Source organism: Mycobacterium sp. IS-836, from assembly GCF_001954275.1.
Classification (GTDB): Bacteria; Actinomycetota; Actinomycetes; order Mycobacteriales; family Mycobacteriaceae; genus Mycobacterium.
In genome coordinates this window covers 1-112,607 of the sequence record NZ_MBEU01000030.1, presented here as the reverse complement: position 1 = coordinate 112,607, position 112,607 = coordinate 1, and the positions used below count along the sequence as shown (strand labels likewise).

At 67.6% G+C, this 112,607-nt stretch carries 101 protein-coding genes and 1 pseudogene; 49 read left to right on the top strand and 53 right to left on the bottom strand.

Translation table 11 applies throughout. The features are described 5' to 3' along the window. Window positions 1-1,554 (bottom strand): Hsp70 family protein (locus tag A5747_RS10235; RefSeq protein ID WP_083700291.1); only part of this gene is annotated, 1,554 nt, incomplete at its 3' end. A 154-nt stretch (window positions 1,555-1,708) separates the two neighbouring features. Next, window positions 1,709-2,935 carry a hypothetical protein gene (locus A5747_RS10230; protein WP_076123690.1) on the bottom strand — a complete coding sequence of 409 codons (1,227 nt, stop codon included), beginning with the start codon at window positions 2,933-2,935 and terminating at the stop codon, window positions 1,709-1,711. A 38-nt stretch (window positions 2,936-2,973) separates the two neighbouring features. Here A5747_RS10230 and A5747_RS10225 point away from each other — a divergent pair, with 38 nt between their 5' ends. Both A5747_RS10225 and A5747_RS10220 read left to right on the top strand, forming a co-directional pair. Beyond that, window positions 2,974-3,594 carry a TetR/AcrR family transcriptional regulator gene (locus tag A5747_RS10225; RefSeq protein WP_076123689.1) on the top strand — a complete coding sequence of 207 codons (621 nt, stop codon included), beginning with the start codon at window positions 2,974-2,976 and terminating at the stop codon, window positions 3,592-3,594. After that, complete coding sequence (locus A5747_RS10220; protein ID WP_076123688.1) at window positions 3,581-4,072, top strand: nuclear transport factor 2 family protein; 492 nt, start codon at window positions 3,581-3,583, stop codon at window positions 4,070-4,072. The genes A5747_RS10225 and A5747_RS10220 overlap by 14 nt, the downstream gene beginning before the upstream one ends. Before the next feature lie 7 nt (window positions 4,073-4,079). Here A5747_RS10220 and A5747_RS10215 read toward each other — a convergent pair whose 3' ends face one another. Beyond that, window positions 4,080-4,733: a L,D-transpeptidase gene (locus A5747_RS10215; RefSeq protein WP_076123687.1), complete on the bottom strand. Its 654-nt coding sequence runs from the start codon at window positions 4,731-4,733 to the stop codon at window positions 4,080-4,082. 140 nt (window positions 4,734-4,873) lie between these two features. On the opposite strand from A5747_RS10215, the gene A5747_RS10210 reads away from it, so the two are divergent. Further along, window positions 4,874-5,356 carry a hypothetical protein gene (locus tag A5747_RS10210; protein ID WP_076123686.1) on the top strand — a complete coding sequence of 161 codons (483 nt, stop codon included), beginning with the start codon at window positions 4,874-4,876 and terminating at the stop codon, window positions 5,354-5,356. Here A5747_RS10210 and A5747_RS10205 read toward each other — a convergent pair. Next, window positions 5,340-5,633, bottom strand: a complete 294-nt coding sequence (locus tag A5747_RS10205) for a hypothetical protein (protein WP_369805046.1) — start codon at window positions 5,631-5,633, stop codon at window positions 5,340-5,342. The genes A5747_RS10210 and A5747_RS10205 overlap by 17 nt on opposite strands. A gap of 67 nt (window positions 5,634-5,700) precedes the next feature. On the opposite strand from A5747_RS10205, the gene bluB reads away from it, so the two are divergent. The 3 genes from bluB to A5747_RS10190 all read left to right on the top strand — a co-directional run bounded on the left by bluB (window position 5,701) and on the right by A5747_RS10190 (window position 8,630). Further along, on the top strand, window positions 5,701-6,378 hold the full coding sequence (gene bluB / locus A5747_RS10200) for a 5,6-dimethylbenzimidazole synthase (protein ID WP_076123685.1): 678 nt from the start codon (window positions 5,701-5,703) through the stop codon (window positions 6,376-6,378). Continuing rightward, on the top strand, window positions 6,375-7,766 hold the full coding sequence (locus A5747_RS10195) for a sulfatase (protein WP_076123684.1): 1,392 nt from the start codon (window positions 6,375-6,377) through the stop codon (window positions 7,764-7,766). The genes bluB and A5747_RS10195 overlap by 4 nt, the downstream gene beginning before the upstream one ends. Window positions 7,767-7,832: 66 nt before the next feature. Continuing rightward, window positions 7,833-8,630, top strand: coding sequence for a Stf0 family sulfotransferase (locus A5747_RS10190; RefSeq protein ID WP_076123683.1), 798 nt, complete (start codon window positions 7,833-7,835; stop codon window positions 8,628-8,630). Here A5747_RS10190 and A5747_RS10185 read toward each other — a convergent pair. Next, complete coding sequence (locus A5747_RS10185) at window positions 8,619-9,404, bottom strand: trans-aconitate 2-methyltransferase (protein WP_076123682.1); 786 nt, start codon at window positions 9,402-9,404, stop codon at window positions 8,619-8,621. The genes A5747_RS10190 and A5747_RS10185 overlap by 12 nt on opposite strands. Before the next feature lie 154 nt (window positions 9,405-9,558). Here A5747_RS10185 and A5747_RS10180 point away from each other — a divergent pair, with 154 nt between their 5' ends. Continuing rightward, window positions 9,559-10,740: a S9 family peptidase gene (locus A5747_RS10180; protein WP_076123703.1), complete on the top strand. Its 1,182-nt coding sequence runs from the start codon at window positions 9,559-9,561 to the stop codon at window positions 10,738-10,740. On the opposite strand, the gene eccE is transcribed toward A5747_RS10180, so the two are convergent. The 15 genes from eccE to A5747_RS10105 form a co-directional block, all read right to left on the bottom strand. Beyond that, window positions 10,727-11,725, bottom strand: a complete 999-nt coding sequence (gene eccE, locus A5747_RS10175; protein WP_083700288.1) for a type VII secretion protein EccE — start codon at window positions 11,723-11,725, stop codon at window positions 10,727-10,729. The genes A5747_RS10180 and eccE overlap by 14 nt on opposite strands. Further along, the gene (gene mycP, locus A5747_RS10170; RefSeq protein ID WP_076123681.1) at window positions 11,722-13,113 is read right to left on the bottom strand and encodes a type VII secretion-associated serine protease mycosin; all 1,392 of its coding nucleotides are present in this window, start codon (window positions 13,111-13,113) and stop codon (window positions 11,722-11,724) included. Before mycP ends, eccE begins: the two co-directional genes overlap by 4 nt. After that, entirely contained in the window at window positions 13,110-14,507 is a 1,398-nt protein-coding gene (eccD, locus tag A5747_RS10165) for a type VII secretion integral membrane protein EccD (RefSeq protein WP_142245514.1), read from the bottom strand. Before eccD ends, mycP begins: the two co-directional genes overlap by 4 nt. Before the next feature lie 79 nt (window positions 14,508-14,586). Beyond that, window positions 14,587-15,468, bottom strand: coding sequence for an ESX secretion-associated protein EspG (locus tag A5747_RS10160; protein ID WP_076123679.1), 882 nt, complete (start codon window positions 15,466-15,468; stop codon window positions 14,587-14,589). Between the two features lie 10 nt (window positions 15,469-15,478). Continuing rightward, window positions 15,479-15,769, bottom strand: coding sequence for a WXG100 family type VII secretion target (locus A5747_RS10155; protein WP_076116046.1), 291 nt, complete (start codon window positions 15,767-15,769; stop codon window positions 15,479-15,481). 29 nt (window positions 15,770-15,798) lie between these two features. Next, window positions 15,799-16,092: a WXG100 family type VII secretion target gene (locus A5747_RS10150; protein ID WP_076123678.1), complete on the bottom strand. Its 294-nt coding sequence runs from the start codon at window positions 16,090-16,092 to the stop codon at window positions 15,799-15,801. 56 nt (window positions 16,093-16,148) lie between these two features. Continuing rightward, on the bottom strand, window positions 16,149-17,621 hold the full coding sequence (locus A5747_RS10145) for a PPE family protein (protein WP_076123677.1): 1,473 nt from the start codon (window positions 17,619-17,621) through the stop codon (window positions 16,149-16,151). A gap of 2 nt (window positions 17,622-17,623) precedes the next feature. Beyond that, window positions 17,624-17,932, bottom strand: coding sequence for a PE family protein (locus A5747_RS10140; protein WP_076123676.1), 309 nt, complete (start codon window positions 17,930-17,932; stop codon window positions 17,624-17,626). A 31-nt stretch (window positions 17,933-17,963) separates the two neighbouring features. Beyond that, window positions 17,964-21,932, bottom strand: a complete 3,969-nt coding sequence (eccCa, locus tag A5747_RS10135; protein ID WP_076123675.1) for a type VII secretion protein EccCa — start codon at window positions 21,930-21,932, stop codon at window positions 17,964-17,966. Continuing rightward, window positions 21,929-23,566 (bottom strand): type VII secretion protein EccB, encoded by a 1,638-nt coding sequence (gene eccB / locus A5747_RS10130; protein ID WP_076123674.1) that lies wholly within the window; start codon window positions 23,564-23,566, stop codon window positions 21,929-21,931. The genes eccCa and eccB overlap by 4 nt, the downstream gene beginning before the upstream one ends. Further along, entirely contained in the window at window positions 23,563-25,416 is a 1,854-nt protein-coding gene (gene eccA, locus A5747_RS10125) for a type VII secretion AAA-ATPase EccA (RefSeq protein WP_076123673.1), read from the bottom strand. The genes eccB and eccA overlap by 4 nt, the downstream gene beginning before the upstream one ends. Window positions 25,417-25,635: 219 nt before the next feature. Continuing rightward, window positions 25,636-27,120, bottom strand: coding sequence for a PPE family protein (locus A5747_RS10120; protein ID WP_076123672.1), 1,485 nt, complete (start codon window positions 27,118-27,120; stop codon window positions 25,636-25,638). A gap of 143 nt (window positions 27,121-27,263) precedes the next feature. Then, the gene (locus A5747_RS10115; protein WP_076123671.1) at window positions 27,264-28,169 is read right to left on the bottom strand and encodes a class I SAM-dependent methyltransferase; all 906 of its coding nucleotides are present in this window, start codon (window positions 28,167-28,169) and stop codon (window positions 27,264-27,266) included. 10 nt (window positions 28,170-28,179) lie between these two features. Beyond that, a complete protein-coding gene (locus A5747_RS10110) occupies window positions 28,180-29,775 on the bottom strand; it encodes a PPE family protein (protein ID WP_076123701.1) in 1,596 nt (531 codons plus the stop codon). A gap of 82 nt (window positions 29,776-29,857) precedes the next feature. Beyond that, window positions 29,858-30,748 (bottom strand): oxygenase MpaB family protein, encoded by an 891-nt coding sequence (locus tag A5747_RS10105; protein ID WP_076123670.1) that lies wholly within the window; start codon window positions 30,746-30,748, stop codon window positions 29,858-29,860. 98 nt (window positions 30,749-30,846) lie between these two features. Between A5747_RS10105 and A5747_RS10100 the strand changes: the two genes are divergently transcribed. Continuing rightward, a complete protein-coding gene (locus tag A5747_RS10100; protein ID WP_139333371.1) occupies window positions 30,847-31,536 on the top strand; it encodes a TetR/AcrR family transcriptional regulator in 690 nt (229 codons plus the stop codon). On the opposite strand, the gene A5747_RS10095 is transcribed toward A5747_RS10100, so the two are convergent. Then, window positions 31,469-32,017, bottom strand: a complete 549-nt coding sequence (locus A5747_RS10095; RefSeq protein ID WP_076123700.1) for a hypothetical protein — start codon at window positions 32,015-32,017, stop codon at window positions 31,469-31,471. The two genes, A5747_RS10100 and A5747_RS10095, sit on opposite strands and share 68 nt — an antisense overlap. Before the next feature lie 36 nt (window positions 32,018-32,053). Next, entirely contained in the window at window positions 32,054-32,635 is a 582-nt protein-coding gene (locus tag A5747_RS10090) for a VOC family protein (protein ID WP_076123668.1), read from the bottom strand. A gap of 90 nt (window positions 32,636-32,725) precedes the next feature. Between A5747_RS10090 and A5747_RS10085 the strand changes: the two genes are divergently transcribed. The 4 genes from A5747_RS10085 to A5747_RS10070 are packed head-to-tail and all read left to right on the top strand — an operon-like array spanning window position 32,726 to window position 37,705. After that, the gene (locus A5747_RS10085) at window positions 32,726-33,376 is read left to right on the top strand and encodes a TetR/AcrR family transcriptional regulator (RefSeq protein ID WP_076123699.1); all 651 of its coding nucleotides are present in this window, start codon (window positions 32,726-32,728) and stop codon (window positions 33,374-33,376) included. Further along, window positions 33,373-34,506, top strand: coding sequence for an alpha/beta hydrolase (locus A5747_RS10080; protein ID WP_076123667.1), 1,134 nt, complete (start codon window positions 33,373-33,375; stop codon window positions 34,504-34,506). Before A5747_RS10085 ends, A5747_RS10080 begins: the two co-directional genes overlap by 4 nt. Before the next feature lie 7 nt (window positions 34,507-34,513). Beyond that, window positions 34,514-35,464 (top strand): 2-hydroxyacid dehydrogenase, encoded by a 951-nt coding sequence (locus A5747_RS10075; RefSeq protein ID WP_076123666.1) that lies wholly within the window; start codon window positions 34,514-34,516, stop codon window positions 35,462-35,464. A gap of 42 nt (window positions 35,465-35,506) precedes the next feature. After that, window positions 35,507-37,705 (top strand): acyl-CoA dehydrogenase, encoded by a 2,199-nt coding sequence (locus A5747_RS10070; RefSeq protein ID WP_076123665.1) that lies wholly within the window; start codon window positions 35,507-35,509, stop codon window positions 37,703-37,705. 178 nt (window positions 37,706-37,883) lie between these two features. Here A5747_RS10070 and A5747_RS24795 read toward each other — a convergent pair whose 3' ends face one another. Continuing rightward, the gene (locus tag A5747_RS24795; protein WP_233148004.1) at window positions 37,884-38,306 is read right to left on the bottom strand and encodes a hypothetical protein; all 423 of its coding nucleotides are present in this window, start codon (window positions 38,304-38,306) and stop codon (window positions 37,884-37,886) included. Between the two features lie 461 nt (window positions 38,307-38,767). On the opposite strand from A5747_RS24795, the gene A5747_RS10065 reads away from it, so the two are divergent. Beyond that, entirely contained in the window at window positions 38,768-39,112 is a 345-nt protein-coding gene (locus A5747_RS10065; RefSeq protein ID WP_233148003.1) for an ATPase, read from the top strand. A 22-nt stretch (window positions 39,113-39,134) separates the two neighbouring features. On the opposite strand, the gene fadD2 is transcribed toward A5747_RS10065, so the two are convergent. Then, window positions 39,135-40,814, bottom strand: a complete 1,680-nt coding sequence (fadD2, locus tag A5747_RS10060) for a long-chain-fatty-acid--CoA ligase FadD2 (RefSeq protein ID WP_076123663.1) — start codon at window positions 40,812-40,814, stop codon at window positions 39,135-39,137. A 58-nt stretch (window positions 40,815-40,872) separates the two neighbouring features. Between fadD2 and A5747_RS10055 the strand changes: the two genes are divergently transcribed. From A5747_RS10055 to A5747_RS10010, 10 genes are all read left to right on the top strand, one after another. After that, a complete protein-coding gene (locus tag A5747_RS10055) occupies window positions 40,873-42,174 on the top strand; it encodes a DNA polymerase domain-containing protein (RefSeq protein WP_076123662.1) in 1,302 nt (433 codons plus the stop codon). Next, window positions 42,161-42,745 carry a TetR family transcriptional regulator gene (locus A5747_RS10050; RefSeq protein ID WP_076123661.1) on the top strand — a complete coding sequence of 195 codons (585 nt, stop codon included), beginning with the start codon at window positions 42,161-42,163 and terminating at the stop codon, window positions 42,743-42,745. Before A5747_RS10055 ends, A5747_RS10050 begins: the two co-directional genes overlap by 14 nt. A 56-nt stretch (window positions 42,746-42,801) precedes the next feature. Beyond that, the gene (locus A5747_RS10045) at window positions 42,802-43,791 is read left to right on the top strand and encodes an ABC transporter substrate-binding protein (protein WP_076123660.1); all 990 of its coding nucleotides are present in this window, start codon (window positions 42,802-42,804) and stop codon (window positions 43,789-43,791) included. A gap of 99 nt (window positions 43,792-43,890) precedes the next feature. Next, complete coding sequence (locus A5747_RS10040; RefSeq protein WP_076123659.1) at window positions 43,891-44,565, top strand: allophanate hydrolase subunit 1; 675 nt, start codon at window positions 43,891-43,893, stop codon at window positions 44,563-44,565. 29 nt (window positions 44,566-44,594) lie between these two features. Beyond that, window positions 44,595-45,509: a 5-oxoprolinase/urea amidolyase family protein gene (locus tag A5747_RS10035; RefSeq protein ID WP_233148006.1), complete on the top strand. Its 915-nt coding sequence runs from the start codon at window positions 44,595-44,597 to the stop codon at window positions 45,507-45,509. 35 nt (window positions 45,510-45,544) lie between these two features. Then, window positions 45,545-46,090, top strand: a complete 546-nt coding sequence (locus A5747_RS10030) for a GNAT family N-acetyltransferase (protein ID WP_076123657.1) — start codon at window positions 45,545-45,547, stop codon at window positions 46,088-46,090. 262 nt (window positions 46,091-46,352) lie between these two features. After that, window positions 46,353-47,750 (top strand): NarK/NasA family nitrate transporter, encoded by a 1,398-nt coding sequence (locus A5747_RS10025; RefSeq protein ID WP_076123698.1) that lies wholly within the window; start codon window positions 46,353-46,355, stop codon window positions 47,748-47,750. A gap of 77 nt (window positions 47,751-47,827) precedes the next feature. After that, entirely contained in the window at window positions 47,828-48,973 is a 1,146-nt protein-coding gene (locus tag A5747_RS10020) for a uroporphyrinogen-III synthase (protein ID WP_076123656.1), read from the top strand. Next, window positions 48,970-49,728, top strand: a complete 759-nt coding sequence (locus A5747_RS10015) for a sirohydrochlorin chelatase (protein WP_076123655.1) — start codon at window positions 48,970-48,972, stop codon at window positions 49,726-49,728. Before A5747_RS10020 ends, A5747_RS10015 begins: the two co-directional genes overlap by 4 nt. 31 nt (window positions 49,729-49,759) lie before the next feature. Then, window positions 49,760-50,209 carry a hypothetical protein gene (locus A5747_RS10010; RefSeq protein ID WP_076058296.1) on the top strand — a complete coding sequence of 150 codons (450 nt, stop codon included), beginning with the start codon at window positions 49,760-49,762 and terminating at the stop codon, window positions 50,207-50,209. A gap of 4 nt (window positions 50,210-50,213) precedes the next feature. Here A5747_RS10010 and nirD read toward each other — a convergent pair whose 3' ends face one another. Further along, the gene (gene nirD / locus A5747_RS10005) at window positions 50,214-50,570 is read right to left on the bottom strand and encodes a nitrite reductase small subunit NirD (protein ID WP_076123654.1); all 357 of its coding nucleotides are present in this window, start codon (window positions 50,568-50,570) and stop codon (window positions 50,214-50,216) included. Between the two features lie 13 nt (window positions 50,571-50,583). Then, on the bottom strand, window positions 50,584-53,151 hold the full coding sequence (gene nirB, locus A5747_RS10000; RefSeq protein WP_076123653.1) for a nitrite reductase large subunit NirB: 2,568 nt from the start codon (window positions 53,149-53,151) through the stop codon (window positions 50,584-50,586). Window positions 53,152-53,365: 214 nt separating this feature from the next. Between nirB and A5747_RS09995 the strand changes: the two genes are divergently transcribed. After that, on the top strand, window positions 53,366-53,806 hold the full coding sequence (locus A5747_RS09995; RefSeq protein WP_076123652.1) for an Hsp20/alpha crystallin family protein: 441 nt from the start codon (window positions 53,366-53,368) through the stop codon (window positions 53,804-53,806). A 106-nt stretch (window positions 53,807-53,912) separates the two neighbouring features. Here A5747_RS09995 and A5747_RS09990 read toward each other — a convergent pair whose 3' ends face one another. After that, complete coding sequence (locus A5747_RS09990) at window positions 53,913-54,674, bottom strand: isocitrate lyase/phosphoenolpyruvate mutase family protein (protein ID WP_076123651.1); 762 nt, start codon at window positions 54,672-54,674, stop codon at window positions 53,913-53,915. Window positions 54,675-54,785: 111 nt separating this feature from the next. On the opposite strand from A5747_RS09990, the gene A5747_RS09985 reads away from it, so the two are divergent. The 4 genes from A5747_RS09985 (at window position 54,786) to A5747_RS09970 (ending at window position 58,701) form a co-directional block, all read left to right on the top strand. Further along, window positions 54,786-55,091 (top strand): hypothetical protein, encoded by a 306-nt coding sequence (locus A5747_RS09985; protein WP_076123650.1) that lies wholly within the window; start codon window positions 54,786-54,788, stop codon window positions 55,089-55,091. 78 nt (window positions 55,092-55,169) lie between these two features. Continuing rightward, on the top strand, window positions 55,170-55,991 hold the full coding sequence (locus tag A5747_RS09980) for a hypothetical protein (RefSeq protein ID WP_076123649.1): 822 nt from the start codon (window positions 55,170-55,172) through the stop codon (window positions 55,989-55,991). Between the two features lie 47 nt (window positions 55,992-56,038). After that, complete coding sequence (locus A5747_RS09975; RefSeq protein ID WP_076123648.1) at window positions 56,039-57,958, top strand: fumarate reductase/succinate dehydrogenase flavoprotein subunit; 1,920 nt, start codon at window positions 56,039-56,041, stop codon at window positions 57,956-57,958. Then, on the top strand, window positions 57,955-58,701 hold the full coding sequence (locus A5747_RS09970; protein ID WP_076123647.1) for a succinate dehydrogenase/fumarate reductase iron-sulfur subunit: 747 nt from the start codon (window positions 57,955-57,957) through the stop codon (window positions 58,699-58,701). Before A5747_RS09975 ends, A5747_RS09970 begins: the two co-directional genes overlap by 4 nt. Before the next feature lie 6 nt (window positions 58,702-58,707). Here the strand turns inward: A5747_RS09970 and A5747_RS09965 are convergent, their stop codons facing one another. Next, window positions 58,708-59,196, bottom strand: coding sequence for a flavin reductase family protein (locus A5747_RS09965; RefSeq protein WP_076123646.1), 489 nt, complete (start codon window positions 59,194-59,196; stop codon window positions 58,708-58,710). Between the two features lie 39 nt (window positions 59,197-59,235). Continuing rightward, window positions 59,236-60,258, bottom strand: coding sequence for an isopenicillin N synthase family oxygenase (locus A5747_RS09960; protein WP_076123645.1), 1,023 nt, complete (start codon window positions 60,256-60,258; stop codon window positions 59,236-59,238). Between the two features lie 192 nt (window positions 60,259-60,450). Here A5747_RS09960 and A5747_RS09955 point away from each other — a divergent pair, with 192 nt between their 5' ends. Then, on the top strand, window positions 60,451-62,286 hold the full coding sequence (locus A5747_RS09955) for an acyl-CoA dehydrogenase (protein WP_076123644.1): 1,836 nt from the start codon (window positions 60,451-60,453) through the stop codon (window positions 62,284-62,286). A 316-nt stretch (window positions 62,287-62,602) separates the two neighbouring features. Here the strand turns inward: A5747_RS09955 and A5747_RS09950 are convergent, their stop codons facing one another. After that, complete coding sequence (locus A5747_RS09950; protein ID WP_076123643.1) at window positions 62,603-63,919, bottom strand: acetyl-CoA C-acetyltransferase; 1,317 nt, start codon at window positions 63,917-63,919, stop codon at window positions 62,603-62,605. Between the two features lie 148 nt (window positions 63,920-64,067). Here A5747_RS09950 and A5747_RS09945 point away from each other — a divergent pair, with 148 nt between their 5' ends. Continuing rightward, window positions 64,068-65,432 carry a 3-oxoacyl-ACP reductase gene (locus tag A5747_RS09945; RefSeq protein WP_076123642.1) on the top strand — a complete coding sequence of 455 codons (1,365 nt, stop codon included), beginning with the start codon at window positions 64,068-64,070 and terminating at the stop codon, window positions 65,430-65,432. Window positions 65,433-65,448: 16 nt separating this feature from the next. Then, window positions 65,449-66,294 (top strand): MaoC/PaaZ C-terminal domain-containing protein, encoded by an 846-nt coding sequence (locus tag A5747_RS09940; RefSeq protein ID WP_076123641.1) that lies wholly within the window; start codon window positions 65,449-65,451, stop codon window positions 66,292-66,294. On the opposite strand, the gene A5747_RS09935 is transcribed toward A5747_RS09940, so the two are convergent. Next, window positions 66,291-67,538 carry a chloride channel protein gene (locus A5747_RS09935; protein WP_076123640.1) on the bottom strand — a complete coding sequence of 416 codons (1,248 nt, stop codon included), beginning with the start codon at window positions 67,536-67,538 and terminating at the stop codon, window positions 66,291-66,293. The two genes, A5747_RS09940 and A5747_RS09935, sit on opposite strands and share 4 nt — an antisense overlap. Before the next feature lie 328 nt (window positions 67,539-67,866). Here A5747_RS09935 and A5747_RS09930 point away from each other — a divergent pair, with 328 nt between their 5' ends. After that, window positions 67,867-71,478 (top strand): SIR2 family protein, encoded by a 3,612-nt coding sequence (locus tag A5747_RS09930; protein WP_083700284.1) that lies wholly within the window; start codon window positions 67,867-67,869, stop codon window positions 71,476-71,478. A gap of 241 nt (window positions 71,479-71,719) precedes the next feature. Here the strand turns inward: A5747_RS09930 and A5747_RS09925 are convergent, their stop codons facing one another. Beyond that, complete coding sequence (locus A5747_RS09925; RefSeq protein WP_076123638.1) at window positions 71,720-72,361, bottom strand: TetR/AcrR family transcriptional regulator; 642 nt, start codon at window positions 72,359-72,361, stop codon at window positions 71,720-71,722. Window positions 72,362-72,411: 50 nt separating this feature from the next. Then, a complete protein-coding gene (locus tag A5747_RS09920; RefSeq protein ID WP_076123637.1) occupies window positions 72,412-73,545 on the bottom strand; it encodes a glycoside hydrolase family 3 N-terminal domain-containing protein in 1,134 nt (377 codons plus the stop codon). A gap of 113 nt (window positions 73,546-73,658) precedes the next feature. On the opposite strand from A5747_RS09920, the gene A5747_RS09915 reads away from it, so the two are divergent. The 4 genes from A5747_RS09915 (at window position 73,659) to A5747_RS09900 (ending at window position 79,950) form a co-directional block, all read left to right on the top strand. After that, window positions 73,659-73,856, top strand: coding sequence for a DUF2613 domain-containing protein (locus A5747_RS09915; protein ID WP_076123636.1), 198 nt, complete (start codon window positions 73,659-73,661; stop codon window positions 73,854-73,856). Window positions 73,857-73,948: 92 nt separating this feature from the next. Beyond that, window positions 73,949-74,122: a DUF2613 domain-containing protein gene (locus A5747_RS09910; RefSeq protein WP_065443914.1), complete on the top strand. Its 174-nt coding sequence runs from the start codon at window positions 73,949-73,951 to the stop codon at window positions 74,120-74,122. Between the two features lie 64 nt (window positions 74,123-74,186). Further along, window positions 74,187-78,386 carry an alpha-(1->3)-arabinofuranosyltransferase gene (locus tag A5747_RS09905; RefSeq protein ID WP_076123635.1) on the top strand — a complete coding sequence of 1,400 codons (4,200 nt, stop codon included), beginning with the start codon at window positions 74,187-74,189 and terminating at the stop codon, window positions 78,384-78,386. An 85-nt stretch (window positions 78,387-78,471) separates the two neighbouring features. After that, window positions 78,472-79,950, top strand: coding sequence for a lipase maturation factor family protein (locus A5747_RS09900; RefSeq protein ID WP_076123634.1), 1,479 nt, complete (start codon window positions 78,472-78,474; stop codon window positions 79,948-79,950). Here the strand turns inward: A5747_RS09900 and A5747_RS09895 are convergent. Next, a complete protein-coding gene (locus A5747_RS09895; protein WP_076123633.1) occupies window positions 79,893-81,539 on the bottom strand; it encodes an acetolactate synthase large subunit in 1,647 nt (548 codons plus the stop codon). The genes A5747_RS09900 and A5747_RS09895 overlap by 58 nt on opposite strands. A gap of 42 nt (window positions 81,540-81,581) precedes the next feature. Then, on the bottom strand, window positions 81,582-82,016 hold the full coding sequence (locus tag A5747_RS09890) for a nitroreductase family deazaflavin-dependent oxidoreductase (RefSeq protein WP_076123632.1): 435 nt from the start codon (window positions 82,014-82,016) through the stop codon (window positions 81,582-81,584). A 91-nt stretch (window positions 82,017-82,107) separates the two neighbouring features. Here A5747_RS09890 and A5747_RS09885 point away from each other — a divergent pair, with 91 nt between their 5' ends. Then, the gene (locus tag A5747_RS09885) at window positions 82,108-83,484 is read left to right on the top strand and encodes an NADP-dependent succinic semialdehyde dehydrogenase (protein ID WP_076123697.1); all 1,377 of its coding nucleotides are present in this window, start codon (window positions 82,108-82,110) and stop codon (window positions 83,482-83,484) included. A gap of 4 nt (window positions 83,485-83,488) precedes the next feature. Here the strand turns inward: A5747_RS09885 and A5747_RS09880 are convergent, their stop codons facing one another. The 5 genes from A5747_RS09880 to A5747_RS09860 all read right to left on the bottom strand — a co-directional run bounded on the left by A5747_RS09880 (window position 83,489) and on the right by A5747_RS09860 (window position 88,582). Beyond that, on the bottom strand, window positions 83,489-84,430 hold the full coding sequence (locus A5747_RS09880) for a R2-like ligand-binding oxidase (RefSeq protein WP_076058256.1): 942 nt from the start codon (window positions 84,428-84,430) through the stop codon (window positions 83,489-83,491). Beyond that, a complete protein-coding gene (locus A5747_RS09875) occupies window positions 84,427-85,095 on the bottom strand; it encodes a TetR/AcrR family transcriptional regulator (RefSeq protein ID WP_076123696.1) in 669 nt (222 codons plus the stop codon). The genes A5747_RS09880 and A5747_RS09875 overlap by 4 nt, the downstream gene beginning before the upstream one ends. A gap of 152 nt (window positions 85,096-85,247) precedes the next feature. Beyond that, the gene (locus tag A5747_RS09870; RefSeq protein ID WP_076123631.1) at window positions 85,248-86,945 is read right to left on the bottom strand and encodes an acyl-CoA dehydrogenase family protein; all 1,698 of its coding nucleotides are present in this window, start codon (window positions 86,943-86,945) and stop codon (window positions 85,248-85,250) included. A gap of 69 nt (window positions 86,946-87,014) precedes the next feature. Further along, window positions 87,015-88,223 carry an RNA polymerase sigma factor gene (locus A5747_RS09865; RefSeq protein ID WP_198938162.1) on the bottom strand — a complete coding sequence of 403 codons (1,209 nt, stop codon included), beginning with the start codon at window positions 88,221-88,223 and terminating at the stop codon, window positions 87,015-87,017. Then, a complete protein-coding gene (locus A5747_RS09860; RefSeq protein ID WP_217695717.1) occupies window positions 88,220-88,582 on the bottom strand; it encodes a YciI family protein in 363 nt (120 codons plus the stop codon). The genes A5747_RS09865 and A5747_RS09860 overlap by 4 nt, the downstream gene beginning before the upstream one ends. A gap of 125 nt (window positions 88,583-88,707) precedes the next feature. Here A5747_RS09860 and A5747_RS09855 point away from each other — a divergent pair, with 125 nt between their 5' ends. The 4 genes from A5747_RS09855 to A5747_RS09840 are packed head-to-tail and all read left to right on the top strand — an operon-like array spanning window position 88,708 to window position 92,568. Continuing rightward, entirely contained in the window at window positions 88,708-89,568 is an 861-nt protein-coding gene (locus tag A5747_RS09855) for a hypothetical protein (RefSeq protein ID WP_076123629.1), read from the top strand. A 39-nt stretch (window positions 89,569-89,607) separates the two neighbouring features. Then, window positions 89,608-90,054 carry a nuclear transport factor 2 family protein gene (locus tag A5747_RS09850; RefSeq protein ID WP_076123628.1) on the top strand — a complete coding sequence of 149 codons (447 nt, stop codon included), beginning with the start codon at window positions 89,608-89,610 and terminating at the stop codon, window positions 90,052-90,054. A gap of 55 nt (window positions 90,055-90,109) precedes the next feature. After that, window positions 90,110-91,087: a phosphotriesterase-related protein gene (locus A5747_RS09845; protein ID WP_076123627.1), complete on the top strand. Its 978-nt coding sequence runs from the start codon at window positions 90,110-90,112 to the stop codon at window positions 91,085-91,087. Further along, a complete protein-coding gene (locus A5747_RS09840) occupies window positions 91,087-92,568 on the top strand; it encodes an AMP-binding protein (protein ID WP_076123626.1) in 1,482 nt (493 codons plus the stop codon). The genes A5747_RS09845 and A5747_RS09840 overlap by 1 nt, the downstream gene beginning before the upstream one ends. On the opposite strand, the gene A5747_RS09835 is transcribed toward A5747_RS09840, so the two are convergent. Beyond that, entirely contained in the window at window positions 92,534-93,643 is a 1,110-nt protein-coding gene (locus tag A5747_RS09835) for an acyltransferase family protein (protein WP_369805047.1), read from the bottom strand. The genes A5747_RS09840 and A5747_RS09835 overlap by 35 nt on opposite strands. A 204-nt stretch (window positions 93,644-93,847) precedes the next feature. On the opposite strand from A5747_RS09835, the gene A5747_RS09830 reads away from it, so the two are divergent. Together A5747_RS09830 and A5747_RS09825 are read left to right on the top strand one after the other, a co-directional pair. Further along, window positions 93,848-95,125, top strand: a complete 1,278-nt coding sequence (locus A5747_RS09830) for a DUF3068 domain-containing protein (RefSeq protein WP_139333056.1) — start codon at window positions 93,848-93,850, stop codon at window positions 95,123-95,125. 9 nt (window positions 95,126-95,134) lie between these two features. Beyond that, window positions 95,135-96,805 (top strand): hypothetical protein, encoded by a 1,671-nt coding sequence (locus A5747_RS09825; RefSeq protein ID WP_076123624.1) that lies wholly within the window; start codon window positions 95,135-95,137, stop codon window positions 96,803-96,805. On the opposite strand, the gene A5747_RS09820 is transcribed toward A5747_RS09825, so the two are convergent. Beyond that, the gene (locus A5747_RS09820) at window positions 96,789-97,943 is read right to left on the bottom strand and encodes a glycosyltransferase family 4 protein (RefSeq protein WP_076123623.1); all 1,155 of its coding nucleotides are present in this window, start codon (window positions 97,941-97,943) and stop codon (window positions 96,789-96,791) included. The genes A5747_RS09825 and A5747_RS09820 overlap by 17 nt on opposite strands. A 45-nt stretch (window positions 97,944-97,988) precedes the next feature. On the opposite strand from A5747_RS09820, the gene A5747_RS09815 reads away from it, so the two are divergent. Both A5747_RS09815 and A5747_RS09810 read left to right on the top strand, forming a co-directional pair. After that, complete coding sequence (locus tag A5747_RS09815) at window positions 97,989-98,759, top strand: class I SAM-dependent methyltransferase (protein WP_076123693.1); 771 nt, start codon at window positions 97,989-97,991, stop codon at window positions 98,757-98,759. Window positions 98,760-98,804: 45 nt separating this feature from the next. Beyond that, a complete protein-coding gene (locus A5747_RS09810; protein ID WP_076123622.1) occupies window positions 98,805-100,274 on the top strand; it encodes an aldehyde dehydrogenase in 1,470 nt (489 codons plus the stop codon). 43 nt (window positions 100,275-100,317) lie between these two features. On the opposite strand, the gene A5747_RS09805 is transcribed toward A5747_RS09810, so the two are convergent. Then, on the bottom strand, window positions 100,318-101,112 hold the full coding sequence (locus tag A5747_RS09805) for a crotonase/enoyl-CoA hydratase family protein (protein ID WP_198938161.1): 795 nt from the start codon (window positions 101,110-101,112) through the stop codon (window positions 100,318-100,320). A 206-nt stretch (window positions 101,113-101,318) separates the two neighbouring features. Here A5747_RS09805 and A5747_RS25635 point away from each other — a divergent pair, with 206 nt between their 5' ends. Both A5747_RS25635 and A5747_RS09800 read left to right on the top strand, forming a co-directional pair. Continuing rightward, window positions 101,319-101,450, top strand: coding sequence for a hypothetical protein (locus tag A5747_RS25635; RefSeq protein ID WP_255376708.1), 132 nt, complete (start codon window positions 101,319-101,321; stop codon window positions 101,448-101,450). A gap of 44 nt (window positions 101,451-101,494) precedes the next feature. After that, a complete protein-coding gene (locus A5747_RS09800; protein ID WP_233148005.1) occupies window positions 101,495-102,109 on the top strand; it encodes a TetR/AcrR family transcriptional regulator in 615 nt (204 codons plus the stop codon). 7 nt (window positions 102,110-102,116) lie between these two features. Here the strand turns inward: A5747_RS09800 and A5747_RS09795 are convergent, their stop codons facing one another. The 4 genes from A5747_RS09795 to A5747_RS09780 form a co-directional block, all read right to left on the bottom strand. After that, window positions 102,117-102,413, bottom strand: coding sequence for a hypothetical protein (locus A5747_RS09795; RefSeq protein WP_076058230.1), 297 nt, complete (start codon window positions 102,411-102,413; stop codon window positions 102,117-102,119). A 14-nt stretch (window positions 102,414-102,427) separates the two neighbouring features. Continuing rightward, complete coding sequence (locus A5747_RS09790) at window positions 102,428-103,933, bottom strand: class I adenylate-forming enzyme family protein (RefSeq protein ID WP_076123620.1); 1,506 nt, start codon at window positions 103,931-103,933, stop codon at window positions 102,428-102,430. Between the two features lie 100 nt (window positions 103,934-104,033). Further along, complete coding sequence (locus A5747_RS09785; RefSeq protein ID WP_083700281.1) at window positions 104,034-104,837, bottom strand: cutinase family protein; 804 nt, start codon at window positions 104,835-104,837, stop codon at window positions 104,034-104,036. Window positions 104,838-104,865: 28 nt separating this feature from the next. Continuing rightward, window positions 104,866-105,405, bottom strand: coding sequence for an isoprenylcysteine carboxylmethyltransferase family protein (locus tag A5747_RS09780; protein ID WP_076123619.1), 540 nt, complete (start codon window positions 105,403-105,405; stop codon window positions 104,866-104,868). Between the two features lie 89 nt (window positions 105,406-105,494). On the opposite strand from A5747_RS09780, the gene A5747_RS09775 reads away from it, so the two are divergent. Then, the gene (locus A5747_RS09775) at window positions 105,495-106,094 is read left to right on the top strand and encodes a TetR family transcriptional regulator (protein WP_076123618.1); all 600 of its coding nucleotides are present in this window, start codon (window positions 105,495-105,497) and stop codon (window positions 106,092-106,094) included. Between the two features lie 3 nt (window positions 106,095-106,097). On the opposite strand, the gene A5747_RS09770 is transcribed toward A5747_RS09775, so the two are convergent. The 6 genes from A5747_RS09770 to A5747_RS09745 all read right to left on the bottom strand — a co-directional run bounded on the left by A5747_RS09770 (window position 106,098) and on the right by A5747_RS09745 (window position 112,135). After that, complete coding sequence (locus A5747_RS09770; protein ID WP_076123617.1) at window positions 106,098-106,880, bottom strand: crotonase/enoyl-CoA hydratase family protein; 783 nt, start codon at window positions 106,878-106,880, stop codon at window positions 106,098-106,100. 80 nt (window positions 106,881-106,960) lie between these two features. Then, window positions 106,961-108,370: a wax ester/triacylglycerol synthase family O-acyltransferase gene (locus A5747_RS09765; protein ID WP_076123691.1), complete on the bottom strand. Its 1,410-nt coding sequence runs from the start codon at window positions 108,368-108,370 to the stop codon at window positions 106,961-106,963. A gap of 45 nt (window positions 108,371-108,415) precedes the next feature. Continuing rightward, window positions 108,416-109,615: an alpha/beta hydrolase gene (locus A5747_RS09760; protein WP_076123616.1), complete on the bottom strand. Its 1,200-nt coding sequence runs from the start codon at window positions 109,613-109,615 to the stop codon at window positions 108,416-108,418. Between the two features lie 96 nt (window positions 109,616-109,711). Continuing rightward, window positions 109,712-110,242: a hypothetical protein gene (locus A5747_RS09755; protein WP_076123615.1), complete on the bottom strand. Its 531-nt coding sequence runs from the start codon at window positions 110,240-110,242 to the stop codon at window positions 109,712-109,714. 1 nt (window position 110,243) lies between these two features. Then, window positions 110,244-111,494, bottom strand: a complete 1,251-nt coding sequence (locus tag A5747_RS09750; protein ID WP_076123614.1) for a molybdopterin-dependent oxidoreductase — start codon at window positions 111,492-111,494, stop codon at window positions 110,244-110,246. Then, a complete protein-coding gene (locus A5747_RS09745) occupies window positions 111,491-112,135 on the bottom strand; it encodes a class I SAM-dependent methyltransferase (RefSeq protein WP_076123613.1) in 645 nt (214 codons plus the stop codon). Before A5747_RS09745 ends, A5747_RS09750 begins: the two co-directional genes overlap by 4 nt. A 166-nt stretch (window positions 112,136-112,301) precedes the next feature. Here A5747_RS09745 and A5747_RS25060 point away from each other — a divergent pair. Further along, window positions 112,302-112,607 (top strand): annotated as a pseudogene (locus A5747_RS25060) (hypothetical protein); the annotation flags it as partial.

Below are 112,607 nucleotides of genomic sequence, written 5' to 3'. Positions count from 1 at the left end.
GGTGCTGGTGGCCTCAAGCGCGCCGACCCGCTCTATAAATGTGTCCGTATCGATTTCCTCATCACCGGCTACCTCGGTGGGCGGCGGGGGAAGCGGCCTCGGCACCAGGGGGCTGACGACCGGCGGCGCCGGTGCGACGCTGGGCGCCGGCGGTGCCTGCCGGTGTTCGATGCCCGTCAGCGAGTAGGCCACGCCGCCGACCGCGGTCATGGCCACCAGGGCGGATAGCCCAATGATCAACTGGGACAGCCGGAATCGCCGCCAGGGTCGTTCTGGAGGCGGTTCGATCACGTTGAGACGCATCGACCAGCCGGACGGGCCATCCTCGTCGTAGGCGGCCGGCGTGTACGGCAACCGCACATCGCCGGGATATTCGGTTTGAGACCAAGCCAACTCGCGATCCGTCATCGCGTCGTGGTCGATCACCAGCACGTCGCCGGCCGCGAGTTCGGTGACGTCGCCGCCCGCAGACGTGGTGAGCAGGCCGAAGGATGTGCGCGTACGGAGCTCCACTTCCTCACCCCGGGAAGCCAACATCAAAGCGCCGGCCGCCGCGGCGACCGCCGGCTGCGACGGTGTGACGACCGGTCGGCGGGAATGCACCGAAAGGCGCTCGGTGACAAGCGGAATGCTGGCGCCGCCACCGACGGTGACCACCGCCGCGAGGTCCGTCCAGCTCTTGCCCTGCCGGGCCAGCATGTCGTCGAACGCATAGATGAATCCGCTCAGGCGATCCTGTATCAGGTCGCCCAGCTCGTCGCGAGTGAGCCTCATGCTGCATCGGCGGCCACCGAGCTCGGCGCCGAATTCGATCACCGTCTCGGTGGACAGCCGCTCCTTGGCCACGCGGCATTGCTCGCTGAGCAGGCCGAGTTGGCCGACGGCCGCGGTGCTGGCGGGGTCGATACCGCTGCCGTGTCCGAGTTCCTCGAAGACCCGAAGCAACAGCGCCTGATCGATCTCGTCGCCGGAGAACTCTGCGTAACGCAATGTGGGACTGACGGGTTCGAAATCGCCGGCGATGCTCACCAACGTCGCGGACGTGCCGGATCCGCCGAAATCGAGCAGCCCGACCACACCGGTCGCCGCGAGGCACAGCTCAGCGTTCGCGGCCGTCAACGACGCGATCGTGTCCGAGACCAACCGGGGCGCCACGCCGCTGCGGACGAAGCCCAGATGCGTTCGTAGCCCGTCACGCAGCGCCTGCACCGTCGACGGCTGCCAATATGCCGGAACCGCAATGGAGATCTCCGAGGAGGCCGCGTCCGCACCGGCGGCGAGCACCATCGCGTCCAGGGCCTCGACCAACAACAGGTCCGGGTCGTGAGCGGACCCGTCGGGGGAGACGAGCGCCACCGAATCACCGACCCGCTCCACGAAGCCGCGCATGAGCACGCCTTGTTCGCTCAACGGCAGATTGTCGTCGAGCAGACCGATTTTCGGCGCGCAGTGCGGATACAGCGTGAGCACAGCGCGGCGTGAAACCGGTGGACTTCCGTTACTGGCGGCGACCAGGTTTGTGGTCCCGATCGACAACCCGAGCGGGTCGTACATAGATCGAAAACTTTCGTCTATAGGGGTCGGTGGCCAGCGTTAACCTTAGCCGTGGACACGCTCAAAGCAGATGGCTTGCAATGCCATTGGTATACGCTCGATGCGGTTGTGTCACCGAAGCGGTACCGAAAACCCCTTGACAAGGGGCGTGAAGTCACACCACCGTCAGCGGCAGCGAACGCCTCGGCTCGAACTGGAATGACGCTCCGCGACTGACCTTCGCCACCGATACCTCTGGCAGTTCGGCTGCGGGCGTGTCGGTTTCAATCACTTCCGCGATCCAGTCGGTATCGGTGCCGCAAACCTCAACGGCGAGCCGCGGATTCACGGCCGTCGCAATCGCTTGCAGCGGCTGCGCGGATCCGGGTGAGCACAGCGATATCCAGGCGCCGTCGTCGTGTGCCGGCGAGGCGTGCACGGCCAGGCGGTTAGCGTCGGTCTCCGCCACGACATAGCCTGCCGGGTTCATCAGCGGGTGCAGCTCGAGAACCCGCATCGCCCCGTCGACCCCGTCGGGTAACCCGAGCGCGCGATGGATCCGCTCCGCGGCCAGCCCGGCCAGGCCGATCAGGCCGCGGGTGCCGATGGACACGGCTTCGGCGTTGTCGGCCGCGCGTGCCCGCACCGCGACCGCGAACGACAGGTACAGCAGGTGCATCTGCAGGCAGATCTCGTCGGCCATCCGGACCAGCGCCGAGTGAGAGAACGCGGCGAAGTCGAAGTCGGACAGCAGCGCACCGGAGTAATCCGGCTGGCCCTCGTCGGATCGATCGATGGGGTCGAGTTCCCATGTCGCAGCGCGGGTTTGACGGACGATGTCCAATGCCGGAATGCTCTTGGCCTCGGGATAGGACCCGTCGATGATCACCGTCCACGCACAATGTGGATGACGATCCGCGGGAACCCGCGGCGGCCGGTGGATGGGGCGCATCTGCGCGCGGGGGTTGGTCGCCACCGCGGTGGCGTCGAACGTCGGGTCCTCGATGGTGTGGCACATCCCGAACACGTATTCCTCGCCCATCGGCTCCACGTCGAGCAGGGCGCCGCAGTGGTCGAGTTGAAATTCGCCGTGCCAGCGGTCGTGAATGGTGTAGCGGAAATCCATGAATTGCGGCGGGGCGCCGATGTCGAGCTGCAGGCCCTTGAAGATGGTGGGCACGTCGTCGCCCTCGTAGTTCAGCGCGCGCTGCATCCGCTTGGTGTAGATCGGGCTGGCGCCCGCCCACTCCTCGATGGCGATCTGCACCATCTCCTCGCGGCCGAACGCATTGATGCACCAGGCCATCCCGGAACGGTCGATCATGTGCCCGATCAGGAGCAGCTCGGGAACCAGGACGGTCAGCTGCTCGCGCGACAACGACGCGTATCGGGATCCGCTCACCGCCCAAAAATAGACTCGACTATGTTATAAAGTCAACAATGTCCATTGCCGCAGGCCAGACAACCGGGCGCACGGTCGGTCCCACCCGGCGCACCACCGCGCCGCGCAAACGCGGCGACGATACCCGCGCGAAGATCATCGACGAGACGGTCCGCTGCATCGTGGAGGAGGGCTTCGCCGCGGCCACCGCCAAGCACGTGGCCGAACGCGCGGGCGTGACGTGGGGGGTCATCCAGTACCACTTCGGCGACCGCCACGGCCTGTTGATGGCCGTCGTCGACGACGGAGTGGACAGACTGATCGAGAGCCTGTCGTCGGCGGACGTCAGCGAGCTGCCGCTGCGCGAGCGCATCGAAGTCGTCGTCGACACCGCGTGGAGCTGTTACAGCAGCCCCACTTCGATGGCCGCCTTCGAGATTCTGCGGGTGACGCGCGGCGGCCCGGGCGAATCCTCGCGGCGGCATCTGCTCGAGATGAACTCCGCGATCGGCCAACTCGGCCGGCTGATCACCGAGGATCCCGCGAATGCCGGTGTGGCCGAGGTGATCTGGGCCGCGCTGCGGGGTGTGGTGCTGGCGCAGATGATCACCGGCACGCCCATCGATTGGAGCCTGGAACGACGCGCCCTGATCGACATGGTCACCCGTGTGCTGCAATGACGGGATGACCCCTCAAGACTTCGCGGACATCGAAGCCATCAAGCAAGTCAAATACCGCTACCTGCGTGCGCTGGACACCAAGCATTGGGACGACTTCGCGGACACACTGGCCGAGGACATCACGGCCGACTACGGCCCGTCGATCGGCAACGAACTGCACTTCACCAACCGCGCCGACCTCGTCGAGTACATGCGGACATCGCTGCCCCTCAACGTCATCACCGAGCACCGGGTGACCCATCCGGACATCACCGTGGACGGCGACACCGCCACGGGCAGCTGGTATCTCCAAGACCGGGTCATCGTCGCCGACCTCAACTTCATGCTGATCGGCGCCGCCTTCTACCGCGACACCTACCGGCGCACCGATGCCGGTTGGAAGATCAGCGGAACCGGTTACGACAGGACCTACGACGCCACAATGTCGTTGGAGGGCATGGACTTTAAGATCAAGCCCGGCCGCGCGCTGGCGACATAAAGCCCGACTATTTCGTAATCGCGATTACCGCGCCGGGTTGCAGCCATTTCATGATCGACACCAGCTGCGCGTCGTCGATCGCGACGCAGCCCTCGGTGGGTCCACCATCGGTGGTGTGGAAGAAGAACGCCGCGCCGCCGCCGGGAACCTTGTTCTTGTTGACGCCCATCACAACCGCGTGCTTGTACTGCGGGATTTCCAGGTTCTCGCTGTCGGCCGTGTTGAACGGGCACTGCGACTTCTGGCAGACCTGCATGGAGTTGAACGTGGGGCTGTGGTCGTCGCCGCTCCACCAGTGGTTCGGTCCGACCTGCGTGTACGGCAGACCGGTGCCCGGATTCGGCGCCGTGCCGAAAGCGGAGTCGAGGGAGTAGACGCCCATCGGGGTGGCCGGAACCCCGCTCTTGGCCTGCGGCGCCATGCCCGCCGAGCCGACGTGGGTGGGAATGCCGCTCCGCAGGTCCTGCCAGCCGGCGGCGGTGCGTTGCCAGACGTCCATCGTCGCGTTCGAACCGCCGGTGCTCACCACCGAAACCACTTGTGTGGCATTGCCAACCGAGTTGGCGAACCAGGGGGTGGCCGCGCCGCTCACCGGCGCGAGGAATACCGACGCACATATCACGCACGCCGCGGCGCACAGCAAAGCTAGCAGTCGGCGCATGGAGTCAATGGTCAGGTGGCGGCAACCCCAGGTCAAGTTAAGTTTTGGGCCCGATTGTGTCACCCTGGCGTGATCAACCGGCGCCGAGCGTGGGCACCGGCGGCCAAGACGCGCGGGCCATACCGAGTCATACTGGCGTCATGGCGGTCTTTGTCCGGAGGTTGTTCGGCATCGGCAAGCTACCCGAAGACCTGCACGCTCAGGTCGAAGCGGAGGGCCTCATCTATCTCGCCGACTACGTCGCGGTGACCCGGCGGTTCAGCGGCGTGATACCGGGCGCGCGGTTGCCGCACAGCGTGGCCAGCTACTCGGGCTCGCTGGTGTTCACGTCGGAGCGGGTGCTGGCGACGTTGTCAATGCTGCCGAAGCTGGCCGGTCCGACCGTCGACGTGCGCTGGGACGCTCCCCAGACGGGCGCGGCGAAGGCCGAGATTTCGGCGACCGGATTGGAGGTCAACCTCGATGTCGCCGAAGTCGACCCGAAGTTCAGCGGCGAACTCGAGCTGCACTACAAGGCGACCATCCCGGAGGACGTCCTCGACGTGCTGCCGCTGCGGTCGCTGGCCTTCGACGTGCCGGCCGAATACGTCATTCGGGCGGTCGGCGTCACTTATAGTCCGTGAGCGTGATCCGGGGCCAGGGCGGCTGCCGGAGCACCGCCAAGCTGGCGATCACCGCCGCCAACAGGCCGGTAAGCACTCCGATCAGCGCGACCCGGTTGGAATCCACGGCCGCCACCCAGCGCGCCTCGCCGCCGCGGATCACGAACACACCGACCGGTTTGGCCACCGGGATCACCGTGGCGCCGTCGGGCGTCTGGTACGGCTGGCCGTAGCCACCTGCGACGCTGCCGTCGGTGGGCAGCTGCTCGAATGCGGGGAAATTACCGGAAAGCTTCACGCGACACTCCCTTCGTGACGAACCGCTCCGAAGCATTTTCCTCCGCCGCGATTCTTACGATGGCCGTGTGAGTGATCACGCATTCAATCCGCAGGAGCGCCGTGCCGTGTACCGGGTGATCTCCGAGCGCCGCGACATGCGCCGGTTCGTACGGGGCGGCGTGGTGCCCCATGACGTGCTGGTTCGTCTGCTGCAGGCGGCGCATGCCGCGCCTAGTGTCGGCCTCATGCAGCCGTGGCGCTTCATCCGGATCACCGATGACCTGCTGCGAAGGCGCATTCACGCGCTCGTCGACGAGGAGCGCCCGCGCACCGCCGCCGCCCTGGGAGAGCGGGGCGAGGAGTTTCTGGCGCTCAAGGTCGAGGGCATCCTGGACTGCGCCGAGCTTTTCGTGGTCGCGCTGGGTGACGACCGTGGTCGGCACATCTTCGGCCGGCGGACGTTGCCGCAGATGGATCTCGCGTCGGTGTCGTGCGCAATCCAGAACCTGTGGCTGGCGGCCCGCTCGGAAGGCCTCGGCATGGGCTGGGTCTCCCTGTTCGAGCCGCGCCGGTTGGCGGACCTGCTGGGCATGCCCGACGACGCCGAACCGGTGGCCATCCTGTGCCTGGGCCCGGTGCCCGAATTTCCCGACCGCCCGGCGTTGGAACTGGACGGCTGGACCGTCGGGCGGCCGCTGTCGGAGTTCGTCTCCGAAAACCACTGGGGCCAGCCGGCGCGGGACAACGGCGCGGTGACGATGTGACGGAGTCGACGGGCGAGAACGTCCTGATCGTGCATTGGCACGACCTCGGACGCCACCTCGGCGCCTACGGCAACCCGGATGTGTCCAGCCCACGCCTGGACAAACTTGCCGCCGAGGGCATCCTGTTTACCCGCGCCCACGCCACCGCGCCGCTGTGCTCGCCGTCTCGGGGATCGCTGTTCACCGGGCGCTACCCGCAGAGCAACGGGCTCGTCGGCCTGGCCCACCACGGCTGGGAGTACCGCAGCGGAGTCCGCACCCTTCCCCAGATATTGTCCGGATCGGGTTGGTACTCAGCGCTTTTCGGTATGCAGCACGAGACGTCGTATCCGAAGCGCCTCGGGTTCGACGAATTCGACGTGTCGAACTCCTACTGCGAATACGTGGTGGACAGGGTCCGGGACTGGCTGCATCAGGGCGCGCCGGCGCTATCCGAGCAACCGTTCTTGTTGACGGCCGGGTTCTTTGAAACCCACCGGCCCTTCTCGCGCGATCGCTATGCGCCGGCCGACCGCGCCGCCGTCGACCTGCCCGACTACCTGCCGGACACTCCCGAGGTACGCCAGGATCTCGCGGACTTTTACGGATCCATCGCCACCGCGGACGCCGCGGTGGGCGAGCTCCTGGACACGCTGGCCGAGACCGGACTGGACGCCAACACCTGGGTGGTGTTCCTGACCGATCACGGCGCGGCGTTCCCGCGCGCCAAATCCACTCTGTACGACGCCGGAACGGGCATCGCCATGATGATCCGCCCGCCCACCAACCGGAACATCGCGCCGCGGGTCTACGACGAATTGTTCAGCGGCGTGGACCTGGTCCCCACCCTGCTGGACCTGCTGGGCCTCGACATCCCGGCCGAAGTCGACGGCGTATCGCACGCGCACGCCCTGCTCACCCCGGACAACCACGCCGACCCCGTGCGCGACCACGTCTACACGATGAAGACCTATCACGACTCCTTCGACCCGATCCGCGCAATTCGCACAAAGGAATACAGCTACATCGAGAACTACGTGCCGCGGCCGGTGCTGGACCTGCCGTGGGACATCGAGGAAAGCCCGTCCGGCATAGCCGTCGCGCCCTTCGTCAAGGCGCCGCGTCCGCAGCGCGAACTCTACGATCTGCGCGCGGACCCCACCGAGACGGTCAACTTGCTGACCGGTGGCGGCACCGGGATGGAGGTGATCGCGTCCGATCTGGCTGTGCGCCTGCATGATTGGCGCCAACGAACCGGAGACGTCATTCCTTCGGACTTCGCCGGCACCCGCATCGCGCAGCGCTATACCGAGACATATCTACGGATCCATCACAGGGCGCCCACCAGCCGCTCGGCGATCGCCGTCGACCGCGGTGTCGAGGAAGAGGCAGCGCCGCCCGAGCAATAGTTGCGTTCAGCGTGAAGCTAATTCGCGGCGATTCTGCCGCAATGAGTTGCGCGGTAGGCTAATCCGATGTCCGCGACGTCCTATCTGGTACTCGCCACACAGCGCAGCGGCAGCACCCTGCTGGTGGAATCGCTGCGCGCGACCGGATGCGCCGGGGAACCGCAAGAGTTTTTCCAATACCTGCCGTCCACCGGCATGGCGCCCCAGCCCCGGCAGTGGTTCGCCGATGCCGAGGACGAGTCGATCCTGCGACTGCTCGATCCGCTTGTTCCCGGCACCCCGGACCCCGCGACGCCGGAGGCGTGGCGCGAGCACATCCGTAGTTCCGGCCGTACGCCCAACGGCATCTGGGGCGGCAAGCTGATGTGGAACCAGACGCCGCTGTTGCTGGAGCGCGCGGCTAAGCTCCCGGACCGCTCGGGTGACACCCTGGGCGCGGCGATCCGCGATGTGATCGGCAGCGAGCCGGTCTACGTGCACGTCTATCGACCGGACGTGGTGTCGCAGGCGGTGTCGTTCTGGCGCGCCGTGCAGACCCAGGTGTGGCGGGGCCGGCCGGACCCCGAGCGCGACTCGCGAGCCGACTATCACGCGGGCGCCATCGCACACATCGTCAGGAACCTGCGGGGCCAGGAAACGAGCTGGCGCGCTTGGTTCGCCGAGGAAGCCATTGAACCGATCGACATCTCCTACCCGGTGCTGTGGCGCAACCTGACTTCGATCGTCGCCGACATTCTCATCGCCCTCGGACAGGATCCGAAGCTGGCTCCCCCGCCGATGCTGGAACGGCAGGCCAATCAGCGCTCCGACGAGTGGGTCGACCGCTATCGGGAAGAGGCGCCGGCGCTGGGGCTACCCACCTGAGGGTTGCGAGCCGCCGACCTGGGCGACGATGAACACCCGCCGGAACGGGAAGATCGTCGTCCCGTCGGACCGGGCCGGATAGGCATCGTCGAGCAACGGGATGAGTTCCTGGCGAAATTCCTCCCAGCTCTCGTCGTCGAGGCGCTCGCGGACCGGGACCAGCGCGGTGCCGGTGATCCATTCCAGCACCGGGTGCTCGCCGGTCAGCTGGTGTAGATACGTGGTCTCCCAGACGTCCACCCGGCATCCGGCGTCCATCAGAAGATTGGCGTAATGCGTCGGTGACTGGACCACCGCCCCGACACGAAATGGTATGTCGCGCATGGTTTTTGCGTAGTGCTCGCGGCGAGCCACCGCCCGCACCGCGGCATGCGACGGCGTGTCGAAGTTGGCCGGGATCTGGGCGCCGATCCAGGATCCGGGCGCCAGTTCACCGGTCCAGCGCAGCAGCAGGTCGGCGTGTTCGGGCACCCAGTGCAGCGCCGCGTTGCTGATCACCACGTCGGTGTCGGGCTTGGGCTTCCACTCCCGCAAGTCACCGGTGGTGGCGTCGATGCCGCGCTCCCGCGCGGCCGCGACCATCTCGGGTGAGCTGTCCATCGCCTCGATCACCGCGCCGGGCCAGCGCTTGGACAGGTACTTGGTCAGGTGGCCGGGGCCGCAACCGAGGTCGACGACGCGGCGGGCGCGCTCGGCACCTACCCGCGAAAGCAAGTCGTAAAACGGGCGGCTGCGATGGTCGGCAAACGCCAGGTAGACGTCGGGATCCCACATGGCGGTCCTCCTGATCGATACCGTCGCTAGTCCGCTGATAGACAGAACCGTATTACCGTATGCGCTCCCGGCGCCGCCCGAGTGGGCCCGCATTCCACAGCGCCGATCCGAAACCGGCCAAGCGCCCCGGCCGGTCGGGCTAGCATCGGCGTTCGTGACGTTCGATCCCACGCCCATTCCGCTTCCCGACGCGCCCGGCGCCGACGTCCCGCCCGGCGCCGAGGGATTGCCGCCGCGCTCCGCCTTGTCGCCCCGCGATCGGATGGTCGTCGAGGCATCCGCGGTCGGGGATCTCGCGCTGCGCACCTGGGTCTCGTCCGTGCTGGCGACCACGGTCGCACCGGTCGTTCTCGCCACCTCGGTGCGCCAGGCCGCCTCCACCGAACGCGACAACCTGAACTTCTACGCCGAGTTGGCGGCCGAGCACGATCCGGCGACGTCGTTTCCGGCGCCCACCGAACTGCCGCGGGTGTCATCGCGGCCGGCCAGTCGGCTCGCGGAGTGGATTGCCCGCGGCACCGTGGACAACATCGCGTTCCCCAGCAGCTTCACGGCGATCAATCCCGCCATGCGCGGGCAATGGAGCGCGTGGGGGTCGAACAACACCGTGCGCGCGCAGCACTGGCGGCACGACGACGGACCGCGCCCAACGCTGTGCGTCATCCACGGTTTCATGGGATCGTCGTATCTGGCGAACGGGCGATTCTTCTCCCTCCCTTGGTATTACCGGTCCGGCTACGACGTCTTGATGTACACGTTGCCGTTTCACGGCCAACGGGCCGAAAGGTTCTCGCCGTTCAGCGGATTCGGCTATTTCGCCGGCGGACTGAGCGGCTTCGCGGAGGCGATGGCCCAGGCCGTGCACGACTTCCGTTCCATCGTGGACTATTTGCGCCACACCGGCGTCGAGCGCATCGCGCTGACCGGGATCTCGCTGGGCGGTTACACGTCCGCGCTCGTGGCCTCGGTCGACGACCGGCTCGAGGCCGTCATTCCCAACTGCCCCGTCGTCACTCCCGCGACGATGTTCGACGAATGGTTCCCCGCCAACAAACTTGTCGGGCTCGGCCTGCGGCTGTCCAAGATCAGCCGTGAGGAGTTAAACGCCGGGCTGTCCTATCACTGCCCGCTGAACTACCGGCCGCTGGTCGACCGTCGGATGATCATCACCGGTCTGGGTGACCGGATGGCCCCGCCGGACCAGGCCGTGATGCTGTGGCGGCATTGGGATCACTGTGCGCTGCACTGGTTTCCGGGCAGTCATGTGCTGCACATCAGTCAGCTCGACTATCTGCGCCGGATGACCAGCTTCCTGCATGGATTCATGTTCGACTGACGGCCTCGGTCCGCGGTTCCCGGTGCTTCCCGGCCGCCGCGCTGGGCCAGCGCAGCCGCGTCAGCAGGTCGGCGGGTGCATCCGTGTGCCCGTCGAGGCGTTCCGTGGACGACAAATCCAGCGCCGCCAACGCCGGCTGGTGGTTTCCGCGTTGCGGCGTCAAGCCGTCCAGCGGTGCACCGCTTTTCGGCGGGGCCTCGGTGAGGAATGCACATGCGGCCGCGATCGTGGCGCGGTTTCCCGGCCCGGAGGCGGCGATCTCCAGGGCCGTGCACGTCTCGCGCGCCGGATAGGACCGGATCGCGTCCAAAGTGTCCGCTAATCCGTCGTCGACGCTGACTTGGTATGCCGCAATGTAATCCGAGCCGCCGCGCTGCACACCGCGCCACGTCTCGCGGACATTCGGGGTGAGCAACCGAGGCACGTCGTCGGGCCCGACGGTGCCGGCCTCCCACCCGAGCTCACGAAGATGATCGGCGAGCCGGCGCACCGCGACCTCGGCCGTCTCGTGCAACGGGATCCGCGCCGAGCGCGCCCGCAGCGCCGTCAGATTGTCGGCGGCCGACACGGTGAGCCCGATCCAGGTCTCCCGGCGCGATGCGTCGGATTCGTTGCCGCGGCTGGTGATTCGGATCTTGTCGGCGCGGATGCCGTAGCGATCCAGATACCCGGCGATCACCGGCAGCGGCAGGGCATCCGAATCGCCGACCGGGGCCCCGATGCGCAGCAGCGCGGTGGTCTTGGTGGCGGGCCCGGACCGCGGTACGAATCCGCTCCGGCGTCCGATGATCGCGAGCCGGCGGCCCGCGATGGTGGTGAAGTACAGTCCACGCGACCAGCCGAATAGCACGATCACGGCGAAGGCGGCGATACCGAGCAGCCAGTAGTCGCGGGTGGACTGCCAGGGGTAGGCCAGCACCGCGGGCACGACGGCCAACGCCGCCAAGGTGATTCGGCCGCTTCCTGGAACAGGTGGCGCACTCACGGGGTGGTCTCCTTTCGTCGGACGATCGCGGCGATGCCGGCGACGGCCGCGACGAGCAAAGCCAGCGCGGCGGTCCCGACGAACGCGACGGTCCGTGGTGTGGTGTCTCTCGGCGCCGGCGCCGGCGGTACGGCCACCGGCTTCGCCGCGGCCGCGCCGGGCCCGTTGCCGGCGGGCAGCTCCCAGGTCAGCGCCGCCACCGCGTCGACGCTGCCCGCGCCGACGACATTCGACGGCGCGCGGGCACCGTTGTGCGCGGTCGCCGTGATGCGGTGGATCGCCTGGGCGGCCGTCAGATCCGGGTACTTGCTGCGGACCAGCGCCGCGACACCGGCCACATAAGCGGCCGCATAGCTGGTGCCGCTCAGTGCGATCTGCTGCTGGTGGTCGTCGGGCAGGCCGTTGGCGAGACCGCCGCCGTCCCGGTTGCTCACCGACGCAATGTTTTCGCCCGGTGCCGCGACACCCACCCACGGTCCGGCCATGGTGAATTTCGAGGCCTGGCCATCCGGTGTCAGGGACGCCGCCGACAGCACGTACGGCTGCCACCACGACGGGATGGAAACCGACGCGACGCCGGCCCAGTTCCGCGGATCACCGGGACGCCCCAGGTCGGTAAGCGGGTTCGATTCGCAGGACGTTCCGCCGCCCACCGATCCCGTCGCCCCGGTATTGCCCGCGGCGGCCACGATGACCGCGTCCTTGTCCACGGCCGCATACCGGATCGCCGCACCCAGCGCGGCCTGGTCGACGGGCCGGTCGGCGGGCAGGCAGGTCACCGTGGAGATGTTGATCACCTTCGCGCCCAGGTCGGCCGCATGCACGATCGCGCGGGCCAGCGTCGCGATGTCGAAGGAGGCGCGCGCCAGCATCGGATCCCCGCCCGGCGTTCTCGGTGAGAACTTGGCCGACATCGCCCGCAGCGACAGCACCCGCGCCGCGGGCGCTACGCCCGAAAAGCCGTCTTCGCCGGCGGGCTGCCCGGCAATGATGCCGGCGACCAGGGTGCCGTGCCCGTCGCAATCGGTCAGGCCGTCGGTCGTCTCCACGTAGTCACCGCCGGGTTCGACGTTGGGCAGCCGCGGGCCGGGTCGTACCCCGGTGTCGATGACCGCGACCAGCTGGCCTTCGCCGCGGGAAAACTGCCAGGCCCCAGGCAGATTCAGCATCGCCTGGCTGCGCGTCACCACACCGGGATCGGTGCCGGGGATGACACCGGAGGTAGTGCACGGGCCGCGCTGCTCCATCGACTCCCCGGGTCCCGGGGTGCCGCCGGGCGGTGGCACGCCGGGGTCGACCGCCGGCGGACTCACCGCGAACGCGGGCGGAGCGGCCCACGCCGCGACGGCCAGAGCCGCCGTGGCGCAGGCTAATCCGGTTCGAATCATCGATTGAGTACCCAGCCGAACAGCCCCACCAGGTACGCCATGACCGGGATCAGCGAGCCGTCGAGACCCGCCGCGACGAAGCCCAGCAGCCGACGCGCCGGCAGCGAATAGCTTTCCGGCGACGCGATGCCCGGGTTCAGCGCGACCACCGCCCACACGAGCATGAGCGCGGTCAGCACGAGTACCGCGCCCAGCGCGGCGCCGTAGCGTCCCGTCGCGGCGTAGAGCACGGCGAGGACGCCGGCCGCCAGATACGGCTGAGCGAGCAGCCACGCCTTGCACGCGGCCGAATCCCACACTCGGGCACGCAGGATCGATGCGGCCGCCGTCGCGGCCACCACGTACCAGCCCACCCCGCTCAATGCCTCCGGGCGCAGCGCGATCGCCACCGATCCCAGGACGCTGAGCAGCACCGCGGCGGCAATGAAACCGCTCTGATGGGCGTCGCTGATGCGGACGCGGCGCGGGAAGTCCTCGAGCACCCGCAGCGACGGGGCGGACGGGGTTGGGTCGCCCGGCGCCGGGATGACCGGCAGCGGGAAGCGCGCCCACACCGCGGACAGCTGAGCCGCCTTGATGGTGACCAGCAGGGCCGCCACGATCAGGCCGCAGCCGATGGTCAATGTCGGTAGGCGCCAAATCAATTCGGCACCGGACGCGAGCAGCAGCCCGGCGCCGACCACCGCGGTCGCGGTGAAAAAGCCCACGATCCGCTCGCGCTCGGCGCTGGGAACGATCAGGGCGATCAGGGACCATGCCGTCACGCCGGCCGCGACCAGCATCAGCTGTGCCGCTCCGAATTTCCCGGGCACCGCTAACGCCAGCGCGGCGCCGATCGGCGCCAGCGCCGTGATCGACAGCGCCGTCCCCGCCCCCCGGGGTTTGACCAGCAACCCGGCCAGCGCCGTGAGGGCGGCGATCACACCGACCGCGATCAGCCCGGCCAGCGCGCCGGTCGCCACCCGGTAGGCGACCCCCAGGCCCGTCGCAAGCAAGGCGACCGTGATCACCGCGGCCAGCGCGCCACGCTGGATGTGCGCTGTGCCCCAGGGCTTTAGCCGCGAGGCCGAGAAGATCATGGCGGCGTCGGCGATGTCCTCGACGATCCCCGGCGCGGCCGGACCGACGGGCACCGGCTGCAACGCCAACAGATCCCCGTCGACGACCCCGACGGTGTCGAGGCTGGCGTCCAGGCTGAACGGCGCCCCTCCCACGGGGGCGAGGCTCAGCTGAGAACCGGCCTGGATGTCGCCGGCGTCATCGGACTCGTCGGGCGCCGCGGGAACCACCAAACGCTGCACCGCGGGCAGGATTTCGCGCAGCGGCAACTCCGCGGGCAGCGCCATCTCCGTCAACCTACTCTCCGCGAGGATGGCCACGCGGACGATAGGCATGACAGTGCCGGACGTCACTGGACCCTCGAATACTGGGGCCGTTTCTGGGACATCGTGCTCTCTTTCTATCTAGTTGCTGCTATGAGTATTGGGCGGAAAAGTCTCGGGACAGCCGCTGGCCGGGGAACCATTGGCCATCCGGCAACTGGGCGGTCAGCTGTTCGACGGCGCAGGCGATGGCAAAGGGTGTGCCCGGGCTGAAGGTCGAAACCCACTCGCCGTCGAACGCGCGCGACGGGCTGACCAGTACCCGGCCCTCGGCGGTGTCGACGATGCTCATTCCGACGTCGGTCGTGGCGTGCTGCCCGTCGCGGCGACAGCCGGCGACGATCTCGACGTAGCTGCGCGGACCGGCGAACACCGACTCCACCATGCGTCGCGCCGAGCTCGGGATGCCCAGGTAGTCAAGGACTTCGGCCAGCGGCGCGCCGGACCGCAGCCGCTCGTCGGCCCGCGCGCCCACGCGGGCAGGCATGCTGAACTCCTCGAACCGGGCCGGCGGCCGCTGCGCCAGCCCGACACCGAGGACCGGGACCAGCGCGCGGGGATCGTCGATATCCATCGCGGTAAACGTGATCAATTGCGCGCTGCGCAGCGCGACGATGGTTTTGGAGCCTGCGCCGGCGCGCCGCGCGACAACGCCGCGCAGCAGCTCGCCGGTGCCGGTGGCCGCGCCTGGGCCGATGTAGCGCAGGTCCAGCCACCGGTCCGGGAAGCACACCGCCCTGATCCAGTCCGCCACCGCCGGGTTGACGCTGCCGGTCTTGGAGCCGTCATCGGCCACCAGACCCATGCGGATCAGGTCGGCCCTCTGACGTTGGAGGAACGCGTCGCGTTGCGCGGCATCACGATACGGCGTGGTGATCGCCAGCACCCACGGGAAGCTCCCCGCCCCAATGCTTTCCGCGATGAACCACGCGTGATCGACCGTCAACTCGACGGCGTTGGGTTCGACGCTCATCTAGTCGGAACTAACCGCCCCATTTGGCGGCCTCGGCGGTGTCGCGAGCCAGCATGGCCATGGTGTTGGATTCGTGCGTGGTGGACATCGCCTGGTAGGCGCGCACGAGGTCTTCCATGGCCTGGTTCCACTGCGCCTGCCAAGCCTGGTAGGTCAGCCCGGTGTCGCCCTGCCACGCATTCTGCAGCGCGGCCTGTTCGGTGGCGATATCGGCGCCCAGCCCCTGCAACGTGCCGGCGTAGCCCGACATGTCCCCGGCGTGGGCCAGCATCGCCGGGTAGTTGTACATAATCTGCGACATCACAAGTCCTTTCGCGTAGGTCGGTGGGATCAGAACCCGGTGTAGCTCGAGGCCGCCGCGGCGTCGGTGGCCACATAGGTGCCCGCGGCGTCGCCGAGGTTGGCCTGGGCGATGTCCAGCAAGGTGTTGACGCGCGCCGCGACCTCCACGAAGCGGGCGTGGGCGGCCTGGAACGCGGCCGAGGCCTCACCCTGGTGGAACGCCTGCGCCGACAGCGCCTCCTGCTCGGCCTGGCTGATCGTGCTGCGCATCAACGCCGTCTTGGCGCCGAACGCCGATTGCGCGGCCACCAGCTGCGGAATATGAGCATCCAGAAGACTCATAGTGATTTCTCTCCCTTCGGATTTCGGTTACTGACTCCTGCTAGCCGTCTCGTGAACTATGTCCGGCCCCCTTCCCCGTCGGGTTCGCTCGGGCCGTCGTGTTCCCAGGTTCCCGGCACCATCGGCATCCGCGGGCCGCCGCCGAACTCGTCGACGGCCAGCTTGGCCAGCCCCGCCGCCTGCAGCCTCTCGTCCTTGTGTGCAGTCCCGGCAAACCCCAACCGTCCGGCGCCATTCCCGGAGGCGATTGCGGCGGCGAGCCGCTCGTCGTCTCCGTAATCGGGAGGGACGCCGACGTCTGAGTCCATGTCCGCATATTCGTCGCCGTACTCGCGCATTGCGGCCCGCCGGCGCCGTCGCGCCCGCGCTTCGGCGCGACTGGGCGCCGCCGCGGCCGCCGCCGGAACGGTCGCGGCCGGCGCCTTGATGCCACCGCGGCCACCCACCGTTGGGCCGAGCCCGGTTTCGGGATCACCGCCGCCGCCCACGATGTAGGCGAAGCTCCCGGTAGCCGCGACCGGGGCCGGCGCAGTAGCCGCGGCGGAACTCGCGGCGGCCGTGGATGCCGGTGCCCCAGCGGGACTCGCGATCGGCGCCGCCATACCCGCCGCCGGCAACACCGAGGACCCCTTGGGGGCCACAACTGCCGGCGCACCACTGACGCCCGGCGCGACCGGCGCGAGCTCGGGACCCATCAACAGGAAGTAGCCGATGCCGATCGCCAGCGGCAGCACGAACGGGGCGCTCAAGATCATCGCCCACGTCGGCCAACCAAGCAGGTTGGTGATCACCTCGTAGGCGACGAAGAAGAGGAAAGGGAAGCCGCCCAGGGCCCCCGCCGGATTGGTCAGGAAATTCTGCAGGAGGTTGATGAAATCTTGAACGACATCTTGGAGGAATTTGAACAGCTGCCGCAGCAGGTTCGACAGCCAGGAAAAGGGACCGTCTTGCGTGGCGGTGACCGCGGCGTTGTTGACTTCACCGGCACCGGGATTCACCACGTTGGGCGCCGGCGTGGTTCTCGGCGCCGACGCCATCGCCAGTCCCGAGGCGGCCTGATAGGTGCTCATCACGGTCGCGGCCTGGCCCCACATCCGCACATAGTCCGCCTCGTTGAGGGCGATCGGAATCGTGTTGATCCCAAAGAAATTCGTCGCCACCAAAACACCGTGAATGATGTGGTTGGCTGCCAGCTCCGCCAGCGTGGGCATGGCCGCCAGAGCGGCGACGTAAGAGGCCGCCGCGACCTCGTGCTGCGCGGCCACACCCGCGCTGTCGACACTGGCCTGCTCGAGCCACGCCAGATACGGCACGTGTGCGGACACATACCGCTCCGCACTCGGGCCCTGCCATGCGGCGGCCTGCACCGCTCCCACCAGCCCACCGAGTTCGGCTGCCGCCGAAGAGTATTCGGCGCTGAGCGCGGTCCACGCGCCGGCGGCCGCCAGCAGCGGCCCCGGTCCAGGACCGGCGCTCAGCAACGCCGAATGTACTTCCGGCGGCGAAGCCATCCAGATGGGCGAGGTCATTGTCAGCCGCCCGCAACCCCGTACGTAGCGGCAGCCGCGGCGTCGCCCGCGAGATAGCTCGCCCCGGCTTGGCCGACGCCGACACCGGCACGGCCCAGCTCCTCGACACCCTGGGCGGCGACGGCCTCGTGCTCCTGGCCCTGGGCGCTGAACCCGGCGGCCGTCTGCAGGGACACCGGATCCGCCGCCGGCGGTACCACCGCGGTGATCGCCGGCGCGGCGGCGGCATGGGCGGCCGCCAGCCGCGCGGTCAGCGCCTCCACCGCCGCGCTCGCCGCGGCCAGCCCCTCAGGAACCACTTGCAACGTCATGGCTACTCCTGTCCTCTCGTTTCACTAACCATCAGTGGGCGAAGCCGTCGCTGCCGCCCTCGATCACGGACTCGGCGACCAGCGGGTTGACCAGCTGCACGTAGGCCGGAGTGTCGCTGTCGCCCAATAGGATTGCCCGTCCGGCGGGCAACCGGGCAAACCGCTGGCCCCGGATCTTGCCGCTGTCCTGTGGGTTACCCGCGAGCATCAGCGTGGTCGCCTGCAAGTCGTTGAAGCGGCGCAGCAGCGGGTTGGTCATCAGTCCGTGCCCCGACCCGGTTGCGCGTGCCGTGATGATCACTCGCAGCCCCAGATCCGCGGCCTGCGCAAGCTGCCCGAGGAGCGGGGTCCACGGCCGCTGTCCGAGGTAGGGACCGCTCATCGCCGGGGCATCCGGCACCTGGTCGACGTCGTCGATGATCAGGTAGTGGGTGTGGCCCTCGAAGCTCCAGCGCGCCAGCTCGGCCGGCGACAGTCCCGCGGGCGGGCGGCGCGAATCGATGAGCTGGGACAGGCCAAGCATCGCGGGGATGATCCGGTCGATGTTGGCGGTGTATTCGTTGTCCGGGAACAGCGGTTCGTCGACCAGGTGCAGCCGCCGGTCCAGCACGGTGAAGGCAACCTGATCGGGCGTGGAGTTCTCGCGGATGGTGCGGATGATGTGCCGCAGCAGGGTCGTCTTCCCAGACTTGCTGTCGCCGAACACCATTAGCAATGGGTTGTCGGTGAAGTCGAGGACGACGGGCGCCAGGTCCTCCTCGCGCTGGCCGATAACCACCCGCTCCGGGCCTCGGTAGAGCGCCCCGACCGCATCGGGCGTCAGGTTGGTGGGCAGCAACCGCACCGGCGGCGCGGCCATGTCGGGGTAGCGGGCGTTGATCGCGGCCACCTGGTCCAGCTCGGGAGCCGCGAACAGGAAATGCTCCGCGGCCATCGTCAGCCCACGGCCAGGCTGGTCGTGCGGCACCGCGTCGGCCGGGCGGCGCAGCGCGCCGACCACCCGTACGTTGCTGTCCCGCGCGTCGTGCAGCCTGAGCTCGAGGCGCAGACCCAGGCCGTCCCGCATGGCCAGCGGCACCTCCAGCCAGCTCGGCGTGGTGATGATCACGTGGATGCCGTACGCCAGCCCGACGTTGACCAGTTCGGTTACCTTGGCCAGCAACGGATTCCGGGTGTTGAACTGGTCGGTGTTGTCGCGGCCGAAAGCGTAGAGGTTGTCGATGATCAGGAACACCTCGCCGAAGCCGTCGTCAGGCGCCGAGCCGTACCTGTCCCGGAACACCTCTCTCCGCTGACGAGACAGCAGCAGCTGCTCGAGTTCGCCGAAGGTGCGGCGGATGCGTTCGGGCTCCAGCGCCGACGCGACGCTGCCGACATGCGCCAGGTCCTCCAGCGCCCGCAGCTGCCCGCCGCCGTAGTCCAGGCAATAGAACGTGACCTCGCGCGGCGAGTGCAGGCTCGCAGCCGACATGATGAACGTCTGCAGCGCGGTCGATTTGCCGGACTTGGCACCGCCGTGGATGACCATGTTCCCGGCCGACGAGGTCGCGTCGAACACCAATGGGTCGCGGCGCATCTCGAACGGTTTGTCGATCTCGCCCAGCGGCCAACGCCACTCCCGTTGCGGTATCCCGGCCCGGGCCAGCGCCGCGGTGAGCGGGATGGGTTCGTCGAGCGGCGGCAGCCAAAGCTGCGGCGCCCGCGGCCCATAGCGTGCCAGCTGTTCGCCGATCGTCGCGATCAGCTTGCGTGGCGGCCCGGTCGTCTCCTCGTCCGCGGCGTCGGAGATCACTGTTGTCTGATCCGGCTCCACCCGCGCCGCGGTGAACAGCTTCGGCTCGGGAACTGACTGCACCACAAGCGCTTTGGCCGTTTGTGGCGGATCGTAAATTCCGTCGACATAGGTGCTGCGGAATTTGATCGGGGCCGCGCCGGGGGCGGGCACCAGGAAGCCCACGCCCTTGTGCTCCTTGCCCGACTCGATGTGGTAAGCGTCCTCCACGCCGATGATCTGGCGAGAAACGCTGGGACTGGCCACCTTCAACCCGATTCGGTACGAGGTGTTCTTGTCGATGTCTTTGATCTTGCCCACGTCCAGCGTCTGGGACGCGAACAGTATGTGGATGCGGAACGAGCGGCCCTTGCGTGCCACGTAGTCGAACAGCTCCGCGTATTCCGGATGATCGGCCAGCATGAGGGTGAACTCGTCGGCGACCACGAACAGCGTTGGGATCGGCGGCAAGTCATGCCCGGCGGCGATGGCGTTCTCATACTCGACGACCGAGTTGAACGCGCTGCCCTGAACCTGACGGCCGGCCTCGCGCAGCAGTGACTCGCGGCGCGCCACCTCGCCGCGCAACGTATCGGCGAACCGGTCGGCGAGCGACTTCTTCTCGGCCATGTTCGAGATCACCGCGACGACCTGCGGGAAGTTGCGGAAACTGTCCGCGCCGGCCTCGCCCTTGAAGTCGGCGTAGATGACGATCAACCGGTCCGCCGAGTGAGTCGTCAACAGCGACAACAGAATCGACATCAGGGTCTGCGACTTCCCGGAGCCGGTCATACCGATCATCAGGCCGTGCGGGCCCATGCCGCCCTCGGCCTCGTCCTTGAGGTCGAAGAACAGCGGCTCACCAGTCGCGGTGACACCGATCGGCACGCGCAACTCGTCGTCGCGCCGGCGCGGCGCCCACAGCGTCGGCACGTCCAGCTGCGACGCATCCGGGATGCCCAGCAGCGTGCTGAAGGTCGCGCCGCGGGTCGCCGCCGAGCGCAGCCCAGTGTGGGTGGGGTTGGAATCCCACCGCGACAACTGACGGGCCAGGTGGGCGGCGTCGTCCGCGCTGAGTTGATCGGCGGCGTCGATATAGCGCTGCCAGCCGCCGGTCTGCCAGCGGTCGATGGCGCCGCCCGCCACGCGCAGGATCGGCTTTTCGGGGTCCGAATACTGTTCGCGATGCGGCGGCGTGTCGGAGCACTGCACGACCGTGACCCCCGCCCGGCCCAGGGCCAGCGTCGAGGCGTTCACGTCGAAGTCGGGATCGTCGACGACGATCAGCAGATGGCGCGAGGCATCTGCGGCCCCGCCGGTGAAGGCCGGGCGATCGACAAGGGCCGGTCCCAGCAGCGCGATCAGCTCGTCGGGTTTGCTCGACAGGTAACGCGCCGGCCCGACGCCGTCGAACTCGCCGGGAATGTCGACGTGCGGCAACCACTTCAGCCAGGACCAGTCGCGGCCCTCCGGGTCGCGGCTCGCCAGTGCCACCCCGAGCACGGTCGGGTCGTGCCACGTCACGGCCTGAGCGATCCAGGCGCGCAACGCCGCCCGGACCTCGTCGGCCTCTCCCAGCACGGTGATCCGCGAGACCTTCGTCAGGTCGATTCCGGTCGGCACGTCGCGAACGGTGCGCTGGGTGTCGAGCAGGCTGCGTAGAGCGCTGTGCGACACCGGTTCCAGATCGATCTCGTCGGCGGTGTCCTTGACCCGCAGCGCGGTGGCCAGCGGCGCCTCGTGCCGGCCGGCCCGCACCACCAGGAAGTCGGCGTCGTGCGGGTCACGCTCCCACTGACGGCGCGATCCGGGCACCGTTGAGAGGGTGGTGGGGTCCGGGTGGGACCACAGGGCGGCCGCGCGTTGCTCGGCGGCCTGGGTGCGGATGTTGTCCCGCACCACCGACAGGTAGCGCAGGTAGTCGGCTCGTTCGGCGTCGACCTCTTCGGTGCGGGTCTTGTTGCCGGTGCCGCGGTACATCGCGGTGGCCGCCAGCAGCAACACGAACGGGAAGAACAGGGTCTGCGGCGAGATCACCCGCATCCCGGTGGCGAACAACGCGACGACCATGCCGACGATCAGCATCACGATCACGACAGGCATCGCCCGCCGCAGCATCGAGGGCGGAATCACCCGGGGCAGCTCGGGCGGCGGCTCGATGCTGATGCTGCCCTTGCGGGTGCTTGGCGGTGCCAGCCTGCGCCGGGCTTCGAAGATCAGTCGGCTCATCGGGGTTCTCCTTCGGCTCCCCGTTCAGCAGCAGCCGGCCGGCCGGGCCTGCTGTCGGGTGGCAAGCCGTCGTGGGCGAGCAGCGCGTCGGCGCGCGATAGCGTCGGGCCGTTCGCGAACAGCGACAGCATCGACCAGGGGATGGGGATTGCGGGCGCGTTGAGGCCAAGAGCTTCAACGGTTTTGCCGTGTCCGGCGGCTCCGGTCGCGCTGTCCGCCTCGTTGTCGATTCCGTAGCGCACCCCGGTGTCGGAGACCCAGAACAATGCCCCGGTGCCCGGCGACGTCGGGCCGCCGCCCACGGTCTGCGTGAAGTAGCCGGTGCCGGGCGCCAGCGCGACCCGGGTGGCTGTCGCTGGGGAACCGCCGCCGATCAGGTCGAGGGTGCGCACCGCGTCGGGCACCGGCAGCGCCGAGCCGGAGAGCAGGCTCAACGAGCTGGTGGCGGCGCCGGCCGGTTTGCTCCAGTACGCACAAGTGACGGGGTTCTTGGACGCGTCGACGAGGGCGATCTGGCGGTCGGGATAGCGCGTGGTGTCCAGCATCCGCGAGACCGGGAGCTTCGCCACTTGGTCTGCGCCGATCCGCGGAGGTTGGTCCAGGCCATAGGAATTGGTGTTGCGCAGGATCGCGGCGAGCACCGGCGAGATCGGCTGCAGGCCGTCGGGCAATACGGCGTAGTATCGCGCCGCGCCCGACGGGCTCTGCTCCAGGGCGTACGACACCACCACGGCGCCGATCGGGGCGGGGACGCCGAAGTTCGCGGGCGCACCGGCATTCGGGATGCCCGGCGCCGTCAGGGACGGAGCTTCGGGGATCGCATTGAACAACCCGGCGGCGATGGGCCGCGGCGCGGGCAGGTCGGAGGCACCCAAGCCCAGGGCGTTGGTGACCGCGTGGTTGGTCAGGTCGAGCTGGCTGCGCCGGCCGTCCCACAGCAGCCAGGTGCTGCTGCCCTTGTCGCTGGCGAAGTCGACCAGGACCGCCTGACCGGATCCGAGCGTCGCCGCCCGAGCGCCCCGACTGTCGGGGGGGCCGGCCATTACGGTGACACCGGTGCTGTGGGCGGCGTGTCCGCCTTGGGCAGGCTCGCTGACCGCGTCGCACACCGTCCAGTTCGCGTCGTGCGAGGCGTTCTGCACCATGCGTTCCGGGGCGCCCGGAATGCCGATCAGGTTGCCCCGCGGAAACCGGTCCAGCTCACTGCTTTTCACGGTGGTGGGGTTCACCGGATGGCCGACGATCAGCCGGGCCGACGTCAGGTTGAGCACCGGGTGCAGGTCGTCACCGACCCGCACGTACAGCGCGGCGGTGGAGCGGTCGGCAAGGACCGCGTTGTTGCCCACCTGACCGTTGGGCCGGATCAACGAGAACACGAAACAGCCCACCAGGCCGGTGGCCAGAATCAGGACGCCCATCAGCACCGCGCGCGACTGGGTGCGCAGCGGGTCGACGAGCATTCTGGTGTCGTGCAAGGCAATTCCGGAGGCGATGCGGCGCATCACGAAACGCCAGCCGGTCACCTGATGACGGGTGACGAAGCCGCGGCGGTAGACCACCTGGTCGGGGTTCTCGTTGACGGGGGTTCGCGAGGAGAACGAACGCCGCTCGTCCGGTGGCTCCGGGTTGGTCATGCCGGCTCCTGCAGACCGAGCCCTTGCAGCAGCGGCTCAACCGAATTGCGCACGTCCTCGGCGGTGATCGTCATCAGCTCCTCATCGGTGAACTCGCCGGTCTCGGCGTGCTCGGAGTGGTCTAGCCGGAATTCGCGTTCCTCTTCGGACTTCTCGACCACGTTGCGCACGAAGCGGCCGTTGCCTGCGATATCCAGGCCGCGCCGTTCGACGCCGGCGGCGTCCGGTTTCGAGGAGTCGGCCAGATGCGCGAACAATGCCTCGAGATCCTGCAGCGCGGCCTGGTCGAACGCGCTGTCGCGCTTGGCGGCCATGAAGTTGGCGATCTCGATCAACTCAGCCGGTTTGTATGACGGGAAGTCGATGCTGCGGGTGAAGCGCGACCGCAGACCCTGGTTGGTGTCAAGGAACCGATCCAGGTCGGCGCGGTAGCCGGCGACGATGACCACCAAACGGTCTCGGTCGTTCTCCATCCGCGCCAGCAGGGTATCGATGGCCACCAGGCCGAAGTCGTTCTTGGCACCGGTGGCAACCAACGCGTAAGCCTCGTCGAGGAACAGCACCCCGTCCAGTGCGCTGTCGATGATCGCGTTGGTCTTGGCCTCGGTCTCTCCGATGTGCTGGCCGATGAGGTCGGCACGGTGCACTTCCTTGATGTTTTCCCGCTTCAAAAGGCCTAGGCCGCAATAGATTTTGGCCACCACCCGGGCGATGGTGGTCTTGCCGGTTCCCGGCGGCCCGGTGAAGACCAGGTGATGGGTGCGCTGCGCGACCTCGAGCCCGCGCTGCTTGCGCACCAGCTCCATGGCCACCGCGCTCTTCAACCGGGCCACCTGGTCCTTGACCTTGTCCAGGCCGATGAATTCATCGAGTTCGCGTTCGGCCTCGTGGAGCAGCACGCGCTTGCGCTCCTGCGCCCCGGGGTCGACGAAATCGCCGGGGCTGGGCTCGGTGTCCGGATCCCATGGGTCGGTGCGGGCTTCGATCCGGGCCGCGGTGGTGGTGACGATTCCAAAACTGGTGTCGGACAAGGCTTGTTCGACTTGCTCGTTCTCCGGGTGCGCCGCGTACAGATCCTGCAGCACTTCGGCCGCCGACTCCTCGTCGACGTGGGCCCGAAGCACCAGCGCTTTGGCCAGTGCGCCGTCGAGCGCCGCCACCGCGACGGGACCCTCGGGTTCCTCGAGATACGACAGGGCCGGCGCGAACATGCCCAGCCGGGCCAGCGCGGTGCCCAGGGTGATCTTCGCCGCGTGGGAGAAGGCCTCGTCGAGGTCGGCGTCGTTGACGATCGGCGTCAAGAGCTTGACGACGTCCGACCAACGCGCGGCGCGGTAGTTGACCACCACCGAGACCCAGCGGGCCTCACGCCAACTCGGGCGGCGCTCGATGACGGCCGAAACCAACTTGTCGGCATCGGCGAATTTCCCGGCCTCCGCCAGGGCCGCCGCGTAGGCGAGGGCGAAATCGTCCGGGTCCGTCGCGCGGAACTGCAAATACAGGCCGGTGTCGTAGCGGAAGCCCAACTCCCCGGGCGCCAACTCCACCTCACGCTGCAACACCCCTGCGGTGCGCGCCGTGCGCCACACCGCGTCCAGCACCCGGAGGGACAGGTCGCCGGCGGCGGCCAGCCCCGTCCACGCGTCGCACTGCTCGTGAGCGATCCGGGTCAGCGCCGTGAAACCCGAACGCGCGGCCACCAGGTCGGCGGGACGCTGCCGTTCATAGATAGAGATGCCAAGCGCCCGGCAGCACGTGGCAAACCGGCTGACGATGTCGGCGTCTACCCTGCCGTCGGGCCGGGAATTGGCGGGCCGAGCCGTCAGCATCCCCGTGTCACCGCGTTCCACGGCAGCTTCCTCGCATTTGTGAGCCTCCCCTAACCTGACCGCCTGAAGTTAGCATTGCATAAGCTAACTGTCGAGGCTTCTGCGCTCCCTTGATTCGCCGCACAGCTCGCTGTCCGGGGGCCATTGATCAGGGCATTCGGCACCATCATCGACCCCCTTCCGGTTGCGCCCTACTAAGCAGGGCAAGCTTACTGAAAATGGTTTTCATTAGCAAAATATTTAGGTTGTGCCTTCCGGTCCGTCCGGTTGCCAGGTACTGGGCACCATCGGCAGCGCCGGCCCATCGCCGAATTCGTCACCCGCGAGCGTGGCTAACCCCGTGGCCGCGCCTGTCTCCCTGTGCGCCGTTCCGGCGAAACCCCGTGCCCCCGCGCCACGCTCGGACGCCACCGTCGAGCTCTCCCGGCTCGCGTCGCGATCCGCACCCGGTTCGGAGTCCAGATCCATGAATTCGTAGCCGCGGTAATGGTCGTCCATCGTTGCGCGCCGCCGCCGGCGCCCCCGTCGCTCCCCGCGCGCTGACGCTGCGGCCGCCGCAGCGGCCGAGGCTGCGTCGGGCTCCGGCGCCTTCCGCCGCGCACTCGTGCTCAGGCCGGTGTCCGTCCCGATCGTGGGACCGCCGACCAGGTAGGGATAGGCGACGGCCTCGACACCGGTGACCGGCGGCGGCGGTGGGGGTGGGGGTACAGCTGTCGGGGCGGTCGCGGGCGCGGGCGCCGACGTCGGGGTGGAGGACGGCGCCGGGGCCGCCGCCGCGGGAGCGCTGACGACCGGGGTGGCGGTGACCACGGGCGCGCCGGGCGCTTGGGGCAGCGGTGCGGGCACCGCGGCGGCGGGGGCGGGGGCCACGTCGGGCTGGATCCCGGCCAGCAGGCCGAAACTTGCGATGCCTGCCCCAACTGCCGCCGGTACCAAGAAGGGAATCGTCGCGAGCTGGGGGAAGGTCTGCAGGGCCTCGCCGAGGTGCTCGAATTCGTCGGCGATGAGCAACGGAATGTCGCGGAACAAATCCTCTATCGCATCGAGCGGATCCGTCTGAAATTCCTCCAAATCCCTTCCGATGGTTTGGAATATCTCGAGGATGCGGTTGACCCACCAGCTCAGCTGGGTCGGGTCACCGCCATCGTTGTCGACGATTCCGCCGTCATCGTCGCTGCCGTCGTCGGCGTGCATGATGACCGGTGCCGGATCGGTTTGCGGTGCCGATGCCACCGCCGCGGTGGACACCGCTTGGTAGGTGGTCATCGTGGTGGCCGCCTGGACCCACATGCGCGCGTAGTCGGCCTCGTTGACGGCGATCGGAATGGTGTTGATCCCGAAGAAGTTGGTGGCGACCAGTACCGCATGCACGGCGTGGTTGGTGGCGAGCTCGGGCAGCGTGGGCATCGCGGCCAACGCCGCGGTGTAGGCCGTGGCCGCGACGTCGTGCTGGGCGGCCGCCGCCGCGCTGTCGGCGCTGGCCCGCGTCAGCCACGCGAGGTAGGGCGCGTGCGCGCTGACATATTGCTCGGCGCTCGGGCCTTCCCACGCGCCGGACTGGACCGCCGCCAAGACTCCGGTCAGTTCGTCTGCCGTCTCGGCATAGGCGGCACTCAACGAACTCCACGCGCCGCTGGCCGCCAGCAGGGCGCCGGGCCCGGGCCCGCTGCTCAGCAGCGTCGAGTGGACCTCCGGTGGCAGTGCCATCCAAACCGGCGCGGTCATTCGCGGCCTCCCGGGACCCTGGGGGTGAGATCAACGGCCGCCTGGGCTGTTAGGCGGCGCAAGCATCACGCCGCTAGTAGTCGGCCGGCGGCCCGGGAAAGTTCCCGGCCGCGGCCGATTCATCGGACATTCTTCGCGCGGCCTCAGGCCTTGACGGCACTCACCAGGGTGTTGCGGGCGATCATCGGGCCGGATTCGGTGTCCGGTTCGGGCACCGGCCTGCCCACTTCGCGCAGATAGTCGGCCAGCGGCGTGCCGACCGCGGTCCAGCCCCGCCCGCCGAACCATTCGTCGGCCGGCGCGCACCGCTCGTTGTAGACCAACCGGAAAAACAGGCGCTGGTCGCCCTCGGCGGCGGCGGCGCGTTCCTCCTCGACCGCGGCCTCGAACTCGTCCGGCGGCAGCGGCGCCCCGTCCTCGACCGCGACGTGGCTGCCGTGGCCTGCCAGGCCGTCGACGCCGGCGAACAGCTGCTCCTGTGCGTCGGCGGGGAGATAGATCAGCAGGCCCTCGGCAATCCAGGCCGACGGCTTGGCCGGATCAAAGCCGCTGGCCCGCAAAGCTTGTGCCCAGTCCTCACGCAGATCGACAGCGACCTCCCGGCGCTCGGCACGCGGCTGCACGCCGTGGCTGGTGAGCACCTCACGCTTGAAGTCGAGGACCTCGGGCCGGTCCAACTCGAAGATCGTCGTCCCGACCGGCCAGTCCAGCCGGTAGGCGCGGGAGTCCAGTCCCGCGGCCAGGATGACGATCTGCCGCACGCCGGCGTCGGCGGCCCGACGGAAATATTCGTCGAAGTACCTCGTGCGAGCGCCCTGGAAGTTGACGAAATGCCGGCCGAACTCCGCCGTCTTCAGCGGGTGATCGGGAGCCTTACCGTCGAGAACGTCGGCCGCTGGGCCGCCGACGGCGCGGCAAAACAACTCGGCATATTCGTCGACCACCAGCGGCTCGGGCTTCTGTGCCTCGAGCGCCCGCGCGGTCGCCACGAACAACGCCGTCGACCCGACACTTGTTGTGATATCCCAACTATCGCCTTCGCTGCGCACCCAACCGACACTACGCCGACGGGTCGTGGCGCCCGTTCTCGTCGCGCCGGTGCGGGTCCCAGCTGCCGGGCAGCATCGGCATCTTTGGGCCGCCATCGAATTCGTCACCGGCCAGGGTGGTCAAGCCCGCCGCCTCGGCGGCCGCCCGCCCGGGCGCGGTGCCGGCGAACCCCAGATTGCCGGCGCCCCGTTCCGACGCCGCGGTCGGCGGCGACGCATCCCAGTCCGGGTCGACGTCGATGTTCATGTCCATGAACTCGTCGCTATGGCCACGTTGTCGCGACCGCTGGCGCCGCCGCGCCCGCGCCGCGTCGCGTGCCGCACTCGCTGCGGCCAACGCGGCGGCATCGGGCTCCGAAGCCTTCTTCTTGGCGCCCGAGCTGGCACTGGCGCCGATTGCCGTGCCGAGTCCGATGCGGGGAGGCCCCACGACGTACGGGGGCACGAACGCCGTCCCAGTTGCGGCCGGCGGCGCCGACGGTGGCGCGGCGCTGGCCACCGCGCTCGCCGTGGGAGCGGGCGCGGGCGCCGGGGCCGGCGCAGCCGCCGCGGCGGGCGCGGCAATGGGAGTCGATCCGAGCACCGGTACCAAGGCGGGCGGGGCCGCGACGGGTGCCGGTGCCGGCACGACCGCGGGCGCGGGTAGTGCGGCGAGCCCGGCGAGCCCCGCGAAACCGCCCAGGGCCCCGAAGGGCGCCGCCACGATGAGGGCGGGAACCACCAGCAATTCCGGCTGGGTGCCCAGGAAGCTGGCGATCTGCGCGATGTGGGTCGGCCAGTCGAACATCTCGAGGGCGACCAGGTACTGAAAGGCCAACGCCGGATTTGTCTGCAGGTAGACGAAAAACTGCTGAAAGTCCTCAAAGAGCTCGAGGGCGCGGACGACCCAGTAGATCGGTTCTCCCGGATTCGTGTATTCGTCGTAGGGAATGCCATTCACCATCGCGTGGGCGGGGTCCCAGTTGATGCCGAAGTTCTTCAGAATGTTGGCGATGATGTCATCGATCGGGTTGTCGACGGTGGGGTCGGGGAAGGGGTTCTCCCCCGAATCCTGGGTCGAGGCATCGCTTTTCACGATCTGCGGAGCGGGCGCGGTTTGCGGCGTCGCGGCCAACGCCGCGCTGGATACTCCTTGATAGGTCGCCATCGTGGTGGCGGCCTGGACCCACATCCGCGCATAGTCGGCCTCGTTGACGGCGATGGGGATGGTGTTGATCCCAAAGAAGTTGGTCGCCACCAAGACTCCGTGGACGACGTGGTTGGCGGCGAGCTCGGCCAGTGTCGGCATGGCAGCCAGCGCCGCGGTGTAGGACGTCGCCGCCGTCTCATGCTGAGCGGCAGCCGCAGCGCTGTTCGCGCTGGCCTGGGTCAGCCATGCGAGATAGGGGGCGTGGGCGGCCACGTAGGACTCGGCGCTCGGGCCCTCCCATGCGCCCGCCTGCACGCCGGCCAACAGCGTGCTGAGTTCCTGTGCCGCAGAGGCGTATTCGCCACTCAGCGAGTCCCACGCACCCGCGGCCGCCAGCAGCGACCCCGGCCCCGGGCCACCGCTGAGCAGGGCGGAGTGCACTTCCGGCGGTAGGGCCATCCAAATCGGAGCTGTCACGGCCACCCCTCGGGCTGGAGAGTTTTACCAAACCGAGAGCTTAATGAAAATGATTGTCGTTATCAAGCGGACGCGCTGGGCGCTAGACCAGGGGGCGCCCCGTCCTGATCCGGCGGTCGACGTCCCACAGCAGGACGTTGAACGGGAACCGCCGAATGAATCGCGGCAACAGCCGGTTGGCCGTGCGCAAGACCGCCATCAGCCGATCGAACCGCCGCTGCCTGGCGGCATCCCACGGCAACCGCATCTCGTCGCGAAACCGCTGCGGCAAGAACCCCGTCGTGATCAGCAGCGCGAAGTCGTCCGACATGCGTTGCAGCGGGCCCGGCAGCGCCACCCCGCGCACCCGGCCCGCGGCGATCGGGTACAGGTAGTCGCGCACCGCGTCGTCGATGTGCACCTTGGCCAGCGACTCCTGCCAGTACCGGTCGAAGGCGGCGCGATCCGGCGGCCACATCTCGGGCGGCACCTGCAACGTGGTGGCCAGCGACATGCCCTCGCGGTAGTGGCGGTCGGCATCCTCGCCGTCCAGCTCACCGATGAAGATGCGGTAGATATCGACCCCGCCCTTGTACAGACACGCCCCCACCCACAACTGCAAATCCACGTCGAAAGCGTTGTATTGCACCGGGCTTTCAGGCGTGGAGTACACCTCCGCATGGGCCCGGTTCACCGCGCGGCGAAAGGCCTCCTTCTGCGCATCGCTGCCCGCCGTGGCCACCGCGAGGTAGGTGAAGGTGGTGCGCGCCCGTTTTATGGGGTGCAGATCGACGCGGCCACTCTCGACCCGACTCTCCAGCACGCCGTAGCCGACGCCCGGACGCGCCAGTTGCATGATCACGTTCGCCGGGCCGGCCAGCAGTGCCACGCCCATCAATCCCTCGTCGATCCCCAGCGACCGGACGCGCCGCCGCCGCTGCTGACGGGGCGGATCGGCGATCGCGCGCTCGACGTGCCGCTGGTGGACATGCATTGCCAAGGTGAACCTCCCGCGGCCGCCGCCGAGCTAAATGTGAGAACGCTTGTTTCCTGATATTGTCCTCGCGCCGCGCCGCTGTCAAGATGGTCTTCATGAGCGAGAGCGCGCGGCCCTACCGCGGGGTGGAGGCCGCCGAACGGCTCGCGGCTCGTCGCGGCCGGCTATTGGCCGCCGGCCTGGACCTACTGGGGGCGGAACGGCAGGACGTCTCGGCCCTGACCGTGCGCGGCGTGTGCCGCCGGGCCGGCCTGGCCGCGCGGTACTTCTACGAAAGCTTCACGGACAAGGACGAATTCGTCGGCCGCGTCTTCGATTGGGTCGTCGCCGATCTGGCCGCCACCACGCAGGCCGCGGTCGCGGCGGTACCGGTGCACGAGCAGACGCGAGCGGGAATGGCCAACATCGTGCGGACCATTGCCGGCGACGCTCGCGTCGGGCGCCTGCTGTTCAGCACCCAGCTCGCCGATCCCGTGATCGTGCGCAAGCGCGCCGAGTCCACCGCACTGTTCGCCATGCTCTCCGGCCAGCACGCGGGCGACGCGCTGCGGATGCCGGCAAACGACCGCATCAAGGCGGGGGCGCACTTCGCGGTCGGCGGCGTCGGCCAGACGATCAGCGCGTGGCTGGCCGGCGACGTCCGGCTCGAACCGGACCGGCTGGTCGATCAGCTGGCCTCGCTGCTCGACCGGCTCGCCGACCCAAACCTGTACGGCCTCACGGAAACAACGGGAGCTGCCACAGCCGCATCCCGGGCTTCAGCAGCCAAAAGCGCATCATCGTAAGGCGCACGACCCGGAGCGCACCGGTGATCAACAGGATCGCCACCGGCACCTCGATCCCCAGCGCCGTGATCACCGACAGCCGCAGGTCGTTGGGGCCCGCGGTCAGCAGGTCGAACCATGCGTCGCAGATCAGCAACACCCCGGCGGTGAACGCCGCCAGCACCAGCAGCTGGCGACGCAGGTACCCCAACACGGCCGTGGCCGCCATGAAGACGACCAACAAAATGTCGAAACCCACCCACGTCACCGGCCAGTTGTGCGCGACGTAATTCTCCGGCAACGTCACCGACAGGTACACGAGCCAGGGGATCATGGCGATCGAGCCACCGATCATGACGCCCAACCGGATACGCCGAATCCGACTGATCAGGCCCGGGTCAATCAGCTCGCTCAGTGGTTGCTCGAGCCGCGAGATCAGTTCCCGCCGCTGTGCGGGCGTCAACGCCGCGATCTGTTCGTCGGTCAAAACCCCGTCGGTCATCATTGCCATCCCCCGGGTTGCGCACGGTCTTGCCAGTCAGCGTACGGCCTGGACCCGAGGTCGCCGGTCGGCCGCCGTCTTCGGCACCGCCTGCGCGTCGCTGTCGGTGAATTCCTTGACCCAGCAAGCGAATTCCAGCGTGATGCCGTCGGGATCCTGGAAGTAGAACGAGCGCACGTACACGCCGGGATGCACCGTCGCCGACACCTGCATCTCACTCTCGTCGTGGTTGAGCACCGGACCCACGCGCACGCCCTTTTCCTTGAGGCGCCGCCGATAGGCGTCGAACTTCTCGGCCGGTACATGAAACGCCAGGTGGTTCATGGTGCTCACCGCGCTGGTGATGTCACCGATGCCCGGGATGGCGCCGGGCGACGAGATGCCGGGCACCCGGTCGGCGGCGTCGGCGAACCAGAAAAAGGCGACGCAGTCGCCGTTGCCGGCGTCGAAGAAGAAGTGCTGCCCCTGACCACCGGGCAGATCGAGCGATTTGATCAGCGGCATGCCGAGGATGTTGCTGTAGAAGTCCACGGTGCGCGCCATGTCCGAGCACACCAGCGCGACGTGATTGATTCCGCCGAGCTCGAATTCCGTGTTGGTGTTGTGCGGCTTGATCATCTTGCGGCTCCCATCGAGGTGCAGGCCCTGGCCAAGATTAAGATCTGAATCTAACATCAGGTTCAGTTTTGCTCCAGGGAGGTGCGCCACGTGTTGACCGCGGCAGAGCCCAATCGCCGGCCCGGCCAGGCCGCCGACTTCCCGACGCACCGGGGCCGCCGCACGCAAGCCGCGATCGACGCGGCCGCCCGAACGGTCATCGCGCGCAAGGGCATTCTGGCCACGACCATCGCCGATATCGCGGCGGAGGCGGGCCGCTCGGCGGCCTCGTTTTACAACTACTACGACTCCAAAGAGGCGATGGTCCGGCAGTGGGCCCTGCGCTTCCGCGACGAGGCCAACCAGCGCGCGTTGACGGTGACCCGGCATGGTCTGTCGCATCGCGAGCGGGCATACGAGGCCGCCGCCGCGCACTGGCACACCTACCGCCACCGGCTCGCCGAGATGATCGGCGTGTCCCAATTGGCGATGGTCAACGACGACTTCGCCCAATACTGGGCCGAAATGTGTGCGATACCAATCTCTTTCATCACCGAGACGGTGCGACGGGCCCAGGCCGAGGGCTACTGCCCGGAAGATGACCCGCGGCTCATTGCCGAGGCGATCGTGGCGATGTTCAACCAGTTCTGCTACATCCAGCTCAGTGGGGCACGCTCCGAGCCCGACGATCGGGCCTGCATTCAGACGCTTGCCAACATCTACTACCGGGCCATCTACTCCCCAGGAGAGCCGCTGAAGTGACTCGTCATACTCCTGCAGCAGGAGTCATCCGAGAGTTCATCGGGCTGCCGTCTCCCACCGCGGGACGCGCCGGCGCCGGGGGTCATCCGTGTCAGGGCCTGTACCACCGGGCGGTCGGGCGCAAGCCGAAGGTGGCGATGATCGCAACGCATTACCAGATCGACTTCTCCGAGCATTATCTCGCCGACTACATCGCGACCCGCGGCATCGGGTTCCTCGGCTGGAACACCCGGTTCCGTGGTTTCGAGAGCAGCTTTCTGCTCGACCATGCCCTGGTCGACATCGGCGTCGGGGTCCGCTGGCTGCGCGAAGTCCAGGGCGTGGATACCGTTGTGCTGCTCGGCAATTCGGGAGGCGGCTCCCTGATGGCCGCGTATCAGTCCCAGGCCGTCGAACCGAACGTGACCCCGCTCGAGGGCATGCGTCCGGCGGCCGGGCTGGGCGAGTTGATCCCCGCCGACGGGTACGTGGCCACCGCGGCCCACCCCGGGCGCCCCGAGGTGCTGACGGCGTGGATGGATGCCGCGGTCGTCGACGAGAACGATCCCGTCGCCACCGATCCCGAGCTCGACCTGTTCAACGAGGCGAACGGTCCCCCGTACTCGCCGGAGTTCCTGGCCCGCTATCGTGCGGCGCAGACCGCACGCAACCATGCCATTACCGACTGGGCCGAGATGGAGCTCAAACGCGTTCGCGCCGCGGGGTTTTCCGATCGCCCGTTCACCGTCATGCGAACCTGGGCCGATCCCCGCATGGTCGATCCGAGCATCGAGCCGACCAAGCGTCAGCCGAATCTCTGTTACGCGGGCATCCCGGCCAAGGCCAACCGCTCCGCGCACGGCATCGCCGCGGCCTGCACGCTGCGCAACTGGCTGGGCATGTGGAGTCTGCGGGCGGCGCAAACCCGCGCCGAGCCGCATCTGGCCCGGATCTCCTGCCCGGCCCTGGTGATCAACGCCGACGCCGACACCGGCGTCTTTCCGTCGGATGCCCAGCGCATCTACGATGGGCTCGCCGCCACCGACAAGACCCAATGCTCGATCGACACCGACCACTACTTCAGCACCCCGGGCGCGCGCACCGAGCAGGCCGATACCATCGCCAAGTGGATATCCAAACGGTGGCGCTAACAATCTCGTGAGAGTACTGGCCCATTTTGTCCCCGGCGACAAGGTCCTCAATTTTGTTGCGCCCGAAGCGGATTGGCTGGACATTCGTTGGTGCGCCGACGATGACGACACCGCCTTCTACCGAGAGCTGCCGGACGCGCAGGTGATCTGGCATGTGCTGCGGCCCCTGTCGGGCGCCGACCTGCGGCGCGCGCCACGGCTGCGGTTGGTGCACAAACTCGGCGCCGGAGTCAACACCATCGACGTGGAGACCGCGACGAAATGCGGTATCGCAGTGGCCAATATGCCCGGCGCCAACGCGCCGTCGGTGGCCGAGGGCACGGTGTTGCTGATGCTGGCCGCCTTGCGCAGGCTCCCGGCGCTGGACCACGCGGTGCGCCGCGGTGCCGGCTGGCCGGCCGATCCCGAACTCGGCGAGACGGTACGCGACATCGGCGGCTGCACCGTCGGCCTGGTCGGCTACGGCAACATCGCCAAACGTGTCGGCGACATCGTCACCGCGATGGGCGCCACCGTGCTGCACACCAGCACCCGCGACGACGGGCGGCCCGGCTGGCGGCGGCTACCCGAATTGCTGGCGGCCAGCGACATCGTCTCGCTGCACCTACCGTTGCGCGCCGACACCGTCCATCTGCTGGACCGCGACGCGCTGGCCCGGATGAAACCGGATGCGGTGCTGGTCAACACGTCACGCGGAGCCGTCGTCGACGAAGTCGCCCTCGTCGACGCGTTGCGTGGCGGCCGGCTTGCCGCGGCGGGCCTGGACGTCTTCGACGCCGAGCCGGTCGGGCCCGACAATCCCCTCCTGGGCTTAGACAACGTGGTGCTCACGCCGCACGTCACCTGGTACACGGCCGACACCATGCGGCGGTATCTGGTCGAGGCCGTTGCCAACTGCCGCCGGCTGCGCGACGGGCTTCCGTTGGCCAATGTGGTCAACCAACCCACCGGTTGTTAGCTTGGAAGGCGCTGGCCGAAACACAGCGTGGGAAGGCGACCAATGCCGATCGCGATAACTCCTGAGCATCAAGACCTGGCCGATTCGGTGCGATCTCTGGTGGCGCGCGTCGCGCCGTCGGAGGTGCTGCACGAGGCCATGGAAACACCGATCGAGAACCCGCCACCGTACTGGCGAGCGGCGGCCGAGCAGGGCCTGCAGGGGGTTCATCTGGCGGAGTCCGTCGGCGGGCAGGGATTCGGCATCCTCGAGCTGGCCATCGTGCTTGCCGAGTTCGGCTACGGCGCGGTACCCGGACCATTCGCGCCGTCCGCGATCGCCAGCGCGCTGATCGCCGCGCACGACCCGGACGCCAAGGTGCTCGCCGACCTCGCCTCCGGCGCGGCCATCGCCGCCTACGGGCTGGATTCCGGGCTGACCGCCACCAGGCAGGGTGACGCGCTGGTGATCCGCGGTGAAGCGCGCGCCGTGCCCGCGGCGGCGCAGGCGTCGGTGCTGGTGCTACCGGTGGCGATCGACAGCGGTGACGAATGGGTGGTGCTGCGCGCCGACCAGCTGGAGATCGAGCCGGTGCAGAGCGTCGACCCGCTGCGCCCGATCGCGCATGTGCGGGCCAACGCCGTCGAGGTCGGCGACGACGCCGTGTTGAGCAGCCTGACCATGGCGACGGCGCACGCGCTGATGACCACGCTGCTGTCCGCGGAGGCGATCGGTGTGGCGCGCTGGGCCACCGACACCGCGTCCCAATACGCCAAGATCCGCGAACAGTTCGGCAGGCCGATCGGCCAGTTCCAGGCCATCAAGCACAAGTGCGCGGAGATGATCGCCGACACCGAGCGAGCGACGGCCGCGGTGTGGGATGCCGCGCGCGCCATCGATGAGGCAAGCCAAAACAATTGGGACACAGCCGGTTCCGGGGTCGAGTTCGCCACCGCCGTGGCCGCGACGCTGGCTCCGGCGGCCGCCCTGCGCTGCACCCAGGACTGCATCCAGGTGCACGGCGGCATCGGGTTCACCTGGGAGCACGACACGAACGTCTACTACCGCCGGGCGGTGATCCTCGCCGCGTCCTTCGGCCGCCGGTCGGAGTACCCGCAAAGGGTGGTGGACACCGCGACCACCACGGGGATGCGCGCCGTGGATATCGACCTGGACCCCGATACCGAAAAGCTGCGATCCGAAATCCGGGCCGAGGTGGCGGCGCTCAAGGCGATGGACCGCGAGCCCCGCAAGGTCGCGATCGCCGAGGGCGGGTGGGTGCTGCCCTACCTGCCCAAGCCGTGGGGCCGGGCGTCGAGCCCGGTCGAGCAGATCATCATCGCCCAGGAGTTCACCACCGGACGGGTCAAGCGGCCCCAGGTCGGCATCGCCGCCTGGATCATTCCGTCGATCGTCGCGTTTGGTACCGAGGAGCAGAAACAACGTTTCCTGCCGCCGACCTTTCGCGCCGAAATGGTCTGGTGCCAACTGTTTTCCGAGCCGGGTGCCGGGTCGGATCTGGCGGGGCTGACCACCAAGGCGACGCGAGCCGACGGCGGGTGGCGCATCACCGGGCAGAAGATCTGGACCACCTACGCGCAGTACTCGCACTGGGGCGCGCTGCTGGCGCGGACGGATCCGTCGGCGCCGAAGCACAACGGCATCACGTACTTCCTGTTGGACATGAAGAGCGAGGGCGTCACGGTCAAGCCCTTGCGCGAGCTCACCGGCAACGCGATGTTCAACACCGTCTACATCGACGACGTGTTCGTGCCCGACGATTGCGTGCTGGGTGACGTCAACCGGGGCTGGGAGGTCAGCCGCAACACGCTGACGGCGGAGCGGGTCTCGATCGGGAGCAGCGACGCGAATTTCCTTGCCACCCTGCCGGAGTTCGTCGAGTTCGTCCGTGACGGCCAGTTCGACCAGATAGCGCAACATCGGGCCGGGCAATTGATCGCCGAAGGTCACGCCGCGAAGGTGCTCAACCTCCGCTCGACGCTGTTGACACTGGCCGGCGGCGACGCCATGCCGTCGGCGGCGATCTCGAAGCTGCTGTCGATGCGCACCGGTCAGGGTTACGCCGAATTCGCGGTGTCCTCGTTCGGCACCGACGCCGCGATCGGCGACCCCGAACAGTTGGCGGGCAAGTGGGACGAGTACCTGCTGGCCAGCCGCGCCACCACCATCTACGGGGGCACGTCGGAGGTGCAGCTCAACATCATCGCCGAGCGGCTCCTGGGCCTGCCCCGCGACCCATAAGAAGAATCCATGCCGACCCGAGGCCGGTCTCGGGTCGGCATGGATTGCCTTTGGGTGGGGGGCCATGCCGGCCGCGCGGTGGTAGGCCGGCATGGCGCTTCCCCCCTCAGCGTGGCCGGGTCAACCTAAACGCTCGGCAGGACAAGGCTGACCACGCCACGCAGTGCTAGCGGCTGGCTCACCACCACCAGTTCCACCACTGCTGCGCGGGCCCCCACCAGTGCCCGGGAGCCCAGAAGCCGCGACCAGGCGGGATGTTGCCCCAACCGTTGCCGGGATGACCCCACCATCCGACATCGGGGCCGTGCCAAACCGGGCCGGGAACCCAACCGGGGCCTTTACCCCAACCGGGACCAGGTCCGTGACCCCAACCGGGGCCGGGGCCAGGGCCATGGCCTCCGCCGCCATGGCCACCTCCACCCCCGCCGGGGCGGTCGGGGATCACGCCGGGGCTAAGCGGCGCGCCGCCGTGCGGCCCGGCGTTGTCGAAGCTTGTCGCTGGGGTCGGCGCCGGGACGGCTTGTGCCGCGGGTGCGCTGCCGACCAGCATCGCCCCGGCCAGCGCGCCGGCACCTACCGCGGCTGCCGCGGCGTTACGCATGGATCGCAGTGAAATCATTTCTCGACCTCCCTCCACGATCCGTCAAAAACTGATACTTAAAACGTTACCCACAAATTCTCAGGCAAACAACAGCCGATACGCAAATCACAGTAGTAAATTAGTTCGGCCTCGTATTTCAAGATATTTCCAAATACTGAGATCAGTAGAGTTAACTTTAGCGTCGCACCAGTAAGACAGCCATCTACTGACTTACTGAGGTACGTATCTCCGGCTTTACGTAACTCCTGAATTAATGCCGCGGTGCAATGGTAGTAAATTCGCGTTCGAGAATCGCACAGCGAACTTCGTAATTATGTCCTGCGGTTATCGCGGCCGTCCCCCGCCAGCCGGCCGGCTGCGTCGGTGGCTCGCGGCGCGACTCGGGGCGACTTTAGTGACAGAATCGGTAGCAGACACATACTGATTTACTGACTTGCCTCCACGAAGGGACGGCCGCCGCAGTGAGCTTCAACCCCAGCCGCACACCCGGCACGCCTTCGGACGATGCGACGACGACCGAGCGCCTAACGAGCTTCCGGCAACCGGGCGCCCCAAGGATCACCGGCCCAACCCCGCGGTCACGCGACGCAACCGAACGGCCGATCCGCATCCAGCGCACCCGGCGCACCGTGGATCTCCCGGCAGCCACACACCGGGCCCTCGACATTTGGCAACGGGACGCGGCCGACCGCCTCGGGGTCGCGAGGGTAACAGGACAAGAGGTCCTCACCGCGCTGATAGACCGGCTACTGGCCGACCCAAAGCTCGGGGCCGAGATCACCCGCGCCATCCAGGAACGGCGCTGAGCAGCCGCCCCGTGACCGGCCGCTAGTCGATCTCCATCTCCCGCAGCTCGCGCTTGAGCACCTTGCCCGTCGGGTTGCGCGGCAGCTCATCGAGGAAGACCACTTCCCGCGGCACCTTGTAGCGGGCCAGGTGGTCGCGCACGTAGTGCTTGACGGTGTCCTCGTCGAGGTCGGCGTCCTCCTTCTTGACCACGAAGGCGCGCAACCGATGACCCCACTCCTTGTCCTCGACACCGATGGCGGTGGCCTCCACGACGTCCGGATGCCCGCTGATCAGGTCCTCCACCTCGGCGGGGAAGACGTTCTCACCACCGGAGACGATCATCTCGTCGTCGCGACCGCTGACGTACAGCAGGCCGTGCTCGTCGAAGTACCCGACGTCGCCGGACGACATCAGGCCGTCGATGATCTGCTTGTGGCCGCCACCGGTGTAGCCCTCGAACGGAAACGCGTTGCCGACGAAGATCCGTCCCACCTCGCCCTGCGGCTTCTCGTTGCCGTTGTCGTCGAGGATCTTGACCTTGACGCCCTTGACCACCGGTCCGACCGTCGCCGCATTCTTTTCCAGGTCCTTGGGACCGGCGATGGTGGCGAACGCGATCTCGGTCGAGCCGTACATGTTGTAGATGACCGGACCGAAGTCCTTGAGCGCGCGGCTCGCCAGCTCGGCGCCCAGTTGCGACCCGGAGATGAAGATGATCTTCAGGCTGGACAGGTCGGGCTTCTTGTCCATCTTCTCGATCGCGTCCAGCAGCCGCGACAGCATCACCGGCACGACCACCATCGCCGTCGCCTTGTGCTTCTCGATGTCCTCCAGCACCAGCGGCGGCTTGAACTTGCGCCGCAGCACCAGCGTCGACCCCAGGAACATCGCGATGGTGCCGTGCAGAAAACCCAGCGCGTGGAACATCGGGGCGGGCAGCGAGGTCACCTCGCCCGCCTTGAACGGCACGTGCGACAGGATGCCCCCGATTGGCGCCAGCGTTGGCGGGGTGCTGCGGTTGGCGCCCTTGGGGGTGCCGGTGGTGCCGCTGGTCAGGATGATGATCGACGAGTGCTTGCTCGCCTTCGGGGCGGGCTTGTTGCTGCTGCGCTCGATCAGGTCGGCCAGCGTTTCGTCCTTACTTCCGGACGACTCGTCGCTGTCGGGGTTGGTCCCGAGGGCGCGCAGCTTGCCAAGCTCCGGCTCGGCTTTGCTGACGGCCTTGGTGTACTCGTCGTCGTAGATGATCAGCTTGGCGCCTTCGCGCTCCGACACCTCCTTGATCTGCGGGCCGGAGAACTCGCTGTTGAGCAGGATGATGCGCGCGCCGACCCGCGCTGCGCCGAAGTAGGCGATCAGGAACCAGCGGGTGTTGCGGGCCAGGATGGCGACGCCGTCGCCGCCCTTGACGCCCTTCTCGAGCAGCCCATTGGCCACCGCGTGCGCGGCCTCGTCGAGCTCGCGAAAACTGAATTCGCCGTCTTCGTCGATGCACGCCGCACGGTCCGGATGACGCCGGGCATTGAGCGACGGCAGCATGCCGAACTCGCCCCACTTGTAGATGTCGGCGGCCATCGCGGCGACGTTCTGCGGCGGCTCGATCCGGAATGCACCCGCTTCGAAGATCTTGCGCACGTAGTGCAGTTCGGCCGAACCGCGCTCGAGATACTGCTGAACTTTCGCCACGGTTTGCCCGGGCAGGCCGATGAGGTTAGGCATGACTTCACCATATGTGACGCAGGTCGCAATGGGCCGAGAAAATTTTCCCGGAATTACCATGAACCCCATGACCGCTCCGGTGTCACTCGACGTGGCCGGGCGCGAGGTCACCATTACCCATCCGGACAAAGTGGTCTTCCCCGGCGACGGCGGCGCGGGCCGCCACACCAAGCTCGACCTGGTCCGCTACTACCTATCCGTCGCCGACGGGGCGCTGCGCGGTGTCGCCGGCCGGCCGATGATTCTGAAGCGCTTCGTCAAGGGGATCTCGCAAGAGGCGGTGTTCCAGAAGCGTGCGCCCAAGAACAGGCCGGACTGGGTCGACGTCGCCGAGCTGCGCTACGCGTCGGGCACGTCGGCCGAGGAGGCCGTCATCCACGACCCCGCCGGGCTGGCGTGGGTCATCAATCTGGGTTGCGTGGACCTCAACCCGCATCCGGTGCAAGCCGTCGACCTCGATCACCCCGACGAATTGCGGGTCGACCTGGACCCGATGCCCGGGGTGTCCTGGCAACGGATCGTCGACGTCGCGCTGGTGGCCCGCGAGGTGCTGGAGGACTACGGGCTGACGCCGTGGCCGAAGACGTCCGGGTCGCGCGGCTTTCACATCTACGCGCGCATCGCACCCCGCTGGGGCTTCCGTCAGGTGCGGCTGGCGGCCCAAACCGTGGCCCGGGAGGTGGAGCGCCGGGCGCCCGAGGCGGCGACGAGCCGCTGGTGGAAGGAGGAGCGCGAGGGCGTCTTCGTCGACTTCAACCAGAACGCCAAGGACCGCACGGTCGCGTCGGCCTACTCGGTGCGGGCCACCGCCGATGCCCGGGTGTCGACGCCGCTGCATTGGGACGAGGTCGCCGGCTGTAAGCCCGAGGCGTTCACCATCGCCACCGTGCCGGACCGGCTGGCCGACCTCGGTGATCCGTGGGAGGCCATGGACGACGCCGTCGGCGAGCTGGATCGGTTGCTGATGCTGGCCGAGGAGCTGGGGCCGGCGGAGAAGGCCCCGCGAGGGGCGAAAGGCAGCGCGTCGCGCGGCGACGGCCGTCGCCAGTCCTCGAAGCCGCTCATCGAGATCGCCCGCACCAAAACCCGGGACGAGGCGATGGCCGCGCTGGACACCTGGCGCGGCCGCTACCCCGCCGTCGCCGACCGGCTGCACCCGGCCGACGTTCTGGTCGACGGGATGCGCGGGCCGAGCTCGATCTGGTACCGGATCCGGATCAACCTGCAGCACGTGCCGGCCGACCAGCGCCCGCCGCAGGAAGAGCTGATCGCCGACTACTCCCCGTGGGAGGGCTACACGCCGCCGGCTTCCAGACGGGGCGCCGCGGATGCGGGACAATCGCCTCATGCAGGCGACTGAGCCGCCCCTGGGTCTGCGGGAGCGCAAGAAGATCAAGACGCGCCAGGCCATCAGGCGCGCGGCGTTCCGCCTGATCGAGCAGAACGGCTACGCCGCCACCACCGTCGAGCAGATCGCAGAGGCCGCCGAGGTGTCGCCCAGCACCTTCTTCCGGTACTTCCCCTCCAAGGAGTCGTTGCTCTTGGCCGACGATCTGGACCCGCTGATATTGGCGGCCTTCGAGTCGGCGCCGCCCGACCTGTCGCTGATCCAGGCGTTTCGCCGGGCCTATCAGGACGTCATGGCGCAGCTTCCCGCCGACCAGCTGGAGTTCGAGAACACCCGGCAGCGGCTGATGTTCTCGATACCGGAACTCAAGGCGGCCATGTACGACGAGTACTACCGCACCGTCAACGTCATGGCCGAAGCGATAAGCCGCCGAATCGGCCGGCCCGCAAGCGATTTCGAGGTCCGGGTGTTCGTCGGTGCGCTGACAGGCGCGATGATGGCCGCCTTCGACAATGCGCCACAGACGGCCGAAACGGTCTATCGGGCCATGGACTTCGTCGATGCCGGGATGCCGCTGGGCTGAGCGGCTAAACCGCGCGGCGACGCAGGTGAGAGGGCGAAACGCGATACTCTCACGCGATGAAGAATCGGCGAGGATTCTTGCGGCTCGCCGGGGCCGCAGCGGCGGTCGGGGTCGCCGCCGTCTCGCCGGGTTGCTCGTCGCCCAGGCCGTCGCCGGGTTCCGCTCCCCGCGGATCGGTGACGGTCAGCCACCTGTTCGGCCAGACCGTCGTCAAAGAGCCACCCAAGCGCGTCGTCAGCGCCGGCTACACCGAACAAGACGACCTGCTCGCGGTGGGCGTGGTGCCCATCGCGGTCACCAATTGGTTCGGCGATCAACCGTTCGCCGTGTGGCCGTGGGCCCAGCCCAAACTCGGCGACGCACATCCGGTGGTGCTCAACCTCGACAACGGGATTCCGGTCGACCAGATCGCCGGGCTGAAACCCGATCTGATCGTGGCCGTCAATGCCGGGGTGGACGCCGACACCTATCAGAAGCTGTCGGCGATCGCCCCGACCATCGCGCAATCGGACGGCGACGCGTTCTTCGAGCCGTGGAAGGAGCAGGCCACCGCCATCGGGCAGGCGGTGTTCCAGGCCGACCAGATGAGGTCACTGATCGACGCCGTCGACAAACAGTTCGTCGCGGTCGCCCAGAAGTATCCGCAGTGGCAGGCCAAGAAGGCATTGTTGATGCAGGGCACGCTTTTTCAGGGCACGGTGGTCGCAACCACCGCGGGCTGGCGCACGGACTTCCTCAACCAGATGGGCCTCGTCATCGCCGACAGCATCAAACCGTTCAGCACCGATCATCGCGCCGTCATCCCGCGCGACCAGATCAAGACGGTGCTCAATTCCGCCGACGTGGTGATCTGGACGACGGAAAGCCCGGACGACCAAAAGGCGATACTCGCCGACCCCGAGGTGGCGGCTTCGCAGGCGACCGCGCAGAGTCGCCACATCTTCACCACCAAGGACCAGGCCGGGGCGATCGCGTTTTCCTCGCCGCTGAGCTACCCGTTGGTCGCCGACCAACTGCCCCCGCAGATCAGCAAGATCCTGGGTTAGATCCCACTGTTTGAGCGTTTGCTAAGGCACCTCTGGCAGTGCTCGAAAATCCCCCGGCATTCCCTCGACCTGCCCGGATTCCGAGGTTACCGTCGAGTAATGAGCGTGACTGACCTCAGCAGCGGCCTTTCCCGGGGCCTGCCCACGGAGCTGGTCGGCAACACCGTACTCGACTACGGCGACCGAGCTCTGATGGTGCAATGTGGCAGCACCGCAGAGGTATTGGCGTGGGCCGACGCGTTGCGCGCCGCGGCCCTGTCCGGCGTGGTCGACATCGTCCCGGCCGCGCGCACCGTGCTGGTGAAGCTCGACGGCCCGCGCAGCCAAGGCGTCATCCGGCGGCGTCTGCGCAAGATGCCGGTCACCGCCACCGAGACCGCCCCCGCGGATCGCCGTGCCGACGTGGTGATCGATGTCGTCTACGACGGCCCGGACCTCGCGGAGGTCGCCAGCCACACCGGGCTGTCCACCGCACAGGTGATCAACGCCCACACCTGCACCCTCTGGCGGGTCGGATTCAGCGGATTCGCACCGGGTTTCGCGTACCTGGTGGACGGCGATCCACGCCTGCGGGTACCGCGCCGCTCCGAGCCGCGCACCTCTGTGCCGGCGGGTTCGGTCGCCCTTGCCGGCGAATTCAGCGCGATATACCCACGCCAGTCGCCCGGCGGCTGGCAACTCATCGGCCACACCGACGCGGTGCTGTGGGACCTCGAGCGGCCCAATCCGGCGTTACTGACGCAGGGCATGTGGGTCCAGTTCCGCGCGGCATGACCAGGGAGGGCGCCGTGACAAATCCAGACATCCAGCTCGAAATCCTGCGCACCGGACCGCTGGCCGTCGTCCAGGACCTCGGGCGCGCCGGGCTGGCCCACCTCGGTGTCGGACGCTCCGGGGCCGCCGACCGCCGTTCGCACACACTGGCCAACCGGCTGGTCGCCAACCCCGACGACCGCGCCACCGTGGAGGTGACGTTCGGGGGATTGTGCGCCCGGGTCCGCGGCGGCGACGTCGACATCGCGGTGACGGGCGCCGACACCGACCCCACCGTCGACGGAATCACGTTCGGCACCAACAGCATTCAGCATGTTCGCGACGGTCAGGTGATCTCCCTGGGCGCCCCTCGAGCCGGACTGCGGACCTATCTGGCCGTGCGCGGCGGCATCTGTGTCGAACCGGTCCTGGGCTCGCGCAGCTACGACGTGATGTCCGCGATCGGCCCGTCGCCCCTCGCGGCTGGAGACCGGCTGCCGATCGGCGAGCACACCGACGACTACCCCGAACTCGACCAGGCGCCCGTGGCGGCGATTACCCGGCATCTGGTGGAACTGCGGGTGGTGCCCGGGCCGCGCGACGACTGGTTCGTCGATCCCGACGCACTGGTGCATACGATCTGGATGGCCTCGGACCGCAGCGACCGGGTGGGGATGCGGTTGGAGGGCCGCCCGCTGCAGTATCGCTACCCGGATCGCCAGCTGCCCAGCGAGGGTGCGACCCGGGGCGCAATTCAGGTGCCGCCCAACGGTTTACCGGTGATCCTGGGACCCGATCACCCGGTCACCGGCGGCTACCCCGTCGTCGGCGTGGTGATCGACGAGGACGTCGACAAGGTCGCCCAGGTGCGGCCGGGCCAGTACGTGCGGTTCCACTGGGCGCGGCCCCGCATTCCGGTCGGGGCCGGGGCGCAGGCGAGCTCGGCGGATTGGCAGTTCTCGTAGTACCAGGCTATGGACAGGGCTGGTAGACAAGGGGTGTGACCGCCCAGGTTCACACCGCTCGCCTGGTCCATACCGCCGATCTCGACATCGAGACTCGGCAAGACGTCTGCCAGATGGTCACCACCGCCTTCGCCGGCGACTTCACCGAAAACGATTGGGAGCACGCACTGGGCGGCATGCACGCCCTGATCTGTCGGCACGGCGCGATCATCGCGCACGCCGCGGTGGTGCAGCGGCGACTGCTCTACCGCGGAACCGCGTTGCGCTGCGGCTACGTCGAGGGTGTCGCGGTGCGGGAGGACTGCCGCGGCCAGGGCCTGGTGCACGCGCTGCTGGATGGCGTCGAGCAGGTGGTCCGCGGCGCGTACCAAGTGGGGGCCCTCAGTTCGTCGACCCGGGCGCGCGGGCTCTACGCGGCGCGCGGCTGGTTGCCCTGGCGCGGCCCCACGTCGGTACTGGCCCCGGCCGGACCGACCCGCACACCCGACGACGACGACACGATATTCGTGCTGCCGGTTGGAATCAGTCTGGATACCTCCGCGGACCTGATGTGCGATTGGCGCGCGGGAGACGTGTGGTAACTGCTATCGGGCGAAAGCCCTATAGCACGAAATGTATTGCAGCTCACACCGAATTCCACAGCGCGGCCTGCGTCATAGAGCGTTCGCCAATCCGCTTGTCCTTCAGCGATTTACCAGACAACTGGAATTCAATTGACAGGCGATTTCGGCGGAATCGAGTTGACTGGTTTCCGTCGCGAATGTGAGCATCGAAACCTGCGGCGCACGACGCGGCCGCCTTACCGCGCCAACCCAAATCCCGTCCACGAAAGGCGAATACCGCATGGGCCGCAGCCACCGCATCACGGACTGGGATCCCGAAGACACCGCGGCCTGGGAGGCGGGCGACAACAAAATCGCCCGCCGCAATCTGTTGTGCACGATGGCGGGTGACCACGCCGCGTTTTCCATTTGGTCGCTGTGGTCGGTGATGGCGCTGTTCATGCCCGCGTCCGTGTATGGCTTTTCAGCGGGCGACAAGCTGTTGCTCGGTGCCGTCGCGACGCTGGTCGGAGGTTGCGCTCGCATCCCTTACACCCTGGGCATCGCGTCCTTTGGTGGCCGCAACTGGACGACCTTTTCCGCTTTCGTGCTGCTGATCCCCACCGTCGGCACCATCGTGCTGCTGGCCAATCCCGGCCTGCCGCTGTGGCCCTATGTCGTGTGCGCCGCGCTGACCGGGCTGGGCGGCGGCAACTACGCGGCCTCGCTGGCCAACGTCAACGCCTTCTACCCCCAGCGCCTCAAGGGCGCCGCGCTCGCGATCAATGCCGGCGTCGGCAACCTCGGCGTCGCGGTGATCCAACTGGTCGGCCTGCTGGTGCTCGCCACGGCCGGTCACCAAGCGCCGTACATCGTCTGCGCGGTGTATCTGGTCCTACTCGCGATCGTCGGCATCGCGGCCGCGCTGTGGATGGACAACCTCGACCACGGCATCGAGGTGCACACCATGCGCTCGGTCCTCTTCGAACGCGACACCTATGTGATCTCGCTGCTCTACATCTGCACCTTCGGCTCCTGGATCGGATTCGCCTTCGCGTTCGGCCAGGTACTGCAGGTCAACTTCGTCGCCAGCGGCGAAAGCGCGTCGCACGCATCGCTGCACGCCGCGCAGATCGCTTTCGTCGGACCGCTGCTGGGATCGCTGGCGCGGATTTACGGCGGGAGGCTCGCCGACCGGTTCGGCGGCAGCCGGGTCACCCTCGGCGTCCTCGCCGGCATGATCCTGGGCGCCGGGTTGCTGGTCACCATCAGTACGCTCGACGACCGCAGCGGCCGCGGCGGTCCCTTCGCGATGATCGGCTATGTCGTCGGCTTCGTCGTGCTGTTCATCCTGTCGGGGATGGGCAATGGCTCGGTGTTCAAGATGATCCCGTCGGTCTTCGAGGCGCGCAGTCGCTCGCTCGACGCCGGCGAGGCACAACGCCGGCACTGGTCGCGCGCGATGTCGGGATCGCTGATCGGTTGGTGCGCCGCGGTCGGCGCGCTCGGCGGCGTCGGGATCAACTTGGCGCTGCGCGAGTCCTACCTCCGCAGCGGCACCGAAACGTCGGCGTATTGGTTGTTCCTCGCGTCCTATGTGGTGGCCGCGATCCTGACGTGGACCACCTATGTTCGCCGGCCGGTCAGCGCGTCGAGCGTCGGCGGACCGGCGCTCGACGCCGAGCCGGCACGGGTGTGACGGTGGTCGCAGCGAGGGCAATGCGTCAGAAATTGTGCGGTAACGCGGCGGAAACGTCCTAGGCATACACAGTTGATATGGCCCAGCAGCCCTCTGCGCCACTGACCGGCTATCGCATCGCGGTGACGTCCGCGCGCCGCGCCGAGGAGCTGTCCGCGCTGCTGCGCCGCAACGGAGCCGAGGTCTTCAGCGCGCCCGCGATCAACATGATCGCACTGCCCGACGACGATGAATTACACGGCAACACCGAGGCGTTGATCGCCAAGCCACCCGACATTCTGGTCGCGCACACCGGCATCGGCATGCGCGGCTGGCTGGCCGCCGCCGAGGGGTGGGGGCTGGGCCATCAGCTCGTCGAGGCGCTGACGTCGGCCCGGATCGTGGCGCGCGGACCGAAGGCGACCGGTGCGCTGCGCGCCGCCGGGCTGCACGAGGAATGGTCGCCGAAATCCGAATCCTCCACCGAGTTGCTGAAATACCTGCTCGAATCCGACATCTCGGGCATGCGGGTGGCGGTCCAACTGCACGGCGCGGCCGACGCCTGGGACCCGTTCCCGGAATTTGTCGGCGGATTGCGTTCGGCGGGCGCGGAAGTGGTGCCCATCCGGGTGTACCGGTGGAAACCGACGCCGTTGGGCGGCGAGTTCGACCAGCTGGTCACCGAGCTTGCGCGACGGCAATTCGATGCCGTCGCGTTCACGTCGGCGCCGGCCGCGGCGGCGGTGCTGGAGCGCAGCCGCGACTTGGACATCGAGGACCAACTGCTGAAGGCCCTGCGCACCGACGTGCACGCGATGTGCGTGGGCCCGGTGACCTCCCAGCCGCTGATGCGACAGGGCGTCCCGACGTCGTCCCCCGAACGAATGCGGTTGGGGGCCTTGGCCCGCCACATCGCCGAAGAGCTGCCGCTGCTGGGCTCATGCAACGTGAAGGCCGCCGGTCACCGCGTGGATATCCGGGGAACCTGCGCTCTGGTGGACGGTTCGGTCAAATCGCTGTCGGGGTCCGGGATGGCGATCCTTCGTGCGCTGGCGCAACGGCCGGGTGATGTCGTCGCCCGCGACGACCTGTTACGGGTGCTGCCCGGCACCAGCAACGACCCGCACGCCGTGGACACGGCGGTGCTGCGGTTGCGGACGGCCCTGGGCGACAGGAACATTGTCGCGACGGTGGTCAAGCGCGGCTACCGGCTGGCCGTCGACGAACCGGCTGGACTGGCATGAACCTGATACTGACCGCACACGGCACCCGCGCACCGGGCGGCGTCGCGATGATCGGAGACCTTGCGGCGCAAGTGAGTACGCTGCTGGACCGGACGGTGCAGGTGGCGTTCGTCGACGTGTTGGGGCCCACGCCCAGCGAGGTGCTCTCGCAGGCCACAGATGGACGGCGCGCCATTGTGGTGCCGGCGTTTTTGTCTCGCGGATATCACGTGCGCACCGATCTGCCCGCCCACGTGACGGCCAGCGGGCATTCCAACGTCGTCGTCACCCCGGCGCTGGGGCCGAGCGGCGAGATCGCGCGGATTGTCTTTTACCAGCTGATGGAATCGGGTTGGCGTCCGGGCGATTCCGTGATCCTCGGTGCGGCGGGCACCTCCGATTCCCGGGCGCGCGCGGACCTGCACACCACCGCGACATTGTTGTCGGCGCTCACCGGATCACGGGTGACGCTGGGCTTCGCGGCCACCGGCGGTCCCTATGTGCATGAGGCGGTCGAGCACGCTCGCCGCGACGGCGCCCGTCGGATCGCGGTCGCCTCGTACTTGTTGGCCGACGGGCTGTTTCAGCAACGGCTCCATGATTGCGGCGCCGACGTCGTCAGCCGACCGCTCGGCACCCATCCCGGCCTGGCGCGGTTGATCGCGAACCGATTCCGTAGGGCCGTGCCGCACCCGAGCCAACGGCCGCGGCTGAGGTCGAAATCCGTGGAGCACAAAGCCTTGCACCCGAGGCGCGCCGAGGCTCGCAACGCTTGATCTTTGCTTGCTGACGGGTGATCCTGGCACCATGTCCCGTCGCGAAGAGCCGTCGCGTGGGCTCCTTGACCCGGTCGCCAAGATGCTGCGTTTGCCGTTTGGCACACCGGAGTTCATCGATCGGATCGTCACCGGCGGGGCCAATCAGGTGGGCCGCCGAACGCTGCACATGCTGATCACGACCTGGGATGCCGCCGGCGGCGGCCCGTTCGCTGCGAGCGCGGTCGCGTCGACCGGCATGGCCAAGACCGCCGAAATCGTCCAAGGCATGTTCATCGGCCCGGTTTTCGGACCGCTGCTGAAAATCCTGGGCGCCGACAAGGTCGCCGTGCGGGCGTCGCTGTGCGCGTCCCAGCTGGTCGGTCTGGGCATCCTGCGCTACGGCGTCCGATCCGAGCCGCTGCACTCGATGTCGGTGGACGCGCTCGTTGACGCGATCGGGCCGACGATGCAGCGCTACCTAGTCGGGGATATCGACTAATCGATCAGGGGGTCACGCGCGCGATCTCGATGAGGCGATCATCCGTGACGCGCACCGGGTACACCGGCACCGAGACCTCCGGATCGTCCAGGCAAATGCCGTCCTCGAGCGCGAAAGCCTGCTTGAGGATGGGGGATTGGACGGTGGCGCGGCCACCGCGGTCCCCGACGATGCCGCGCGAGATCACCGCCGCGCCGGAGAACGGGTCGACGTTGCCGACCGCGTGCACTGATCCGTCGTCCAGCCGGAACAGTGCCACCTGCGAGCCGTCGTCGAGCAGCACGCCGACACCGCGACCCGGAATGAGGTGGTCGTAGGCGCAGGCGATGGTCCACACCTGAATGTCGTTGAGAAGTGTCATAGTTCCTCCCTCGTCACCCGCGGACCCGCGGCATCCCAATAGGCACAGGTACTTTGCGACCGGCGCGCTCGGTGAACGCCACCGTCGAGTCGACGGCGTCTGGGGCGTTGACGAAGGACACGAACCGCGACATCTTGTCCGGGTCCTCCAGCACGCCTTTCCATTCGCACTTGTAGTTCTGCACGTGCCGCGCCATCGCGGCTTCGAATTCCTCGGCGAGTCCCAGCGAGTCGTCGCACACGACCTCGCGCACGTGATCGAGCCCGCCTTCGAGCGATTCGACCCAGGGCGCGGTGCGCTGCAGCCGGTCGGCGGTGCGGATGTAGTACATCAAGAACCGGTCGATGTAGCGGACTAGCGTCTCGGTGTCGAGGTCGCTGGCCAGCAGCTGCGCATGCCTGGGAGTCATGCCGCCGTTGCCGGCGACGTAAAGGTTCCACCCCTGCTCGGTCGCGATGACGCCGACGTCCTTGCTGCGCGCCTCGGCACACTCGCGCGCGCAACCCGAGACGCCGAGCTTGATCTTGTGCGGCGCCCGCAGGCCCCGGTAGCGCAGCTCGAGGTCGATGGCCAGCTGCACCGAATCCTGCTGCCCGTAACGGCACCAGTCGCTGCCCACGCAACTCTTCACCGTGCGCAGCGCCTTGCCGTAGGCGTGGCCGGATTCCATGCCGCCGTCGACGAGCCGCTTCCAGATCTGCGGCAGCTGATCTACCCGCGCGCCGAACAGATCGATCCGCTGGCCGCCGGTGATCTTGGTGTAGAGCCCGAAGTCCTGGGCGATCTGGCCGATCAGGATCAGATGCTCCGGCTTGATGTCGCCGCCGGGGACCCGCGGCACCACCGAGTAGCTACCGTTCTTCTGAATGTTGGCCAGGAAGTGGTCGTTCGAATCTTGCAGCGACGCCTGCTCGCCATCGAGGATGTGCTCGGAGCCGGTCGAAGCGAGGATGGACGCGACCACGGGCTTGCAGATGTCGCAACCCTTTCCGCGACCGAAGCGCTCCAGCAGGCCCGAGAAGGTCCTGATCTCGGTGGCGGAGATGATCTCGAAAAGTTCGGCACGCGACTGGCTGAAGTGTTCGCACAGCGCCTTGGACTGTTCCACGCCCTCGGCTTCCAACAGCTGCTTGAGCAGCGGCACGCACGACCCGCACGAGGTGCCGGCCGCGGTGCACGACTTCAGCGACGGAACATCGGCGCAGCCGTCGGCGATCGCGCACTTCAGCTCGCCCTTGGTGACGTTGTTGCACGAGCAGATCTGCGCCGCGTCCGGCAGCGCCCCGACCCCCAAAGCCGAAGCACCCCCGGCGGATTGCGCCGGGGCGATCAGCGCCAGCGGATCCCCGGGCAGCTCGCTACCGACCATCGGCCGCAACACCCCGTACGACGAGGCATCGCCCACCAACACCCCGCCCAGCAGGGTTTTGGCGTCATCGGAGAGCACCAGCTTCGCGTATGTCTGGTTCACCGCGTCGTTGATGGCGACCTCGAGGCAGTTCTCGGTCGTCCCCATGGCGTCACCGAAGCTGGCGACGTCGACACCCAGCAGCTTGAGCTTGGTCGACAGGTCCGCATCGGGAAACTCCGCGGCGCCGTCTAGCAGCCGGTCCACCACAACCTCGGCGGAGGTGTAGCCGGGGCCGACCAGGCCGTAGCAGCGCCCCTCGATCGCGGCGACCTCACCGATGGCGTATATGTCGGGATCGCTTGTCTGGCAAGACAAATCGGTCATCACGCCGCCCCGCTCGGCGATCGTCAGCCCGGCGGCCCTGGCCAACTCGTCGCGGGGCCGGATGCCGGCCGCGAAGATCACCAGGCCAGCGTCGATGACGTCGCCGTCGCTCAGGCGTACCCGCACCGAGGTCGAGCCGTCCGGATGCTGGATGTCTTCGATCGAGTCGGTGCCCGTGCCGACGTGTACCGCGATCCCAAGCTCGGTGATCATCCGGGCCAGCAGCGCGCCACCGGCCTCGTCGATCTGTTGAGCCATCAGTCGCGGCATCATCTCGATGACGTGTGTCTGCAACCCGAACTGGCGCAGCGCATTCGCGGCCTCGAGTCCCAGCAGGCCGCCGCCGATCACAACGCCGGCCAGGTTGTGAGCGCAGTCACGGGCGCGCTCGGCGCCGGCGCGGATGGCGTCGAGGTCGTCGAGGGTGCGGTAGACGTGGCACGCGGGCAGGTCGTGACCCGGCACCGGCGGCACGAAGGCGAACGAGCCGGTGGCCAGCACCAGGGCGTCGTAGCTGTGCCGTTGGCCGTCCGCGGTGATCACCGACTTTGTCGCGCGGTCGATTTCGGTCACGCGCGTGTTCAGCAACAGGCGCACCCGCTCGTCGCCGGAGTAGTCGTTACCGGGCAGGGCCAGCAGGCCGCGGTCCCAGCTTTCGGTGTACGACGTCAGGCCGACACGGTCGTAAGCCGCATCGGCCTCCTCGGCCAAAACCGTAACCCGCCAAGACCCGTCGGCGTCGCGGGCGCGGAGCGCCTCGACGAAGCGGTGCCCCACCATGCCGTGCCCGACCACGATGATGTGGCGCGCGGCACAGGGTGCGGACGGGGTTCCGACGGAAGCCATGCCAAGAGAGTAGAAGCGAGAAATTAAGGAAACGTCGCTCAATGTGACACTCGTATGACGGCCACCTCACACCTCACGCGCGCCGTTGTGAACGTGTTCTCTCACGGTGAACGGCCAGGTGGAACTTTAGCGTGACCGACTCAAGTTTGTACTAGTAGCCGGCCGGCAAGGCGCCGGTCACAGCAAACTCACAACAGAGCTCAAGGAGACGGACATGAGTAACCTCGCATTGTGGTCGCGACCGGCCTGGGACACCGACCGGTGGCTGCGTGACTTTTTCGGTCCCGCCGCGACGGCGGACTGGTTCAAGCCGGTAACCAGTGGCTTTACACCCGCCGCGGAGATCGTCAAGGAGGGCAACGACGCGGTGGTGCGTCTGGAACTGCCCGGTGTCGACGTCGAGAAGGACGTCAACGTCGAGGTGGAGAATGGCCGCTTGGTCATCCATGGCGAACACCGTGACGAGCGCTCCGAGGAGGAGAACGGCCGCACGTTGCGTGAGATTCGTTACGGTTCGTTCCGCCGGTCGTTCCGGCTGCCCGGCCACGTCACCAGCGAGGCCGTCGCGGCTTCGTATGACGCCGGCGTGCTGACGGTCCGGGTCACCGGCGCCTACGCGGGGGCCCAGCCGCAGCGCATCGCGATCAGCAAGTAATTCCGGCAATCAAGTGTGAATCCGGCGGGGCCGCAACAGCTTCGCCGGATTCACCGTTTCCGGAGAACACCAAAACCTTTGATCGACAACGACTTCCGTTGTCAGATCAACCCCAGCGGGCGAGCAACTCGCGCGCCCGGCCCGCGAGCGCGGCCTGCAGGAACGGGCCGAAGCTGATCCGGCCGACGCCCAGCGGGCCGAATGACGCCGGGTCATCCTGGTCGGGCAGCGCGATCGCGTTGATCGGCAGCGGCAACTCGGTGGCCAAGCGCCGCAACGTCTCCGGGTCGTGACGCCCCACCGGGTAGAGGACATCGGCACCCGCGGCGGCGGCCTCGGTCAGCCGCGCCACGGCCCGGTCGACGCGGTCGGCGTCGTCGCCGTCCTTGCGCAGGAAGAGATCGGTGCGGGCGTTGATCACCATATGGACGCCGGCGGCGTCGGCGGCCGACCGCAGCGCACCCACCAGTTCGGCGTGCTCGGCGGCGGACCGCAGCCGCTTGCCCTCGGAGTGCACGGTGTCCTCGATGTTCAGTCCGACGGCGCCCACGCTGAGCAGGCCCTCGATCAGCCGCCCGGCCGGCTGGCCGTAGCCGGACTCGATGTCCACCGATACCGGGGCGTCGACGGCCGCGGTGATCTGGGCGACCCGGGCCAGGACGTCGTCGAACGACATGCCCTCGCCGTCGGGTTTGCCGATCGAGTCCGCGAGCGGATGGCTGCCCACGGTCAGCGCGACGAATCCGGCGTCCGTGGCGAGGCGCGCCGACCAGGCGTCCCACACCGTCGGAAGGATGACCGGGTCGCCCGGCCGATGCAGTTCGAGCAGCGCCGCGGCGCGGCGCGCCAGTGCGGTCTGACCTGTCATGGTGTTTGCCCCCTGGGCGTGCGGAGTGACCTGCCTCACGCGCGGTCGGTGGGGTGGATAGTATCGGGAGCGTACTGTGATCCGTAACACCCTTCTGCCCTAGGAGATCCGTTGTCGAGCCCCGCTGACACCACCGAACTCGCCGAACTGCACGACCTCATCGGCGGTTTGCGGCGGTGCGTCAGCTCCCTGAAGGCGCGCTATGGCGACAGCCCGGCGCTGCGCCGCATCGTGATCGACGCCGACCGGATCCTGTCCGACATCGAACTGCTCGATACCGACGTCTCCGAATTGGATTTGGCTCGCGCCACGGTGCAGCAGTCCGGCGAGAAGATCACCATTCCCGACACCCAGTACGACACCGACTTCTGGCGCGATGTCGACGACGAGGGTGTCGGGGGTCACAGCAGGTCCTGACAACCAAGCCCCCCGTAAAAGGGAGGGCTCTCTCTGTGTACCCTTCGACCAGACAGCCCGTTCGAAGAGGAACACTAGATGAGCGCACCAACGGCGAACCGTCCTGCGTCCGGCGTTTTCTCAGCCACCCGCGCGCAATTGCCCGAAAGGACACTTCGCACCGACCGCTGGTGGCAGCCCCCGCTGGTGACCAACCTCGGTCTGTTGGCGTTCATCCTCTACGCGACCACCCGCGCTTTCTGGGGCAATAGCTATTGGGTGGACAAATACCACTACCTGACGCCGTTCTACTCGCCGTGCGTCAGCGCGTCCTGCGAGCCGGGTGCCAGCCATCTGGGCGTCTGGTTCGGCCATTTCCCGTGGTGGATTCCGTTGGGAATGCTGGTATTACCGTTCCTGCTCGGGTTCCGGATCACCTGCTACTACTACCGGAAGGCCTACTACCGTTCGGTGTGGCAGTCGCCCACGGCATGCGCGGTGCCCGAACCGCGGGCCCACTACACCGGTGAGACCCGGCTCCCGCTGATCATTCAGAACAGCCACCGCTACTTCTTCTATGTCGCGCTGGTGGTCTCGTTGATCAACACCTACGACGCGATCATGGCGTTCCACTCCCCCTCCGGATTCGGATTCGGTTTGGGCAACGTCATTCTGGTGACCAACGTGCTGCTGCTCTGGGCCTACACCGTGTCCTGCCATTCGTGCCGGCACGTCACCGGCGGGCGGCTCAAGCATTTCTCCAAACACCCGGTGCGGTACTGGATCTGGACACAGGTCAGCAAGCTGAACACCCGGCACATGCAATTCGCATGGATCACGCTGGGGACGCTGGCGCTCACCGACTTCTACATCATGCTGGTGGCCAGCGGCACCATCACCGACTTGAGATTTGTTGGCTGATAAGCCAATTCGCCGATTACTAGATTAGAAAAGCTGAGCGAGGTTTCATGACTGAGGTCGAGCGGCACAACTACGACGTCGTCGTCATTGGTGCCGGCGGCGCGGGTCTGCGCGCGGTCATCGAGGCGCGCGAGCGTGGCCTCAAGGTCGCGGTGGTGAGCAAATCCCTGTTCGGCAAGGCCCACACCGTGATGGCCGAGGGTGGCTGCGCGGCGTCCATGGGCAACACCAATCCCAAGGACAATTGGAAGACCCACTTCGGCGACACCATGCGCGGCGGGAAGTTCCTCAACAACTGGCGGATGGCAGAGCTGCACGCCAAGGAGGCACCCGACCGGGTCTGGGAGCTGGAGACCTACGGCGCGCTGTTCGACCGCACGAAGGACGGAAAGATCAGCCAGCGCAACTTCGGCGGCCACACCTACCCCCGGCTGGCACACGTCGGCGACCGCACCGGCCTCGAGCTGATCCGCACGATGCAGCAGAAGATCGTCTCGCTGCAGCAGGAGGATTACGCCGAACTCGGTGACTACGAGGCGCGGATCAAGGTGTTCGCCGAGTGCACGATCACCGAGCTACTCAAAGACGGCGACGTGATCTCCGGGGCCTTCGGTTACTGGCGCGAAAGCGGGCGGTTCGTCGTGTTCGAGGCCCCGGCCGTGGTGCTGGCCACTGGCGGAATCGGCAAGTCGTTCAAGGTGACCTCGAACTCCTGGGAGTACACCGGTGACGGCCATGCGCTGGCGCTCCGGGCCGGCGCGTCGCTGATCAACATGGAGTTCGTGCAATTCCACCCGACGGGCATGGTGTGGCCGCCGAGTGTGAAGGGGATCCTGGTCACCGAAGGCGTCCGCGGTGACGGCGGCGTGCTGAAGAGCTCCGACGGCAAGCGGTTCATGTTCGAATACATCCCGCCGGTGTTCAAGGGCCAGTACGCCGAAACCGAGCAAGAGGCCGACCAGTGGCTCAAGGACAACGACTCGGCCCGTCGTACCCCCGATCTGTTGCCCCGCGACGAGGTCGCGCGCGCGATCAACTCGGAGGTCAAAGCTGGCCGCGGCACCCCACATGGCGGGGTCTACCTCGACATCGCATCCCGGCTCACGCCCGAGGAGATCAAGCGGCGGCTGCCGTCGATGTATCACCAGTTCAAGGAGCTGGCCGGGGTCGACATCACCAAGGAGGCAATGGAAGTCGGGCCGACCTGTCACTACGTGATGGGCGGTGTCGAGGTCGACGCCGACACCGGTGCGGCCACGGTCCCCGGGCTGTTCGCCGCCGGCGAGTGCTCCGGCGGCATGCACGGCTCCAACCGGCTGGGCGGTAACTCGCTGTCGGACTTGCTGGTGTTCGGCCGCCGCGCTGGCCTCGGCGCCGCTGACTACGCGCGGGCGCTCAGCAGCCGCCCGGCCGTCTCCGAGGAGGCGATCGAGGCGGCCGCGAAAAGGGCGCTGGCCCCGTTCGCGGGACCGACGAATGGCGCCGCCGCCGAGAACCCCTACACGCTGCAGCTCGAACTGCAGCAGTCGATGAACGACCTGGTGGGCATCATCCGCAAGGAGGACGAGATCTCCCAGGCGCTCGAGCGGCTCGCCAAGCTTCGCGAGCGGTTCAAGAACCTGCACGTGGAAGGCCACCGCCAGTACAACCCGGGCTGGAATCTGGCCATCGACCTGCGCAACATGCTGCTGGTCAGCGAGTGCGTCGCGAAGGCCGCACTGGCGCGCACCGAGAGCCGCGGCGGGCACACCCGCGACGACCACCCATCGATGGATGCGTCCTGGCGCAAGGTGTTGCTGGTCTGCCGCGCGGCTGGCGGGGATGCGGTGATTCCCGACATCGAGATCACTCGCGAAGACCAGGTTCCGATGCGGGCCGATCTGCTGGAGCTCTTCGAGATCTCCGAGCTGGAGAAGTACTTCACCGACGACGAGCTGGCCGAGCACCCAGGACGGAGAGGCGAATGACCTACAACGCGACCATGCGGGTGTGGCGCGGCGACGAGGCCGGCGGCGAGCTGCAGGACTTCACGGTTGAGGTCAACGAGGGCGAGGTGGTGCTCGACATCATCCATCGCCTGCAGCAGACGCAGACACCCGACCTCGCGGTGCGGTGGAATTGCAAGGCGGGCAAGTGCGGATCCTGCTCCGCGGAGATCAACGGCATGCCGCGGCTGATGTGCATGACCCGGATGTCCACGTTCGCCGAGGACGAGATCGTGACCGTCACGCCGCTGCGGACCTTCCCGGTGATTCGTGATCTGGTCACCGACGTCTCGTTCAACTACGAAAAGGCGCGCGAGATCCCGTCTTTCACGCCACCCAAGGAACTGCAGCCCGGCGAGTACCGCATGGCGCAGGTCGACGTCCAGCGCTCGCAGGAATTCCGCAAGTGCATCGAATGCTTCCTGTGCCAGAACGTCTGCCACGTGGTCCGCGACCACGAAGAGAACAAGAAGGCGTTCGCCGGGCCGCGCTTCTTGATGCGCATCGCCGAGCTGGAGATGCATCCGCTGGACACCCGGGACCGGCGCAACGACGCGCAGCAGGAGCACGGTTTGGGCTACTGCAACATCACCAAGTGCTGCACCGAGGTCTGCCCGGAAAACATCAAGATCACCGACAACGCGCTGATCCCGATGAAGGAACGCGTCGCCGACCGCAAGTACGACCCCGTGGTGTGGTTGGGCAACAAGCTGTTTCGCCGCTGAGCGGTTTCAGGCGCCGAGGCGCCGGAACCCGCTGCGGTGAAACACAATCGGCGCAACCTCGGCGTCCACCGTCACCTCGCTGACGCGCAGCACCACGATGGTGTGATCCCCGGCCGGGATCATCTGCTCGATCGCGCTCTCCAGCCACAGGCCCGTGCCCTTGATGAAGACCGCGCCGGTGGTGGTGGACACCGTCTCCAGCCCCGCGAACCTGTCGCCGGTCTTGGCGGCCAGGGTGCGCGCGGCCTCGTCATGGGCCTCACCGAGCACGCTGATGCCCAGCATCGGCAGGTCCTTGAGCTTGGGCCACGTCGTCGACGTGTTCTGCACACAGAACGACACCAGCGGCGGGTCCAGCGAGACGGGGACAAAGGTACTGGCCGCCAGCCCTTCCCGGATTCCGTTGATCTCGGCGGCGATCGCCACCACACCGGACGGGAAATGCCCGAAGGCCTCGCGAAGTGAGGACGGGGTCAGCTTCTTCGTTGAGTTCACCGGAGTTGATTCGCCCCTCGAGCCGACGACGGATTTCTCCTACCCGACCCTACTGGACGAGTATCCGTGCGCGTCAGCCACATCCGGGTGCGCCCGCAGTCTGCTCTTCCAGGCGTTGCGGCCGTAAACAGCGAAGATCGGATCCGACGGGTCCTCGGTTGCGGACCAGCGCGCGTCGGTGCGCGCCGCGAGTTCGGCGGGTAGCGACAGCACCGGTATCTGCGCATCGAGTCGCGGATTGAAGAAGAACGGCACCGAGATCCGCTCGGCCGCCGCCCCGCTCAGACTGACCCGGTGCTCGGTGGCGCGCAAATAGCCGTCCGTCGCGACCTCGAGCAGCTCGCCGATGTTGACGATGAACGCACCCTCGAGTGGTGGCACGTCGATCCAGCCGTCGTCGTCGGGTCCCCGGCCGCGTCGCACCTGCAAGCCCCCGCTGCCCGGCTCGGCCAGCAGCAGCGTCAGCACCCCGGCGTCGCGATGGGCACCCACGCCCTGCGGGCTGGACGCGCGGGCCGGATAGCGGATGATCTTGATCAGCGTGGCCGGCGTCTCGGCGAAGGCCGCGTCGAACGCGTCGGGCGGGCTGCCCAGCGAGGCCGCCCAGTGCCGGAGCAACGTGCGCGCGACCGAGGACAGTGCGGCGTCCCACTCGTCGACGATTCCGGGCAACTCGGGCAGCCCCGCGGGCCACTGGTTCGGCCCTTGCAGCCACAGGTAGTCCGGCTTGCCCGGCCCGCCGATCGACGGGCGTTCCGGTCCGATGTCGATCTGCTCGCGCCAGTCCACCTCGCCGCGGGTCAGCTCGCCGCCCAGCCGGGTGTAGCCGCGAAAGTGCGGACTGCGGACCATCGCCACGGCGTCTTTGTCGGCCTGCGGCAGCGCGAACAACTTGCGGGCGGCGTCGAGCACGCGGCGCGCCAGCGCCTGCGGCACGCCATGGCCGACCAGATAGAAGAACCCCACCTCATGGGCGGCCTCGCGGAGGCTGCTGCGAAGTTCGCCGGGAGTGTGTCGCAGGTCCACCACGGGTACCGCCGTGGCGCGTCCCACACTGGTCATCCGTCCACCATAACCGCAGGTAGAAGCGGCACCGCAACGCTTCCCAACCAGTTGGTTAATTAGATGGTGAAATCTAGCTCACACTCGCTTGCATCGGGCCGTCCAACCGCTATAGTTTGGCTGTGTTACTGGTGGGTAACTTAGCCCAAGTACCCAACCACAACGTGGCAATTCTCAATGAGGAGGAGAGTAGTGAGCCACTACAAGAGCAACGTCCGTGACCAGGTATTCAACCTGTTCGAGGTGTTGGGCGTTGACAAGGCATTAGGCCAAGGCGAGTACGGCGACATCGACGCCGAAACCGCCCAGGAAATGCTCAACGAGATCAGCCGGCTGGCCGAGGGGCCCATCGCGGAATCATTCGTCGAGGGCGACCGCAACCCGCCGGTCTTCGACCCCGCGACGCACTCCGTGACGCTTCCGGAATCCTTCAAGAAGTCGGTCCACGCCGTTCTGGAAGCCGGTTGGGACAAGGTCGGCCTCGAAGAGGCGCTTGGCGGGACCCCGTTGCCCAAGGCGCTGCTGTGGGCGCTGCACGAGCACATGCTGGGCGCCAACCCGGCGGTCTGGATGTACGCCGGCGGCGCTGGATTCGCCAACATCCTGTATCACCTCGGCACCGAGGAGCAGAAGAAGTGGGCCGTGATCGCCGCCGAACGCGGCTGGGGATCGACCATGGTGCTCACCGAGCCGGACGCCGGTTCGGACGTGGGCGCCGGGCGGACCAAGGCCGTCCAGCAGGAGGACGGCTCCTGGCACATCGAGGGCGTCAAGCGGTTCATCACCTCGGGTGACTCGGGCGATCTGTTCGAGAACATCTTCCACCTGGTGCTGGCCCGCCCCGAGGGCGCCGGTCCCGGCACCAAGGGCCTGTCGCTGTTCTTCGTGCCCAAGTTCCTGTTCGACTTCGAGACCGGCGAGATCGGCGAGCGGAACGGCGTGTTCGTCACCAACGTCGAGCACAAGATGGGCCTGAAGGTCTCGGCGACCTGTGAACTGTCGCTGGGCCAGCACGACGTGCCCGCCAAGGGCTGGCTGGTCGGCGAGGTGCACAACGGCATCGCGCAGATGTTCGATGTCATCGAGCAGGCCCGGATGATGGTCGGCACCAAGGCGATTGCCACCCTGTCGACCGGTTACCTCAACGCGCTGGAGTACGCGAAGTCGCGCGTGCAGGGCGCCGACATGACCCAGATGACCGACAAGACCGCACCGCGGGTGACCATCACGCATCATCCCGACGTGCGGCGGTCGCTGATGACCCAGAAGGCCTACGCCGAGGGTCTGCGTGCGCTGTACCTCTACACCGCGACGTTCCAGGACGCGGCGGTCGCGGAGGCGCTGCACGGTATCGACGCCGACTTGGCCGTCAAGATCAACGATCTGATGCTGCCGGTGGTCAAGGGCGTGGGCTCCGAGCAGGCCTACGCGAAGCTGACCGAGAGCCTGCAAACGTTCGGTGGGTCCGGCTTCCTGCAGGACTACCCGATCGAGCAGTACATCCGCGACGCCAAGATCGACTCCCTCTACGAGGGCACCACCGCCATCCAGGCGCAGGACTTCTTCTTCCGCAAGATCGTCCGCGACAAGGGTGTGGCGCTAGCTCACGTGTCGGGTGAGATCCAGAAGTTCGTCGACAGCGAGTCCGGCAACGGGCGGCTGAAGACCGAGCGCGAGCTGCTGGGCAAGGCCCTGGCCGACGTGCAGGCCATGGCGACCAGCCTGACCGGCTACCTGATGGCCGCCCAGGAGGACGTCAGCAGCCTCTACAAGGTGGGCCTGGGCTCGGTGCGGTTCCTGATGAGCGTCGGTGACCTGATCATCGGCTGGTTGCTGCAGCGTCAGGCCGCGGTGGCCGTCCAGGCGCTCGACGAGGGTGCGAGCGGCGCCGAGCGGTCCTTCTACGAGGGCAAGATCGCGGTGGCCGCGTTCTTCGCGAAGAACTTCCTGCCGCTGTTGGCCAGCACCCGCGAGGTGATCGAGACGCTGGACAACGACATCATGGAGCTCGACGAGGCAGCCTTCTAGGTCGCTTCAAACAAGGTCCCCCGTTTCGACAGCGAAGCGGGGGATCTTGTGTTTGGGCGTGTGTGTTCGGGGCGCACGAAAAAGGCCGCCGCTGGATCCCCTCACTCCAGCGGCGGCCCTTCTCGTACGCCCGTCGTGCGTCTCTGACCGGCGGTCGCCTATGGGATACCCCGTGTTGCCGTCGGGGTCGGGGGGTCAGACCACAACACGGGGTTATCCGGCACATCGGATACCCAGGCGATTGCGTTACTAATCGACTGTGACGAAAATCATTTGCCCTGGCAGGCGCGCTGGGGCCCGGCGCGGTTTAGCGCGGTCAGGCCTCCAGAATCGCGGCCACGCCCTGTCCGCCGGCCGCACAGATCGAAATCAGCGCCCTTGCCGGCCCGCCGCCGTCCGCCTTCTTCTCGGCGAGCTGCTTGGCCGCCTGCGCGAGAATCCGCCCACCGGTGGCCGCGAAGGGGTGGCCCGCGGCCAGCGACGAGCCGTTGACATTGAGCTTGGAGCGATCGATTGACCCCAGCGCGGCGTCGAGGCCCAGCCGCTCCTTGCAGTACTCCTCGGACTCCCACGCGCCCAGATGCGTCAGCACCACCGAGGCGAACGCCTCATGGATTTCGTAGAAGTCGAAGTCCTGCAGGCTGAGACCGTTTCTCGCCAGCAGCCGCGGCACCGCGTACGTCGGGGCCATCAGCAGGCCGTCGCGCCCGTTGACGTAGTCGACGGCAGCGGTCTCGGCGTCCACCAGATAGGCCAGCGGCGCCAACGAATGTTCCTCGGCCCACTGTTCGCTGGCCAGCAGGGCCACCGAGGCGCCGTCGGTCAGCGGGGTGGAATTGCCCGCCGTCATCGTCGCGTCTCCGGCCTTGACCCCGAAAACCGGCCGCAGCGTGGCCAGCTTCTCGACGTTGGCCTCAGGCCGCAGGTTGTCGTCGCGGTACAACCCGAGAAACGGCGTGACGAGGTCGTCGAAGAAACCGCGGTCGTAGGCGTCGGACATTTTGCGATGGCTGGCGACCGCGAGCTCGTCCTGGTCGACGCGCTTGATCCCCATTTGCTTGGCGGTGATGGCGGCGTGCTCGCCCATCGACAGCCCGGTGCGCGGCTCGCTGTTGGCGGGGATTTCGATGCCCAGGGTGGCCGGCAGCGTGCCCACCAGCTTCAGCCGCTGGACATTGGACTTGGACCGGCGCAACTTCAGCAGAGTGCGACGCAGGTTGTCGCCCAGGCCGATCGGCGGGTCGGAGGTGGTGTCCACGCCACCGGCTGCGGCGACGTCGTATCGGCCCGCCGCGATGCCGTCGGCGGCGGCGATCGCCGCCTGCAGGCCGGTACCGCAGGCCTGTTGGATATCGAACGCGGGGGTATACGACGACAGCTCGGAACCAAGCACGCATTCGCGGGTCAGGTTGAAGTCGCGGCTGTGCTTGAGCACCGCGCCGCCGACCACCACGCCCAGCCGCTGGCCGCCCAGCCCGAACCGGTCCACCAGCCCACCCAGGGCGGCGGTGAACATGTCCTGGTTGGACGCCTCGGCGTAGGCGCCGTCCGATCTCGCGAACGGGATGCGATTGCCGCCCAGCACGGCAACTTTCCGCCTGGCGGGCTTGGATTCAGAGCTTGCAGAGGCCACGTTTATCTCCGGTTATCAGTTTGGGGTCGGCCATTTAGGGCCATCCTACCCACTGTTCTTACTCTCCTTACTCTGCAGTAAGTTCGTCCTCGATACCGTTGGCCTAGACGGCACAGGTCGACCTAGAAAGAAAGCGGAAGGCAGCTCAGTGGCTCCCAATCGTTCGTCCGATCTGTTCTCGCAGATTGTCAATTCCGGACCCGGATCGTTTGTGGCGAAGCAACTCGGCGTCCCGCAACCCGAGACCCTGCGCCGGTACTCCGCCGGTGATCCGCCGTTGGCCGGCGCCCTGCTGATCGGGGGTGCGGGGAGGGTGGTCGAGCCGGCGCGTGCGGCGCTGGAAAGGGACTACGACCTGGTTGGCAACAACCTGGGCGGCCGCTGGGCCGACCAGTTCGGCGGGCTGGTTTTCGACGCCACCGGAATCACCACGCCGGCCGGACTCAAGGCGCTGCACGACTTCTTCACCCCGCTGCTGCGCAACCTGGGTCACTGCGCGCGCGTCGTAGTCGTCGGCACCACGCCCGACCTGGCGGGAAGCACCGACGAGCGGATCGCGCAGCGCGCCCTGGAGGGCTTCACCCGCTCGCTGGGCAAGGAGGTGCGCAACGGAACGACGGTCGCGCTGGTGTACCTGTCGCCGGACGCCAAGCCGGCCGCGACGGGCCTGGAATCCACGCTGCGGTTCCTGCTGTCGGCCAAGTCGGCGTACGTCGACGGGCAGGTCTTCTACGTCGGCGCGGCCGACTCCACGCCGCCGGCTGACTGGGACCGGCCGCTGGACGGCAAGGTCGCGATCGTCACCGGCGCGGCCCGCGGGATCGGCGCCTGCATTGCCGAGGTGTTCGCCCGCGACGGCGCCCGCGTCGTCGCGATCGACGTGGAGTCCGCCGCCGAGGCCCTTGCCGAAACCGCCAGCCGCGTCGGGGGCACCGCGCTGTGGCTCGACGTCACCGCCGGCGACGCGGTCGACAAGATCACCGAGCACCTGCGCGACCACTACGCCGGGCACGCCGACGTCCTGGTCAACAACGCCGGAATCACCCGAGACAAACTGTTGGCCAACATGGACGATGCACGCTGGGATGCGGTCCTGGCCGTCAATCTTCTTGCCCCGCAACGGCTTACCGAAGGACTGGTCGGCAACGGCAGCATCGGCGAAGGGGGTCGGGTAGTCGGCCTGTCATCGATGGCCGGCATCGCCGGCAACCGCGGGCAGACGAACTACGCCACCACGAAGGCAGGGATGATCGGGCTCACCCAGGCGCTGGCTCCGGGACTCTACGACAAGGGCATCACTATCAACGCCGTCGCACCGGGTTTCATCGAAACCCAGATGACGGCCGCCATCCCGCTGGCCACCCGCGAGGTGGGCCGCCGGATGAACTCGCTGCTGCAGGGCGGCCAGCCCGTCGACGTCGCTGAGACCATCGCCTACTTCGCCAGCCCAGCGTCAAACGCGGTGACCGGCAACGTGATTCGGGTCTGCGGCCAGGCGATGCTGGGCGCATAGGTCCGAGGGGAACGCGATGAATCAGCCAAGCGGCCTAAAGAACCTGCTGCGCGCCGCCGCTGGGGCGCTACCGTTGGTGCCCCGGTCCGACCAGTTGCCCAGCCGCACGGTGACCGTCGAGGAATTGCCGATCGACCAGACCAACGTGGCCGAGTACGCGTCGCTGGCCGGCCTGCGCTATGGCAACAACGTGCCGCTGACCTATCCGTTCGCGCTGACCTTTCCCGCCATGATGTCGCTGGTGACCGGGTTCGACTTCCCCTTCGCCGCAATGGGATCGGTGCACACCGAGAACCACATCACGCAGTACCGGCCGATCGCGGTCACCGATACCGTGGGCGTGCGCGTGCACGCCGAGAACCTCCGCGAACACCGCAAGGGCCTGCTGGTCGACCTGGTGACCGACGTCAGCGTCGGCAACGAGACCGCGTGGCACCAGGTGACGACCTTCCTGCACCAGCAGCGCACCAGCCTGTCCGACGAGCCCAAGCCGCCCCCGCAGAAGCAGCCCAAGCTGCCCCCGCCGAGCACGGTGCTGCGCATTACCCCGGGCCAGATCCGGCGCTACGCCGTCGTCGGCGGGGATCACAACCCGATCCACACCAATCCGGTCGCCGCCAAGCTGTTCGGATTCCCGACGGTCATCGCGCACGGGATGTTCACTGCGGCAGCGGTATTGGCCAACATCGAAGGCATGCTTCCCGACGCCGTGACGTACTCGGTGCGGTTCGGCAAGCCAGTGCTGCTGCCCGCCACCACGGGGCTTTACATCGACAGGGGCGACGACGGCGGCTGGGATCTTTCGCTGCGCAACATCGCCAAGGGATATCCGCATCTGACCGGAACGGTCCGCGCGCTCTAGCCCGCGTGCGTCGAGCTAGATCTATCAGGGCCTAACACAAGCACTTTCAGCCCATGCGCGCCGCAGGCGGTCAGCAGGAAAACGAGGAACAGCCAGAGCGGGGGCCGCGCGAGTTCCCAGACGAAGATCGCGGCCCAGATCGGCGAGCCCTGGGTAACGGCGAGCACGCCCGCGGCGCCGCTCAGCGAGACCGCCGGCACATGCAAGTGCGTGCCGGCCAGCCAATTGACCGTCAGCACCAGGACCGCCCCCGCCGCCGCGCCGGTCGCCAGCGACGGGGTGAGCATTCCGCCGGCGCCGCCGGCGCGCAGGTACAGCGCGGTCAGCAGCGGTTTCAGGACCAGGATGACGGCGGCCGCCGATAGCGTGATCCCGCTGGCCAGGCTGACCGTCAGGATGCTTCGGCCGTTGCCGGGCAGCTCGGGCCACCAATGCGAGCAGATGCCCGTCGCCAGGCCCGCGGCGGCGAGGGCCGGGACGAGCACCCAGGTCCGCACCAGGCGGGCCGGGCGCGCGGCGGCCATGAGCCGATTGAACGCCAGCCCGACCACCAGGGCCAGCGGCGCCAACGCCAGGCCATGCGCGGTAACGAGATACGTCGACTCGCCGACCGGCCACTTGAGGTCGGGTTGATCGCCCGTGAGGGCCGAGCCGATCGCGACCGCGAGGCTGGACGACAGCAGCGCGGCGCCCAGCACTCGCGGATGCCAGGTGTTGAGCATGATCCGCGCCGAGAACAGCGCGCCGGCCAGCGGAACGGCGTAGACGGCGCCCAGCCCCGCACCGGCGGCGCATGCGAGCAGGATCTCGCGGTCGCGGGCCGACAGCCGCTTCAGCCATTCGGTGCCCAAATCGCCTAGGGCAGCGGCAAATTGGCGCGGTGCCCCCTCCCGGCCGAGGGATGCCCCGGAGCCGACCAGCAGCACCTGCAGGATGGCATCGACGCTCCACGACAGCCGCGGAATCCGGCCGCCGCTCGCGATGGTTTCCGCCAGCGGCGGCACCTCGCTTCGGCGCCGCAGGATCCACCAGCCCACTGCCGCCAGCGCGCCGCCGGCCATCGGCCCGACCGCGCGACGAACGGGGCTGCTGCCCGTGATGCCGGCCAGCAGCGTGCCGAAGCTGTAGTGGTAGGTGATGTGCTCGACGAAACGCAACACCTCCGTCGTCGCCAGCCCGGCGAACCCGGCGAGCAGGCCGACGATGACTACCGCGCAAAAGAACTCGTGGTTGCGGCGGGGCATTGCTCGAATCTATGTCAACGACTTGAGGCGTTCCGTAAATCATTGGTCCCGAGCAAAGATTTACCTTATGGCGGCTCCGCACCCCTCGATCGAAGCAATGACACCAGGGCAGACCTGCCATCGGCATGATCATCTCGCATGATGGCCGAAGCTGCCAACGAGCAACCCCAATCCAGAAGTCGCCTCGTCGCTTGGACGATTTTGAGTCTTTCCGCGACGGTATCGCTCGGTAGATGGGCGCCTACCGCGGCAGCCAACCCGCTGCTTGCGAGACCTCGCCGGGGATAGCGTTGCTGTACCAACCCAAACGGCTACTGAAGGTGCAACGATGCCAGATCGTCTGGAAGGGCTCAAGCTATCCCTTGCTCGGCCGGATGCGGTCCTCTTCATAGGTTCCGGCGTGTCCTGCTGGTCAGGCTTACCTACATGGGTCGGTTTACTCAACCAACTCGCAGATTTTATGGGCGAGCGGGGTCTTCCCACGCAGCTAATCCAGCGTGAGATATCGCGCGGTGATTTGCTTCAGGCAGCGAGTTACGGTTTCTATCAGCTCACCCCGTCGGAGCGGTCCGCCTTCCTACGTGATGCATGCAAGCTTGGCGAAAGTGAACCGTCGGAACTGCATGAAGCGATTACGAAGTTAGGGCCCACGGCCTTCATCACGACTAACTATGACAAGCTTCTAGAGGCTGCGCTTCACCGATACCGTCCAGACCGCTACTTCCGGGTGGTCGGGAATTGGGACATCATCGAGGTGCCCAACGTGATACAAGCTACAGCGAGAGACTTCGTATTCAAGCCTCACGGTGACATAGATAGCTCCGATTCCATTATCATTACCCGCGAAGATTATCGGAGTCTTCAAGGTGAAAAGAGATTCGTATTTGAATCACTCAAAATATTGCTTGCTACGCGGCCGGTGATCTTCATTGGGTTTGGACTTCGGGATCCAGATTTCCTATTAATAAAAGATACGCTCGCTGAAACTTTCAACGCAGGGGGGTTGTCGGACCAGTACGCGATTGTCGCGGATGTGGAGGCAGAAGAGATTCCCTATTGGCGCCAAAATTTTGGGATCCATCTAATCTCGTACGAGACGTCGCGCGACCATGACAACAACCACTATCCTCTGCTCGCCCTAATAGAATCGATTAGTCCAATCGTATCCTCAGCGGCAACCAGCCAGCATAATGGCCCAATCGAGAATGAAGCTGACGAACCCTGGAGCGAGCCAGATTACATTCTGCGACTCATTAGGCTTTGTGCACGAATGCAAATGCTGACGCCTGACCAATTGGCTGATGAGATTCCCCTCCGTATCCGCTTGCCTAGGATGCGTTGGAATCACAGAACCGACAAATACCTGCGCTTTAATGGGAGCTTGGCTGTGCAAGCGCTCTTGAAGATTTCCGGACGCGTTCTGCTCACTGCGTCCCCCGGTGCGGGTAAAACCTACACTTTGCGGGCCGTGACCCGCCGGGCAGCGATCAATGCACAGGCCGCTCTCCTAGAAGGAAATGTTGGTGTTAGGGTCCCCGTCTACGTCGAACTGAAGTCTTATTCTGGCGACCTCTGGGAACTGGTACAAAGCGTACTGCCGTTGGGTATCGATCTAGAGCACCTGGTAGACAACGATCTGATAATGATCCTTCTGGACGGAGTGAATGAGGTTGAAAGCAGCCATTTCGAGTCAGATAGTTTTGGTCGCGATCTCGCATCTTTTGTGAAGCGTATTGCAGACGCGCCATTAATTATTGCGTCTCGGAGCAATGTAGGACTTGGACAGACGGAGTTCATTGAATGCGTTCTTGATGAGGTCGACATTGAGTACGTTCAGAATCGAGTTCCCACGGATAATTTAGCGCTATTGCAGCTTGCACAAAAGCCACTATTTCTTCGTCTAGTCGAAGCAACTTCCGCTGTCGCTGATATCCCATCTCTACCGCAAGGACTCTATCTCGCATATTTTAATCAGATAAAAGATCGATTTGAGAGCAAATTCGACTTTGCCTTTGATTTTGTGCCAATGTTCGCAGCAGTCGCATTTGAATTAGTTAACGACGGGCGTCAAACATTCATGGCGTCGACTTTAACCCAATTGATTGAAGATGCTATCGGTGATCACATCGATCCAAACGCCGTTGCTAACTGGCTAATTGAGAGCGATGTACTCGTCCCGTTACCTGGCGCAAGATTGGCATTTGCTCACCATTCGCTGAGCGAATACTTGGCTGCGTATCAACTATCGCGGCTGTACACAGTGACACCCGGAATCGTACGTCGGTGCCTGAGCCGCCGAAGTTGGGATGTCGCTATCCTGCTCACGCTCGGCTTCTTGCCGACCGAGGAAGCCGATCAGCTTTTTGAGCGGATCCTGCACACGGATCCCAATTCAGCACTAGATGCCCTGGATTATGTTGAAATGGACCGCAGTGCGCTCCTGCGCTCGTGCCTTTTGTATATCGACCAGCTTGAAAATCTGTCTTTCGAAGAAGAACGAACATTAGCGCGAAGCCTTGAACGTGTGCAAACGAGTGCTGATTCAGCCGATCTGCTATGGCGCTTGTCCCATAGAGGAGGCCTTATCGGGGGCGCAGCTAGCAAGCTCTTAATGCAGCAATGTGCTCCTGATAACGTAGATAATACGGTTGACACCTTGCTCGGGTTAGCGATCGATCGCGATGACTACAACTTCAGTTCCGCGGTCGGGCGAGCTGTTGCATCACGTATTTCGAAGAAATCTATAGTGTCATTTCTCGAAAGAGTCAACGCGATCGAGGTACCGCTCTCTACGGCAGAAGCCTTGCGGCTGGGAGCTTCTGACGAATCCTATGTCGCGATCTCAGTTTTAGGCGAACACATCCTCGCCGGGACCTCGGCCGCTGAGGTCGCAGCGCTGGCCAATCTATCAGGCGGCCATAATTTGATTATTAAAGAAATAGTGTTAGATGCCATAAGCGGAGACGGGTCATTTGACGCTTTGCAAATTAGTGCTGCATTCATCGCAGATGGCTACCTCGGAGCCATATTCACACTTTATTCCCAGGTCCGCTTTCGCTCTCCGCGCGTCGAGGACGTTGACTCGATCTATTCAGCCCGTGTTCGGGAGATGCTATATGGCGCTATCTCTGGTCAAACTCGTGCTGGCATGTGGGCGGTGGAACTGCTGCGGGTGGCATGTGAGGTAAGCGCCGTGTGGCGGGCGCACGTACGCGAGGATCCATATCAGGGCTCAAGGCTTCGCACAGCAGCCTTTCTATACGCAGTTGGCGACGTCAGCCAATTTTTTGCCCACCTAGAAGATTTACTTCATAACGCTGACGCTGACAAAACCGATGCATGGATCCTCAGAGGCTGCACTGTTGATTGGAGCGGTCGAGAGAATCTGTTGATCGAGCTTCTCAAATTACGTGATGTCGAACTAGCCTATTCAATTTTTGAGCCCATGCTATATTTCACTGCGGCGGACCTTTCGCTTGAGCTGGACGATGCGGACTGGTGGATCGATTGGTTGTGTGAGCCAGTTCCAAGCGACGAATTCAGCCTATTCCCGGATAGGCTCGCTGAATTTATTGTTCGGTTCATGAGTTCAGAAACGGCCGCCAGGATCAAGGAACGATTCAACTATGGCGACGACAACACTCGACGAGCGCTGTCGGCATATGTGCTAAATCGCGACGACATTCTTCGCTTCGAAGAGTTGACGCCTGATTCTGTATCATGGCTGGTCGCGGATTTGGAACGGCGCGATCCGCCAAGGTGGCGAAGCCATCTTTTGGGAATCGTTGCGACACAGGATTTCACCGAGGCAGTACTTATACCGCTACTGGAAGATAATCCGTCGCAGGAGCTAAGAGACAATCTAAGGGAAGTGCTCCAAGAATGTGGCAGACGCCATGGCAAGCGTTATATAACCGTCGAAGACAGAATACTTGGGTGAAAATGCGTCAAATCGTCTTGATGGCCGTTTACACTTAATTCGTTGGAGTCGGTCAGCGCTGCAGCGGCATTGCAGACAAACAAAGGTCAGGCGACGCGCGATTCACGTTGCCCGTCGCGGGGGGCCATTTGTGTTTGCTGCGCCCGTCGACGTGGGGCAAACAGGGCATGACCCGCCCGGAAACGACTATGCGGACGGGCCTGTGTGGCATGAGTGATGGGACGTCATTGATCAACCGCGTCTAGCCGGCCGCGGCGTTGGAGCCGCCCGCCTCGGCGGCGGCTTCGCGGCCCTCGGGCCCGCCGCGCAGGCCATGCCAGAACAGGTCGATCATCAGCTGGGCCGCCTCGTCGACGTCGATGTCGCCGGTGGACAGCCGGTTGGCCATCGCTTCGCCCGCACCCACCAGGGCCACCGCCATCATCTGGTAGTCGATGTCCGGTCGTGGGGCGCGGCTGCCGGCCCGCACCAGCCCGGCCACCAGCTCGATGATCTGCTCGCGTCCCTCGCGCACGGTGTGCGCGAACGCCTGCGAGCTGATGGCCTGGGTGTACATCACGATCCACGACGCCCGATTGGCGTCGATGTAGCGCAGGAACGACCCGATCGTGTTGCGCAGCATGTCCCTTGGGTTTTGCGTGAAGTCGATGTCGGCGCGCACCGCGTCGATGAACCGGTTCAGCTCGCGGTCCAGGCACGCGCCGAACAGGTCCTCCTTGGAGCCGTAATACAGGTACAGCATCGGCTTGGAGATCTCCGCCTCGGCGGCGATCGCGTCCATCGAAGTTTCGTGGTAGCCGTTGACCGAGAACATCTGCACGGCGGCGTCGAGCATCTGCTGTTCGCGGACAGCACGCGGTAACCGCTTGGTACCACCTGCCATCGCTACGCCTCTCTAGCCCTCTGACTCCAGAGTAACGATGCCGTGGCGCGCTAGTGGCCGCACGCCTTATTGGGGCCCTTCATCGTCGCCACCCGCTGGAGCGACTCGTCCACGGCCGGCATCGTCAATTCGCCTGCGGCCACCGCCTTCTCGAGCCGGTCCAGGACCGCGGGCACCTCTTCGATGCTGACCCACAGCGCGACGTCGGTACCCGCCTGCAGGGTGCGCAGCACCGCGTCGGAGACGCCGTACCGATCGGAGATCGCGGCCATGCTGGACAGGTCGTCGCTGAACACCGGCCCATTGAAGGGCGGCGCGCCGTAGCCGGTGCCGGTGCGCAGCAGCTGCACCGCGGCCCGGCTCAGGCTCGCCGGGTCGTCGCCGGTCAGCCCGGGAACCTGCAGGTGACCGATCATGACTGCGACCGGGAGCTGACTCACCAGCGTCCGGTAGGGCACCAGGTCGTTGGCCTCCAGGTCGCTGAGCGGCGGCGTGACGACGCCGCCCTTGTGTGAATCACCCGAGCCGTGCCCGTGGCCGGGGAAATGCTTGAGCACCGGCAGCAGTCCGGCGTCCCGCAGACCCTGCGCGTAGGCCCCGGCGTACGCGGTGACCGTGCCGGGATCGGCGCTGAACGAGCGGTCACCGATGACGCCGTCCGGGGCGTCGGTGACGTCGACCACCGGGGCGAAGTCGACGGTGATGCCCAGCTCGCGCATCTTTTTGCCGCGGTCCAACTCCAGGTCGTGGACTTGCTGCACCGTCTGGGTCTGCGCCAGCTGCCGGGCCGAGGGGGCCACCCCGATCAGCGACTTCAGCCGCGAAACCCGGCCACCTTCTTCGTCGACACCCACCGCAAGCGGTAGGGGCCCCGCGCTGCGGGCGATCTCGGCCAGCCCACCCTGGAAAATCGACAGGTCCGTCCAGCCGCCGATGATGATCCCGCCGACGTGGGAGTTGTTGACGACGACCCGGGCTTCGTCGGCGTTCCTCACCCCCACCATCAGCAGCTGTGCCAGCTTGTCGCGGGTCGACAGCGCGGCCGTCGGGTCGCCGCACACCGGCGGCGCGGGAGCGGCCACCGGCTTGCTGACCGTCGACGAGGGGTGCCGTGCGGAGTCGTGGCCGCATGCCACCAGCACCGTCATGGCGGCCAGCACGGCCAGGATGCGCGGAAAAGCCATCGGGACATGTTGTCACGAACGGCGTTTCATCTCCGACGTCAGGGGGCATCAGCGGTACGTTGCCATTCGACGGGGGCCGGTAACCCCAGTTGACTGGCAGGGAGGAGCCAGCGATGACCGGGTTCACACTGGCCGTCGCCGCCAGCATCGCGGCGGGCCTCTCGATCGGCGCCGCCGCGACCGTCGGCGTCACCCTCGCCGTGCACGACCACAGCGCGGCGCCCGTGCAGGGCCCCCCACCTCCGTCCGCGCCGCACCTGGTGAACTACGGCGACCGGTGCTTTCACGGGCATTGCATACCGTGGCCATGAGGGCGACTCGGGCACCGGGGCCGCGACCGCGCTTCTGCTAGGTTGACGTTTGGGTTGCCCACCGTCCCGACCGCGAAGTCAAGGAGCCATCGATGAACCGGATCATTGCGCCCGCCGCCGCGAGCGTCGTGGTCGGACTGCTGCTGGGCGCGGCCGCGATCTTCGGGATCACGCTGATGGTGCAACAGGACACGAAGCCGCCACTCCCCGGGGGCGATCCGCAGTCGTCAGTGCTCAACCGGGTCGAGTACGGCAACCGTAGCTAGCCCGGCCGCGGGTTCGGCACACGCGGATCCCGCGGAAACGGCGTCGGGCTCGTCGGCGGCGCCGTTGTCGCGCCGGTGGTTGGCGTTGGTCTCCGCGATCGCGCTGGCGCTGACGTTCGCCCAATCCCCGGGGCAGGTGTCCCCCGACACCAAACTCGACCTCACCGCCAACCCGCTGCGCTTTCTGGCCCGGGCGACCAACCTGTGGAACAGCGACCTGCCCTTCGGCCAGGCGCAGAATCAGGCCTACGGCTACCTGTTTCCGCACGGCACGTTCTTTTTGCTGGGCCATTTTCTGGGTTTGCCCGGATGGGTGACCCAACGGCTGTGGTGGGCGCTGCTGCTGACGGTCGGCTTCTGGGGGCTGCTGCGGGTCGCCGAGACGCTGGGCATCGGCAGCCCGACGGCACGCCTGATCGGTGCGGCGGCGTTCGCGCTGTCCCCGCGCGTGTTGACCACCCTCGGGTCGATCTCGTCGGAAACGCTGCCGATGATGCTGGCGCCGTGGGTGTTGCTGCCCACGATCTTGGCGCTGCGTGGGTCGTCCGGCCGCTCGGTGCGGGCGCTGGCCGCCCAGGCGGGCCTGGCCGTCGCGTTGATGGGCGCGGTCAACGCCATCGCGACGCTGGCCGGTTGCCTGCCCGCGGTGATCTGGTGGGCCTGTCACCGGCCGAACCGGTTGTGGTGGCGCTACACGGCGTGGTGGCTGCTGGCCTTGTCCCTGGCGATGCTGTGGTGGGTCGTGGCGCTGGGGCTGCTGCGCAGCGTCAGCCCCCCATTCCTGGACTTCATCGAATCCTCCGGCGTGACGACGCAATGGTCGTCGCTGGTGGAGATGCTGCGCGGCACCGAGAGCTGGACCCCGTTCGTGGCGCCGACCGCCACCGCGGGCGCGCCGCTGGTGACCGGGTCGGCGGCGATCCTGGGCACCTGCCTCGTCGCCGCGGCGGGGCTGGCCGGGCTGGCCAGCCCGGCGATGCCGGCGCGGGGACGGCTGGTCACGATGCTGTTGGTCGGCGTGGCGCTGATGGCCGTCGGCTACAGCGGCGGGCTGGGCTCACCGCTGGCCCACCAGGTGCAGGCATTCCTGGACGCCGCCGGCGCGCCCCTGCGCAACGTGCACAAGCTGGACGTGGTGATCCGGATCCCCATCGCGCTGGGCATCGCGCAGTTGCTGGGCCGGATACCGCTACCCGGCAGCGCTCCGTTGCCCGTGTGGCTACGGGCGTTCGCCCACCCCGAGCGCGACAAGCGGGTCGCCGCGACGGTGGTGATCCTGACCGCCCTGGCGGTCAGCACCTCGCTGGCATGGACGGGCCGGCTGGCCCCGCCGGGCACCTTCAGCGCGATACCCCGGTACTGGCAGGAGGCCGCCGACTGGCTCAGCGAACACAATTCGGGTTCGCCGGCCCCGGGGCGGGTGCTGGTGATCCCGGGGGCACCGTTCGCCACCCAGGTGTGGGGCACCAGCCACGACGAGCCGCTGCAGGTGCTCGGCAGCAGCCCGTGGGGGGTGCGCGACTCCATCCCGTTGACACCGCCGCAGACCATCCGGGCGCTCGATTCGGTGCAACGGCTGTTCGCCGCCGGACGCCCCTCGCCGGGCCTGGCTGATACCCTTGCCCGCCAAGGCATTTCGTATGTGGTGCTGCGCAACGACCTGGATCCCGAGACGTCACGCTCGGCGCGCCCCATCCTGGTGCATCGCGCCGTCGACGGTTCGCCGGGGCTGCAGAAGGTGGCACAGTTCGGCACCCCGGTGGGGCCGGGCACGCTAGCCGGGTTCGTCGCCGACAGCGGGCTGCGGCCGCGATACCCGGCCGTGGAGATCTACCGGGTGGCGGGCGCCGGCGCTCCCGGCGCGCCCTACTTCGCCGACGCGGATCGGCTGGCCCGGGTCGACGGCGGACCCGAGGCGCTGCTGCGCCTCGACGAGCGGCGACGGCTGCTGGGCCGGCCGCCGCTGGGTCCGGTGCTGATGACTTCTGATGTGCAGGACGCCCGCGGCGCAGGGCTGGCGGCGCCCCTGGTCACCGTCACCGACACCCCGGTGGCCCGCGAGACCGACTACGGCCGCGTCGACCAGCATTCGTCGGCGATCCGGGCGCCGGGGGACGCGCGGCATACCTTCAACCGGGTGCCCGATTACCCGGTGCCCGGCGCCGACCCGGTGTTCGGGGCCTGGACCGGCGGCCGCATCACCGTGTCGAGTTCGTCGTCGGACTCCACCGCGATGCCCGACGTCGCGCCGGCAACCTCGCCCGCCGCCGCGATCGACGGCGACTCCGGGACCGCGTGGGTGTCCAACGCTCTGCAGTCGGCCGTGGGGCAGTGGCTGCAGGTGGATTTCGACCACCCGGTGGCCAACGGAGCCATCACCATCACGCCGAGCGCGACGGCCGTCGGCGCCCAGGTCCGCCGCATCCTGGTCGAGACCGCCAACGGCAGCACCACGCTGCGGTTCGACGAGCCCGGCAAACCGCTCGCGGCGGCCCTGCCCTACGGGGAAACCCCGTGGGTGCGGGTCACCGCCGCCGGCACCGACGACGGTTCCCCAGGCGTGCAGTTCGGCATCACCGACCTGTCGATCACCCAATACGACGCTTCGGGATTCGCCCACCAGGTCAGCCTGCGGCACACCGTTCGGGTGCCCGGGCCGCCGCCGGGTTCGGCGATCGCGGCCTGGGACCTGGGATCGGAACTGCTCGGCAGGCCGGGCTGCGCCCAGGCGCCCGACGGCGTGCGCTGCGCGGCGTCGATGGCGCTGGCGCCGGAGGAGCCGGTCAATTTCAGCCGCACCCTGAGTGTCGCCGCCCCGGTGTCGGTGACGCCGACGGTGTGGGTGCGGCCACGGCAGGGACCCAAGCTGGCCGATCTGGTCGCCGAGCCGAATACCATTCGGGCCCAAGGCGATTCGGACGCCGTGGACATCCTCGGCTCTGCGTTTGCCGCCACTGACGGCGACCCGGCGACCGCGTGGACGGCGCCGCAGCGGGTGGTGCAACACAAGTCGCCGCCGACGCTGACCGTCACACTGCCGCGCCCCACCGAGGTCGCCGGGCTGCGCGTGGCCCCCAGCCGGTCGGCGTTGCCGGCGCACCCGACGATGCTGGCCGTGAACCTGGGCGACGGCCCGCAGGTCCGCGAGCTCAAGGCCGGCACGCCGCAAACCCTGCCGCTGAAACCGCGCGTGACCGACACCGTCACCATCAGCCTGCTCGACTGGGAAGACGTCATCGACCGCAACGCCCTGGGCTTCGATCAGCTCAAGCCGCCGGGGCTGGCCGAGGTGACGGTGCTAGGGACCGACGGCAATCCGGTCGCGCCCGCCGACGCCAGTCGCAACCGATCGCGCGAGATCACCGTCGCCTGCGACCACGGCCCGGTCATCGCCGTCGCGGGGCGCTTCGTCCACACCTCGATCCGCACCACCGCGGGCGCACTGCTGGACGGCGAACCGATCGAAGCGGTGCCGTGCGAACGCGACCCGATCGCGCTGCCCGCTGGCCAACAGGAGCTGTTGATCAGCCCCGGGGACCAATTCGTCGTGGACGGAGCCCAGCTGACGACCGCCGCCGAAATGCCAAGCGCGACCCCGGTTCCCGCCCAAACCGGGGCGTGGGGTCCCGACCGGCGCGAAGTGCGGGCCCCCGCGTCGGCGAACGCGCGGATGCTGGTCATTCCCGAGAGCATCAACCCCGGCTGGGTGGCGCGCACCAGCACCGGGACCCGGCTGACGCCCGTCGCCGTCAACGGCTGGCAGCAGGGCTGGGTGGTGCCGGCGGGCGACCCCGGCACGATCACGCTGACCTTCGCCAGCAACTCGCTGTACCGGGCCGGGCTGGCGGTGGGACTGGCGCTGCTGCCGCTGCTGGCCGTGCTCGCGTTGTGGCGCACGCGGCGGGGGCGCGACGACGACGCGCCCGCGACACCGTGGCGGCCCGGCCCGTGGGCCGGGGTGGCGGTGCTGGCCGCGGGAACGGTGATCGCCGGCGTGGCCGGGCTGGTCGTCGCCGCGGCGGCGCTCGGTCTGCGGTATGCGCTGCGCGACCGGCCGCGTTGGCGCGACGGTGCGACCGTCGCGCTGAGCGCCGGCGGGCTGATCCTGGCCGGGGCCCAGCTGTCCCGCTATCCCTGGCGGTCGGTCGGCGGGTACGCCGGTCATTCCGCGAATGTGCAACTGCTGGCACTCATTTCGCTTGGCGTGCTAGCGGCTTCGGTCATGGTCCTGCCGGATCGGACGCCCCCGCGCCGCGACGAATGACGCCGAAGGGATTGGCTACCGGTTTACCTGCTGGTTGACTGGCTATGCGGGTGGTGCAATCGCCACCGTCCGAGGAGTTACGGCCATGGGATGGATCTCCGCGCCCGAATACTGGCTGGGCAGGCTGGTGCTCGAGCGCGGCGCCGCGGCGCTGTACCTGATCGCGTTCCTGGCGGCGGCCCTGCAGTTCCGCGCCCTCATCGGCGAGCACGGAATCCTGCCGGTGCCCCGGTTTTTGGCCGGCCAGACGTTCTGGCGAACTCCGAGCATCTTCCATCTGCGCTACTCCGACCGATGGTTCGCGGGTGTCTCGTGGTTCGGTGCGGCGCTGTCGGCGGCCGTCCTTGCCGGCGCGGCCAACCTGGCGCCGCTGTGGGCCGCGATGCTGATGTGGCTGACGCTGTGGGTGCTCTACCTTTCGATCGTCAACGTCGGGCAGACGTGGTACTCGTTCGGCTGGGAATCGCTGCTGCTGGAAACCGGCTTCCTGGCGATCTTTCTCGGCAACGACCGCGTCGCGCCGCCGATCCTGACGTTATGGATGGCGCGCTTGCTGCTGTTCCGGGTTGAGTTCGGCGCCGGGCTGATCAAGATGCGCGGCGACCCGTGCTGGCGCGATCTGACCTGCCTGTACTACCACCACGAAACCCAGCCGATGCCGGGGCCGCTGAGTTGGTTCTTCCATCACCTGCCGAGGCCGCTGCACCGGATCGAGGTGGCGGGCAACCATTTCGCGCAGCTCGTGGTGCCGTTCGGGTTGTTCGCGCCGCAGCCGGTGGCCAGCGTCGCCGCGGCGATCGTGGTGGTCACCCAGCTGTGGCTGGTGGCATCGGGCAACTTCGCGTGGCTCAACTGGGTGACGATCATCCTGGCTTTCAGCGCCATCGACGACTCGTCGGTGGCGGCGGTGCTTCCGATGCCCGCGCGTCCGGAGCTGTCGCCGACACCGCAGTGGTTCGCCGCCCTGGTGGTTGCCTTCACCGCGGCCGTGCTGTTCATGACCTACTGGCCGGTGCGCAACATGCTGTCGTCGCATCAGCGAATGAACATGTCGTTCAACCCATTTCATTTGGTGAACACCTACGGCGCCTTCGGCAGCATCGGCCGCGTCCGCCGCGAGGTGGTCATCGAAGGAACCGAAGAAGAGCGGCTTACCCCGAACACCGTCTGGAAGGAATACGAATTCAAGGGCAAGCCCGGTTCCGTTCGCCAGCTGCCCGGGCAGTGGGCGCCGTATCACCTGCGGCTGGACTGGCTGATGTGGTTTGCGGCCATCTCACCCGGCTACGCCCACCAGTGGCTGACGCCCCTGCTGCAGCGGCTGCTGCGTAACGATCGGCCGACGCTGCGTTTGTTGCGGCGCAACCCTTTCCCCGAGTCGCCACCCACGTATGTGCGCGCGCAGCTCTACCAGTACCGCTTCACGACCTGGGCCGAGCTGCGCCGCGACCGGGCATGGTGGCATCGCACGCTGATCGGCGGCTACGTCCGGCCGATGGCGCTAGATCACAGTGTCTCGTCCAGCTCGCCGAGCCGGTCGGTCAACCGCAGGTTCTCGGAGTAGTCGACCGGGCAATTGATCAGCGACACGCCGTCGTCGGCAAGCGCGGCCTTCAGCGTCGGCAACAGTTCGTCGGCACTCTTGATCTGATATCCCTTGGCGCCGAAGCTTTCCGCGTAGGTGACGATGTCGGGGTTGGTGAATCTCACGTAGTGATGCTCACCGAGTTCGAGGTCCATCTTCCATTCGATGAGGCCGTACCCGCCGTCCTCCCAAATCAACACCACCAGCGGTATCCGTTCCCGAACCGCGGTCTCGATCTCCTGCGAGCTCATCATGAACGCGCCGTCGCCCACGACGGCCAGCACCTTGCAGTCGGGTCGCGCTAGCTTGACACCCAGCGCGCCGGGCAGCGCAAAACTCATGGTGGACAAGCCGTTTGAGACCAAACAGGTATTGCACTCGAACGTCGGGTACAGCCGAGCCATCCACATCTTGGTGGCACCGGTGTCCACCAGGACGACGTCGCTGCGGCCCAGCGCGGCACGGGTGTCGGCTACCACCCGCTGCGGCGCCAGCGGATAGCGCGAATCCTGTTGTCCCCGAGCGAATTCCTCAGCGAGCAGACCGGAACCGGGTATCTCCGGGTCGGCGTCGAACCGGTGCTCGCCGAGCGCCTCCCGCAGTGCGTCGAGCGAGGCGCTGATATCGCCGACGATCCCGACGTCGACGGAATAGTGCGCGTCGACCTCGGCCGGGAAACGATGGATGTGGATGATCTTCTTGTCGGCCTTCGGGTTGATCCGGACCGGGTCGAATTCCTGCAGCTCGTAGCCGACCGCGATGACCACGTCGGCGTTGTCGAACCCGAAGTTGACGTAGTCATGGCGCATGAACCCCAGCGTCCCGATGCTGTTGGGGTGGTCGTCGGGCATCACGCCCTTGCCGTGAAACGTGTTGGCCACCGGGATGCCGAACTCCTCGGAGAACCGCACGAGGGCCGCCGTCGCGTCGCCGCGGGCCGCCCCGTGGCCGGCCAGCACCACCGGTCGCTTGGCCTCGCGCAGGATGTCGACCGCGCGCGCCACCTGCCGAAACGCGGGCGCCTCGGCGCGGACGACGTTGCGCGGCAACGGGGTCAGGTCGTAGTCGTTGTCGTCGGCGTCGATGTGTTCGGGCACCGCCAGATAGACGGCGGCGGGGCGTTCGGCCTCGGCAAGCTTGAACGCCTTGCGGAACATCTCCGGTATGGCGCGTGTCGTCGGGATACCGGCGGCCCAGCGGGTGATCGGCGCGAACATCGACACCAGGTCGACGTACTGGTGCGACTCCTTGTACTGACGGTCCTGGCCCACCTGCGCGGAGATCGCGACCATCGGGGTGCTGTTGGTGGTGGCATCGGCCACCCCGAGCTGCATGTTGATCGCCCCCGGGCCCAGGGTGGACGACACCACCGCCGCGCGGCCGGTGACCCGTCCGTACATCTCGGCCATGAACGAGGCCGCCTGCTCGTGCCGGGTGAGCACGTAGCGGATGTCCGAGGCGGCCAGCGCCTGCACAAAGCGGATGTTCTCCTCGCCCGGTAGCCCGAAGACCACGGAAACGCCCTCGTTTTCCAGGCACTTGACCATCAGCTCGGCGGCTTTAATCATCCGGCACCTCCCTTTGGCCACAGTAGTGGCGGCACCGCCGCTTCAGTCGCGGTGTGGCCCCGTCGGGATCAGCGCGAGGACGGGAATCGTGCGGGTGGTCTTGCGTTCGTACTCCGCGAATCCGGGGTATCGCTTGGCTTGTTCGGCGTATTTCTCGTCGCGCTCGGCGCCGGTGAGTTCGACGGCACGCACGTCGAGGTGCTCGTCGCCGACCTCGATGCTGGCGTTGGGGTTCGCCACCAGGTTCCAGTACCAGGCTGGGTTGCGGTCGGCCCCCGCCGCGGAGGCGAAGACCAGGTAGCGGTCCCCGTCGGGCAGGTACATCATCGGGCTGACCCGCTCCTCGCCGCTGCGGGCCCCGATGCTGTGCAGCAACAGGACCGGGGCGCCTTCGAACTGCCCGCCGATCCGGCCGTGGTTGGCGCGAAACTCCTCGATGTTGCGCCGATTGAAGTCACTGACGTCACTGCCGGTCATGATGCCTCCTGCGGTGGGTGGGGATGTTCATGTCGAAGTGGCAGGCTGGTAGCAGACGCCCCCGCCAACCCACCAGATGAAGGATGCCAACGTGCCCATCGCCACGATCAACCCGGCCACCGGCGAGACAGTCCAGACCTTCACCCCGGCAACCGACGACGAAGTCCAGGCGGCGATTGCGCGCGCCCACGAGCGGTTCCTCGACTACCGGCACTCCACCACCTTCGCCCAGCGCGCCGAGTGGGCCAACGCCACCGCGGACCTGCTGGAAGCCGAGGCGGACAAGACCGCCGAGATGATGACCCTGGAAATGGGCAAGACGCTGGCTTCGGCCAAGGCCGAGGCGGTCAAGTGCGCCAAGGGTTTTCGCTACTACGCGCAGAACGCCGAGAAACTGCTGGCCGACGAGCCGGCCGACGCGTCGAAGGTCGGCGCGAAGAAGGCGTACACCCGCTATCAGCCGCTCGGGGTGGTGCTGGCCATCATGCCGTGGAACTTTCCGCTGTGGCAGGCCGTTCGCTTCGCCGCGCCGGCGCTGATGGCCGGCAACGTCGGCATCCTCAAGCACGCGTCGAACGTCCCGCAGTGCGCGCTGTATCTCGCCGACGTCATCGCCCGCGGCGGCTTCCCGGAGGGCTGCTTCCAGACGCTGCTGGTTCCCTCCAGCGCCGTGGAGACCATCCTGCGCGATCCCCGCGTCGCGGCGGCCACGCTGACCGGCAGCGAACCGGCGGGCCAGTCGGTCGGCGCCATCGCCGGCGACGAGATCAAACCCACGGTGCTCGAGCTCGGCGGCAGCGACCCGTTCATCGTGATGCCCTCGGCAAACCTCGACGAGGCGGTCAAGACCGCGGTCACCGCCCGGGTTCAAAACAACGGGCAGTCCTGCATCGCGGCCAAGCGCTTCATCGCCCACGCCGACATCTACGACGCGTTCGTCGAGAAATTCGTCGAGCGGATGCAGGGCCTGCGGGTCGGCGACCCGACCGACCCGGACACCGACGTGGGCCCGCTGGCCACCGAGTCGGGCCGCGACGAGGTCGCCAAGCAGGTCGAGGACGCCGCGGCCGCCGGCGCGGTAATCCGTTGCGGCGGAGAGCGTCTCGACCGGCCGGGCTGGTTCTACCCCCCGACGGTGGTCACCGACATCACCAAGGACATGGCGCTCTACACCGAGGAGGTGTTCGGACCGGTCGCCTCGATCTACCGCGTCGAGAGCGTCGACGAAGCCATCGAGATCGCCAACGCCACGACCTTCGGCCTGGGGTCCAACGCCTGGACCGACGACGAGGCCGAGCAGCAGCGCTTCATCGACGGCATCGAGGCCGGCCAGGTCTTCATCAACGGCATGACGGTGTCGTATCCGGAGCTGCCGTTCGGCGGCGTGAAGCGCTCCGGCTACGGCCGCGAACTCGCCGGCCTCGGGATCCGCGAATTCTGCAACGCCAAGACCGTCTGGGTCGGGTGAGCGGCTAGGCCGACGCGCCCGCCAGCGCCTTCTCGTCCTCGTCGGCGAAGGTGTCCTCCAGCTGCACCGGCGAGTAGTCGAGGTCGATCTCGGCGACCGGTCGCCCGCGTGCGCTGTTGATCGTGCCGAACCGTCGCATCCCCTTGTCGGCGGCGTACTGCATGAACTCGTCCACCGACAGGCCGAAGGGCATCGGATCGTAAAGGGCGAAGCCCTCTTCGATGAGGCGCAGCCCGAGCGGCATCAGCTCGTTCATGCGGTTTTCGAAGACCTCCCAATTGGAGTCGTCGGCGGCGACGTGGCGCCGGCAGGTGAAGGTGCCCCACGCCATGTGGCGCCGCTCGTCGTCACCGATGCGCCGGACCAGCTCCTGCATGCCGGGCAGGATGCCGCGTTCCACGCAGATCTTGTGCCAGCCGAAGTAGCCGGTCAGCGCCAGCATGCCCTCGACCATGTGGTTGTAGGTGACGGACGCGCGGACCTGGGCGGCCGGTGAGGGGTCGGTCGTCAGGGCGTTGAGGCAGGCCGGCAGCTCCTCGTAGAAGATAGTGCGGTACGTGGGGACGTCTTCGAGATACTCGTGCAGGTCATCGGTGATGCCGACGGCGTCGAGCCACATCCGGAACACCTGCACGTGCTTGGCCTCCTCGAACGCGAACTGCGTCAGGTACATCTCGTCGCCCAGCCGGCCCTCGGCGCGCATGGCGGCCATGAACGGCTGAATGTCCTCAGTCACCGCCTCCTCGCCGGCGATGAACTCGGCGCACAGCCGGGTGGCGTAGTGGCGCTCGTCGTCGGTCAGCGCCTCCCAGTCCGCGCGATCGCGGGAGAAGTCGATATCGGCCGGATTCCAGAACTTGGCGTTGCCGCCGGCAAACAGCTTGAGCGGCAAGCTGTCCCAGTTGAGCCCGCCCCTAACCATGGAACCTGAACTCGTGCGTGTCATGTGACCTCCTTGATGTGGACGGCTTGAGGGGAGAACGCGGCGGACAGCACCGCGACGAGCCGGCGCACGGCCAGGGCCGGCTGCTCCGGGGTGGGCTCATCGAGCCCGAGGACGGGGTCCAGGCCGCGCATGTACGGAGCTAGCGCGAGGTGCGGAAAGATCAACAGCAGCAAGGACAGCAGCGCGTCGGTGTCGCAATCCGCACGCAGGTCGCCGCGCTTGTGCGCGTCGCGGACGAGCGGACGCATGACATCCAGATAGTGGCGGTGGATGACGTTCTGCACGCTGACGCGGGCCTCCGTGTCGACTTCCAGCGTGGCCGCGGCGTGCAGCGCCCGTTCATGCGGGTGGTCCGCGAAGTAGGCCACCCACGCGTCGAGCCAATCGGTGAGAAAGTCGAAGAACGGCCGGCTCGGGTCGAGCTCACGGATGCGGTCTTCCATGTAGGCGCGCACCCGCTGGCTGCCGATGTCGGCGATGAAAGCGTAGAGGTCGCGCTTGTCGGCGAAGTACTGGAAGAGGCTGCCCTTGGCGACTCCGGCCTTGCGCGCGATGACGTTCAGGCTGCCCCGGGAGAATCCGTGCGCCCCGAACTCGGCTTCCGCGGCTTCGATGACGGCCGCGCGGCGGGCCGGGTCGACTCGTGCCCATGTCACCGTCGGCAATGTGGCCTCCTCGCGTCGATGACCACTGGTCATTCTACGGTGAGCTAGCTCACAGTCAAGGTGTAGGCGGCGACTTTCAGGTTCGAGCGTGACGCCACAGTCACTCTCGAGGCCCAGCGTGACTGCAGCGTCACGCTCGGCGGGGCTCGACGTCAGGGACGCATCGCGTACGCACCGCTGAGCGGCAACACGTGTTCCTTCCAGATCTGGTCGTAGCGGGCGCGGTCGTGGGCCGGACGGCGGATCATCCGCGTCGCGAAGCGGGCCTGGACGTCCGTCGTCGAGGGCTTGTCGTTGAGCTCGACGGCGTAGCCGTTGAAGTCGCGGACCAGCACGGCGAAGATCTCGTCGATCAGCGCGCCGTCCACACCGGACAGCGCCGCCTCCTCGAGGATGAGCTGGGCGTAGGGCACCGTCGCGAACAGTTGACCGACGGCGAACGCGAAGTCAATGTCCTTCTGCTGCACCGCATCCGGGGTGGCGCTGGCGAGCATGTCGGTGAGCACGTCGATCTGCTCGCGCAGCAGCGCGACGTTGGCGAGGTGGGCGAAGCTGTCGAACGACGCGCGCCAGTCGTGGAAGCGCACCTTGCCCAGTCCGCCGGTGGGTCCCTGGGCGAACAGGAACGAGTCGTCGGCCGCATCGTCGCGGCGGCCGATGACGGGGAGCTCGCCATTGGGGGCAAACAGGAAATTGGGCATGAACTTGGCGAGCAGCCCGATGTTGATGTGGACGGTGCCTTCCAGCCGGGGCAGCAGCCCGATCTCGCGGGCCATCGCCTCGAAGATGGTGTCCTTCTCCACCCCCTTGGCGGCGATGACGTCCCACAGCGCGGTGATCACCCGCTCCCCTTCGCTGGTGATCTTCGCCTTGGTCAGCGGGCTGTACAGCAGGTAGCGACGATCCTCGGCCGAGGCGCTGCGCATGTAATCCGACGCGCGGGTGGCCACCAGCTTCATCGCGATCAGGCGCACGTAGGCGTCGATCAGCAACCGCCGCACGTGGCTGAAGTCGGTGACGACGGTCCCGTACAGGTAGCGGTTGGAGGCGTGGGTGACCGCCTCGTACATGGCGTGGGTGCACATGCCGACGGCGCCCCAGCCCAGGTTGTACTTGCAGACGTTGACCGTATTCAGCGCGGCGTGGAAGGCGCCGGGCCCGCGGTGCAGGATGTCGGCCGCGGTCACCGGGTAGTCGCGCAGCGCGTAGTTGGCGACGAAGTTCTGCGAGTTCACCACGTTCTTGATCAGGTCGTAGCGGTCGTGTTGGGAGTCGGCGGCGAAGAACACGTATTCGTCAGAACCGTCGATCTTGCCGAAGGTGGAGACCATCCGCGCGACGTTGGCGTTGCCGATGTAGTACTTCTCGCCGTTGGCGACCCAGCCGTGGTCCGACGGCGTGAGGATCATGTCGGTCTGGTAGACGTCGGCGCCGTGCGTCTGCTCGGACAGGCCGAAGGCGAACACCTCGCCGGCCTCCAGCTGCGCGGCGGCCTTGCGCTTGGCGTCCTCGTTGTCGCTCATCCAGATCGGGCCCAGCCCCAGGGCGGTGACCTGGAACGGATACCAGTAGCTCAGCCCGTAAAAGCCCAGGATCTCGGCGAACTCGCTGATCCGATAGGTGTCCCAGCGGCAGTCGGGCGCGCCGTACGCGGATGGTGTCAGCAGGGACGCGAAGATGCGCTCGCGTCCGACGTGGTCCAGAAAGTCTGAGTACCACGCCCGCTCGTGGTCGTCGTGCTTGAGCCGGGCCTTACCGCGGGATTCGAAAAAGTCGACGGTCGCGGCCATGATCTCGGCCGAGCGACGGTCCGGGTAGCGGCGTTGCAGGCGGTTGGGGTTGAGCAACATGCGCTGGACGGTACTGCACTATCGCGGCGATCGGGGAGCGCCCGGCAAATCGGCACTGTCGGCCGGCCCTCAGCGCATCGCGCGCGTCAGCAGGTAACTCCGTTCGGGCATGCTGCGCGTGCGCTGGGCCGCCCGAAGGTAGTACTCGCGCGCAGCCTCTCGGTCGCCGAGCTCATCGAGCAGATGAGCCCGCACGGCATCGACGCGATGATGTCCACCGAGGGCGGGGTCCGCCGCCACGTCATCGAGTTCGGCGAGGGCGGCGGCCGGACCACGCACCATCGCAATGGCGACGGTTCGGTTGAGCGCGACCATCGGTCCAGGCGCGAGGGCCGCGAGCACGTCATACAAGGCCAGGATCTGCGGCCAGTCGGTCGCGCGGGCGTCAGCGGCCTCGTCGTGCACCGCGGCGATGGCCGCCTGCAGCTGGTAGGGCCCGGGCTTCGCGACTGGCAACGTCGCCTCGATGATCGCGATGCCCTCGGCGATGGCGGTCCGGTCCCACCGGCGGCGGTCCTGCTCGGCCAGCGGAATCAGCGAGCCGTCCGGGCCCGTGCGGGCGCCGCGTCGGGCGTCCGTGAGCAGCATGAGCGCAAGCAACCCGGCGACCTCGCCCTCGTCGGGCAGGCTCACCCGGAGCTGCCGGGTCAACCTGATCGCTTCGGAAGTCAGCTCGACCCGGTTGAGGGCCCGGCCCGACGTCGCGGTGTAGCCCTCGTTGAAGATCAGGTACAGCGTGCGCAGCACCGCGGGCAGTCGCTCGTCGCGCTCGCACGCGGTGGGCATTCGAAACTGTGCGCCCGTATCGCGGATGCGTGCCTTCGCCCGGCTGATGCGCTGCCCGACGGTCGCCTCCGGCAGGAGCAGGGCGCGCGCGATCTCGGCCGTGGTCAGGCCGCCGAGCGCGCGCAGCGTCAGCGCAACCTGTGACGGGACGGCCAGCTCGGGGTGACAGCACAGGAACAGCAGGGCCAACGTGTCGTCGGACTCTGACACTTCGCCCGGCGCGGGCTCGAGCGCATACGCGTCTTCGCGGCGCCGGCGTGCGGCCTCCTTCCGCCAGGTTTCGACCAGCCGCCGCGACGAAGTCGTGATCAGCCAGCCCGTCGGGTTGTTCGGTACGCCGTCGACCGGCCAGCTGACCGCGGCGGCGAGCAGCGCCTCCTGCACGGCGTCCTCGCAGTCGTCGAAGTTGCCATTACGGCGCACGAGCACACCAAGCACGCGTGGAGCGAGCTCGCGCAGCAGGCCGGCGATGGCAGCCTCGCTGGGCGTCACATCTCCCACCCGCTCAAATCGAGCACCGGCCGGACCTCTACGAAACCCCAGACGGCGTCGGGCACCCGCGCCGCGATCGCCAAAGCGCGGTCCTCGCCCTCGCAGTCGACGAGCAGGAAGCCGGCCAGGTGCTCCTTCGCCTCGGCGAACGGCCCGTCACTGATCATGGTCTGGTCGCCCGCGACGGTGACGCGCTTCGCGAGTGCCGGATCCGCAAGACCTTCGCTCGCCACCAGCTCGCCGGACTCGGCGAGCTCGGCGGTCAGCGCGAGGTGGTCTCGGCCGAACCGATCGCGCTGCTCCTTGGGCAGTGCCTGCCAGCGCTCGACGAACTGCGGGTTGCTCTGGATCAAGATCATGTACTTCACGACAACCTCCGGTGAGTTTGGACGAATTCTTGCGCTCCTGTGTCGAAACTGGCTCGCCGGTTTCGTCAACCCGTTAAAGGCTCCGCTTCGTGGAGCCCGGGAGAAGGGATCCAACGATGAAGTCAGACCTCGCCACGACTCGCGGCGCTGCCCTGCTGTCGGAGGTGGTGGACGCCCATGGCGGAGCCGCGCGCTGGGCCAAGGCCCAAACGGTCAGCTCACACGTACAGGTCCGGGGTTTGTTGCCGACGTGGAAGTTCCCGGGTCGGCCACTTGAGGACTACCACTACCGCCAGCAGGTGGATATTCACGGCCTTGGCAACGTGATGCATGGCTTTCCGAGCCCCGAACTCACCTGCACCTTCTCCCACGACGAGGTGCTGGTGGAGGCGCACGGCAACGTCATCGAGCGTCGCACCCAAGCCCGGCGTGGGTTTGGCGGCCTCGGCGCGTTCCGCCGCATCCGATGGTGGGACGTCATCGATTCGGCCTATTTCGTGGGGTACGCGATGTCGAATTACATGTCCCACCCCTACCGCATGACGCAGCCCGGATTTCAGGTGCGGCGCGGCGAGGACTGGCGAGGCGACAACGAGATCTGGCGTCGGCTCGAAGTCGAATACCCACAAGGATTTGACTCGCATTGCCACCGCGAGACCTTCTACATCGATGATCGTGGGCTGATACGCCGCCACGACTACTTACCCGACGTGTTCGCCGAAGCGCGGTTGCTCGCCCGGCTGCTGCCGATCCCGCTGAAGGCCGCGCATTTCACCTGCCGCCACCGCGAGGTCGACGGCCTGATTTTTCCGACCTTTCGCAGGGTGATGCTGGCGGTGCCCGGACATCGACCCATCCCCGGGTTGACGATGATTTGTGCTCAACTCAGCGACATTTCAGTGTCATTTGCTGCAGACGAGGACCAAGTATTGCGCTCCCGTGTCGAAACTGGCGAGCCAGCTTCGACATCCGGTTAAAGGCGCCCGTCGTGGTGCCCACCGAGAAGGGATCACACCATGAAGATCAGCCACGCTGGAACCGAAGTTCACGCCGTCCTCGACAAGTTCGCGGCCGCGCATGCGGCGCATGACGCGGACGGCCTGTTCGCGCTCTATGCCGACGATCTGGTGGCGTATTCGCTCGCGCCGCCACTGCAGCAGGGCCCCGAAACGCCGTACGGCACCGTCGACGGTATTCGCGCCTGGTTCGCGGGATTCGATGGTCCGGTCCAGATCACGTTCCGCGACCCGGTCGTGAGCCAAGACGGCGACCTTGCCTTCGTGCACACCCTCACCCAGATGAGGATGACGCCGGTTGGTCAGGACCAATTGATCACGTTGTGGATCCGCTCGACCTTCGGCCTGCGCCGCATCGATGGTTCGTGGCTCATCACGCACCGACACGACTCGACGCCGTTCTACATGGACGGCTCATACCGCGCGGCCACCGACCTGGAGCCTTGAGCCGCCGCGCCAAACCACTTACCAGAGTCGTTCGAGACGACCTAGCATCACTGTCGTGTCAGAACTCAATACAGCCCGCGGCCCCATCGATACCGCCGATATCGGCGTGACGCTCATGCACGAGCACGTGTTCATCATGACCACTGAGATCGCCCAGAACTATCCGGAAGCCTGGGGCGACGAGGAAAAGCGGGTGGCCGATGCCATCGACCGGCTCAACGAGCTCAAAGCCCGAGGGGTGGACACCATCGTGGACCTCACCGTCATCGGGCTGGGCCGCTACATCCCGCGCATCGCGCGCGTCGCGGCCGCGACCGACCTGAATATCGTTGTGGCGACCGGGCTTTACACCTACAACGATGTCCCGTTCCGCTTCCACTACCTGGGGCCGGGCACGCCGATGGACGGCCCGGAGATCATGACCGACATGTTCGTCCGCGACATCGAGGAGGGCATCGCCGACACCGGCATCAAGGCCGGGATCCTCAAATGTGCCACCGACGAGCCCGGCGTGACCCCGGGCGTGGAGCGCGTGCTGCGCGCCGTCGCGCAGGCGCACAAGCGCACCGGGGTGCCGATCTCGACGCACACCCACGCGGGGATGCGGCGCGGCCTCGAGCAGCAACGCATCTTCGAAGAGGAGGGCGTCGACCTGAGCCGGGTGGTGATCGGCCACTCCGGCGACACCACCGACCTCGACTACCTCGAGGAGCTGATCGGCGCCGGCTCCTACATCGGCATGGACCGATTCGGCATCGACGTGTTCCTGCCGTTCGAGGACCGGGTGAACACGGTGGCACAGATGTGCGAGCGCGGCCACGCCGACAAGATGGTGCTCTCCCACGACGCCAACTGCTACTTCGACGCGATCCCCGAGGAGTTGTTGCCGGTGGCGGCGCCCAACTGGCATTACCTGCACATCCACAACGACGTGATCCCGGCGCTGAAGGAGCGCGGCGTCACCGACGAACAGCTGCACACCATGCTGGTCGACAACCCGCGGCGCATCTTCGAGCGACAGGGCGCCTATTGATGACCGGGCCGGTCCCCCCGATCGGTTCGCAGATATCGGCGCTGGCCGCACTCGCTCCCGACGAGCCCGCGGTCACGTGCGACGGGCTGACCATCACCCGCGCCGAACTCGATCGCTCGACGAACCGACTGGCCCGCGCGTACGCCGAGCGCGGCGTCGGTGTCGGCGACTACGTGACGATGGTGTTGCCCAACTCGATCGAGTGGATCCAGGCGGCGGTGGCGTGCTGGAAGCTGGGCGCGGTGCCCCAGCCGCTGTCCGCGCGGCTGCCGGACGCCGAGCTGCAGGGCCTGCTGGACCTGCGGCCGCCGGCGTTGCTGGTCGGCCGCGAGCACGCCGGCATCCCAAGCGTGCCAACCGGTTTCGTTCCCGACCCGACGTTGTCCGACGCCGTGTTGCCGGAAGCGGTCTCGCCGGTGTGGAAGGCGATGGGCTCGGGCGGCAGCACCGGGCGGCCCAAGCTCATCGAATCCGGCGGCGACAGCCGGATTCCGCCGGCGATTGGCTATCCGCTGGGCGCGCAGGAGGGCGACACCACGCTGGTGCCGATCCCGCTGTCCCACAACACCGGCTTCACCACCGCGACGATCGGGTTGGTGATGGGCCACCACTTGGTGTTGATGAGCCGGTTCGACCCGCACGGGTTCCTCCGGCTGATCGGCGACCATCGCGTCACGTTCCTGACGGTGGTGCCGACGATCATGCAGCGGGCGCTGCCGGTCTACCATGCCGACCCCGGCTCCTATGACCTGTCGTCGATCCGGCGGTTCTGGCACATGGGCGCGCCGTGCCCGCCGGCAATCAAGCAGGCGTGGATCGAGTTGCTGGGCCCCGAAGCCGTCTGGGAACTCTACGGCGGCACCGAATTACAGGCTTTGACGTTCATCTCCGGCGACCAGTGGCTCACCCATCGCGGCTCGGTCGGTGTGGTGGTCGCCGGGGAGATGAAGGTGCTCGACGACGACGGCAACCCCTGCCCGCCCGGGGTGGTCGGCGAGATCTACATGCGGCCCAGCCCGGGCAGCGCGCCGACCTACCGATACATCGGCGTGACGGCGAAGTCGCGTGACGGCTGGGACTCGCTGGGCGACCTCGGTTACTTCGACGAAGACGGATACCTCTACCTGTCGGACCGCCGCGTCGACATGTTCACCGTGGGCGGTCGCAACGTCTATCCGGCCGAAATCGAGAACGCCCTGTCGGCGCACCCGGATGTGTTGTCCTGCCTGGTCGTCGGTGTCCCGGACCCGAACGCCGGCGACCTGGGCCAGGTGCCGTATGCCCTGGTGCACGTCGCCGACGGGTCGGCGCTGGACGAGGTGAGCGTGAAAGAGTTTCTGCGCGAACGCATTTCGTCGTACAAGGTGCCGCACACCGTCGAATTCGTCGGCTCCCCACTGCGCGACGACGCCGGCAAGGCGCGGCGGTCGGCGGTGCGCGCCGAGATCATGGCGCGATCGCGTCCGCCTCAGCGTCTATGACCTTCGCATCCGCCGGTTTCTCGCGTTTCTCCCAGCGCCGCAACGCTTCCCGGCAGGGCGACTCGACCAGCCCGTAGCTGACGGCGGCGATCGCCCAACCGAAGATCAGCGTCAACGCCAACACCTCTACCATCCGCCCGGTGAACGGGAAGGTCCCGATCACGGGGAACACCATGGCCAATGCGGCGAGGTGCCAGATGAAAAGCCCGTAGGACCAGCGCCCCAGCGTGACCATGGCGGTGGTGCCCAGCACCCGGTGTGGCGTATCGGGCCGGTCCAGCACCAACGGCGCGACCAGTGCGAAAGCCACGAGGGAACCCGCCGCCGTCTTCACCGCGAACTGCGTGGCGGTACCCGGAATCAACCCCTCGGGGCCGGCCAGCGGGGAGGCCGCGACCAGGTACGCCAGCGCGGCGATCACGGCCATCAGCACGCGGCGTCGTGCCAGCCGATGCGCCAACCCGACCCCGCTATAGACCAATTCCGCCAGCAGCATGCCCGCGGCGAACCACGAGAAGAACGCGGGCGGCCAGTTCAGCGGATTGACGCCCGAACCCGCATGCGCGAACGGCACCCAGCCCCACGCCCAGCTGAGCGCGCCGAACGCGGCGATCACCGGTATGCGGGCGCGGACCGGGATGCGTCGGGCCAGCAGCGCGAGGATCGGCAACGCCAGGTAGAAGCCGACCTCGACCGAGAGGCTCCACATCTGCGTCAGGCCGCCGGTCAGGGTGAGCGGCACGTAGATCTGGGTAAGGGTCAGGTTCGCCAGCCACACCGTCGGGCTGGCGTGATCGGAGTCGGGCAGCAGGCACAGGATCACGACCACCGCGACGAGATATGCGGGCATGATGCGGACCACCCTCGATCGCAGGTAGTGGCCGGTGCGCGGGCGCGATCCCCGATCCCGTGCGGCGGCCGCATGGCCACGCCACAGCAGAAAGCCAGACAAGGCGAAGAACACCGCCACTGCCAGGTCGAAGCGACCGAACAACCTGCCAGTGACACCGCTCGAATGGCCTGTCTGGAAGGCGACGTGCGTGACGACCACACCCATGGCCGCGCATGCGCGCATACCCTCCACGGCGGGCAGGAAGCTGCGGACGCCACCCACCTGCTGGTCATCGTTCACGTTGACAGTCTGCCTGTCGCTAGGTTCGTAAGCCGAGACCTTAAATTCTGCTGTTAGGGTCAAACGGGTTTGCCGCTGCTTGGTCAGGCCAGAGGGGGCGGCCGAAGAGTCTGAGAACTTTGAGGACCACTAGGAGGACACAGCAACGTGAACCGAGCAGTCATGTTGCGGTTCGCCGCATGCGGGATCATCGGACTCGGAGCCGCCTTGCTGATCGCCGCCCTGCTGCTGTCGACCTACACCAGCAGCAGGATCACCAAGGTCCCGCTCAATCTCGACGCCAACTTGATCAGCGACGGCAACGGCACCGCGCTCGACTCGGCGTCCTTGTCCAGCGATCACCTCGTCGTCAACCAGAACGTGCCGCTGGTGTCCCAGCAGCAGGTCAGCGTCGAATCCCCGGCCAACGCCGACGTGGTCACGCTGCAGGTCGGCACGTCGGTTCGGCGCACCGACAAGCAAAAGGACAGCGGACTGCTGCTGGCGATCGTCGACACCGTCACCCTCAACCGCAGGACCGCGCTGGCGGTCTCGGACGACACCCACACCGGCGGCTCGGTGCAGAAGCCGCGCTCCTTCAGTGACGAGAACCCGCCCACCGCGATCCCGCTGCGGCACGACGGGCTGTCCTACCGATTCCCGTTCCACACCGAGAAGAAGACCTACCCCTACTTCGACCCGATCGCGCAGAAGGCCTTCGACGTCAACTACGAAAGCCAGGAAGACGTCAACGGCCTGACCACCTACCGCTTCACGCAGAACGTCGGCTACAACCCGGACGGCAAGCTGACGGCTCCGGTGAAGTACCCGTCGCTCTACGCCGGCGACGAGGACGGCAAGGTCACCACGTCCGCGGCGATGTGGGGGGTGGGCGGCGATCCGGCCGAGCAGGTCACCATGACGCGCTACTACGCCGCACAGCGGACGTTCTGGGTGGACCCAGTGTCGGGCACCATCGTCAAGCAGACCGAGCACGCCAACCACTACTTCGCGCGTGATCCGCTGAAGCCCGAGGTGACGCTGGCCGACTACCGCGTCACCTCGACCGAAGACACCGTCGAGGCCCAGGTCAACGCGGCCCGCGACGAACGCGACCGGCTGGCCCTGTGGTCGCGGGTGCTGCCGATCACCTTCACCGCGGTCGGTTTGATCGCGCTGATCGGCGGCGGATTGCTCGCCTCGTTCAGCCTGCGCACCGAAAGCGCGCTCACCGACCCCGGCCTGGACCGCGCCGATCAGGACTTCTTCGGCCGCACCGGGCTGGAGGAACCGGTGCCCGGCGCCGAGGCCGAGACGGAGAAGCTGCCCACCCAGCGGCCCGCCGCCCGCCCGGACGCGGCGGAGCCGGGATCGGAACCGCCGGCATCGGAGGAGCCACCCGATGCCGGGCCGCCGGAACCCCCGGTCCCGCCCGAACGGCCCTAACTTCCCGACGTGCGTTGGACCCGGCCGGGGTATGCGCTGGCCTTGGCGCTCCTGGTGGCTGGGCCGCTGCTGAAGCCCGGATACCTGCTGCTGCGCGACGCGGTGTCGACGCCGCGGTCCTACCTGTCCGACAGCGCGCTGGGTTTGACGGCGGCGCCGCGGGCGACGCCGCAAGATTTTGCGGTGGCGCTGGCCTCGCACGTGGTCGACGGCGGCGTGGTGGTAAAGGCGCTGCTCGTCGCGGGGCTGTGGCTCGCGGGATGGGGTGCGGCCCGGCTCGTTGAGACCGCACTGCCCGACGCGGGCGCTGCCGGGCAGTTCGTCGCGATTACGTTGGCGATCTGGAATCCCTATGTCGCCGAACGGCTTTTGCAGGGCCACTGGAGCCTGCTGGTCGGCTACGGCTGCCTGCCCTGGGTCGCGACGGCAATGCTGAGGGTTCGCTTCGTCGGCGGCGCCGCCTTCGGTTTGATCTTCTGGATCGCGCTGGCCGGGCTGACGCCCACCGGGTTGATGTTGGCCGCGACGGTCGGGCTCGTCTGCGTGGCCGCACCCGGTCCCGGCTGGCCGCGCTGGGTCTGCGCCGCAACGACTTTGGCTGTCGCGGCGGTGGCCGCGCTGCCCTGGCTGACCGCGTCCGCGCTGGGCTCGCCGTGGGGCGCGCAAAATGCGCTCGGGGTCACCGCGTTCGCGCCGCGCGCCGAGCCCGGTCTCGGCACGCTCTTCAGTCTGGCCAGTCTGGGTGGTATCTGGAACGGCGAAGCCGTACCCGCTTCGCGGACAACGCTTTTCGCGGTGTCCTCGGCGGCTGTGCTGCTGGGGATCGTGGTGGCCGGGCTGTCGGCGGTGGCGCGCCGGCGGGCGATCGCGCCGCTGCTGGTGCTGGCGGCGGTGTCGGTGCTGGTGCCCGCCGCGCTGGCGACCGGTCCAGGCCTGCACGCGCTGCGCGCGGTGATCGATGCCGCGCCCGGGTTCGGGGTGCTGCGCGACGGGCAGAAGTGGGTGGGGCTTGCCCTGCCCGGATACGCGCTGGCGGGTGCCGGCTCGGTGGTGACCCTGCGCCGGTGGCTGCGGCCGGCGCAGGGGGCGCTGGTCTGCTGCCTCGCGCTCATCCTGGCGCTGCCCGACCTGGCCTGGGGCGTGTGGGGCAGGGTCGAGCCGGTGCGCTACCCGCCCGGCTGGGCCGCGGTGGCGTCGGCGATCAACGCCGACCCGCGGACCGTCGCCGTACTGCCCGCCGGCACCATGCGCCGCTTCCCTTGGTCCGGCCCGGCGCCGGTGCTCGATCCGCTGCCCCGCTGGGTGCGCGCCGACGTGCTGATGACCGGTGACCTGGCCATCTCCGGGGTGACGGTTCCCGGCGAGGGCAACCACGCCCGGGCGGTGCAGCAGTTGCTGCTGGCGGGGCCGGATCGTGCCGCGGTGGCCGCGGGCGGCGTCGGGTGGTTGGTCGTCGAATCGGACAGCGCCGGTGACATGGGCGCGTCCGCCCGCACCCTCGGCGCGCTGACACCGGTCTTCCGCGACGACGAACTCGCCCTGTATCGGATCGGCGGCGACACCGCCGGTGTGTCCGCCGGTCGCCGCCGGGCGGCCGTGATCGCGCATCTGGGTTGGCTGGCGTTGCTGATCGTCGGCTCCGCCGGCGCTGGGGTCCGCCGAGTCAGACGACGCCGCTGACGAACTCGCCGGCGCGCACCGCTTCGAGCACGGTGCGCATCGCATCGGCACTTTGCGTCCAGGAGAATTCGCCGCTGCGCGTTTGCGCCTTGGCGCCTAGCTGGTCACGCAGCACGGGATCGCAGAGCAGCCGCTCGAGCCGATCCACCAGCTCGGCCCGAGTGTCCACCAACACCCCGGTCACGCCGTCCACGATCGAGTCGGACAGCCCGCCGGAGGATCGGTAGCCGATGGTGGGCACCCGGTGCTGGGCCGCCTCGACCACCGCCAGGCCCCAGCCCTCCTTGCGCGACGGCAGCACGTGCACCCAAGAGCGTTGCAGCACATGGTGTTTGGTCACGTCGTCGACGTGGCCGTGGAAGGTCACCGCGCCGGAAAGGCCGAGCGCGTGCGCGTGGTCGACCAGTCGCTCCCGCCACCAGCCGTCGCCGACGATGTCGAGATGCAGGCCCGGTACCCGCGGCCGCAGGGCGGCGACGACGTTCAGCGCATCCTCGATCTGCTTGTGCGGCACCAGCCGCGACAGCACCACGACCCGCGGCGCGTCCGCGCGGGGGCCGGACAACGACTGCGGCGGCGCCTCGTCGAGGCCGTTGCGCACCACCGCGATGCGCTCGTTGTCCACCCCTAGGGCGACCAGATCGCGGGCCGAGGGCAGCGACACCGTCACGTACTGGTTGCTCCGGTTCACCCTGGGCGACAGCGTCGACTCGACGAACCAGCCCAGCCGGCCCAGCACCGGCCCGGCCACCGGCCACTGCTCGCGATGGCAGTGGTGCACCAGCACCACCACCCTGCGGCCGTAGAGCAGCCGGGCAAGGAACGGCAGGCCGTTCTGGGTATCGACGACCACGTCTGGGCGCACCCGGCGGAGCGGACCGAGCCCTAGCCGGGCCAGCGCCATGGCCAGCAGCGCCCACAGATACACCGAGTAGCGGCCACCCGCGCGGCTGATCCGCACGCCGTCGACAACCTCATGGCGCGGCGCGTCCGGATAGCGGGCGGTGCGGAGTGTGACGGCTACTCCCGAGGCGGCCAGCTGCGCTCCGATGCGCTGCAGGTAGGCCTCGCTGCCGCCGCCCTGCGGGTGGCCGGTGTCGCGCCAGCACAGCAGCAGCACGGAGCGGAGGGCAGACATTACCGGTCAGCCTAGCCTGGCGACGACGCTGCGTAGGGTATGGCGGTGGCCGTCACCGACGTTTTCGCGCGGCGCGCAACCCTGGCCCGCTCGGTGCGGCTGCTGTCGGAATTCCGCTACGAGCGGCGCGATCCGGCGCGCTTCTATGGCACGCTCGCGGCCGACACCGCCGCGATGGTGAGCGACCTGTGGCTGGGCGTCCGCGGCGAACGTCCGGTCGGGCGCACGGTGCTCGACGTCGGTGGCGGGCCGGGATATTTCGCGGCCGCGTTCGGCGACGCCGGTGTCCGCTACATCGGCGTGGAACCCGACGAAAGCGAGATGCACGCGGCCGGACCGGCTTTCGGCGGGAACCCGGCGGACACCTTCGTCCGGGCGTCGGGCCTGGCGCTGCCCTTCGCCGACGACTCGGTGGACATCTGCCTGTCGTCCAATGTCGCCGAGCACGTGCCGCGACCATGGCAGCTCGGCGCCGAGATGCTGCGGGTGACCAAGCCGGGCGGGCTGGTGGTGCTGTCTTACACCGTCTGGCTCGGCCCGTTCGGTGGGCACGAGATGGGCCTGAGCCACTACCTGGGCGGGCAGCGCGCCGCCGCCCGCTATGTCCGCAAACACGGCCATCCGGCCAAAAACGACTACGGGTCGTCGTTGTTCGCGGTGTCCGCCGCCGACGGGCTGACGTGGGCGGCCAGTACCGGCGCCGCGCTCGCCGCATTCCCCCGCTACCACCCCCGATGGGCCTGGTGGATGACGCGGGTGCCGGTGCTGCGCGAGTTCCTGGTGAGCAATCTTGTGCTGGTGCTCGTACCTCGATAATGGAACATGTTCTCGTTTTGCGTCGGCTTGGGTAGGGTGGCGCCCATGAGCGACGCGACAACGGAGTACGACAAGCTTTTCATCGGCGGCAAGTGGACCGAGCCGTCGACCGACCAGGTCATCGAGGTGCACTGCCCGGCCACCGGTGAATACGTCGGCAAGGTGCCGCTGGCGGCGGCGGCCGACGTCGACGCGGCCGTGGCCGCGGCCCGCGCGGCATTCGACAACGGCCCGTGGCCCACCACGCCACCGAAGGAGCGCGCGGCCGTTATCGCGGGCGCGCTCAAGCTGATGGAGGAGCGTAAGGACCAATTCACCAAGCTGCTCGGCGACGAGACCGGCCAACCGCCGACCACCGTCGAGACGATGCACTGGATGAGCTCGATCGGCGCCTTGAACTTCTTCGCCGGACCCGCCGTCGATCAGGTCAAGTGGAAAGAGATCCGCACCGGCGGCTACGGGCAGAGCATCGTCCACCGTGAGCCGATCGGCGTTGTGGGCGCGATCGTGGCATGGAACGTCCCGCTGTTCCTCGCCGTCAACAAGCTGGGTCCGGCGCTGCTGGCCGGCTGCACGGTGGTGCTCAAGCCCGCTGCCGAAACCCCTTTGAGCACAAATGCTTTGGCGGAGGTGTTCGCCGAGGCCGGCCTGCCCGAGGGGGTGCTGTCCGTGGTGCCGGGCGGCATCGAGACCGGGCAGGCACTGACGTCGAACCCCGATATCGACCTGTTCACCTTCACCGGCAGTTCGGGGGTCGGCAAGGAAATCGGCCGCCGCGCCGCCGAGGCGCTCAAGCCGTGCACCCTGGAGCTCGGCGGTAAATCGGCGGCCATCGTCCTCGAGGACGTCGACCTGGCCGCGGCAATCCCGATGCTGGTGTTCTCCGGGATCATGAACACCGGGCAGGCCTGCGTCGCGCAGACCCGGATCCTGGCACCACGGTCGCGCTACGACGAAATCGTCGATGCGGTAAGCACTTTCGTGCAAGCGTTGCCGGTCGGCACGCCGTCCGACCCGGCCGCCCAGATCGGGTCGCTGATCTCGGAGAAGCAGCGCGCCCGCGTCGAGGGCTACATCGCCAAGGGCATCGAGGAGGGCGCGCGGCTGATGTGCGGTGGCGGCCGGCCCGAGGGACTGGACAAGGGTTTCTTCGTGCAGCCCACGGTCTTCGCCGACGTCGACAACAAGATGACGATCGCCCAAGAGGAAATCTTCGGGCCGGTCCTGTCCATCGTCCCCTACGACACCGAGGAGGACGCGATCAAGATCGCCAACGACTCGGTGTACGGCCTGGCCGGCAGCGTGTGGACGTCCGACATCCCTAAGGGCATTGAGATTTCGGAGAAGATCCGCACCGGCACCTACGCGATCAACTGGTACGCGTTCGACCCCTGCTGCCCGTTCGGCGGCTACAAGAACTCGGGCATCGGCCGGGAGAACGGACCGGAAGGCGTCGAGCACTTCACGCAGCAGAAGAGCGTGCTGATGCCGATGGGCTACACCCTAGAGAGCTGACGCTTCCACGCCGAGCGTGCGGCGAGCCGCACGGTCGAGCGCGCTAGCGGCCGACGAACCGGGCCTGCCGCCGTTCGACGAACGACTGCACGCCCTCGGCGGCGTCCTCACTTGCGAACAGCTCGGCGACGGCGGACCGTAGCCGACCGACGGCCGCCGCCTCGCCTTCGCGGCGGGCCAGGTGCGCCGAGGCGAGCGTGGCGCGCACCCCCAGCGGCGCGGCGCGGTCGGCGATGGTGTGCGCGATCTCGCGCGCCCGGGCCAACGCCGCCGCCGGGTCGTCGGCCACTTCCTGGACCAACCCGATGCGATGGGCCTCGGCGGCGTCGAACTCGTCGCCGGTGAGCAGCCAGCGCATGGCATTGCCCCACCCCGCCTCGCCGGGCAGCCGGATGGTCGCGCCGCCGAAGGGGTAGATGCCGCGCCGCACCTCGAGCTGGGTGAATCGCGTTCCGACCGCCGCGATGCGGATGTCGGCCGCGAGCAGCAATTCGATGCCCAACGTCATGCACCAGCCTTGGGCGACCGCGACCAGCGGGGTGGTCCACGCGCCGTCCAGCCGCCAGGGGTCCCGGCCGTCTTCGGGCACCGGGCTCTGCCCGGCCGCGATGCCCGGGCCGACGTCGACGAGGTCTAGACCGGCGGTGAAGTGGTCGCCGTGCGCGAACAGCACGCCGGCCCACACCGCCGGGTCGGATTCCAGCACCGCGTAAGCGCGGGCCAGGTCGGCAAGCATCGCCCGGTCGAAGGCGTTGCGTTTATGCGGCCGGTTCAGGCCGATCAGCAGGACGTGCCCGTCGCGCTCGAGGGACACGGTGTCGAGGTTTGGTAGCGCCATCGTCACAGTGAATCGCAGGGCGAGAAATTATGCAATACACCATAAAACGCTACGGTTACCTTCCTGTCATGAAACGCCCGCCCCGGCCCCGATACGCCATTCATCGTGTTGCAGGGTTTATATAGGGAATAAAACTTGCTTACTTGACCGATGTCTTATATGATTCTCAGCATAATCATGGGCCGCACCCAGGCCGGGAGAAAATCATGTGGATTATCGAGCTCAACGTCGCTGGCTATCAGTACACCCGCGAGATGCCTGACCTCAAGCGCCGCTCGTTCCGGTTCAGCCCCCGCAACCTGCACTGGCCGGTACCGCGGCACTCGCACGCTGCATGACGCCGGCCGGAGGAGGTACGGCAGTGCCGACTGTCACCGACCCCATGCGGGGCACCGCTACGACCAAGCGGTGCGACACCAAGAAGAAGATGCTGATCAGCGCCGCTGAGGTGATGCGCGAGCGCGGAGCCGCCGGGGTGACGATCGACGAGGTGCTGGCCCGCAGCGGCGCGCCGCGCGGCTCGGTCTATTACCACTTCCCCGAAGGCCGCAACCAGATTCTGGCGGAGGCACTGCGGTACTCCGGAGATGCCATCACCGCCATGATCGACGACGCCGCGGGCTGGGGCGCCAAGGCCCTGCTGCGCGAGTTCATCGAGTACTGGGAACGCCTGCTGACCGACGGCGACTTCACCGCGGGCTGCCCGGTGGTGGCGGCGGCCATCGGCTCGGACGACGACGAACCGAAGCTTTCCGCCGAGGCCGGCGCCATCCTGGGCCGCTGGTGCACCGCCCTGACGCACGCCTTCGCCAACGATGGCTTCAACGACGACGACGCAGCGTCGCTGGCGGTCATGTCGATAGCCGCGCTGGAAGGTGCGATCGTGCTGTCCCGCTCGACGCGCAGCGTGCAACCGCTGAGCCAGGTTGCGGAGCAGCTCGAATTCCTGATCAAGGCAAGGGAATTCGTCAGCCGCAACGGAATTCCCGGGGCGTAGCCGATCCTCAGTCGCTGGCCGGTAGCGGCTTGACCTCTTTGAGCTGAAGCGCGGTCTGCCCGACGCTCAGGCTGCCTGCGCCCGGCTTGGTCACCAGCACCTCGGCGCCGGTTTCGTCGACATAGCGCTTGCCCATCACGGTGCCGTCGGAGAACGCCGGGTCGAGTTCGCCCGACCGCTCGGCCCCGATCTCCACCATCGGCACACCCCCGCAACGCAGGTCGTCAAGGCTGTCGGCGCTTCTGACGACGATGACCTGGGTGTCACACACCTGACTGGCCAGGCGGGTTCCGTTCTTGATCATGATTTTTCCTCTGCTTACTGCTCGGCCGGTGCGGCACGCAGCTCTTCGACGATCTCCCGGCGAAGCACCTTGCCCGTGGGTGTGGTTGGCAACTCGTCGCGAAAGACTACCCGGTCGGGGGTGCGCGACCCGCGCAACGTTTTGCGGACGTACTCGCGCAGATCGTCGGGGTCCGGGACGCAGCCGGGCGCCGGCACCACCACCGCGGTGATCGCCTGGCCCCACTGCGGGTCCTCGACGCCGACCACCGCGACGTCGCGAACGTGCGGGTGCTCGATAAGAACCTCCTCCAGCTCGGCGGGCGCGATGTTCTCGCCGCCGCGGATGATGGTGTCGTCGCTGCGGCCGCCGATGAACAGGTAGCCGTCCTCGTCGAGGGTGGCGATGTCGCGCGTCGGGAACCAGCCGTTCTCGTCGAGCACCGAGCCGATGCCGGTGTAGCGGCCGGAGACCTGCTCGCCGCGCACGAACAGCTCGCCGGTCTCGCCCGGCCCGAGCACCCTGCCGTCCTCGTCGCGGATCTGCAGCTCGATGCCCGGCACCGCGCGCCCGACCGACCCGAGCCGCCTGGCGACGCCCGCCGCCGAGGCGGCCTGCGCCTCGCGGTGGTCGTCGGGGGTCAGTACCGCGATCGTCGAGCTCGTCTCCGTCAGGCCGTACGCGTTTACGAAGCCCACCTGCGGCAGCAGTTCGAGTGCCCGGCGGACCAGCGGCAGCCCGACCTTCGAGCCGCCGTAGGCCAGGTTGCGCAGCGACGGCAAGTCGTGACCGCCGGATTCCAGCACCGTGACGATTCGGTCCAGCATCGTGGGCACCACCGTCGCGGTGGTCACGTTTTCTGCCTTGATCAGCCGCACCCATTCGTCGGGGTCGAAGCTGGGCAGATAGACCATCTTGCGGCCGGCGTACAGGTTTGACAAGGCGGCGCTGATGCCGGCGATGTGATACGGCGGCACGCAGATCAGCGCGGCGTCATCCGGTGCGGCCGACTCGAATTCGACCGTGCCGGTGACGTAGCTGGTCAGGTTGTTGTGCGAGAGTTCGACGGCCTTGGGCTGCGACGTGGTGCCCGACGTGAAGAGGACGATCGCGACGGAGTCGGGGTCGGCAAACTCCGCTTCGAAGTCGGACGCCCCGCCGCGCGCGGCCGTCAGGAAGTCGTCGGTGAGCAGCACCCGCGGCGACGCGTCGCCGAGCATCTCCCGGTAGCGGTCGTCGACAATCACCACCGGATCGGGCAGCCGGTCGATCAACGTCTGGATGCCGTCGGCCGAAAGCCGGTAATTGAGCGGGGTGAAGGGCAGGCCGGCCCGTGCCGCCGCGAAGATGAGCAGCGGCAGCATCGCGCCACCGGTCCCGATGTAGACGACGTGCCTCGCGTCGGATCGGGCGAGGATGCTCGCGCCGCCGTCGGCGAGATCGCTCAGCTGCTGCGTGGTCAGGCGCACGTCTTCGGAGACGACGGCAAGGCGATCGGGGTTGCTCGACGCGGCCATCTCAAGCAGCAACGAAATGCTCATCCTCGATCCTTCTGGGGATCCCCACCCCCTTTACAAACTGAGGCCATAGTGTAACCGACGCCGGGTGGGTGGACGGGATGCGGTCGAAGCACCGCGGCGGTTAACCGCCGGAGCCTCCACCGGAAGACGGAGACGCGAGAACGGCCGCCGATGCGCCGGGACCCGCGCCCGCCGGACCGCCGGGACCCGCACCCGGCGGGCCGCCGGGACCCCCCGCGGCAAGGCGATCGGCCGCGAAGGCCGCGCCCTGGTCGATCACCGCGACGTTGCTCGAATACGACTTATGGACGTCGAAACTGCCCCCGTCAGAACAGATCGGGTCCCCGGGAGCGCACACCACGATGGCCTTGGGCTGATAGAGCGGGCCGATGACAACCGGCGGCGCGCCGAAAAGGTTCATCGTCTTGTCGCTCGGGAGTGCGTAGAGCACGACCGAGGAGACGTGGTTGGCCACCTCGGGGTCCAGCGGCTTGGGTACCGTCGCCGGATCGATCCCAGCTGGTACGTCGGCCGAAGTGACGAAGCCCATCACGGCCGCGCCTGAGGAGTAACCGCCGAGCACCATCTTCGTGTTGGGGCAGTCGTGCGCCATCGAAACGATATGCGAACTCGCGTCCCTGATGCCGACCTTGGCCGCGTTCGTAAAGTCATACGTCGCGGGGTAGTCGACCGGATATACGTTGAAAGACCTTGCGCCGACGCGCGGGCGCAACGAGTCGATGAAGGCCTGTCCCGTGGGGCCGACACCGGGAGGATCGTCGGTGCCGCGGGCGAAGACCACCTGAACGTCCGGACACGGATCGGCGCTGGCGACGGGGATTGCAGACGCGAGGACGGACGCGCTAGCGCCCGCCGCCGCGACTACCGCGGGAGCAAGGAAATGAAGGATATGGCGTGCGGGCATGCCTAGAGGTGCCCGCACCCGCGATTTGCTAAACCGCTCCCGGGGTCCAGGCAGTGATCCGGGGGATCCAGCGCGGGACGTTGCGCCGGTAGTCGACGTATTCACTGCCGTAGCGCTCGGTGAGATGGGGTTCTTCCCAGAACCAGATCGCGGTCGCCTGAAATGCGAAGAAGATCGCGAACCAGGTCAGCAGGGCGGTGGACGCGGTGATGGCCGCCTCGCCGAGCAGGATGCAGAGCACGCCGGTGATCATCGGGTTGCGCACGTGCCGGTAGGGGCCGCGCACGACCAGATGGACCGGCTCCCCCATCACGTTGCCCAGCCCGAGAGTGCCCTCGCCGACGCGGTCGAACAGCACGTTCGTCCACACCATCAGGGCCAAACCGGCGGCGATCAGCAGGCAGCCGACGGTCACCAGCACCACCGCCAGCGCGGTGCCGAGGTGGGCCGTTCGCACCCCGGCCGGGATCACGATCAGGGCCGGGACGACGAGCGTCACCGTGACCGGGAAGAGCAGGACGGACATCAGGTGTCGCCACCAAAGGCGTCGACGCGCGGTTGTCACCATGTCGGACCTCCTTTACTTCAACCTCCGTTGAAGAACAACGTACGCCTGCAAGTAGGATTCATCAACGGTTGTTGAAGTATTGTGGCGTCATGGTCGAACCGCGGCGGGCCGGCCGGTGGCGCACCGGGCAACAGAACCGACAGCGAATCCTCGACGCCGCGCGCGAACGCTTCATGCGCCAGGGATACGAAGGGGCCACCGTCCGCGCCATCGCCGCCGACGCCGGCGTGGACGTCGCGATGGTCTACTACTTCTTCGGCAACAAGGAAGGCCTCTTCACCGCGTCCACGCTGACCGGCCCCGAGCACCCGCTACATCAGCTCGCCGGGCTCCTCGACGAGGGGGCCGAGCGGATCGGCCCGAGGCTGGTGCGCCGCTTCCTCGAGCACTGGGAGGAGGGCGCCGTCTTCGAGCCGTTCCTGACGCTGTGGCGGTCGGCGGCGATCCACCCGCAGGCGCGAAAGGTGTTGCACGACAGCCTCGCCGGGCCAATCGCGAAGCGGGTCGCGGCGGAGTTCGGGGTGACCGATGCCGAGCTGCGCGTCGAGCTGGTGGCCAGCCACCTGGCGGGGCTGGCGTTCGCGCGGTACCAACTCAGGATCGAGCCGATCGCGTCGGCCCCGATCGACGATGTGGTCGGCTGGCTCGGGCCGACCGTGCAGCGCTATCTGGCCGACCCGGACCCGTAGGACCTACGTTCCGGTCCAGCGGGGCGGGCGCTTCTCCGCGAACGCGATCGCGCCTTCCTTGGCGTCATTCGACGAGAACACCGGGGCCAGAATCTTGATCTGCTCGGTGAACATCGTGTCGCGGCTCCAGCCCCGGGATTCGGTGATGATCCGCTTGGTGGCGGCCACCGCGAGCGGCCCGTTGGCGGTGATCTTCTCCGCCAACTCAATCGCCGTGTCCAGCGCCTTGCCCGGCTCGGCCAGGACGTTGACGAGGCCCAGCTCGTGAGCGCGCTCGGCCGAGAGGTTATCCCCGGTCAACGCCAGCTCCATCGCGATCGCGTAGGGGATGCGTTCGGGGAGCCGCAGCAGTCCCCCGCCGCCGGCGACCAGGCCGCGCTTGACCTCGGGGATGCCGAACGCCGAGTCCCTGGACGCGACGATCAGATCGGTGGCCAGCGCCAGCTCGGTGCCGCCGGCCAACGCGAATCCTTCCACCGCGGCGATGAGCGGCTTGGCGGGCGGGCGTTCGGTGAAGCCCATGCCGCGGCCCTCGACGACGACGTTCTCGCCGCGGGCGAACGCCTTGAGATCCATGCCCGCACAGAACGAGCCGCCCGCGCCGGTCAGGATCGCCACCGAAAGCCCGTTGTCGCTGTCGAGCCGATCCACGGCGTCGGCCAGCCCGCGGCTGACGGCGGCGTTGACGGCGTTCTTGGCCTTCGGCCGGTTAATCGTGATGATCAGGATTCGATCCCGTTGCTCGACGAGAACTTCGGGTTCGTTATTGGGGGCTTCGTCGCTCACGGTGCTGCGAGTCTCCTTTGAATCGCTGGTGTCCGACCGATGGTAACGGCCGCCGCGCCCGGAGCTTCGACTACCGCCCGTCAGGCCGGCGCCATCGCCGCCTCGATGACCGTCAGCTCTTCGGAAAGCCCTGCGGCCCGGCGTATTTCGATGAAATCCGCGATCATGGCCTCGGTCACCTCGTGCGGATCCTTGACCGTGGCACCGTCGGTGAGCACCGAGATGTTGATCTGATCGACGTAGCTCCAGACGGTGATGTTGAGACCGCTGCCGGCGGTCAACGGCCCCACCGAATAGATCTCGGTGACCAGGGCGCCGCCCACCCGGCCGCGCTCGCGCGGACCGGGAACGTTCGAGATGTTCAGGTTGAGCACCTTGTTCTGTCCGTCCCGGCCGGACGCCCACCGGAAGAAGGCTTCCGTCCCCACCGGCGGCATGTACGCCGCCCAACGGCTGACCAGCTCCGGGCCCATGAGCTGATGGCCCTCCTTGGCCGAGATCGCGTTCTCGTGGCTGCACCGCACCCGCTCAAGCGGGTCGTCGGCATCGGTCGGCAGGGCGACCAGCATTCCGCTGAAGCGATTTCCGGAGATCCGCTCCGGCGAGAAGTCGAAGCTCACCGGAACGGAGGCCAGCAGGGGCTCGGCCTTGCCGTCGTAGCGCAACAGCAACGTGCGCAGCGCACCGGTCGACATGGCCAGCACCATGTCGTTGATGGTCGCGCCGAGCCGCTTGCCGGTCTCCTTGACGTCGGCCAGCGCCAGCGTCGCGGTCGCGAACCTGCGCTCCGGGGTGATCATGTGATTCATGAACGTCGGGGGCGGCTCGAAGGGTCGGCTCAGTTCCGGCGAGAGCTTGCGCGAGCTGCGTCGCACCCGGCCGATGCCCTGCGCGGTGTAGCGAACCGTCGCCGGCAGCTTGCCGGCCTGCCGGAGATGATCGACGAACGCCGACGACAGCAGCTGGCGTTTGGTGGGGGCCGGGTCGTTTGGCGGCGGTCCGCCCTCCGGTGTGGGCAGCAGGTCCATGCCGCGCGCCAGCAGGTTGGCAGAGGCGACACCGTCGGCGAGCGCGTGGTGGATCTTGCCTACGACGGCCACCCGGTTGTTGGCCAGGCCCTCGACGAAGTACATCTCCCACAGCGGGCGGTCGCGGTCCAGCGGGGTGCTGGCGATCTGCCCGATCGCCTCGTCCAACTCGCGGCGCCCGCCGGGAGCCGGCAGCTGCCAGGGCCGGATGTGGTATTCCAGGTCGACCTCGCAGTGCTCGCGCCACATCGGATGGTGAAACTTCCACGGGATCTCGACGAGCTGATAGCAAAACGGCTCGAGCTTGTGCAGCCGGGCGCCGATGACGCGGCGAAAGGACTCGAGGTCGAGGCTGCGACTCGCCGGGTCCAGCTCGATCACCGCGGCTTTGATGGTGTGCATGTGCACGTTGGGCGTCTCGCTGTACAGAAGTACGGCGTCCCAGCCGCTCAGCCGTTTCACCACTGCCCCTTGCTCATAGAGGCGACCCTACTCAGCGGGACCAGCTCAGATAACCTCTTTGGCCCCGATTGTCTTGGCGCGGTAGACCTGGTTGAGGAACAGCGATGTCGCGTGGGCCATCACGCCGGCGCGCTCACCGTCGATGAGGTCGAAGCCGTGGCCCGCCCCGGGCAACTCCAGGTAGCCGACCATCGAATGCGAGACGGCCCGCAGCCGCTCGACGAAGCTGCGCGCCTGCTCGACGGGAATGACGCTGTCCTTGCTGCCGTGAATCACCAAGAACGGCGGAGCGTTTCGATGCACCCGCGCGATCGGTGAGGCGTCGCGGAACACCTCGGGATGCCGGGCGATCGTCTTCTTGACCACCACGCGCTCCAGGAAGTCGACGAAGTGGTCCCGTTCGGGAGTCGAACGGTCCTCCCAGTCGTAGCGGCCATAGATTCCGACCACGGCGTCGACCGAGCTGTCGGAGCCCTCGGGCAACTTCGCCTGGAGTTGGGAATCGTCGGGAGTGAGTCCGGCCAGCGCGGACAGGTGCCCGCCGGCCGAACAACCGGCCACCGCAACGAAATTGCGGTCGCCGCCGAACTTGTCGACATTGGCGCGCGCCCACGCGATGGCGGTCTTGACGTCGGTGATGTGGCGCGGCCAGCGGTGCAGCGGGGCGACGCGATAGTCGATCGCGAGGCACACCCAGCCCTGCTCGGCCAGCCGCGACATCAGGGCGGACCCCTGCAGCGCGCTGCGGCCGTGGACCCAGGCGCCGCCCGGGACGAAGATCAGCACCGGCGCGGGTTGTGCGGGCAAATCCTTGCGGCGCCACACATCGAGGACTTGCGCGGGGTGGTCGCCGTAGTGGACCGCACGACGGTAGAGATAGCGGCGTTGGCGCAGGGCCTCCCAAAGCGGGGGCGTCCGCTCCGCCGCGGGCCACTCGGTTTCCAGCTCCGCGGCTGACACCACCCCTCGCAAGGCAGCGACCGAGACCTGGTGCGTGCTCTCCCGATCCCGCCGGCGCTCGTCGTTGATGCCCGGTGTCAGCCAATCCTTTTTCATGGCGGATATCGCGTTCGGTGCGTGGCGGGCACCCCACACGCCCATGGCGGTCATGCCGCCCAGGGGCTCGAGGTGCTTACCGATGACCGGCAGCGAAGCTCCGGCGACGCTTAACGCCAGCATGTAGTCGCCGGGCCGGGCTCGTAGCAACCACTTCAGACAACTCATGCTCGGAACCCGCGCCGTCATGTAGGGGACTGTACCCCTGCCGACTCAACGGAAACGACGAATCCGTCAGCCGTGTCATGCGGGCACGAAATCGCGGCTGGCAGGGGTTGCTGGCGGCTATGTCTGCGCTGTTGACGGTCCTTCGTCCGTTTTCTGCTCGCCGGGCCGGCGACGCGCCGCGGCAAGCCTCGCGGCGTAAACGACGGCGCTGACGGCGAACATCGCCGCGGTGAGCAGCAACCATCGGCCGAGGAACGGCTGCTGGGTCTGCCCGGTGGCCGCCTGGTAGGTGGGCCCGCCCTGTTCGATGATGCCCGGCAGGAAAATCAGCAGGGTCAGGCCTGCTCCCAGCGCCGGCACCCGAATGTAGTTGCGGGCCAGTACTTTTGGATGGTTCGACTGCCGGCTGGTGCGCGCCCATACGACGCGGTCGGCCAGTGCGTACAGCGGATAGAGCACCAAGTCGTGAGCAATGACGGCGGCGGCGAACCACACCGCTATCGACTGCCACCAGGTGCCGGCGTTCCACAGCGTCGCCAGCTTGAACGTGGTCAGGATGTAACCCAGCAGCGCGAAACCGGACACCATCGTCAGCAGGTGCAGCGGGTGGGAACCGTAGATCGCGCTGAAACGCTCGGATTTCGACATCTCAACCCTGTAAGAATTCGATGGACGCCACCCACTTGGTGTTGTGCACGCCGGGCAGTGCCGGAACGATGATCCGGGCCGGGTACCCGTGATCCACGGACAGGTCTGCGCCGTTGACCCGCAGCGCCAGCAGCGCTTCGGGATCGCGAATCTGGTTGGCCTGCAACGTCGCCGCGCCGAACGCGCCACCCCGCTGCAGCGATACCACCTGCGCCGAGCGCGGCGCGGGTGCGCCCGCGAGCCGGGCCAGATCGGCCAGCCGCACGCCGCTCCACGTCTGCACGGTCGACCACCCTTCGACGCACGCGATCGGCAGCCGCGCGGTGCTTTGCGGCATGCCGGCCAGCGTGGCTCGGTCCAGCACCACTACCGAGGCGCCGGCCCGCAGCGTCAATCGCCAGCCAGCACCGACGCTCTCCGGCGTGATACCCGCGGCGACGGCGGTTTTGTTGACCGGGAAGTCGCCGTTGGCATCACGAACGCCCCGCCCGCGCGGCAGCAGTAGGGCGGCGCGGCGGGTATCCCCGCCGACGGTCTGGCCGACGGTCAACACGGCGATCAGCGCCACGCCGGAGCCGACCAGGGCCAGCGCGCCGCGGCGGCTCATCGTCGGCTCGGCCGGATCGGCGGCCACCAGCCCGTCGGGGTCGGGCGGTTGCGGGCGGGTGTCAGTTCGGTTGGTGCGCAACACTTCGCGCAGCGGCAGCGACCGCAACCCGGACACCATGCGGGGGATCTTCAGCGTGATGTGCATGGCGAAGCCGGCAATGAACACCCACGCCCCGAAGTAGTGGGCGTCGTAGAAGCTGAACCCGAAGATGTAGTCGTACTGGATGTTGAGCACGCCGGTGACGATCTCGAAGAGTATCCCGCCGACCAGCATCAGCAACGAAAGCCGTTCCAGCGCTTGGGCTATCGAACGGAACGGCGGAAGATCGAACAACCGCGGGATCACCGACCACAGCTTGGCCAGCACCACCGGGATGATCACCAGGCCCAGCCCGACGTGCAGTCCCTGGGTCAGGCGGTAGAGCCACGACGGTCGGGTGGGCCAGGAGAAGATGGGCAGGCGCAGCCAGCCGACGTCGGCGGGTATCGCCTGACCGAACTGCGGCGCGTAGGCGATATAGGAGAGCAGCCCGGTGACGATGACTATCGGCAGGGTCACCAACAGCACCAGCCCGAACACCGACGTCAGCCACGGGCCGCGCAGCGGGCTTCGGAACCTGGGGGGAAGGCGGGGCCCGTTCACATCGCCGCCAGGCTCGCCACCACCCGGCCGCCGACCATGCGGACGCCGGTCAACGTCAAACCCACCTGCGCGGCCAGCGCGGCGGCGCTGTCCACCCCGACCGACGCCCACCGAAACCACGGCCCGACGTCGTGCGCCGACTCCAGCCGCACCCAGCGCGACCGGATGCCGATGGCCTGGCCGTCGAACTCGGCCACGCATCGGCCGCCGCGGCCCAGCAGCTCGGCCGCGCGGCACAGTATGCGGCGCGGGTCGCCGCCGAGGCCGACGTTCCCGTCGACCAGCAGGACCGTCTGCCACCGGCCCATCCAGGGCAGCGGCTCGAACACATCGCCCAGCAGCGCGGCCGCACCGCCGCGGCCGGCCAGCCGGATCGCTGTCGCCGACCGGTCGATGCCGAGCGCGGGGATGCCCCGGCGGATGAGGCGCGCGACCAGCCGGCCGGGCCCGCACCCCAGCTCGATGGTCGGCCCGACGCACATCTGCGTGACTTCTTCGTCGAACACCTCATCGACGGAGTCAGCATCGGGAGCACGGGCCCCCAGCCAGCGGTGTGCCGGCAGCGGACGCACCTCGCCGTCCTCGTGCCGAATCCAACATCGCTCGCCGTCGAGCGCCCGATCGTAGAGATGGCCCAGCATTTCACGCCTCTCGCATCCCGCCCGACACTGCCCGGACGCGCCCCGACCCAGGAGCGTTGCACGCAAGCATTTCGATCACCCGGATCGATACCCGGATCTCGGCTCGGCTAACCCAGACGGCGTTCGAGGGGTGCATGCGAGTGATTCGGTGCCGACGCTGCGCCGGATGGATACTGGACCGATGCCGAACACCGACGTTCACCCCGATCTGCGCCGCATCGCCCGCCTCACCCCCCGCCACCTCGTCGGCCCGCGGACCCTGCCGGTGGTGCGCACGTTGGATCGGCTGCGGGGCCGGCTGGGTAGGCCCAGCGCACCGCCGGACGTCGATGTCGTCGCCCTCGGACCCGGCGTCGGGGTCCGGCTGTTCCGGCCGACGGGCGTGACCCAGCCGACGCCCGCGCTGGCACCGCCGATCGCGATCCGCCCCGGGTCCACGCCGGGCTGCCCGGCCAGCCAGGTCAACGCCGCA

Excerpts from the sequence above, each read along its gene's own strand:
- A5747_RS09820 (WP_076123623.1), bottom strand. The coding sequence starts at position 97,943 with ATGTCTGCCCTCCGCTCCGTGCTGCTGCTGTGCTGGCGCGACACCGGC.
- A5747_RS10055 (WP_076123662.1), top strand. The coding sequence starts at position 40,873 with ATGAACCCCATGACCGCTCCGGTGTCACTCGACGTGGCCGGGCGCGAG.
- A5747_RS09840 (WP_076123626.1), top strand. The coding sequence starts at position 91,087 with ATGACCGGGCCGGTCCCCCCGATCGGTTCGCAGATATCGGCGCTGGCC.
- A5747_RS09995 (WP_076123652.1), top strand. The coding sequence starts at position 53,366 with ATGAGTAACCTCGCATTGTGGTCGCGACCGGCCTGGGACACCGACCGG.
- A5747_RS09835 (WP_369805047.1), bottom strand. The coding sequence starts at position 93,643 with ATGCGCGCATGCGCGGCCATGGGTGTGGTCGTCACGCACGTCGCCTTC.
- A5747_RS09780 (WP_076123619.1), bottom strand. The coding sequence starts at position 105,405 with ATGGTGACAACCGCGCGTCGACGCCTTTGGTGGCGACACCTGATGTCC.
- A5747_RS25635 (WP_255376708.1), top strand. The coding sequence starts at position 101,319 with ATGTGGATTATCGAGCTCAACGTCGCTGGCTATCAGTACACCCGCGAG.
- A5747_RS10050 (WP_076123661.1), top strand. The coding sequence starts at position 42,161 with ATGCAGGCGACTGAGCCGCCCCTGGGTCTGCGGGAGCGCAAGAAGATC.
- A5747_RS09940 (WP_076123641.1), top strand. The coding sequence starts at position 65,449 with ATGAATCAGCCAAGCGGCCTAAAGAACCTGCTGCGCGCCGCCGCTGGG.
- A5747_RS10215 (WP_076123687.1), bottom strand. The coding sequence starts at position 4,733 with ATGCGCCGACTGCTAGCTTTGCTGTGCGCCGCGGCGTGCGTGATATGT.
- A5747_RS09850 (WP_076123628.1), top strand. The coding sequence starts at position 89,608 with ATGAAGATCAGCCACGCTGGAACCGAAGTTCACGCCGTCCTCGACAAG.
- A5747_RS10020 (WP_076123656.1), top strand. The coding sequence starts at position 47,828 with ATGGCCCAGCAGCCCTCTGCGCCACTGACCGGCTATCGCATCGCGGTG.
- A5747_RS09890 (WP_076123632.1), bottom strand. The coding sequence starts at position 82,016 with ATGACCGGCAGTGACGTCAGTGACTTCAATCGGCGCAACATCGAGGAG.
- A5747_RS09800 (WP_233148005.1), top strand. The coding sequence starts at position 101,495 with ATGCGGGGCACCGCTACGACCAAGCGGTGCGACACCAAGAAGAAGATG.
- A5747_RS10145 (WP_076123677.1), bottom strand. The coding sequence starts at position 17,621 with ATGACCTCGCCCATCTGGATGGCTTCGCCGCCGGAAGTACATTCGGCG.
- eccB (WP_076123674.1), bottom strand. The coding sequence starts at position 23,566 with ATGACCAACCCGGAGCCACCGGACGAGCGGCGTTCGTTCTCCTCGCGA.
- A5747_RS10155 (WP_076116046.1), bottom strand. The coding sequence starts at position 15,769 with ATGTCGCAGATTATGTACAACTACCCGGCGATGCTGGCCCACGCCGGG.
- A5747_RS09860 (WP_217695717.1), bottom strand. The coding sequence starts at position 88,582 with ATGATCTTGATCCAGAGCAACCCGCAGTTCGTCGAGCGCTGGCAGGCA.
- A5747_RS09785 (WP_083700281.1), bottom strand. The coding sequence starts at position 104,837 with ATGCCCGCACGCCATATCCTTCATTTCCTTGCTCCCGCGGTAGTCGCG.
- A5747_RS09935 (WP_076123640.1), bottom strand. The coding sequence starts at position 67,538 with ATGCCCCGCCGCAACCACGAGTTCTTTTGCGCGGTAGTCATCGTCGGC.
- A5747_RS10105 (WP_076123670.1), bottom strand. The coding sequence starts at position 30,748 with ATGCATGTCCACCAGCGGCACGTCGAGCGCGCGATCGCCGATCCGCCC.
- A5747_RS09990 (WP_076123651.1), bottom strand. The coding sequence starts at position 54,674 with ATGACAGGTCAGACCGCACTGGCGCGCCGCGCCGCGGCGCTGCTCGAA.
- A5747_RS09760 (WP_076123616.1), bottom strand. The coding sequence starts at position 109,615 with ATGACGGCGCGGGTTCCGAGCATGAGTTGTCTGAAGTGGTTGCTACGA.
- A5747_RS09880 (WP_076058256.1), bottom strand. The coding sequence starts at position 84,430 with ATGACACGCACGAGTTCAGGTTCCATGGTTAGGGGCGGGCTCAACTGG.
- A5747_RS10090 (WP_076123668.1), bottom strand. The coding sequence starts at position 32,635 with ATGATCAAGCCGCACAACACCAACACGGAATTCGAGCTCGGCGGAATC.
- A5747_RS09775 (WP_076123618.1), top strand. The coding sequence starts at position 105,495 with ATGGTCGAACCGCGGCGGGCCGGCCGGTGGCGCACCGGGCAACAGAAC.
- A5747_RS09920 (WP_076123637.1), bottom strand. The coding sequence starts at position 73,545 with ATGGCTTTTCCGCGCATCCTGGCCGTGCTGGCCGCCATGACGGTGCTG.
- A5747_RS09925 (WP_076123638.1), bottom strand. The coding sequence starts at position 72,361 with ATGGCAGGTGGTACCAAGCGGTTACCGCGTGCTGTCCGCGAACAGCAG.
- A5747_RS10120 (WP_076123672.1), bottom strand. The coding sequence starts at position 27,120 with ATGACCGCGCCGGTTTGGATGGCACTGCCACCGGAGGTCCACTCGACG.
- A5747_RS09855 (WP_076123629.1), top strand. The coding sequence starts at position 88,708 with ATGAAGTCAGACCTCGCCACGACTCGCGGCGCTGCCCTGCTGTCGGAG.
- A5747_RS10225 (WP_076123689.1), top strand. The coding sequence starts at position 2,974 with ATGTCCATTGCCGCAGGCCAGACAACCGGGCGCACGGTCGGTCCCACC.
- A5747_RS09910 (WP_065443914.1), top strand. The coding sequence starts at position 73,949 with ATGAACCGGATCATTGCGCCCGCCGCCGCGAGCGTCGTGGTCGGACTG.
- A5747_RS10160 (WP_076123679.1), bottom strand. The coding sequence starts at position 15,468 with ATGAGCGTCGAACCCAACGCCGTCGAGTTGACGGTCGATCACGCGTGG.
- A5747_RS09975 (WP_076123648.1), top strand. The coding sequence starts at position 56,039 with ATGACTGAGGTCGAGCGGCACAACTACGACGTCGTCGTCATTGGTGCC.
- A5747_RS09895 (WP_076123633.1), bottom strand. The coding sequence starts at position 81,539 with ATGATTAAAGCCGCCGAGCTGATGGTCAAGTGCCTGGAAAACGAGGGC.
- A5747_RS10210 (WP_076123686.1), top strand. The coding sequence starts at position 4,874 with ATGGCGGTCTTTGTCCGGAGGTTGTTCGGCATCGGCAAGCTACCCGAA.
- mycP (WP_076123681.1), bottom strand. The coding sequence starts at position 13,113 with ATGATTCGAACCGGATTAGCCTGCGCCACGGCGGCTCTGGCCGTCGCG.
- A5747_RS09960 (WP_076123645.1), bottom strand. The coding sequence starts at position 60,258 with ATGACCAGTGTGGGACGCGCCACGGCGGTACCCGTGGTGGACCTGCGA.
- A5747_RS10015 (WP_076123655.1), top strand. The coding sequence starts at position 48,970 with ATGAACCTGATACTGACCGCACACGGCACCCGCGCACCGGGCGGCGTC.
- eccD (WP_142245514.1), bottom strand. The coding sequence starts at position 14,507 with ATGCCTATCGTCCGCGTGGCCATCCTCGCGGAGAGTAGGTTGACGGAG.
- A5747_RS24795 (WP_233148004.1), bottom strand. The coding sequence starts at position 38,306 with ATGCGTAACGCCGCGGCAGCCGCGGTAGGTGCCGGCGCGCTGGCCGGG.
- eccCa (WP_076123675.1), bottom strand. The coding sequence starts at position 21,932 with ATGAGCCGACTGATCTTCGAAGCCCGGCGCAGGCTGGCACCGCCAAGC.
- A5747_RS09870 (WP_076123631.1), bottom strand. The coding sequence starts at position 86,945 with ATGTTGCTCAACCCCAACCGCCTGCAACGCCGCTACCCGGACCGTCGC.
- A5747_RS09755 (WP_076123615.1), bottom strand. The coding sequence starts at position 110,242 with ATGTCGAAATCCGAGCGTTTCAGCGCGATCTACGGTTCCCACCCGCTG.
- A5747_RS10010 (WP_076058296.1), top strand. The coding sequence starts at position 49,760 with ATGTCCCGTCGCGAAGAGCCGTCGCGTGGGCTCCTTGACCCGGTCGCC.
- A5747_RS10150 (WP_076123678.1), bottom strand. The coding sequence starts at position 16,092 with ATGAGTCTTCTGGATGCTCATATTCCGCAGCTGGTGGCCGCGCAATCG.
- A5747_RS10190 (WP_076123683.1), top strand. The coding sequence starts at position 7,833 with ATGTCCGCGACGTCCTATCTGGTACTCGCCACACAGCGCAGCGGCAGC.
- A5747_RS09900 (WP_076123634.1), top strand. The coding sequence starts at position 78,472 with ATGGGATGGATCTCCGCGCCCGAATACTGGCTGGGCAGGCTGGTGCTC.
- nirD (WP_076123654.1), bottom strand. The coding sequence starts at position 50,570 with ATGACACTTCTCAACGACATTCAGGTGTGGACCATCGCCTGCGCCTAC.
- A5747_RS09810 (WP_076123622.1), top strand. The coding sequence starts at position 98,805 with ATGAGCGACGCGACAACGGAGTACGACAAGCTTTTCATCGGCGGCAAG.
- fadD2 (WP_076123663.1), bottom strand. The coding sequence starts at position 40,814 with ATGCCTAACCTCATCGGCCTGCCCGGGCAAACCGTGGCGAAAGTTCAG.
- A5747_RS09790 (WP_076123620.1), bottom strand. The coding sequence starts at position 103,933 with ATGAGCATTTCGTTGCTGCTTGAGATGGCCGCGTCGAGCAACCCCGAT.
- A5747_RS09970 (WP_076123647.1), top strand. The coding sequence starts at position 57,955 with ATGACCTACAACGCGACCATGCGGGTGTGGCGCGGCGACGAGGCCGGC.
- A5747_RS09795 (WP_076058230.1), bottom strand. The coding sequence starts at position 102,413 with ATGATCAAGAACGGAACCCGCCTGGCCAGTCAGGTGTGTGACACCCAG.
- A5747_RS10185 (WP_076123682.1), bottom strand. The coding sequence starts at position 9,404 with ATGTGGGATCCCGACGTCTACCTGGCGTTTGCCGACCATCGCAGCCGC.
- A5747_RS10100 (WP_139333371.1), top strand. The coding sequence starts at position 30,847 with ATGAGCGAGAGCGCGCGGCCCTACCGCGGGGTGGAGGCCGCCGAACGG.
- A5747_RS09930 (WP_083700284.1), top strand. The coding sequence starts at position 67,867 with ATGCCAGATCGTCTGGAAGGGCTCAAGCTATCCCTTGCTCGGCCGGAT.
- A5747_RS09915 (WP_076123636.1), top strand. The coding sequence starts at position 73,659 with ATGACCGGGTTCACACTGGCCGTCGCCGCCAGCATCGCGGCGGGCCTC.
- A5747_RS10025 (WP_076123698.1), top strand. The coding sequence starts at position 46,353 with ATGGGCCGCAGCCACCGCATCACGGACTGGGATCCCGAAGACACCGCG.
- A5747_RS10095 (WP_076123700.1), bottom strand. The coding sequence starts at position 32,017 with ATGACCGACGGGGTTTTGACCGACGAACAGATCGCGGCGTTGACGCCC.
- A5747_RS10070 (WP_076123665.1), top strand. The coding sequence starts at position 35,507 with ATGCCGATCGCGATAACTCCTGAGCATCAAGACCTGGCCGATTCGGTG.
- A5747_RS10140 (WP_076123676.1), bottom strand. The coding sequence starts at position 17,932 with ATGACGTTGCAAGTGGTTCCTGAGGGGCTGGCCGCGGCGAGCGCGGCG.
- A5747_RS09745 (WP_076123613.1), bottom strand. The coding sequence starts at position 112,135 with ATGCTGGGCCATCTCTACGATCGGGCGCTCGACGGCGAGCGATGTTGG.
- nirB (WP_076123653.1), bottom strand. The coding sequence starts at position 53,151 with ATGGCTTCCGTCGGAACCCCGTCCGCACCCTGTGCCGCGCGCCACATC.
- A5747_RS09980 (WP_076123649.1), top strand. The coding sequence starts at position 55,170 with ATGAGCGCACCAACGGCGAACCGTCCTGCGTCCGGCGTTTTCTCAGCC.
- A5747_RS10045 (WP_076123660.1), top strand. The coding sequence starts at position 42,802 with ATGAAGAATCGGCGAGGATTCTTGCGGCTCGCCGGGGCCGCAGCGGCG.
- A5747_RS09805 (WP_198938161.1), bottom strand. The coding sequence starts at position 101,112 with ATGGCGCTACCAAACCTCGACACCGTGTCCCTCGAGCGCGACGGGCAC.
- A5747_RS10040 (WP_076123659.1), top strand. The coding sequence starts at position 43,891 with ATGAGCGTGACTGACCTCAGCAGCGGCCTTTCCCGGGGCCTGCCCACG.